This window comes from Pseudoalteromonas sp. AWM4_233 (assembly GCF_056158285.1).
The window spans coordinates 632,639-747,981 of the sequence record NZ_JBSWSZ010000001.1; the positions used below are offsets into that span (position 1 = coordinate 632,639).

Below are 115,343 nucleotides of genomic sequence, written 5' to 3' on the forward strand. Positions count from 1 at the left end.
CACACCAATGGACCCGCAATAAATGTACTACCAGCCCCAAAAAATCTTAGGCGATGGGGTTTGGCCATTGTTTCGCAAGTTAGCAAGCCAAAAAAGTGAGCAATTCGCGCGATAGTCAGCCAAGCCATGCATATTAAGAGCCAGCTAGGTGGTTGATGTAAAGATAGAATATAAAATATAAGCGCAATGAAACCGTTGTATTCTGCTGAATTACCGTGAGCTCTTATAGCTTTATGTAGCTTGTCATCTAAAGGTGTTGGCACACCACCAACTACATCTGTTTTTCCGCGGATCAAAGAGACATAAAACCCACCAAAAAACAACAATAACCCTAATAATGAAATACACAAATAAGAAATGAGCATTGCGTTTTATCCACAAGTAATTAATTACTTAATTAGACTAATATTTGAATATGAAGAGAGTATGGAGTAGACAATATAAACAGAGTTTACTGTTTTCCTAATAAGGCTAAAATAAATCGATCTCATCTGTCTTGCCGTTTCTGACATTGTCTTCAGCTAAAACCATCTCTTTTAGCTCTTGGAAACTCTCATTATCTAGCTCAGCTATATGAATACCTTTAAAGATTCGTTTCAGCAATAAATCTTGCTCTGCACAGTAAGAATGCGCAATACCATATGGTGGAATACTAACGGGGTGACCTTTTGAGTTATCTGTATTGACGACACATTGATGACAAAAAATGCAATTTAAAGCCATTTAAGTAAGTTTGAGAGGTAAAGAGATAAGTACAAAATCGTACGCTTAGAATATGGAGTAAGTATGAATTTTGATGTGCTTTACAAAAAGTAAACCGCCCTGTTGTCAGAGTTTGAAAGAAATGGATGAAGTCTTTGGAGTGAAGAAGAGGCACTGAATACGGCAGTGCCTTTGTTTAATTTTATGTTAGTTCAACTTTTCTTGAGCTGGTGAAGATGCTGATGCGGTTAATTTATTTTCTAGTCGCTCAAGTTGCTCAACTAGGGCACTTTGCGTCATTTCAAGCTGTGCAATGCTGCCACCAATCTCTAACTGTTTTGAATCTCTGGTTTGTGCTTGAGATTTTAGTTTATCTATATCTGAACTCAATGCAGTTAACTGATTTTTGATTGATTGCGCATCATCTAATTGCTCTTGTAAAAGAGAGAGCTTTAACGTCATATCAGCTTGATTATCTGATAATGACTTAATATTAGAGGCAGTATTAGATTGTGTTTTATTTTGTTGTGATTGTGAGTTTTCTAGTGCAGCTGTTTGCTCGCGCAGTTTTTTAATTTCTGATTGATTGCGTCGCCAAGCTGATGCCCAGAGCTTATCCATTTGTGTCCAAAGCTCATCGGTACGCTCGGTAATTGCGTTAAGCTTCGCTTTGATGGCGCCTGCAGATTCACCCATTTCTTCACCAGTAGCAGATAAAGCTCGCTCAAGTTCGAGAATTCGTTGCTCAGAGGCAAACAGTTTCGCCTGAGTTTTTAAGTTTTGCTGGTGAAGTGTATAACCGCCAACGGAAAAGCCAATGATTGAAACGATACAAAGCCATAATGCAGCATTACTTGATTTAGCAGGTTGATGATTAACCGTCTCGCTTTTGTCAAATGCAGGCGCTTTGTGATTCGATGGTGCTTGAGACTGCTTAAAGTCTTTAACCTGGTCTAAATCGGGCATAATACTAGGCAACTCAGGTTCAATTCTTTTACTCAAAACATTTACCTTTGATTTGGGGTTAAACAGAATCAAGAAGCTTACTTTAAAATCAGTTTAGATGGAATTAAAAGGGGCTAATACCAATCCTCAAAATAGATTGCTTAGTTAGTGTTATTGGTATAAATTAGGTGAGCTGGGGCAGTCAAAAAGCTAAGTTAGTATTTATACGGTGGTTAACTTGAGTATGGCTCAATAGAAAAGAATTGGTTTCAAATTAAATCCTACAACTAGTTTAGAGAGAAGTTGAACTCGATCATAAATTCTTTGGCTTTGTGGCCTATTGCATTTGTATCGAAAATCCAGAGATTTACCGCTTTAAGCACATCATCATCAAGCGTTTTATGACCCGAAGACTTCGTCATAGTAATAAGATCGATCAGGCCATGCTTGTTGACTAATAACTTGATAACTACTTTCCCTTCAAGTTCATTTTTTCTGGCTTTGTAACTATAGCTCGGAGGCGCCCCTACAGTTAAATTTTGGTAAACCAACTCGGTTGAAAGAGCACCAGAGATTAAAATAGATTCAGGTGTAGGTAATGAGCTTTTGCTGAGCTGAGCAAGTTGATTTGTTTCTGCTGTGCCATCACCTTTCGAGGCCTTGAACTTGTCTATACTTTCTGTTTCTGACTCTTGCTCTCCGGTGCTGTTTTTATTGCCTATACTCACTTTTAATACATTGTCTTTCTGAGTAAGTAAATTGATATTTGATTTATAATTATTTGCGGAGGTTAATTGCGATAAACTGAAATCAGAGGCTTGTGCAGGTCGAGAAAAAAGAGAATTAAGTGTGTTTTTAAAACTGAAATTGTGTCGTTCATTTGAAGAAGACATCCATGGCGAAACAAACATGATGGTTACGACCATGACTATTGTTACCGCCATAATTAAGCGGTGTGAATCGTTATTTAGATCCAGACGTTTCAATATTAACATTGAAAATCTCATTGCTTTTTAATGTATCGAGTACTTTTACGAAATATTCATATTGGCTTTTGTTATCAGCGGCAATATAAATGACAATGTCATCTTTGTGGGTTGATTTTAATTCGACAACTTTTTCACTCAACTGTGTCCACTCTACAGCTTGCTTATCAAAAAATAGGTTATTATCACTATCAATACTTATTGATTTGAATACTTGCGTGTTAGATTGTGAGTTGTCAGCACTAGGTAAATCTACTTTCATACCTTCATGTCTCACCATAAACAACATTAAGTAAAAGAATACTGCGAGCACTAAGAAAATCACATCCATAAGCGGTAGTAAGTTTACAGGTCTATTTGGCTTTGAGTATTTAGACAGTTCCATCTAGCTTTACTTTCATATTGGTGAGAAACATATCTTCTTCAACTAAGTTTTTCTCGGAAATACTTTGGAAGTAACTGTATGTAAAAAGAGAGATAAGGCTGACAATTAACCCAAAGGCCGTTGTAATAAAGGCTTCTGCCATGCCTACCATGGCTGTCGCTGGCTCTAAATCTGTAAATGAGCCCGCCAGGTTAAAAGAGCTGATGATCCCCCAGATAGTGCCTAAGATCCCAAACAAAGGGGCTACACTAGTGATCACGTCGAGAGAACGCATGAAGCGGTTATTCTTCATGAATGTTGACTTTAAATGATTCTCAATTTCTTCATTGTAGAGGGTTTTCTTTTTCTGCGATTGTTCTGCAATTATGATAGCTCTGTCTTTTATACCGTTTGCGGCTGTTTCAATGTGGAGTGAATTCAATAAAGTTGTTCTGTAAGTTAAATTTTTATCAGTATTAACTTTTATCCAGTAAATACTTCGTTCAACTAAGATGATTAATGAAACAACAAGCAGCGTTAAGAGAGGCCACATAAAAATACCTCCTTTTATAAATAATGTTTCCATACATACTCTTTATGACTTTGTAATCGGTACTAAAAATAACCTATCTCATATGTTAATTAATTTCAATGCCACTAATTATATTACCTTAGGTTAAAGTAGCTTTCTGATATGATTAGTATTTATCATGGAAAAGTCACTTTAGGTTTTATTTAAAAATGATCTTCGAGTTTCTAAAATAGAGTTCTTATGCATTCAATCACTCATAAGCTAACCCCCGATATCGCTCAGCTAGGTCAACCAGTGCTGAAACAAAAAGCACAAGTTGTAGAAGATATTCTTGGCGAAGAATGCCAAGATTTAATTAAAGACATGATGTCTGCGGTCGAAGAGGCTGGTGGAGTTGGGATAGCTGCGCCACAAATTTATCACAGCTTGCGTATTTTTATTATGTGTTCAAAGCCTAATGCAAGATACCCCGATGCACCTCTGATGGCCCCTACGGCCATCATCAACCCCGAGATAATCGCTGCCAGTGAAGAAATAGAAAAAGACTGGGAGGGTTGTTTGAGCGTACCGAGCATGCGAGGCTTAGTGCCGAGGCATCAAACTGTGAAAGTAAAATATCACGATGCGCAAGGGCTACAGCATGAAACCGCCTTTACGGGCTTTATTGCACGTATCTTTCAACATGAAATCGATCACTTAGATGGTCTAACGTTTATCGATAGGCTTGAGTCGATGGAAGATTTAGTGAGTGAAAGCTATTGGTATGAGCATTATATGTCTCAGGGGTAAGAATGGGATTTAATCAGGCTCACTTTTCAGTGAGCCTGATTAGTTTTTGCGATTAAGTATTTTGAGTCAAAATAGGGGCTTTTACTTTGATTCTTCTGTGCCGTTAATCTTCTGGCCCTAATAACGTAAAGGTTAAATGCTTGCGCATATCTTTTAATATCACCCCTTTTTTTAGCATGGCTGCGCTTAAGCGTTTCTGCCATTTTAATAAATCTGGTTTTGCTGCTTCTAGCGATTGCTCATCTTCAAACTGAAAGCACAATAACAGCGAGCCTGGAAATAAATGATATTCCACATCGAACCAGCATTGCAGCATGCCAGGAATTTCTTCACGACCTTGCGCTTCGATCATATCTGCGATTTGTAAAACTAAGGCTTGTTGCTTTTGTTGTACTTTTGAAAGCTTCTTCATAAATGAACCAAAAAGACAGAGAGTTAATACTGCACAGGAGTATACCTGAGCTTGAGTGGCTAAAACAGAGAGAGACAATGCGACAAGCATCACTATTTAAGCAATGTCATAACTCGAAAATATATCTCATTCCGATTCAATCTTTTCTCTAAGACAATAATTTATTACTGTGCTGCGTTGAGTAAAAGCTTTAAAAATTATCTTCTAATTTGAGTTTTCCTTCGTATAAGAAGTTTTCGTCTTAACCGATGAATTGATTCAGTCGGTTTTCAGATCTGTAAGTTAGTAACAGTATTAATAGGTTAACACTATGTCTTTCATTGCTATGGTGAGTTTGGCTGTCTTTGCAGCAATACTCTTGGCGCTATTTAAAATACAACAAAAAGAGGCACCACTCTCTCGGTTGGTATTAATCGGTTTATCTTTAGGTAGTGTGTTTGGATTAGCGCTGCAATTCTTCTTAGGTGAAGGACACGCTGCGATTCAAGAAACCTTAGCTTGGACCAATGTGGTCGGCAGTGGCTATGTCGGTTTGCTTAAAATGATCATTATGCCACTGGTGCTGGTGTCGATGATAGCTGCGGTGGTGAAGCTAGATAAGTCAGGGGCACTTGGCAAAATCAGTGGTATCTCCATTTCAATTCTTTTAATCACCACTATGATTGCTGCACTGATTGGTATCACCATTACGCAGCTTTTTGGTCTTACCGCAGAGGGACTGACAGAGGGGGCACGCGAAACCACTCGACTTGCTGACTTAGAAACGCGAATGGAGAAAGTCAGTGATTTATCAATTCCTGAAATGCTGGTGAGCTTTATTCCAACCAATATTTTCCAAGATCTCGCATGGGACCGCTCTACGTCGATTATCGCCGTGGTGATCTTTGGTATTTTAACGGGTATTGCTGCACGTAAAGTTATGCAAGAGCGTGAAGAATTAGAAGCACCTATTCGTACTTTTGTAGAAACATTACAAGCCGTGGTAATGCGACTGGTAAAAATGGTGATTTCACTGACTCCTTATGGTGTTGCGGCTTTGATGGCGAAAGTGGTTGCGACGTCTAGCCTAACTGACATTCTGAATTTACTTGGTTTTATCGTCGCGTCTTATGTCGCTATTTTATTAATGTTTGTGGTACATGGCTTATTGGTGGGTTTGTTTGGTGTAAACCCAAAACAGTACTTTCAAAAGATTTGGCCTGTGTTGACCTTTGCTTTCACCTCGCGAAGCAGTGCCGCGACGATACCGCTGAATGTTGAAACACAAATCAACAAATTAAATGTGCCACCTGCCATAGCAAATTTATCCGCGTCATTTGGCGCAACCATTGGTCAAAATGGCTGTGCGGGTATTTACCCTGCGATGTTAGCGGTGATGGTTGCTCCGACTGTAGGTGTTGACCCGATGAGCTTCTCTTTTATTGTGTCATTGGTTGCGATGATCACCATTAGCTCATTTGGTATTGCTGGCGTTGGTGGGGGCGCAACTTTCGCAGCTTTGATTGTATTGCCAGCAATGGGATTACCTGTGACGATAGCGGCCTTACTTATTTCTATTGAACCGTTGATTGATATGGCGCGCACCGCGTTGAATGTATCGGGCTCAATGACTGCGGGTACCATCACCCATCGTATTTTGGGTGATGCAGCTAATGCAGAAGTCGCATTGGATGACGTATCTTTGGCACAATCTAACGAGCAGTTTTCAAAAGCGTCGTAGTCTCACTCGCGAGTGTTCAGAGTTGGAAGTGCGATGCTTTCAACTCTGATTGCTCAACACCTAAATGTTCTGAAAAGCATTTATTACTTTTTAGCTGCGCTTACTTTTGAAAGAAATGAAGCGAACGCAATGCCACAAGACACTGAAATTGCAGTAGAGATTGAGTATGGATGTTCAGTAAAAGCTGAAATCAAAAAGTAGCATAAATTGAAAGCCGCTAATCCTATCAGAAGTTTTACGTAAATATTTGAAGACATTGATTATGCTTTTTTAGAACAGGTTTATTCTTTTGTACCTAAAAAGGTTGTTCAATACAAGCCATCCATAGTAAAACTTAGCACTATGAATGGCTTAATAAACAGACCAATTAGCCTTAAATTTTTATAACTGGCAAGCGTTATTCGCTAACTTCCAAACTCCCCATTGACCTGTTGTGCCAGGCTCTTCGCCTTTAGTCCACCAACCCGCTTTATAAATATCGCCTTTGTGGCTGACAAGTTGATTGGCTAAATACACGGTATTGCGATCCCAAGGCTGTGCGCATGAGGCATCAGACACGGTAATTGTGCGAACGACTGTCGTTGTTTGCTGCGCACTATCAGACACACTATAAGTCAGTTTAAATTGGCCTACTGTATTTGTATCAACGCTACCTGTAACAGTGATATTAGCTGTTAAATCACCATCTTCTTCATCAACTGCTGTGACACCCGCGAGTGCATTGAAGCTTGAGCCAATTGCCAGTTGCACATCGCTAACACCACTAAACACAGGCTTGTTGCTGTACACTTCTACTGTTCTAGTTGCCTTGGTTTCGTTGCTAGCAGAGTCACTTACGCTATATACCAATACGTATTGGCCTGTTGTTGAAGTATCGACATTGCCTGAAACGATAATGTTATTGGTTAAGTTGCCATCTTCTTTGTCGGTAGCACTGACACCTGCGAGTACATCGAACACCTCACCTTGGCGAACTCGCGCATTGCTCACACCGCTGAATACAGGCGCATTCTTTGGTGGATCGATTACTTGACCATGAATAAATGGACCATAGCTTTTAATAAAGCTTTGGTTGTAGGCTGTACCTGCCGCATTTGTGCCCATATCCCAGTTAACAGACCAAGTCATCACGCCCTTAAGTGGCTGACCTTGCTGTTTTAACTGATTAAATGCGTTGTACAAATTATTCGGGTTTTGAATATAGCCGGATGCCGCAGCATCGTTGTTGGTTGGAATACCAAACACTAGTTTGTCGTGTGGAATTTTATGGAAGCCACGAGTCCCGTTCGCAAGCGAGTCAGACATATAGTAAATGAACTCTTGTTTGAGCGATTCGTTGGTTTGTGCTATCCAACCCACACCATCAACATATACGCCGTCACCACCTTGGTTGTAAAACTGCGGATTGATCCAATCGTAATAACCATTGAGTGCAGTGATGTAAGGAATGTATTTACCCGCTTGTGTTAAATAGGGGAATTCGGGTGCCATGGTCACCAAAAAGTTTTTGCCTTGCGCAGCATAGTGGTCTTTTACAAGACGCAGTGCGGCAGGGATCACGGTTTGGTTATCGTCAGCAGTAACTGCTGTTTGTTCAAGGTCGATGTCTAAACCATCAAAGCCAAACTTATCAGTCAAGCGAATGATTTCATCAGCGAATGCTTGTTCGTCTCCGGTTTTTAGGCCGATTAATGCATCAGCACCACCAAGGGCAAGTAATACACTGCGACCTTGGCTATTTAGTTTCGCAATTTGAGCAATAAAGTCTTGCTCTGACAGCCCAATTTTTGGGTCGAGTTTAAAAGTCGGGATACGCCCCTCAGCAAGGTCATATACTTTCATAAATGAGACGTTGACGACGTTATACTGGCTGTTTACTTGCTCTAGTGTCACACAAGGCGCATTACCGCCTTTGTATCCTGCGCCATCACACCAGTTATGCCAATAACCGGCAACGACCCCATTGGATTGGTTAACCATAAGGTCACCACTGCTCGCTAAGGCACTGCCTGAAGCGAGTGATGAAAGGCCCATTGTAACTGCTGCAACTAGGGTGTTTGATATTTTCAACATTTTATTAATTCCTTTTGTTGTTTTAATGCCATGCAATAATTTGCAGGCGAGTTAGCAACCTAAACTCGGAGTAAAACGACAATTCAGACTTTAGGCTCGGTAAAGACAAGGTAGAGTACGACCATCGATCCTTGATGTACCTTGTGTAAAATAATTGTAAATAAGCTACCGTTATCTATATGTGTTTGGAAAATGAATTTTTCTAATAAAGGTACTTTTTAATGTCAGAAGGGGGAGTTATGAAGGGGCGGGATAAATAAAAGAATCGTGCGACTGCACGACTCTAAATTTTTACTCAGCACATTGAGTCATCTAATTAATATTAGGTGTTGGACTTCTATGCCTTACCCTTCCCAGCATTGTGTAATTTGAGCGCTTTGACAAAGTGCAGGGTGAGTAGGGCACACTAGCCAAGACTGTGGGTCTGGCGTGAAGTAACCTGCAGCAATTTTTGCTGTTTGGTCATTACTTAAAGATTTTTGTGAAAGTTGTTTAAGTGACTGTTTTTTGATTTGTAGTTTCATAATGTTTCCTTGTAAATAAAACGTTAAAAACCTATCGGTAAAAAGCGCACTTTGGCAAATGAAAAAAATGCAACTGGATGGCTTTTAAAAGAAGTGAAGCAAGATTTAAAAGGTGAGAAGAGCAGTCTTAAGAAACAAGTGCTGATGTTTTTAAATACTTTTAAACGAAAGCGATAAATTTGACTATTGGTTAATAGTCGTTGAGTTACGACACTATATAAGCAGCTTTTTGGAATTGAGAATTCATTGACTCCAAATAAAAAAGGCGTATTTGAGTTATATTCATATACGCCTGTTCTAATTTTTAAAATTGTTTTAGTTCTCAGGGAACATTTCTTCTAGAGATAACCCAGATAATTTTTTTATTGAGTTTAGTAAATAATAGAGCGCCACAAAAAATAAAATCATGCTTGGTATGGCTATCACCGGGTAGCTGAGTGCAGTCATTCGGCCAAGTTCATTGTTGAATGCTTCCGTACCTGTTGGACTCACGACAATCATTTTCGCTAAGATGTAATTCATCGCAGAAGAAAACAAAAAAGAACCGCCAAGGATATTCGATGCTGTGGCTTGTATCTTAGGTAGTTTTTCTAAGTTACCTTTTTCTGCGAGTGCTTTTTCTATGCGCGCCACGTCTAACGTATTTTGATTAAACAACATAGTTTTCAAAAGCGGGTACTTAGTGTGTTGACTGACAAAAATCGCGATTGCGATTAAACCCGGTACCAGCGCTTCTTTAATAGCAATATACTTCACGTCGAGCTCTAGTAAGCTGATCCCACCGGTCAATAAGACAGAAACAATACCTAAGATAGAAATAAAACTAAACTTACCGACTTTTTTTAATTCCCAAAGACCAAATCCTAGAGGAAAAGCAAGCGCTACTGCCACACCTAAGCTTGGTCCGAGGTGTTCGTCACCTGAAAAGCGAGTCAGGATGATAACGGGCACTATGATATTGAATAAGAGTTGACTGAAAAATCCACTTGGTTTGTTTTCTTGCTGCGTCACAGAAACCTCATATTAATAACTAAAGCACTGCTGCAGTGTACGTTAAAGTTACTGTCTTCACCAACAAGATAAAACGCGTTTTTTGGTATTTCATCCGAAACATTTCGTTACGTGAATTACTCATAGTGACTCATTATTTGACCCTTTAATGAGGTAAACTCATGAAAACTACCAAGGATGGAAATATGACTACACACAAGCGATATCACTATATTGATAACCTCCGTACTATTGCATTATTACTCGGCATTGTATTTCATGCGGCGCTTGCCTACGGTGCATCGTTTCAAAATATCTGGCTCACGTCTGATGTGACTAACCATATAGCTTTTGATTTTATAGCGAAGTGGACGCACTTATTCAGAATGCCCTTATTCTTTGTTATTGCAGGTTTTTGTGGGGCTTTATTGGTCAATTTAAGAGGAGAAAATAGCTACCTCTTCAATCGTTTGAAGCGGGTGTTTTTACCTTTTCTGGTATTTCTGCCCATAATTTTAGGTTCAACCCTCGCAATCTCATTTTGGGCTGCATCTTTTGTGCAATACAGCCCGCCCATTTTTGAATTGTTCGAGTTAGTTGAATCGCCGACTATCAGCACCATGCATTTATGGTTCTTATTTAATTTGTTTCAGTTTTGTGTAGTGTTTTGGCTACTGTCTAAATGGCAGAGGGGTTACCAAGCTATCATGGGTATTATAAGTCGGCCTATCTTTCTTATTGTGGTTTTACCTTTTGTTGTTGGGGTTTCAATGTCGGAGCAGATGATCCCATTTCCTCCACCAGATAAGCTTTTTCCTCAGTTATGGTCATATGGCTTTTATGGGGTATTGTTTTTGGTTGGCGCAAGCCTTTTTCATCACCATAGTGTGATCCAAAGGTATGAAGAACAACTAGTTTATCTGTTACTTATTGCCGTTGTGAGCAGCTACTTTTATTTTGCCCATTTGCCAGCTCCGTTGGCGATAGAAGATGTGGTGACGGCTTTAAATAATGGCGGGGTAGTGCATGTTGAAGTCGATGCGTTTTTAGTTGTGATGCAAACCTTAGCCATTCTTAGTTGGACTGCGGTGTGCTATTTATCAGGTTACAAATGGTTGAATAAGCCCAACAATTTAAGTCGTTACCTTTCGGATGCTTCTTACTGGGTTTACCTTATTCACCTTCCTATTTTGATGATTATTCAATTTGTTTTTATAAACACTTCATTCAATGTGTTTATAAAATTCAACGTATCTATATTAGTGACTTTTGCTTTATCTATTTTAAGTTATCACTTTTTTGTAAGAAGTACGTTTATAGGCACCTTTTTAAATGGTAAGAAGCACAGGGTTAAAGGGGTTAATAAACTGGCTTAAATGCGCCTGCTTTATAAGCTTTATCAACGATTCTGATTAATTCTGCATTAGATATATTAAGTTTATGTTTTTTACTGAAGCCAAAGGAGGTTTCTTTGGCCCTTGTTTTGTCTAATGAGATAGGTGAAATCCATAGGGCTGAAAGGTCTTGTTCTTTAGATAGAGAAGCAAATTTTTCAGGGCTTACCATAAGAATGTCGATGCGGTCTTTGAGCAATAATGAAAATCCCACTCTGGCGCTTTGAATTGAGATCTTGTCTAGAGATGTGTCTTTATCGAAACGAGGGAAGTAACTTTCACCTCGCGCTACGCCAATAATCTTGCCGTAAAGGTCTTCATATTTTGTAATTGTGATTTTTTTTCTTGAGATAACTTTCAATTGATCTGCTGTTTTGAAAGGCGCGAAAAACGCAAACTGCTTTCTAGGTGGTGTTGGACTTAAACCTGCAACGACATCTACTTCTCCACTTTCTAAGAAAGCCACACAGCGGGCAAAGTTAGGTGACTTAACAAATGTAATCTCTTTATTTAGCACTGTGGCAAGTACCCTCAGAGCATCAATGTGCACACCAGAAGGTGAAGGCTCGAGTATCTGATAAGGAGGGTGGTCGTCAATACACGCTTTTATTTGTTGTGTCTTTGCGTGGGTAAAATGTGTGGTTATTAGTAAAAGTATCAAACATGCTTTCACTAAGTGCATCTGCTTTGGCCTTTAATAATAACAATAAGTAAATTTTAAAGCATGCCTGTACATAATTTAACAGTTTATCTGCAAGTCATCTGACATACTTTAGATGGACTATTTTTTAGTTTAACTCAATTATCAATTTTAAGGAAAGAATGAAAGATGAGCCGTTTGACGACACTTGTTATCTTATTTATGTTAACCCTTAGCGGATGCAGTGTAGATCCTGAAGTAAATTGCTTTTTAATCACAGGTTCACAGCATTGTGCTGAAAGTAACAAAGCGTTGAATAAACAGAATAAAGTACTCAAACAACATTGTTTAAAAGCGCAATTTGACCACAAATTAGCAATTGAAGAGCAAAATAAAAGTGCAATTAAAGCGCATCAAAAATCAGTTGATAAGTATTGTTTAGATACAAAGGAAAACGAAAAAGGCCTTTAGCTCTTATTTAGAGTAAGCGCACACCTATCGCTTACTCTAAAAGTGTGAGAACTATCTTTGACCTGTGGTTAAAGTTGCCACGCCACCCATAAATTCACATGTACTGTAGTCAATCTCAGCATCAAAGGCGTTGTTGTAAACACTTCTATATATCAATCGGTGGGTATTTGCGTCATGGCAAAGTACCTCATAGAAAGTTTCTTTGGCTAATTTTGGTGAGCCAAACTCAACACTTTCGCCTGCTGATGTTGCTGAAATAAAGAATGTAGCAGAAGCGATCATCAATGTTTTAAATGTCATTTTAATATCCTTTTATTAAAAAATTGGTTGGACCTTTCTTGGGTTCATAGCTGATAGTCCATCTTTTAAATGAAAAATTCAAGTTTATATATTGAGCTAAAACGATTTTCAGATGGTGATAGCCGGTAAATTGTTTTTATTTTGTAAATTAAGTAAGTAGATATTGCATTTGATTGACTCTCTCAACTCATTCCAATAATTTGTTAGTTACCCAACACGGGTAATTACTTTTTAAGGAAAAAACATGAAATTAAAATTACAAAAGAAACCACTTAAATCACTATCACAAGATTCCGCTTTACATCTACAAGCAACGCCTCAAGTTGCCGGTGGTGTGAAGATCACTGAGTGGTGTAGTCGTGATAAAAAATGCCTTGTAACAGAAACCTGCTATGTGACAGACAAAAAAGACTGTACGGTGATGTAAACGGTATTTCATTAAGATAGTTACTAGAAAACGGATTTCATTCAAACAGAGCCTGTAGTTATCAGGCTCTTATCCATACTCAAAACACCTGCTAATTTATACTTCTGCAAACACCTGTTATCCTATGCTCATTCAGTATTTAGAGCATGAAGACATGATTAAAGAAAACGACATCATCGAAACACTTAAAGAGCTTGAAGCTTTCTTATTATTGGTGGAAAACGGCGGCTTAGGCCTAACTAATGTTGAAGGCGTTGCTTTAGCAACTAATAACAGTAATGGTCGCCCATTTATTGCGGTATTAGATGATAAACACCAGCTTTTACTTGGTCGCTGGGTATCGCAAGACGTTTTTGAGAATGGCAAAGACATGGTGCGTTTTGGAGTTAAGAAAAAGCACTAAAAAGCCAGTGAATAAAGCGTGTATTCTCACGCTTTATTTAATTTAACTCAGCGCTTTAATTGCCTGTCCAATACCATCTAACGTCAACGGGTACATACGTTTATCCATCAACTCATAAATGATGTCGATTGAGTGATAGTAACGCCAATAATCCACAGGCTGTGGGTTTAGCCAAACGACATTGTCAAAATGATTGGTGATGCGATTTAACCAGGCGCTGCCGGGCTCTTCATTCCAATGCTCAACGCTGCCGCCGGGGTAGTTAATTTCATAAGGGCCCATGGTGGCATCACCGACAAAAATCACTTTGTAATCTGAACCGAAGCGATTGATCACTGTCATGGTGTCGAGCACATTTTGAAAGCGGCGTTCATTGTCTTGCCAAACGTGTTCATAAAGGCAGTTATGAAAGTAGAAAAACTCTAAGTGCTTAAATTCACTGTGCGCGGCGCTGAATAACTCTTCGCAGGTGTGAATGTAATCGTCCATCGAGCCGCCGATATCAAAAAACATCAGCACTTTGACGGCATTATGACGCTGCGGCTGCATTCTTACGTCGAGCATACCGCCTTGCTTGGCAGTGGCTTCGATGGTGTGGTTTAAATCGAGTTCGTCACTTTCGCCACTGCGGGCGAATTTGCGCAGTTTTTTGAGCGCCAGCTTCATAGTGCGAGAGCTGATATCGGCATCTTGGTCGAGGTTTTTAAACTGACGTTTGTCCCAAACTTTCACTGCGCGTCGATGGCGGTTGCCGTCCTGACCTATGCGAATACCTTCTGGGTTATAGCCGTAGGCACCAAATGGTGAAGTGCCACCTGTGCCAACCCATTTGTTGCCGCCAGCATGACGTTTCTGTTGCTCTTTCAAACGCTCGGCAAGGGTTTCCATAAGTTTGTCTAAGCCACCGAGAGACTTAAGCTGCGCTTTTTCTTCTTTACTAAGCTGTTTTTCAAACTCTTTTCTTAGCCAATCACTGGGCAAGTTATGCTGTTGTAACTGACTAAAAATATCTATGCTTTCAACGCCTTCAAAATACTCGGCAAAGGCGCGGTCGAATTTATCGAATTGGGTTTCGTCTTTGACTAAGCACAATTTGGCAAGCTCATAAAAGCCATCGATGTCGGCAAATACCACTTGTTGTTTTAAAGCGTTAATTAAATCGAGTAGTTCGCGCAAGCTGGCCTTTACGCGATACTTTTTTAGGGTGAAGAAAAAGTCGATAAGCATGGAGTTAACCGCGCTTGGCCATAAATGCTAACTTTTCTAATAGGCTGACATCTTGCTCGTTTTTAAGCAGTGCACCGAATAGTGGCATTAACCCGCCTTTGTGCGTTTTATCGTGAAGTGTCTTAGCATCGATGTCTTCGGCCAATAATAATTTAAGCCAATCGATTAATTCACTGGTCGATGGCTTTTTACGTAAGCCATTTACTTCGCGTAAGTTGAAGAACACGCCCAGTGCAGTTTGTACCAACTCTTGTTTGATATTTGGGTGGTGTACATCAATGATGCTGGCCATTTCTTCAGGTGTTGGGAAGTTGATGTAGTGGAAGAAACAGCGGCGAAGGAATGCATCTGGCAATTCTTTTTCGTTATTTGACGTGATAATCACGATTGGGCGTTGTTTGGCTTTAACAACTTCTTGTGTTTCATAGACATAGAACTCCATTTTGTTGTTGTATAGAATTAGTCAATATATTATTTTGTGTAGATGGTTGGTTAAGTCCTTTATTTATAGGCTTTCTAGAAATAGTATAATATATTAAAAGGTATACCATTGTACTTTTTGCATGAAAAAATAGTATACCAGTGCAAGTTAAATTTTAATCTCTCAACGTCGAATCCGTCGATCATCCATACATTTAATTTGCTTTGTTGTACAACCTATTTCTCTTCGCTTTTGTCTAACAAAGTGACAATCAATGAAATCAACAGTGAACATGGCAATGTAATAACCAAAGCGGAAAGTAAATTTAAAAATGCGACGTCTTTTAGCCCTCTATCTCCTAAGACCTTTATAAATGCAATAAGCAATACCGATAACTCTATGAAAATTGTATTCCTAAGTATCGAGTCCCAAAAAGGTGATTTACTAAATTTAAATTTCGTCATTTGTTTAAGAGTGTATAAAGCCCCAATATGGGGCTAAAATGTGTAACGAAGCGAAACCGAGCGAACAGTTTTTAGTCTCGCTTAATTGGCTTGTTAGGCTTCCCCCAGAAGAACAACCTCCGTGCTATTGGTAAAGTAAGCATAATTACTCCGTAAAGAAGTAAAATATCTTTCATTTGAAATTCACCATAAGCAATAAAGTCAAAGAAGAAATAACCAATTAAAAATACAAATGACATTATTACACTAAGGCGTTCAAAACGATTTAAAAATACAGGAGAATTCATTCCTCCGGGCCATAAATCTGTTTTAGGAAAACGTTTCATATTTATTTTATGAGGCATATCCTCTCTATTAGATAACTTGTTCCATGTTTCAGCTAATGCATAAGCGTAACGTGTAGTATTAGCGCTATCCCAAAATCTATCTGATCCAAATTTCTCGAATAAATCTACATCAAAAGGTATTTGACCTACAACATTAAAGTCGCTGCTAATACGTTCCATTGCATCTTGATAATCATCAAACGATCTCATGAACTTCATTTTATTAATGATCGTGTAAACCTTGCCACTCTTACTTGTATTGAGGTGTCGAAGTAAGTTCTCATTTGTTGTCTTAGAGATCGGGTCAGATTCAGAGACAGATATAGTAATGTCACATACACGGCTAGTTTCTAAAATTAGTTCATCAACACCTGCACGATTATCTATAAAGATATAGTCATAATCAGTTTCTTTTAAGATCATTAAAAGATGATTAGTTTTGAATACTGTGTCGTTTTCTATTTCCAAGTAATTTAGTTGTGCTTCGATTTCACCAACAGCAGGTAAAATATCTACTTCATAAAAACGTTCTTTTGCAAATTCGTAGCCACTTCTATAAGGTGAATCTTCAGTAAGTCCATAAAAATCTGCGACTGTTAAGTCAGATGTGATCTTTCTTTTTTCTTTACTAAATAAATAATAAAAATGACTCAGCCCGCGAACGAATAAATCAAAATCTACAACTAAAACTTTTGCCCCTTCCTGTGCAACCATTCTGGCTAGTACAGCAGTAAGTAATGATTTTCCAGTACCGCCTTTTCCACTTACAACATTTATTAAAGTTGGTTCACTCATGACTTAGCCACCTTGATAATTAGTGCAATACAAGAAATTCCTGCCAGGATTAATGCAGAGGGTAAAGCTGATTGATTTAACCCTTCTAAAGTAGATAACATTTCTTTGTGGCAGATAGCATGATAAATAATCATTACAATAGAGCCAGGCAAAAAGCCTAAAGCTAAATTAAAAAACCATGACTTTTGATTGTTTCCACTTTTAAAGTTATCGTTATTGTCGATATAAGCGAAAGATAACACAATCCCGCAGAGCCACATGATAAATAGCCCTACAGCGACTGGCGGTGAACTCGCCAATTGTTTTAATGCTGTTGATGTAATCTCATCACCAGCTGCTGTTTTCCCTGTCATTTAAAATACTCCGATGATGACAATGACTTTGTAAGCCTAACGCCTTAATAAACGGCGAAAAATAATAGGCTAAAATAAGCGACGAAGGAACGCAAGCCTACTGTTTTGCGTCCATTGTTGAATTGACTTTTGATGTGTGTTTATCTGCTTTACCTAAATTACCTGACTCTGCTTCTTTTTTAGATTTATCCCACTCTTTTTTAATTAACTTCTGAGTGTTCAATTCAAAGGATTCAAGTTCTGAATCTAAATTTATTGGCGTATTACTATCTTCAGAGATATAGCTGGAAAATTTTTTTAATGAAGCTAATAATTTTTCGTCTAAAGCGTGGCCTTCGTTTGGATTTAACCTTAAACGTAATTTCACTCTCTTTTGATGAAATTGTTCAATTAATACTTGATCAGTTTTTATGTTTTCTCTGCGCAATAATGTACTCAACTCAGCGGTAAGTTCACGCATATCACTTCGCCATTGTGCGCGCTCAGTTGTAATGACCTTTGTTAGCACATCAAGCTGCGTATCTTTAGATTTACCAAAGGTAGTAAATAAGGATGCAACAAAAACAAGTATTGCGCCGATTACAGCACCCATAAAACTAAAAATAGCAACTTCCATTTATAATTACTCTCCGAACTAATGATACACATAACGCCGCATTGCAGCAGTTTGTCCGCTGCAATGCCTTGTTAGGGCATTACTATAAATAAAACTTTACTAATGTCTCTACTACATTCTGTAGCACTTTCATTGCTTCTTTTGTCGTTACTGAAGACGCATTTGACACTGTTTCTGCCTGTTCTTCCAAACCTGCGAGCTGCTGTCTAAGCTCTGTTTCGGAAGATGCTTTAGTTCGTAACTCGCTTTCCAATACAGACAGCTTTTGTTGATATTCAGATTTTATCTGCGCCACTTTTTGATCGTCTGGCATATCTGCAATCGACTGATAGAACTGGAGTTGTTTTTCCAATAGGTTTATTGCTGCTTCATGATTCTTATTTGTAACGCTTTCTTGAGCTTCTAACAAAACGATCCGTTGCTCTAGAGCTTCAGTTTTTGCTTCGTATTTATCTTTTATCGCAGTTCTAGACATACGAGAAACATGAATTAGAAACCCTATTATTGTCCCGAATAATGCGATATTTATTAGTCCTGCATAGGTGTTTATTGTTTCTAACATATTTGTTCCTTGCGTGCCTTAACGCTCCGCATAACGGGATTTAAAAGTTTTGGCTATAATAGCGAGCGTAGCCAAACTTTTAAAGTCCATGCGTTGGTGCGAGTGTTAGAGTTTTTTATACGCAAGAGCCACTTTTTCATTAATAACTTCCGATAACTCTTGTGAATCACGCATAAGTTCAAGAATACTTTCCCAATTTTTCCAATGCATACTCCATACTTCCTTACCAACAATGGACTCAAAATCTAGCTTTGTAGGCTTTTTCCACTTTTCATATTCATCTAACAGCCTCATTCGTTCTTCTAAGCTAACAACACCTTTAGATTTTGGAGATAGAGGGGCATCACTAACCATCCACACGCGCCAATCTTTGTTCCCTTTGGATTGATTGCACTTTCCACAGCTAGGAACAAGGTTATGTATTTCCGAGATATAACCTGTTGGCTGTTTATTTATGACTAAAGGACGAAGATGATCCCACTCCGTTGCATCGGCGCCACAATAAGCACACTGAAATTCGTTATAAGGCATTTCCAGTACATCAAGAGCCTCTTTGACTTCTTGTTCAGTAGGATATATTACAGGAATGACCGAGTTAACAAATGCGTTTGTAATACTAGAAGATCTTCCTGTTATCTTCATTGGTTTGGGCATTTTAAATAATGAAAGATAGTTCATATATGCGTCCGAAAACTCTAACGCTTTGCTAAGCGGCGATAAAATAGCTGGCTAAAATTAGCGAGGAACGAGCAAAAGCCAGCTGTTTTTTGTCCGTTTGAGCGACTTGTTATGTGGCTATTCACGCCCATGTAGGACATCATTTCGATATTCCCAAAATTCGTACAAATTGAAGCGAGTTTTAATAATTAAATCTACGACCTTTTCGAGTGACTCTTCAGTAAACTGTACGTATTCTTGGTGCATCCCTTTTTTGGACATTTTTAGACGAACATAGGTGTAACCCTCATCATCTGTACTTTCCCAGTTTGCATGTGCTACCAAATTTCTCAGTCGCGCAGATTCTCTTAAATCTGTAATTAATTGCTCGTATCCATTTAGTTGCTTATCTAGACCAATTTGGAAGTCGTCACAAAAGCGCTTAAGCAAATCGACTTTTGCTGAGTAATTCATTTTATTTAAAACAATGAGACCAGTGTAGTCAGTTCGATCCGTAAAGTTTTCGCATAGTACCGAATCCAATGAACTTTCAAGCGAGTTAAAGCATATTACGATTAAACCAATATAAGGTATTGCGCTGTCTAGATACTCTTCTACTTTGTCTTCATCTTCTACTTCGTGGGACAAATGCTGGATGAATTCTCTAAGTTTAGTTTTCATGCGGAGTCAGCCCTCCCATAGACTCATAATAATTTAATATCGACCCATTAGGTCGCTTTTCCACCAAGTAATGGGTTATTTTAATCATTGTACCAGATTTATCATACTTACTAACTTGTTGCTACATATATACTTTTAACCATTATAGAAATTATGAAAAGTATAAAAACAACCCAATGGGCCGTTTTCCTGTATATAGGAGAAATACATAGCAGCTGGACATAAAATCAGTGTTAAAAATAATTTTTAATGTCCGTTACTCACTCATTACTGCCAGATGCAAATTTAAATTCAGTGAGTTATTTCCGGTAAGTGTAATAAGTAGTCATTAGTCGATTAAAAATTAATATCTATATCATTGCTCGCACCGTGTATGGTTCTCAACACAACGTCTATCAGTTTGTTCGTTTTTTGTCCTTTAGAGCGGTAGTTTGTGCCTTTAAGACTAAATTGGTACTTTCAGCTTAGTTGTTTACTCAAAGGTTGTTTGCAACAATATAATTTCAGCTAGTCCACTGGTTAAATTAAGTCCATATATCTAAATGGCATTTGACAGCAACTTCGCATTTAGCAACGGACTTATATCTTTTATCAATAGTTTTTAAATTAATAACCACAGATAGCAAATACAGGCGAGCGAAGCACCTGAATAAAGCTAATGGTATTTAGTATAAAAAAGACTTTTATGATTAAAGATTTTTCTGACTTACATTTCGAAAACAGAGCGAAAACGTTCTGTGCCTTATTTTTAAAAAAATTTCCACATCTGAGTTTACAAAAGACGCAAAAATCTTTCTTAGTTGCGGCAGGTTTTACAAAACACACTAGATTATCTTCTCTCAAAAATATCCCTTTTTGCTTTGAAGTCTCCTGTGATGGAGTTGATTCTTTCGTCAAATTATTTCGTAAAGAGCTTCTACCTCAGCGCAGGTTAAAAAAAAGAGAGATTGAAGAGTTTTTGTGTGAGGCATATGGGTTCCACAGCTTTGAAAATTTCAAATCTTATCTACATATCTTTAATAACTTAACCAATGACAAGTGGTCTTTTGAACTTTTGGACGAAGAGCAGGGAAACGTTAAAGCAGTTAAAATTTTAAAGCCCAAGCAATTAGAGTTTACAAAAGGAAGAGTTATTTTATTACCGAAAGAGCAGTGTATAAGACTGAAACAAATTGATAATTATTATATTGCATCTCTTGAATATGAAGCATTGGTTCACCGCTCTTCAAGTTTTGTAAGAGTATTCCCGTGCTCTACGCCAGAAACAGCAAAAATAAGAGCGCTGGCTAAAGTGATCGCATTTTATGGCCCAGAGGCGTGGAATTCACTTCTTCACTCAGAAAATGCACTGCGTCAAGTAGATAAGAAAATTCAGAAATGGCGTGAACTAAATAACATTAATGGGGTTTTCTGATGGCTACGATTTACATTGATATGGACAATGTGATTTGCGATTACAGTGCTGCACATAAAGAAGCTTTGAGCCGAGAACCTGGTATCCTTTACCCTCAGTCTCAATATGGTTTCTTCGCGAACCTTAAACCTATGCATGGCGCGATTGAATCGTTAGTAGAGTTATCAAAACGCAATGAAGTTTACATTCTGACAGCGCCCTCTATTCGCAACCCATTTTCGTATGTCGAAAAAAGGATTTGGGTTGAGAAATGGCTCGGAATGAGCTTTGTAGAGAGACTCATTATCAGCCCTGATAAAAGCCTAGTTCGAGGTGAAATTCTCATTGACGATCATGACAGCGGAAATGGTCAAGATAAGTTTGAAGGTTTACTTATTCAGTTTGGAAGTGCTCAATATCCGAATTGGTCTGAAGTTCTTTCTAAGCTTTTATGTTTGGTCAGAGAATAAATACAGGTGCTTTATCTACGCTCTATGAATAACTTTTCGTAGAGCACTTTTCACTAACCCTCCAATTTACATTTTTTTATTTATAGATTTCCAGTTGTTTGAATTAAAAGGGGTTATTTTTATACTGGTTTATTATCTCCATTTTTGGGGAGGATAATAAACCAGTATAGCCACTTTTGGCTCAGTATATTTCAAAGCAAAGCTAGTTAGTGTGAGTATACATCTCGATCATAATTAAAATTATGAGCTGAAAGAATATCTGTTGCTCTTTTAGGATATTTTAGAGGGCCTCGTCCTTTTTCCGAAAAAAGATATAAATGTTTTCTAGCTCTAGAACCAATTACATAAATAAGCTTATGAGCACTGTAATGGTCTTTCTCGCTAAAGTGGGGAACAATATCTTGCAATAGGCCATAGGCTAAAACCACGTCAAATTCAGCACCTTTGATACCATGTATCGTGGATACTGTTATACCAGTCTTCTTTTTGTAAGCATTTCTAAAATCGACAATACTACCAGCATATTCTGCATTTTCTTTTTGTATTCTCCCAACCCGATTTCTGGCACTAGCAAAAAAAGCATCATGATGTTCACTTAATATATGAGAACATTTATATTCAAGACCCATTCCTTCAGCAAGAAGATCAAATGCCTCATGCAAGTATTGTAAACCATCAACTGTTGTTATATTTATTGCATTGAGTAATCGAAGTAACTCTTTAGGTTTGGTGATTTTGACAGATGCATCATATTCTCGAAGTAACTCCAAAATATCATTTGCCCATCTAAGTCTTCTAGAATAAAGAGCTGGTGAAGGCTCAGTTAACAAAAGTCTAGACAACTTATACCAAAAATTATCTTCATCTCTTGAGAATGGGGTTAACCCTGGCCCATTAAAACTATATTCTGGCAGTAATGACGATAAAGCTCTTGTCATGCTCCCAATATGTATCCACCAAGGCGCTATAATACAAATTTCACTTTTTTTAATTCCTTCTGATTCAATATGGTAACGAATAAGTCGAGCTAAATTAGCCGCAAGTTCATGTTTTTTTATACTTTTATTATAAGACACAATTGATGGGAAATCAGAATGTTCTCCTGACGCGACAATATCAGAAGGAAAAACTCTATAATGCGAAAAGTGAGATACTATTTTTTTAGAGCTTCTATAGTTCTTAGTTAAACCTAATAGCTTGAATGATTGATTAGTTCTCTCCTCCAATTCCTTGAGGGAAATAGCATAACCACCTAATGAACCAAATATGGCTTGATTAGGGTCTCCTACAATAAATGCTTTAACTTTTTCTCTATTACTTTTTATTAAGTCGCCAAATATTGCGTATTGAATCTCTCTTGTATCTTGAAATTCATCTATCAAGATATAAGAAATTAAGTTGCTTAAATTTTTTGCTACTTGAGGAAACTTTCGAAGTATTTGATATGAATAAAGTAGGATTTGTTCAAAATCTATCTGGTTATTGGCAGCTAATATTGCTTCGTATTGCTCAATAACTCTAGCAACAAAAGCTTGCTTTCCTGTGTCACATGAATAAACAATTCCTTGAGTCGTATAGTAGTAATTACAATCGTAATAGCTAACTTTTTGAGAAGCGTAAGGCTTACATAACTCATCAAGAAGTTGTTCTGTGTCATATGAATCAATGACTCTAAAACCTGACTCCAACCTTGGATGTACTGATGCGTATGGCTTGACGATCCACTCTAAGCAAAATGCATGAATTGTCCCAATCCACAATTGAGTTATATCAACGCCTAACAATTCAATTCGTTCTCGAATTTCATCCGCGGCTCTATTGGTGTAAGTAATTGCAACAACCCAAATTTTATTACTTTCTAACGCTATTAATTCCTTCGCAATCTTATATGTTAGGGTTCTAGTTTTACCGCTACCAGGGCACGCAACTAAGTATACGTTATCTGTCGCTGATATAGCGTTTAACTGTTCATCATTTAAGTCTGTTTCATCCCATAAAAGCATATAATTACAACATCCTTAAAAAATTATTACTGGATAGTTGTATATCTTCTAAAAAAGACTTTTTCAGCTCCTTTATTGATCCTCCCGCCTCTTCAAAATCTAAAAGTTTAGGTAAGAAATTAAGAATACCCTGCTCAATAGGTAACAAATACTTATTCCAAACTTGATAAGTTTCATTTTCTTCATCAAGTGTTTCAATTAGTTTTCTGTTATGAGAAACATACTCTTGAAGACTTTCAAAACGATATTTTAAAATCTTATAAATTTGCTTTTCAGTAAAGTTTTCATGTGCGAATATTACGGCATTGCAAATATACTCCGGCACAGTTACATTGCAATTAATATGTTGACCTAGAGAAATAGCAAACCAACCTTTACCAAGCTTGTTAGCCATTGTTAATGCTCTTTTTCCTGAGATAACTATATCTTGATTAAGTAACTCTTTTTGTGACTTGGTTATGGTATCTGGATCAGAATAAACTGCATCCAAAACACTTACCAAGTAAGAAGCGTTAGAATTCTTTATGAAGTCAACTTCAAAGGTGTGCTCAGCAAAAAATGAAGATACCCACTTATTTCCCCGACTAAATTCTTCAAGTTTTTCTTGTCTCTCTTTGCCTGACTTCTCAGATCCTTTAGCTTTATTTTTAGCTCTTAATTCCGATTCACCATCGTTATCATTCGGCTCAAAACTAAAGAATGCTTTATCAAGGTCAGTAATAATTGCACATTTTTTCCTGATACGATCATCATGAAACAGAAGAGCGATATTCGCGAATCCCGTGCTTCTCATATTAACTAGAGTTATACCTAATTCATCCAGTGATAAACCTAAGGATTTTTTGACTAGGGTAGGGATTAGAATCTCTTCAGCGTCTCCTTCTACAAGGATGACACTTTTAGCAAAGAGTAAATTGCTTCGAATAGCATCAAGATATCTCTCAACAAACATAATCTGTGGCTTATTCAAACCAATAGAAGGTTGAAAAACGGCACAGCCATCACTTGTTTTTGAGAGAATATTTATGTTTTCAATGTTACTAACTTCTGAAACATGACTAGAGTGTGTTGAATAGATTATTTGGGTTTCAGAATTCCCAATTTTATCAAATAAAGTTTTTTGGATATGTGTATGAATATGAGCTTCAGGCTCTTCAATCAAAAGAAAATTAGCTATGGATTCTTCTGGGCGTTGATATTTGAACTCTAGCAACTTTAAGGTTAAATAAATTAAATTTGCTCCCCCTAAGCTCATCTCGTGAATAGCACCTTCATGCTCATCATCTGACTCATCAACAAATAACTTTAAAGATTGGAACAATTGTTCTGCTTCTCTTGATAGGCCAGATTTTACAGATAAAGAAGTTGGAGAATATGTGTCACCCAAAGTTTCGCTCAAAGTATCTTTAATATCAACTTTGATATCTTTAACATCACTTAATGATTCTATTGATTCATTTAACTCATCAACAATCCCTACTATTGGTTCAAACTCTTCATCTTTTATCCTTTCACTTTTTAACTTTAGTAAATTTAATAAAGGATTAGTTCGATTACTTCGAAAGTCAGCAACTACATCTCTTAAAGCTTTAACAAACGTAAATGATACCTCGTTAGGCATAGATAATATTTTTGGTAATGAAACTCCGATATCTTTTTGTGATATTTGAGAAGGGAAAGATGCTGAATTAAAATCACCAACTATTTTTCTATATACGTCATCATTTGAAAAATCAGCTTCGCTTTTTCCTGTAAAAACGGTTTCATAATCGGCGATTGAAATGTCATTCTGAACTTCTAAAAGCTCGTCAACATCTCCATCTTCAATTTCTGAAAGTCGTTTTCTGATATGTGCTTTGGGCCTAAAAATTAAATTATAAGAAGCTTTCTTCAAAGGGGTATCACTTAGTTGAGCAGTTCCATGTATAAACAAAGCTTGGCTCACTTCATCCATACCAATGTCGCTAAACTCTAAACTAATCACGATCCAGTGACCTTGCCAAGGGGCTAATTTCCTACAAAAATCATCTTGTATCAGATTCGATGCAGAACGCGGTAAATTATTGTCAAGCAATAACCTAATGGCTCTGAAGACGTTAGTTTTCCCAGCACCGTTTTCACCTATAAGGGTATTAATTCCTCTATTAAATGTTAGAGTCGAATTCTTAAAGTTCCTATAATTTCTGAGAGTGAGCTTTGAAATATGCATTATTATTCCCTTAATGTAATAAAAGGCATCAAAAATTGATAAGTGCCTAATAAACATCATTTAAATCATATAATCTATAAAAGATGAGAAATCATTGAGGGATTACAATTTAATTAAGAAAAAAGTCTTAAATTTATAAGCTGTTTTTATTCGTCAAGAAACTAAAATAGAGAGGTGTGATTCAATCCCATTATCAATGTTTATGAAGTTATGTCCTGAAGCTTTCTTAACTACACGAAGCTTAATTCTGACCCAAATAACAGCAATCGTTATCATAATAGTAGGGATTAACTAAAGAATTTCTGCGACATATTACGTGCTACTTTTCTAGATTCTCTTCACTGTCGAACTTATCCATTTCTTTTACGGCTTTTACACAAAGAATATAATAAGCATGTATCAAACAGATAAGCGTAATAATAGCTGCCAGCAGAATATAAGTACCAATCGTCATATATCATTCACCAAAATTTTAGTAAAAATCTAAAGTATCATTTTGCTAATTTGATAGTAATAACATACTCAACTCAACACAATCTGATAGTAATTATATGTATGGGTTTCGTTATCATCACGCTATAAAGCTTCTAGTAGTTATGTAAGTTTGATAGAAAAAATGTATAGACTGCACTTTGTATGACGTTACTTGGTCATTCAATTACCTGGACAACTTACTCTCGCAATAACACGGAATAAGATGAGGAAAACGCTGCGCGCTTAAGCACAGCTTATCTCCGCTTATCATACGCAGTCACCCCCTAACACAATAATCTTTTTAAAAGTTCAACAAGGTAAATGTTGTACTTTGTGTTGGCCGTTTGCCATTTAAATGTCCCCCTCGATGGCCTTGTGGGATACCTCCACGTCAAATGTTGTTAATTTCTCAATAGCATCACCGAACCCCCTCTTGCTTAATGCTTTCCCATTCTCATCCAACAATTGACCTTGAGAAGTTAATGACCAGCCTCGATCTTTAAGATTGTGACCACTAATAAAATCAGCCAGAGCTTTAATCTCAAGTTCATCTAGTCCTAGACCTGATTGTTTTTTGTGGTTCAGCAATTCTCCAGTTTGATATGAATATACCAGTCTCTCAAGCTTCTTTAATTGCTTGTTTTCGTTAGTCAATGCTTTATTTTTCAAATAAATTTCCAACATAGCGTAGCGCAAACTATTGTTTTCAATCTTCTCGATTTGTTTTTGAATTTCCTCATGGCTGGTTAGGGCTTTTAATTCCTCTGCAACTCGGTAAAGTCTTTTGAATTCATCTATAAGCGTTTGATATATTTGCTTTGGCTCTGTTCGTATTGATTGAGCGGATACGCCTCCCAATCTCTCTGATTCACGGCCAATTTCTGCTGTAGAGAAGTTAGGCTTTATTTTTGTAGTTTGAGCCTGACAAGCCTGCCTGATGATGGCTAGAGATTGTTTTTTTCGAGCGCTGCATTTTTCTGCAAGCTCTTCATATTTATTGTTGATCACCGTGGTTTTGTTAGTCATGTAGCACTCCTACTTGGTGTAGCGTTTCTTTGTTATCAAGCGCAAGATTTGTATTTCCTGACATTAGGAATGACAATTCTTTCTTTGTTGTGCTGGCATCAGAAATTCCTAGGTCTTTTAGGGTTATAGCGGAATCTTTATCCATAACCTGTGACAGCCTTTCATAGCTTCCTAATCTAGCTAACAGTAATTTTGTGATTTGATTTCCTACCGCAACTTGTTGTTTTGGCGTTAAGGCAAAAAGTCCTGGTTCTAGCCCGTTTTTGCGAGCAAACATATCGATTAATTGCGAGCGTTGAGGGTTTGCAAGCTCTGGGCGAGAAGATTGATAAAACTCAGCACTTTGACAAATCGTATCAAGGTGAAGGTAATGCGATACCTCATTTAGCTTAATTTGAGCTTCGCCATTGTCGTATTGAGTGATCAGCTTAGTGCTTTCATCACTCTTTGTACTGTTAAGCAATAAGATTGAATGATGTGATAGTCTAACCGCTTTGATTATGTCAATTGTTAAGCCGTCAAATCGTGTTACTTCTTGCTGATACGTAGACTCTGCGATCTGTAATTTATGAGGGCTATAGGCTTTATTCATTTTTTTTGCCTCATATTGCTCATTTTCGAGGGCATCAATTTCCTCTCTTAGACCCTCAATGCGAATGGCTGCCGCCTTGCATTCGAGGCTGACTTCATTAACCAGCATTTGCAAGCCACCAAGAAAAGCAGGCCCCGTCAATAAGTGAGGGCACGATAGGCAGTTTTGCATTCCAAGATAGCCTTGCCTTTCTGCATCCTCGCATTTGGTCTGTCCATTAGGGCAAATACCATGATCCATGATTACGTTCATAACAGGTTGTTGATGAAGTTGTGACTTCTTAACACGCCCTTGTGAATCAATTAGCTCTGATTCAAGCTGATCTAATTGCCGTTGTCGTATCATCTGCTCGACACGTTCCGTTTGATTCTTAACAATCAACTCTTCTGAGTCACGTAAAGATGCTCTGATGGTTTCAGCTTCAACCTTGGTGTAGTAAATTGTCATTATAATGGAGGAATGACCTACCAGCTTTTGTACTACTTCTGGAGCAATTTTTGCGTCTACAATATAAGCCGTAATTAAGGATACGCGCATACTATGCAACGTAAAAAATGTCTTTATTCCGTTGAGAGCTGACGCCTTACCATTGTAATTTGTAGGCGCGTTTTCTTTTATAGATGTCAGTTTAAGCTCTTCGTCTTCGATAAGATGAAGAATGCCAGCAAGCGTGTAGCCGATCACCCTCTGCTTTATTGGGCTTTGTCGGCATCCGTTGGTGGGGTTTCGCATCAAAAAGCACGACGCCCCCTGATAGCCCATTTTTTTTAGTTCGCTCTTCGCTGAGCCATTCTGTAAATCAGCCTCAGACCACTTCATTGGCTTTGTTATCGGATTGTATTTCTCTTGCCATTCTCGTAATTGCAGAATAAAAGGTAACACTCGTTCGTCAATCCAAGGGATGTCGTACCCTCTAGCGCTATTCTTGCTTGTCTTGTTGCTGTTAACATGACAGCTTACAGGGGATGCGGGTTGGCCGAATGATTCTGGCTTTAAAAAGCCTTGCCATCGTTTAATGGGAACTCGGTATCCGTCCATTAAATCATTTTCTACCCAATTAGGCTTCCCGTCTATTAGTGTTAGCTTATATTTGTCGGCCTCTCCGCTGTCTAACCATGCGATTTGAGCACCCCTGAACGGTTTGTATAGTTGAAGCAGAGTGGCGATAACTTTGACTGGTGACCACATTTCAAAAACACCATTTCTTTCTCTCCAAATACAGTTGGTGTCGTTTTTATCAATAACAGATTCATCCACCTCAAACCAATCTATATTGGTATCAAAATAATCAGATTTAGACTTAATGGACTCGTAAATATCACCAATACTTTTTACATATTCATTAGCAATGAAATCACGGGCTTTTAGAATGTATTTAAAAGGCAAAGCAGATTTATTACTCTCATTTAATCCTATGCTAACAAATTCAATAGGCAAATTTTTTAAGTTTAGCGGGTTTCGTATCCCCTCAAAGATAACCGATTCACCTGTTTCCTTATCCACTGCCGTAAAGCGCTCTTCAATGATGTAATTCATAAATGCATCAATTTTATTCAATGATGACTCATTGCGTTTAGAATCGGCCAAACTATTGAACCAGTCAGTCGGGTTGATAAGCGGAGTATTGATGCTAAATTGCGCTCGTAAATTGGGATCTAGCACATCCTTGAAATGGATGAGAAAGTTCTTAATTAGCGTTTTTCGACCCACAGCATTTTTCCCCGTAGCGCAGTATTGCTCGGCTAGGAGAACCCACTCGTTATCATCAGATTCAAATATGCCTGAGAAATTACTAGGGATATATTTGATTTGTTCTAAACGAGACACACCTTTTATGTCGCCTGGTTTTAAGGGAAGTTGAGGCGTGGTTTTTGCGAATTGGTCGTACTCTTCCCTAGTCTGGATATTATATTTGGAGCAAAAAGCAATAGCTTGCTCTTTATTAAATAGCATGGATTTATCAAATGACAAAAAAGCATCAAATGTTTCAAAGCCATACGTAATTACAGGGTTTGCTGGTAAAGCGCGATACCATTGACACAATTCGCGATACTCATACTCATAGCTCAAATTGGGTGAAATAGTGTTTATTAATTCAAGAGCCTCTAATGGGTCTTCGTATTCAATGCCGACTAAACTAGCAAAGTCGTAGTAACCTTCTAACTCTCCTTTTTGGGTTGCAGTAAACGCAGCGAAGAGTGACGGGTTTCCTTTTAATAACTTTATGACATTAGAGGTTTTTCGTACATCACTCGAAGCATTATCTCTAAGCCAATCTACTAGCTCTTTATATGTTAAGGTGCTGATGGATAAGAAGCTTTTCCAATTTTCCCATCCTTTTCCTTTGTATTTTTCAAAAGGGTTTCCCGATAGCTTTGGATCTTGTGTGTATCGCTCAAAGTATTCTCTTTGAGTCGTCGGCATTGGGTTTAAACGCTGTACTGCCTCTTTCGCTTCCTCATAGGTGGGGTAGAGGTCTTTTTTTTCTTTACCCATGAACACTTTCCAACCAGACCAACCAGAGTCTTTGTATTTTTGTTCTGGGTAACCCGATAGCCTTGCATCTTGTTTGTAGCGGTCTTTGTACTCTCTTACGCTTGTCGGCACTGGGTTTAAACGCTGTACTGCCTCTTTCGCTTCCTCATAGGTGGGGTAGAGGTCTCTTTTTTCTTTGCCTAAAAATGTTATCCAGTTTGACCAACCAGAGTCTTTGTATTTGTTATGAGGGGTTGAAGGCAACCTAGGGTCTTGCTTGTAGCGCTCTTCGTACTCTATTACGCTAGTTGGCACTGGGTTTAAACGCTGTACTGCCTCTTTCGCTTCCTCATAGGTGGGGTAGAGGTCTCTTTTTTCTTTGCCTAAAAATGTTACCCAGTTTGACCAACCAGAGTCTTTGTATTTTTCATCAGGAGTTGAAGGCAACCTTGGGTCTTGCTTGTAGCACTCTCCGTACTCTATTACGCTAGTTGGCACTGGGTTTAAACGCTGTACTGCCTCTTGCGCCTCTTTATAAGAGTCGTATTTTTTTGCATTATCCATATATTGATACTTACCTTAAGAAATAGATGCTTGAGAAGCAAGGCTACTAGGTAGGAGAGCCTTGTTAAAAAACGCTTCTTTCTCTAATTTCTTTGAGCCTTCTGTCAAGGAAGTCTGAACTTTTGCATTCTCAGCTTCAGTGTAAACGAGTTGCGATTCAATTGAGGTTTGATGTAATGCCGCCTTGATTATCCGAGGCTCTACTTCAGCATTAGCTAATCTTTGTCCGTAGCTATGACGGTGGCAATGTGGTACTCCGCTGTATTCAAGTAAGGGAGTCATTCCTATTTTTTTTACTGCTCTTTCGTGGGCTTGTTTGTAAGCCGAATACGTTAGTGGCTCGCCACTTTCATCAGTAAACAAGAATGGATGCTCTCTACCTTTCATCGGTTCCACTCTGTTGGCTAAGTAAACCTTAAATAAGGTCACAAACAACTTGTAGTATTCATTTTCAGCAAAGAAAAAACATGGAAATTCCACCAAGGACTCTATCTTCCATCCAGCATGTAGTTTTCCATCAGCTGATTTTCTGTCGGCCATGCCGTACTCACGCTGAAGGAACTCGCCTCTCCTTAAGTTTTGATTGCCATATTTGTCCCTACCTCGTTTTGGTGCCAGCCCCTTAGATGGGTGAAACACCTTTATGATTAATTCATTTTCACCTGTTGGAATTACATCATCTACGTATAAATGGAAAGGCTCTGATATCCTAAGGCCGTAGGTGTTTAATAGTAGCGTAATTAAGATGTAATCAACTCTGTGAGTATCAAAAAGTGAAGGGCGACCCTTAACTTTACCTTTTTTGAAACCTTCGAATAGTAGTGGCATAAACATATTTGAAGGAAAGGTTTTTTTTGGCTCGTCAGGTTTCTTTGCAAGCTTTCTATTGGCAATATTTCTTGAGTAATTTACAGCCTTGTCTCGATGTTGAGCTGAGTAGGTATGCTTTAAAAAAGAATTATTCATTCGATGGTTGTAAGCTGCAAGGTTGAGAATCCTCTCGGCTTTGGTGGCCTCACGTTTGGGATTCAACAATTCCGACTGTCCATCACTCTCAAGATACAACCAATCTGAAAATTTGGTTAGCTGGTGTACAAGGCGGTTTGTTTGGTCGTCACTCCTAGCAGACCAGAGCAACCCCTCACTCAATACTTCTATTCCATCTCGCAAACGGCTCGCGAACGACTCGAACATATTCTTTGGATTATCAAAGTGACCTTCATGCACAATGGAATAATCGATAAGCAGGCGCACAGCTTGAACAAACTGACTTTCCCATACCTTAGAACGTCCGTGCTTCATTTTGTTCTCTGCCACATATTTTGCGGCTGAGAAAAGTAGCTTTCCGCCAACAAAAATGCCAGTCACTGTTCGGTTAGCTCCTTTGTCAAAATCTATTTCAATTTCGTGTGTAACGCTGTGTAAATAAAGGTTTTGCATCACCTTCTCGCTCAAATATTATATTGTTATACATTTTAATACTATACTGATTGCCTTGATAGCCAAAAAAAAACCTCAAGGGCAGGTTTTAGTATGTTTGTAACTTTTATTTTCAATACTATACATCGAGTTCTAAAAGCAGGTCATTTGGGAATTCAATGTCTGCTTTGTCGATTTCATCGATGAGCAGAATAGGGCGCTTTTCAGCGGTAAACGCCTGCCAAAGTTTGCCTTTCACAATGTAGTTGCTGATGTCATGAACGCGATCGTCGCCAAGTTGGCTATCACGTAAACGTGATACAGCATCGTACTCATAAAGGCCTTGCTGTGCTTTGGTGGTTGATTTGATGTGCCACTGAATCAACTCGGTATCGAGTGCTTTTGCTAACTCTTCGGCAAGCATGGTTTTACCTGTACCCGGCTCACCTTTGATTAATAATGGTTTTTCTAGTGTGATCGCTGCATTTACTGCAAGCTTAAGAGAGTCAGATGCGATGTAGTTTTCAGTACCGGTAAATTGCACGACGTTGCCTATTTTTTCTAAGAGATCTGACCTGTAAGTCTGCCATAAGTGCTTTGCATATAAAAGCGACGTGAATTTAGCTTAAGGAATCTTCAAGGTTTTATAATTTATGCTGTTTGAGCAGTTCACTGGGTGTAACTGTAAATTGCTTTTTGAATGCGGTAACAAAATTAGAGACATGTTTGTAGCCGCTATAATAAGCAGCCTCCCCGATACTTTTGCGCTCTATAACTAGCATACGCCTTGCCTTCTCTAGTCTTTTTTCTCTAATGAATTCTAAGGCACTCATCTGAAAATGCTGCTTAAAATAACGCTGCATTGTACTTTCACTTGTCCCGAGCTTACTCGCAATTTGCTTTACTGTGAAACCGCTTTGAATCAGGGGCAACACTTCTTTGTCGAATTCTCTTTTCTGCTTTTCTACAAGAGATTCAATACTGTTGACATGGCTAGAAACATTGTTTTTTAACATTGAGAGTAGCTCTGTAATAAAGAGAGTCGCGTTTGCTTCCAAGGTTAGCAGTGCTTTGAGTGAATCATCAAAATCATTGCTACAAAGTTGCAATGCTTGCTCTTTTAATAATTCTGAGCACTTTAATTCATACACAGCATGCTTATTTTTGAATAATGAAGAAATAAATCGTTTTTCTTGTTCATTTAGGCAGCGTTGAATTAGCCACTCTTTACTAATACTTAAATTTAGTTTTTTTAGCGAATTATCAACGGTAAGAAAACGAGAAAAAGCTTGTTTTCCATTTATTACATTGATGAAAGCTCTTTCTGATTTGGTTGCATCAAAATGGTATTTTTGTTCATTGATGGCGAATGATAACTTACCAGAAAATAAGATATTAAAGCTTATGAGGTCTGTAATTTCACAGCTACTCACGGTATTACTTGATTCATATGTATCAGCAAAGTGAAAAGATATTCCATTCGCAAGCTGTTTAAAATTTAATGCTCCCGATAGAAGAGTATCCGAACTTTGTCCACTTCCTTGTATTGCAGAAAAGTCATACCCAGCTTGCAAAATTTTGTTTTTAAGTATCTGTTTTGAGTGTTTTTTATCTTTTAAATCCATGGCGTATATCTTATTTTTTGACAGTTAAGCATAATGAAATGACAGTTTTGCATAGCAGATAATGGGGAATTTTATCATGTAAACAGGTATTGTAATGTGAATTATTCTCATTAAGTTGTTAAGGATCTTAAATGTCACTCCAACGCTTTTCACAGTGTTCTTTAGCAGCAGCTGTTGCAGTTGCTTTTTCTTCTTCGCCAGTAATGGCAGACTCAAATCAAGACAAAGAGATTGAACAGATTGCAGTGTGGAGCACAGGCGTAAAAGCGTCATCAATGTACCTTAATAAGGAAAATATTGCGACCAAACAAGCTGACCACTTAAGCGACTTACTACGCACTATTCCAGGTGTCGATGTAGGGGGAGCTCACTCATTAAACCAGCGTATTACAATTCGTAGTATGGATGATAAGGACTTAGATATTTCAATCGATGGTGCTCGTCAAAATACCTATATGTACCATCACTTGGGTAACTTACAGATCCATGCCGATATTTTACAATCAGTAGAAATAGAAGTGGGTAGCAACTCAGTTTTAAATGGCGGTCTGGGTGGTGCTGTTCGATTCAAAACTAAGCAAGCAAGAGATCTTCTAAGTGAAGAACAGCAATTTGGTGGACGCGTTCAAGTGAGTGCAGGTGATAATTCAGGTAGTAACTACTCTCTGACGGGCTATGGGCTTATAAACGATAATGTTGACTTTCTTGCTTATTACAACTTTGTTGATCGTGACAACTACGAAGTGGGTGGCGGAAAAATCTTAAATGAAAAAGGCGAAGTGTTTCCTGGTACAGATGGCACTGTAAGAGGTCTTGCGGGTGAAATTGATGATGCACTGATTAAGTTTGGTGTAGATTTAACTGAAGCCCAGCGTATTCAGTTCAGTTATGAGCAATATACTGATGAAGGTAACTACAGCTATCGCCCAGATATGGGGCTTGCAACGGATTTAGCCATCACAAATGCATTAAAAGTACCACTACTTTGGCCTACAAAACTGACTCGTGACACCGCGACTGTTAATTATCAACTTAGTACCAATACGACTCAAGTTGAAGCCGCAATTTATAGTAGTACAAGCGAATTATGGCGAAACGAAATGGGGTGGGCAGAAAACCCTGCTTTTGTAAGATGGGCTGGTGTAGTGACAGGTGAAGCAACCAATTCAGGTTTTAATGTATTAGCTGAAACCTTTGTAGACGGTGCAATAAACCAAGAGCTGACGTATGGTTTTGACTATGTAAAACATGACACAAAATATACAGCTAAAGGTGACGCTGGTTCAAATAATTCGGAAGAAAAATCAACAACCTTGTCTTTCTTTGTACAAGACAGAATTGCGTTGAATGAGCAGTTTACTGTGATCCCAGGTGTACGTTATGACAACTACAGCATAGATTCAAACTTAATTGATGATGACTTTACAGACACGTCATTTGCTCTAGCGTTCGAATTCCAGGCCTCTAATGATTTACTATTTAAACTAAGCGGTACTGAAATATTTAAAGGTCCAGAAATTGCTGAAGTATTTACAGGTGCTGGAAGCGATGACCTAGCTAACGCTAACATTAATGCTGAAACAGGCTTGAACGTTGAGCTTTCTTTTGCATATAGAGTTGAGGTTGGTGAAGGCGAGTTATCAATGGGTGCAACTGTATTTGATACGCAAATTAATGATTACATCTATGATTATGCAACACCACCTGAGGGCTCAGAAGTTCGCAGTTGGAAAGATAATATTGGTGATTTATCTGTAGATGGTTATGAAGCATATATTAACTATGAGCTGAACGCCCTCAGCTTTGGTATTACTTTCTCAGATGCTGAAAGTGAGTTAGATGCATTTTCACAATATAAAGCTCTTGATAAAGCACGCCTAGATAGGCAGCAAGGTAGCACAATCAGTGCACACGCTAATTACGAGTTATCTGCACTTAACCTAGCTTTAAACTGGGAAGTATTAACGGTTTCAGATGTTGAAGCCGGTATTGATTTAGACGGTGCGAGTTTGGACAACAGCAAAGATGGATACACGGTACATAATATCTCTGCAAAATGGGCGCCTGAGCAGTTTGAAGGTCTTACTGTGATTTTTGGTGTCGATAACTTATTTGATGAATATTACGCGTCGCAATCATCTCGAACAGGTTTATCTTTCCATCCAAGGTTTAAAGAGCTTTATTTACAAGACTATGAACCGGGTAGAAATATTAAAGCGACTATTGCTTATTCGTTCTAATATAGCTTAATTAAAAAAGGCTGGCTGTTTGCCAGCCTTTTATCTTTTAAATCACATAGCTTCCTGCGAATACATGCTGCTTGCAATCCTGTTCTTTTGATTTACGTTGTAATTTGAAAGTTTATAATGCCCTCACGTTGTGCCAACAAAAAGAGCAAATGGTGGAAGTAAAAAACTTATTAAAACAAGAGCGTGTTGATTATATTTTGGCAGAGCTGCAAAAGCGCTATCCAAATCCGCCAATTCCTTTAGATCATAAAGACCCATATACCTTACTTGTGGCGGTATTGCTGTCGGCACAATGTACTGATGAACGCGTAAACCAAGTAACCCCTGCATTGTGGGAGTTAGCTGATAACCCGTTCGATATGGCACTGCAAAGTGTTGACGATATTCAAGCCATTATTCGCCCTTGCGGTCTCTCTCCGCAAAAGTCGAAAGCAATTAAACGCTTGTCTGAGATGTTAGTTGAGCAACATGGCGGTGTGGTACCAGAAGATATGGCTATTTTAGAAACTCTGCCGGGCGTGGGTCATAAAACCGCTGGGGTGGTGATGGCGCAGGCATTCGGTGTGCCGTCGTTTCCGGTCGACACCCATATTCATCGTTTAGCGCAACGTTGGGGTTTAACGAATGGCCGTAGTGTTGAGCAAACCGAAAAAGACTTAAAGCGTTTATTTCCGAAAGAGACTTGGAACGACTTACATTTGCAGATCATCTACTATGCCCGCGAGCATTGCCAAGCAAGAAGTTGTCACGGTTTAGTGTGCCCAATTTGTACTACTTGTTACCCGAACCGTAAACACCCTAAGAAAATTAAAAAGCCTTGATTTAATCAAGGCTTTCTTTGCACTCATTTTCTCACCTTAAACTATAGTTGTTATGTTATATTGTACCTTTGGTTTCAAGGTGAGTTGTCATGTCTATTCCAGTCACAATTTTGCATGGTTTTCTTGGTTCAGGAAAAACCACACTTTTACGCAGTTTGTTATCCCAGTCATATAAATCACAGCAAGTACCTGGTGTGATTGTTAATGATATGAGTGAGCTAGACGTTGATGGTGTACTTATCATGAACACTGAAATCGTCAGTAATGAGAGTGGCAACTTTGTAACCATTAGTGGCCATAGTGTCAGTAGTAGCAAAGGACTTAAAGAGCTAAAAGTGGCTTTAAAAACACTTAAGAATGAGGCTAGGCCACCATGGATAATTATTGAAACATCGGGGAGTAGCCATCCTTTACCTTTGGTCGATTTTTTCAAAGATAATAAAGATTTTGCGCTTAAAGGCGTAATTACTTTGGTTGATGCGACTTGGTTAAAGGAGGACTACAATTTTGGTAAAGAATTAATGCCGAGATGGCAAGAAAATATGAATGCGCAGAGGCGAGGGATCGAAAACATTCTGGCTGAACAAATTCTATTTTCTAATAATGTATTTTTAACCAAAACAGATAAATTAACCGATAAAGCGGTTGCGGCCGTCGCTCAAGCAATTCACCCCATCAACCCTTATGCTGCCATTTCTAGTGCTCAGTGGGGCAAAGTCGATTTAAATTATATCCAAGGTTTTGAAGATTATAATTTCCATTTAGTGTCTCAACTTACAAATGAATTACGAGCTACGGTGAATACGCCACTCACACTCTCAGGCAAAAAGAATCAAAAGCTGATTGCAAAAGTCTTACGTGATGATAGGCCTTTTCATCCTATGCGCTTGTGGGAAACTTGTCATAATCATATGACTCATGGGGTATTTAGAAGTAAGGGGTTCTTTTGGTTGCCGACTCGCGATGATGTGTCATTACTGTGGAGCCAAAGCAATGGCAGTGTAGGGTTAGAAGTCGTTGGCTTTTGGCGTGCGCCCATACTCAATGACGATACTCAAAACTTTACGCAAGAACACTATGATATTCTAAAAAATAAGGTCGATAAGATTGAGAGCCGGTTTGGAGATAGGCGCTGTCGTTTAACTGTGATTGGACAAAAAGAAGAAGCTGCGGATTTTATTAAGGCACTTAAAAATTGTTTTTTAACCGATGAAGAATTGAATTTTTGGCGAAACGGCGGCACCTTCGAAGATCCTTGGCCACAAAAAGTAGCACAGGTATAAGAGCCCTTTTTAATAAAATAGCCTGTATAAAACGGTACGTATACAGGCATACATTTCTGGTTACATTTTTAATCTAAAAAAGCCTTTAATTTTATAGTGACAAATTTTTTATTAGCGTCATTATGAATACTTCGGGCTTCCCAACAAAACCCTTCTTGTTAATTTCAGCGTCAAGCTAACTATTATTTGCGAACAATCAGTTATGAGCAGTGAACTCTCGTTCTCGCGGGTGAAGGATTTCCCTTTGCTGATGTGGATATTACTTTTTGGTTCCTTCATTACTCGAGGGAGCTTCTTTATGGTATGGCCGTTTTTGGCGGTCATTTTGTATGATAAATTTGCCTTAAGCGCGACTGAGGTCGGGCTGATCTTATCTACGGCAGCCGTAGTGGCGGTATTTGTCAGCTTTGTTGGTAGTACACTCTCTGACAGGCTAGGTCGACAAACCGTAATGTATGCCACGGGTGTGCTTTATATCGTGTCTTTTTCTCTATTGGCTGAGGCCGATACCGTCACTATGTTTGCCATCGTGATCACCTTGTGCTCGATTGCCACAGCGCTTTGGCGACCGCTGGCATCTGCGCTGATTGGTGACATTATTGACGACAGCAAAACTCGCGAATTGGCAATGCAGAGTATGTATTTCATCGTTAATGTGGGTTGTGCGGTTGGGCCAATTGCGGGTGTTTGGTTGGGCTTAACTGGGCAGCAGTCTAGTTTTTACATCACGACTGTGGCCTTCGCATTTTTGCTAGGGCTGCTCGTGTGGGGCTTTTCTTACCATGAAAAGACACAAAATAAAAAGTCACAGCAAAATACAGATAGCACAAATAAGAACTCAGTAGAGCCTGATGACAAAGCGTCTTTAAAAGAAAGTATTGGCATGAAGCAAACCTTGGCTATTTTAGCCAAAGATCGCTTACTTCAATGCTTGATATTAGCCAATGTCATCTGTTTGTTTATCTACGGACAAATGGATAGCTCATTAGTGCAATACCTAACACGCGAGAATGTTCCGCAATTACTTGAGCTAGTTTCATCACTGATATTTACCAATGCCATGGTGATCATCACTTGTCAGTTTCTGTTATTGCGGATCATGGCTAAAGTCGAACTGGTACATCGTATTCAAGTAGGTTTGGTTTTGTTGATGTGCTCGCAGGCCTTTATGGCAATCAATGCACCGAGTTTCTTCTGGGGCTGGATTGGTGCTGTTGTGGTGCTGAGCTTAGCGGAGGCGATTTTATTCCCGACCATGAACGTACATATAGACCGCATTGCGCCTGATAATCTAAGAGGGGCTTATTTTGGCGCGTCCGCGTTTTACGATTTTGGCTTTGCGTTCGCGCCTCTTGGCGGCGGTATTATCCTCGATTTATTCGGTGGCTTTTGGCTATTTGTGGTGTGTTCAGCCATGTGTATTGTGGTGATGGGGTTGTACTATGTACTAGAAAAGTTACCTCGACCAGACTTTGCAGAGCCTACGAAAAGCGAAGTACATTCTTAGTGTTTATACGCACAATGTGCAATAGCTCATTGTGCGTTTCCAATAAATTAGCCTACCTTTTTTGTGACAAAATAAGTAAACAAACCTGCAGAGATAAACATAAATAAGCTATAGATACTTGGTGCAATCGACATCGTCGTGCTCTCTAAAATGGTACTGGTGATGAGCAATGTGAGGGTGCCGTTTTGTAGCCCCACTTCAAGGGTAATGGTGCGAGACTGGGCATCGTTATGAAGCAATTTTTGGCCAATCAAATAACCTAACGACATAGTCACGATATTGAGTAAAACAGCCGCAGGTCCAGCAAGAAAAATAAACTCAATGAGTTGGTCGCCTAATTTAATGCAAATGCTTAAAATCACCAGAGTTAGTACGGCTACAGAAAACCAACTTACGTAATTTTGCGCACGATTAGCAAAAGCAGACCATTTAGCGCGTACCCCCATACCTATTAACACTGGGAATACAGTCACTGCCAGAAGTTTGAACCAAGTGCTTACTATAGGTAATTGAAAATTTTGAGCTTGCTCACCATAAAATGCGATGGCCCAAGTGGCCACAAACGGGATAGTAAATGGGGTGATAAAACCAATGACTGCGGTGAGTGAAACGGATAAACCAACATCGCCTTTTGCTAAATAGCTGTATAGGTTTGAAGTTGTGCCACCAGGGCATAGAGATAAAATAAACAAGCCAATCGCTAACTCGCCCGATAAGCCGGTTAAAGCGATAATGGCAATCGCTACCAATGGTAGCAATAACATTTGGCAGCCTGCGCCAATCAAAAAACTCTTAGGCTGTTTGAAAACCCGAGTAAAGTCATCTCGGGTCAAACTCATGCCGACACCAATCATAATTAAGATCAGCGCGACAGGTAAACCTATGCTGGTTAGCATTGTGGGCATAGATACTCCTTGTACCGTTATTGTCGATTTTATTAATTTAAGCTAGCAGTTAATTGACTGCCTTAAGGTATTGAGAGATTCAATCGCCTGTTCGAAGTCAAAATTATCAATATGTGCTTCAATAGGCGATAACTGCTCTTTTGGTAACATATTGAGTTCGACAATTGACTTTAGGTGACTCTTCGAACTGGCATCATAAGCCTGCAATGTTTCATTTAATGTATTAAAGCGCTCAAGCAAAAGCGCTTTATCTAGAGTTACCAGATCAATTTCTGTCCCAGAGCTTTCATTTTGATTACTTCCTTCAAGTAATAACGCTTCGTTAAGTGCCCTTAAATATACCGTTAATTCACTGACTCGGTCATTATTCACTGCTTGATTGTTTTGCACTGCTTGTTCGATTTCTAACGCGTTTTGCTCAAGAAAGTGAGCACCAAGATTTGCCGCTGAGCCTTTTAATGAGTGAGCTAAGCGGTGGGCGCATTCTGTATCACCTAGCATGAGTGCTTGGTTTAAATTAATGGTTTCTTCAATTTGCTTATTAATGAACTTTTTCAAAATTTTCCAGTATACGTCTGCATTTCCTCCTAAGCGTTCAATACCTTGTTGGTGATCAAGTCCTTCAAATTGAAACCCCGCATTACTTTGTGCTTCAGTTTCTTCAGTCGTTACAGAGGGTAAGGGACGTTCAGCACTTAAATGGGCTTGAATGGTGTTTATCATTGTTTGAAAGTTAATGGGTTTTGAAATATGACCATCCATACCAGCATTAGAGCATTTATCTATATCCTCTTGCATCGCATTTGCAGTCATTGCAATGATGGGGAGTGTTGTAAATTGTTCTAGTTTGCGAATTTCTCTCGTCGCAGTTAGTCCGTCCATCACTGGCATCTGCATATCCATCAACACTAAATCAAAAGCGTGTTCTGAGAGTAAATCTAAAGCTATCTGCCCATTATCAGCCACTGTCACTTTTAGGTTCGCTTGTTGCAGCATTTCAGAAGCGACTTCTTGATTAGTTTCATTGTCTTCAACTAATAAAATTCGTTCTTGATTAAACAGTTTGGTTTCACAGTGTGCTTGAGATGGCTTTTTATAGTTAGGTTGTTGAAGGTTAAAGCACTCTGAAAGCACATTATTTACTTGAGAAGCATCAACAGGTTTTAGCATTAAAGCGTCTACACATTGTAATGATTGTTCAAGGTGTACCTCACTACCATGAGCTGTGACTAAAATGCATTTTGGAGGGAGATCTATATATTTGGCTCTTATTTTATGTATTGTTTCAATGCCATCTAATTGTGGCATTTTCCAATCAATGAAAACTATTTCGATTCGCTCTGTTTCTAATATTTCAAGGGCTTCAAAACCGCTGCTAGCTCGGTGAACATTAAATTTCATAGAGCTTAAAATATTGGCCAAAATATCACGCGCACTGTCATTATCATCTACAACTAAGACCTGTTTTCCTTCTAACATACTCGCAGGGCAGGTTACTGTTGAGGCTTTGTCTCCTTGAATCTCACAGAGAATATTAAAGCTAAATTGTGAGCCTTTATTTGGGGTGCTAGAAACAGTGATTTCGCCTTGCATTAGTTCTACTAAGCGCTTAGAAATACTTAAGCCAAGGCCTGTTCCACCATATTTACGGGTAATTGAACCATCAGCTTGTGAAAAAGCTTGAAACAGCCTTTTTTGCTGCTCAGGCGTCATACCTATACCGCTGTCTTGCACAGCAAAGCCTAGAGCAACCTTTTGCCCATCTTTCTTAGAACTGACGGTGATTTTTATTTCGCCTTTTTCGGTAAACTTAATTGCATTACCGACAAGGTTAATAAGAATTTGCCCTAATCGTAAAGGATCACCAATCAGGTTAATTGGTGTGTTTGGTTCAATATCAATGAGCAATTCGAGGTCTTTTTCTTGGATTTTAATAATGTTAATCGCAACAACATTGTCTAGCACTTCTTGGAGTGAAAACGGCACTTCTTCTAAAGACAATTTGCCGGATTCAATTTTAGAAAAGTCTAAAACATCATTGATGATGCCCAGCAAATTCTTTGCAGCCAGATCTATTTTATTAATGTAGTTATATTGCTGTTTTGTTAGTTCTGTTTTTAAAGCTAAATGGCTCATACCAATAATAGCATTCATAGGCGTACGGATTTCATGGCTCATGTTTGCCAAAAACTCTCCTTTTGCAGAGCTCATTTCATCGGCTTTGATTTTTGCTTCTATTAACTCTTGCTCCATTTGTTTGCGTTCGGTTACGTCAAGCAATAACCCAACGCCGCCATCAGCAATATTATTAACATCGGTAAAACTGGCTTCGTATACGACGAAGCTTCGGGTGTGGCCTTGCTCATCATCAATCATAATTTCAAAGTTATGGTTACTGCCTTTAGAGATTAAACGTTGATGTGACTCTTCAAAAATACAGGCAACATGTGGGGAAAAAATATCAGACGGCATAGCTGAGAGTACATCGGCGTCAAAAGTGCCAAAATAGCGGTGGAAAGAGCTGTTAACGCCTAAAAACTCCCCTTTTTTGTCTTTGTAATACATGGGATTAGGTATTGCATCTAGTATTTTCTTATTAAGCTCTAATTGTTCACTGACACGTTTTTCAGCCTTGGCTTGCAACTCAATATTTTGTGTCAACTGCAAACTAATAGCCAAATCGTGAATAACAGATTTAACCCATTTATAATCAGAACTATTAATGCTTTCTAAACACCCAAGTTCTAGTAAGCCAATGCTTTGTTGCCCCACTAAAAGAGGGAAGTAATGCATCTCGTCTATTTCAAGGCGTTCACCATTCAAATCAATCGAGTATTGATGTTCACCAAAACGCAGTCTGTATGGTTTTTTTGTTTCTACGACATGAAAATGAATACAGTCTTTATTATTATACTTCTTTGGCGCTGAAGCACAGTAGCCTGTACCAGCTACCCTGGTGAGAACGCTATTATTCTCTATGACATAAAGGCCCATTAAGGGGATGGGTAAGCGCTTTTCTAAAAACTGTAGAAGCTCTTCACCCAATGCTTTGGGATCTTTCTTCCCCCTCAAAGCCATACCAAAATCTTTCATGATGGTATTAAAGTTTAGTTGTTCAGAGATGTTCTCCAATAAGAAATTCATAGACTTAGTGAATATAGAAAGCTCACCCCTGACAGACTCATTGAGTTTAAAATTGAGGTTTTTATCTTTTACATTTTGCACCACTTGCTTTTGAATTGTTGCAACTGGCTTGATGTATAAACTCCAGAGCAAATAGAAAGAAATAATGATATTACTCACGAGTAAGACAATAAGCACCGTATTAGCAAAGTGAACAACTTCGTACTCTGTTTTCAACTGATACATTTGATTGTCAAGGCGACTCTCAACACTATGATAGGCTTGTTCAATTTCTGTCATGATATTGGCTTTAGCAGCAAAGTACTCATCACTAAATAATATTTGCCTTGCTAACGCAAAATCGGGGTCACCTTTAATATTCCAATTGCCAAACTGATCTTGCCTCAAGCCTTTCATTGCGTTAAAAGCACGATTTTCTAGATTCACTAGGGCATCAGACTTAGCTAAAGCATTACGTAATCTTGCAAGCTCTATTGGTTTGATCCCGGTATTTTCAAGTCGCTCAATAATACTTATGCCTTTGATTTTTTTATCTATTTGAGGGAGGGGCATATTGGGAGCTGATAATTTATCCCAGTAGTCGAGAGTGTATTCAGAAGGTAGGGGCACTTTGCCCTGACGTAATAGCAAAACATAATCAAATAAATCTAACCATCGCTGATTTCTAGTGTTTGCGTAGCTTCGAGCAAATTGTGAGAGCTTATCTGAACTGGTTTTCAACTCATTGGCGAGGTTGTTTAGTTTAAAAAGCTGCTCTTTTAATAAAGTGATATCGGATAGCTTACTTTGGGAGGTGTAGGTTGTTAACCCCATACCTAGCCCAGAAAGCAGCATTATTGTAAATGTAATGATGAATGTGGTTCTTAAGTTAAGCATTATTCAATAAATTTATTTGCTGTAATTTACAGGATAGACCTATATTTATTTTTATGTTTGAAAAATGAACAGCGCTTATTTATGGAGAATGCAACAGTTCTTGTAGTTGATGACGTCAGCGAAAATTTATCTTTTATTAGTGAGGTCATTGGTGATGAATACAGGGTGTTGGCTGCTAAAAGTGGTTCTGTAGCACTGGCCATTTTAGAGCGTAATGAAGTAGATATTATTCTATTAGATGTGGTAATGCCTGAAATGGACGGTTATGAGGTAATTACAGAATTAAAAAGTAACCCTAAAAGTAAAGACATACCTGTAATTTTTCTTACTGCAAAGTCTTCTGTGGAGGATGAAAAAAAAGGCTTCTCGCTAGGTGCGTCAGATTATATTTCAAAGCCAATCAGCCCTCCAATTTTGATGGCAAGGCTAAAAACGCATCTTCTAAATAAGCGCTCAAAAGACTTCTTAAAGAGTAAAAACTTATACTTAGAAGAAGAAGTTCAAAAGCGTGCTGCGCAAATGTCCGAGTTGCAGGATGTGACCATTCAAGCAATGGCGAGTTTAGCTGAAACGAGAGATGAAGAAACTGGCTTTCATATTAAGCGTACGCAATTGTATGTAAAGCGATTAGCTGAGGAGTTAGCAAAGCTTCCTAAATATAAAAAAGTGCTCACAAAAGAGCGGATCAATATTTTTTATAAGTCAGCACCTTTACATGATATTGGCAAAGTTGGCATACCAGATAGCATTTTACTTAAACCAGGCAAGCTGACTGAGAACGAATTTGAAGTGATGAAAACTCATGCAGTCTTAGGTTATAGCGCTATAAATCAAGCCGAGCAGAGTGTAGGGACAGCACATGACTTTTTGGAAGTTGCGAAAGAAATCGCGCTATATCACCATGAAAAATGGGATGGTAGTGGCTATCCCAAAGGCATTCGAGGGGAGGCTATTCCACTTAGTGCTAGGCTAATGGCTATAGCCGATGTATATGACGCCCTAATCTCTAAGAGAGTATATAAACAGGCGATGACACACCAACAGGCAATTGACATCATAAAAGAGGGAAGTGGCACCCACTTCGATCCTCACCTTACCGATTTATTTTTAACAATTGAGCATGAATTTTACTCGATTTCTGAAAAGTATCATGATTGACCAAATAAGCTTGGAGTGAAGTATGCAAAGTAAAGTGCTTGTGATTGATGACGATGATGTAAACCATGACATTGTGAGCTCAATGCTCGGCCAGCACTATGATATCACTCCAGCTTTAGGAGGTAAGCAAGGGCTTGAACTGCTGTCTCAAGGAGAATACGACGCCATTTTACTGGATGTGGTTATGCCTGAGGTAAATGGTTATGAGGTGTGTGAACAGCTGCGAAATCAGCTTAATTGTCGAACGCCTGTGTTATTTGTTTCTGCCAAAAGCTCGACTGAAGATATCTTGCAAGGTTTTCGCGCTGGTGGAGATGATTACATTGCCAAACCCTTTGATGCAGATGAGTTAAAGTTTCGTATAGATAGATTAATGAGGCTAAAAGATGAAATTGCGTCATTGAAAGTGAGTTGTCAAAATGCGGAAGAAGTTACGCTGACTGCGATTACCAGTTGTAGTGAGTTGGGGGTTGCGCTTGAGTTTATAGAAAAAAGCTATCAGTGCAAAACAATGACGGCGTTAGCCAATGAAGTTATTAGCTCATCTAAGCAATTAGGTTTAGAGGTATCAACTCAAATAGGTATATTGAATAGTTTCAAAAATTACAGCAGTTCAGAGTTAGTTAACCCACTAGAAAATGAATTATTAACTCGAGCAAGAAACTCTAAAACCGTTATTAATATTGATAAAAGAAGCTTTTTTAATAGTGAGCGGTGCTCGTTGTTAGTTAAAAATATGCCCTGCGATGATTCTGAAAAGTATGGCCGCTTTAATGACATTTTAGCCTTAATCGTAAGAGGGGCAGATGCAAGACTGTCCTCTTTAGAAACCAATATCAAAATGATGCAGCAAAGAAATAAAGGGATCAAAGAGCTGAGCGAAATTGCCCAAAAAGACTTGTCTAATATTGAACAAACTCACAAGGCCTATACGCAATCGATTCAAGATCTAATTGAAGACCTATTGTTTGAGATCGAAGAAGCGAGTTTAGGTTTTGGTTTGAGTCAGCAACAAGAAGCCGAACTGCTTTCCTTGCTTAGTAAGTCTAGAGAGCGTGTATTGGAAGTTAATGAACATACAGAAGATATGTCAGCCGTATTTGGTGATTTTTTCTATAAATTAGACACTTTAGTAGAAGATTAATTATTAAGTGATAAAGTTGGTTGAGAGCTTGTTAGCAATTACCTACAATACGCCCAGTTTTTACACTGTATTTAAGAAAAGATTATGACTGATAAGACAGATTTACCAGCAATTCCAGATCACCTTTCAATTAATCCTCGTAGCAAGTTCTACAATGAAGAGATTTTACAGCACGATATCGGTGTGCGTTTTAAAGGTAAAGAGCGTAACGATGTAGAAGAATATTGCATCAGCGAAGGCTGGATCAAAACAGCTGCACCTAAGGCGCTAGACCGTTTCGGTCAACCAATGCTGATCAAATCAAAAGGTGAAGTTGAAGTATTCTTCCGCTAATCACTGTGAGGAGTAAGCGCCTGCTTACTCCTTTGATTTATATAGCTACTTTATAAATGGCTTTGCTAAAGTAAGCCAAATTCCCTCTCACTTGAAACTTCAATTTTATTTAGACTGCTTCATTAAAAAGTCAGCCACTGCTTGATAGGCAGGCAACGATGTTGGATCAATCACGCCATTTGCAGCAACAGGGTGTGATGCTAAGCGAACAATGACCATTTCGGCTGCTGGGTCTATATAAATTGTTTGTCCGTGCACACCACGTGCAGCGAATGCGCCATTTTTATTGTGAAAATGCCACCACATACTGCGATAACTCCCGCTGGGCATTGAACTAAACCCGCCTTTAGAGAAAGCGTTTTTATCACCACCCGTTTGAATGCTCGCTATCGCTTTTGCAGGAATAACTTGTATGCCGCCAATGGCACCTTGATTTGCAACGGTAAGCCCAAGGCGAGCTAAATCTCTTAAGGTGGCACTCAATCCACCACCGGCGAAAGGTGTGCCTAAGCCATCAACTGTAATGTCGGCACTGTGCTCTGTGCCAATTTTTGACCACACGAGCTCGCTGGCTAATTTGTCGAACTTCTTATTCGTCACTCTAGAGACTATCCAACCTAACACGTCTGAGTTGACAGTTTTATAGCCAAAAGCTGCACCATGCTGACCTTGCTTTTGAACGGTTTGTAAATACTCAAAATAACCGACAGGACCTATGTATTCTTTGGGTTTAGGTAGAGGGTTTGCTGCATAACTGTACTGCCAAATATCGGCGTTAGGATCAGCATAATGTTCACTATATTTGAGGGCAGTGGTCATATCCATGACTTGTCTTACTGTGGCATCACCAAAAGCAGAATTTGTTAGCTCTGGAATAATGTTTTTGACGAGTGTTTTATCGTTTAGTTTGCCTTGAGCGATGAGAATTTCAGCGACTAGACCGGTTAAAGATTTGGTCATCGACATAGCTGCGTGATTGGTGTGCTCATCTAAACAGCCTCTATAGCGCTCATATACAACTTTACCTTTGTGCAAAATGAGCATGCCATCAGTGTAATTCGCTGCCAAACTTTGCTGCCAAGTCATCAGCTTATTACTGTTGCTAGGCTTAAATGTTAGTTCATCAATGCCCGGTAATAAGGCGTAATTTAGCGGCGTGTAGGCATAAGGGTTACGTTCTATGCTAGCTGTTGGAAGTAGCTCACGCATATGACAAACTGACCAGCGTAATTTAGGAAAACTAAAAAAATTAGAATCAGGCAGAGTGACGCGTTTATCAATAGGAGGTGGAAAGCCAACCATTAGTTGCAATGTATTTGGGTCAGATTGTATGTCAGTTAATAATTGTTTAGATGGCTGGGATGCATGCGTAATGGTTGAGATGGATAATAAAAACAATGATGCTGCAGTGAGACTTAATTTCATAACAATATCCTTTCAGAATTCCTTTGAACATTATTTAGTTTAGTCAAGCTTAATGATGTTTTGATAACTAAGTTGAATAAAAAAGCAGTCAGCAAAGCATGTACTATGTCAATGCTGACTTATGGGAAATTAGTAATATTGGTGTGAGTCGCAGTGACACTGTGGGTCGGCATTCAACTCTGAAATACTCAATGTTTGGTGTGTTGAGGTCTGTTCATCCCACACCGTTGCTTGCTGTTTATGAGCATCAATAGCAACCACTTCTACAGGATGATTATTATACTCTACCCATTCACCGCGCTTTAATTCATTTGCTTGCATAACTAACCTACCTTAACTATTTCACATAATTGATTACGAATTAAACAGTCGTAGAGTTTACTTTTTATAAAAAATTAAATGCACAATCAAAATTGTAAATAAAAATGGTTTGCGTTAGCATTTGTTTTGTTCGTTTGTCTATTGGTACATAAATATGAAAAAAGAAAGGCCAATGAATCTGGCCATAAATACGATTGCTTTACCTGCTACAGCGTATGCATCTATTTTACACAGAGTAAGCGGGGTGATTGTCTGGGTTGCGATGTTAGTAGCTATTGTTATTAGTTACTTTGCATTAAAGTCTGAAACTAACTTTGATGAAGTACGCTCAGTGTTAGAGAGTTATTTTATTGCAAAATTTGTGGTTTGGGGATTTTTAACAGCATTAGGCTATTACTGTGCGGGAACTGTAAAGCATATTATTCAAGATTTTGGATACTGCGAAGAACTAAAAAGCGGCAAGGTGATTTCATTGGCAGCAATTGCAGTTGGTATTTTGCTTAGCTTATTGGCTATATGGTGGATCTGGTTATGATGAATATATTTAAGTCAGGTTCAAAGCAGTGGATGTTTCAGCGATTAAGCAATGCATGCATTGTTGCGTATAGCTTATTGTTAGTTTGTTTATTATTTACTGTAGATTTTAGTAGTTTTACTGCAGTTTCTAACTTGTTTCAAAGTACATGGTTTAAAGTGATTACCTCTTTGTGTGTTGTATTTTTCGCTTTTAACAGTGTACTTGCGGGTTGGCAAATTGCAGGAGATTATGTAAAACAAAAACCGCTCAATAAACTGTTTAATATAATATGCATGACTGCAAGTGCAGCCTCAGTTGTCATTATTCTCACAATACTCTGGGGTTAATTCGACCCGCGTTGTTTATTTATCCTGTGCTCAGTTAAACAAACTCAATACTGCTCTTCTTCTAACGGGAAGAGCAGGTCTAAAGCTGGTAATACTGTACTTGCAAATAATAACGACACAGAGCATGCCCAAAAATAATTCAATTCAGTATGTGTTTTTATAATCCAAGATACACTCATGCATAACCAAAATATGTTAAATAACATTACACTTAACTTAGGTTTTAGTGGTTTGGCGCAATAAATACAGGTTAAAGGTTCTCGGTTTAATAATGGAAGCCTTTGCGACATACCCAATGATTTATTACAACAAGGGCACTTCCTTGAGAGCAGTTCTCTGAGCATATCACTACATATCAATTGCAAATAATTATCATTCAATATTATTGGTTTCTTATTTAAAATGAAAGCTTAAAATCAATTTTTTATTGATAGCGCATGCCTTTTTTTGGTTCACTTTTAGAATTATTTATAAATATATTTTTGAGAAACTTAATACTTTCAATGATCAATAGTGATATAGCGACTGCCGAAGTACAAATAATTAATAACTTGAGTATCAATGGCATGGTTAATTCAGCGACAGCCACTTGTAGCCAAACAACCAGAGGCAAATGCACTAAGTAAAGCCCATAAGAGGTGTCAGCAAGTTTTTGTGTGAATGCATTTGGTTTGTTTGCAAACTTCTTGAATAAACCAATAAACAGCATGCAAGAGGTCCACATCATGACAGCATAACTGATTACAAAGGCGACTTTAATTTGAAGATAGTACTCGTGCATATATTGCATTTGATAACCAGAGAGTATGACTGCGGCGATACAGTTGCATAACCAAGCACCTATTTTAAAAGTGCTCAGCTTCGTAAAATCTGCAAGTGTATTTTGGTGATTGAATAACACCCAGCCAAACAAAAAGAAACCGCTATATAAACATAGCACTGGCCATTGTGGTGTTAGACTTTTATCTGGTGTATCGACCCCCCAATGCTGCATATACCAAAGACAACAAGCAGTCAGGGGAATAACAAGTAAATATAAGCCTTTTCTGGTAAATGTATGCACAAGAATAAAGCGCATTCTGCCAGCTAACTTAGGAGCCAATTGAGAAAGCTTGGTATGGAGCTGGTAGAGTAATAACGTCAGTAAAGTGGCCAGAGTGAGGTAGTACAAAAACCACAAATGTGTGCCGACAAATAAACTCATCGATAAGTCTTTAAAATCGCTAAAGCTTGTCACCAAAGCCGCGATTATATTCGCTTCACCTTGCATACTTTCAGCACCCATTATCCAGCCTGACACCAGCAGAGGCCTAAGCAATATCCAGCCTAGTAAAAACGGCAGCACAATCCTTGTAAATCGCGATGTTACAAACCGCTTTATGCCGACTTTTTGTAGCGTCATGCAAGAGAAAAAGCCGGCAATTAAAAAGAAAACCTCTAGGCGAAATGCGTGGCTAATGAACACAAACACCGATACCCAGTCACTGGTTGAGATATCCATCACCGCCCAGCCGATGAAGATAGGTAAAAACGATAGACTGGCATGATAGACAATGCCCAGTAATAAAGCGTACGCACGAACTGCGTCTAAATAATACAATCGGGTTGTGGTCGTCATTGTTATGTCTCTCAAAGTGAAGGGAGAGGCCTGCATTCAGGCCTTACTAATTGCATTATTAATAAAAGCCAATTTCATCAATTTGATAATCGAATTTGGCTTGTTGCAGGCTAAACGCCACAATGCTTAAGCTATTGAGGGTTTTAGGGTCTAGTGGTGTTTGTGCCGACCATGCGCGTTTCATGTCTTTGAAAGGCAATTTGACAGTATGAAATTGTCCATCCGCTTTGATCATCACTGGAAGTGCATGATAGTCGTAGTTATCAATCGCACTGCTATTGGCCGACACAGATAACATGCCTTGGTTGATTTTAACTTTTAGAACAATGCCTTGATATTGGCTGGCATCGAGCTGTTTGCCAAATTCGTTCAGTGGCAATACCGAACTTGCCCAACCCGGCTGGCCTCGAGGCGGTACAATATCGCCCTTGGCTGAAAGTAGGCCATTGCTAACGCTTATCTCGGTTTTGGTCCTACCGCCAGCACTGGTGTCATCAATAAAGAGTCTCTTAAAGCCCATATTGTTTTGTGAGGCTGAATTAAAATCATCGACCAGTGTTTGCGACTCTCCAGCCCAAGTGGCATGTGAAAAGCTAATTAGCAGGGTAAGTTTTACGACTTCTATAAAGTGTTTTAATGTCATGTTAGTGTGCTCTTTGTTGATTATCGACTGCAAAAAGCCTGCGGCGTTTTTGCTTGGTTTAATCAATAAGTGCCGGGTGGCTCGAAAAGGTGACAAAATAAATCACAAAAACTTTTTTAATTTTTGTTGTCACCTTTTCTGGAGAGCTGGCACTTATAAAGAAAGAAGATAAAAACAGGCTTTGAGGCATGTTCAGTACAGCAAAAAAACATAAAACACTTGATGATGCGGCTTTGGTATTGCGTGCGCTTGGCGGCAATAAAAACGCTTTTTGCGAAATAGTAGCGCGCTACCAAACACTACTTTGTTCATTGGCCTATTCAGCCGTGGGCGATATCAAATACAGTGAAGATTTAGCGCAAGACGCATTTGTTGAGGCGTGGAGAAAGCTCGATACTTTGCACGATCCAAATAAACTCAAGGCTTGGTTGTGTGGCATTCTTAAATTTAAGATAAGTCACCATTATCGCAAGCAGGCTTCAAATGCAGAAAAACACTCTGAGCAGCTAGAAAGCGCAGAGCATATTGGCGCTGAAAACGTTGAACTTGAAGCCAATGCAATTTCAGCACAGCAACAAGCCTTAATGTGGCAAGTGCTTGAACAGCTCGATGATACCTACCGTGCACCGCTGATTTTATTTTACCGAGAGCAGCAATCCGTTGAGCGTGTCGCCAGTGAACTGGATTTATCCCTCGACACCGTAAAGCAGCGCTTGTCGCGAGGTCGGAAGATGATGAAAGAGGCGGTTACTGAGCTTGTTGAAGTTTCGCTTAAACATTCAAAACCGGGTCTGGCCTTTACCTCTGCGGTGATGTCTGCGATCAGCGACATAGCGCCACCGGTCAAAGCGGCAGCAGGTTTAGGTGCTTTTAAAGCAGGCGCAGGGTTTAACTTTGCTAGCATCATGGCCATGCTAGGCTCAGCATCTGGGCTTGTGAGTGCGTATTTTGGCTTGAGATCCAGTCTTGATCAATCTCGCACTGAGCGAGAAAAAAGCTTAGTGAAAAAAAGCGTGTTCTTATTTATGTTCGTTGCCGCGCTGTTTGTTGGGGTTTTGTTATTACTCAAACCACTTGCTTATGCACAGCAAAATTATGTCGATGAAATTACTTTAGTCGCGCACCTTAGCGTATTTATGTTTGTTGCGGTTTATATCTGGTTAGTAAAACACGCATTTAATGCTATGAAGCAATTAAGGGCACAAGAGCGGCTTTTTAACCCTGAAGCCTTTAGTGCAGAGCAAGATAAACCCAATGCCAAGCAAAGGGAGTATATTAGTCAAATTCGTCTATTCGGTGTTCCCCTGATCCATATGCAATTTGCCATGCCAGAAAAAACAGATAACCCCGCCGTTGGTTGGATAGCTGGTGGCAGTAAAGCGTATGGATTGCTGTTTGCATGGGGTGGGATTGCCGTCGCCCCTATTAGTGTTGGTATTATTTCATTTGGCATTTTAAGTGTGGGGGCTGTAGGTTTTGGATTACTGGCCGCAGGCACGGTGGCCATAGGTGGGTTGGCATTTGGCGCCTCAGCCATTGGCTATCAGGCATTTTCGTCTTTGTCTTCATTGGCATGGGAGGGGGCTGTGAGTGGTGGCTTTGCAGTTGCCGTAAACGGTGCCATTGGCGCAATTGCGTATGCTGAGCAAGCAAATAACGAACTCGCCGCGCAATTGACGAATCTATCTTTTATCAACCAGCATTATGCTTGGCTGCTTGGACTCATTGCGGTATTTGTGATTGTGCCAGCTGTGTGGCATTCGAATAAAGTTAGAAGCAGAATGAGAAAAAACGCGCTGAAATGAGCAGCGCGTTTTTTAAGTTATTTCTCAGCTTATTCTCAAATAAAGCCAGTGGCAAAGCCCGCCAACATAAAGAAAGTAACCATCCAGATAATGGGCAGTTTTAGCTGTTTCATTAAGTAAAAACCCACTAACACTAAGGCAATATCAAGTGGTTTTAGTACTGCACTAATAAATACAGGTTGATATAGTGCCGCAGCAAGCAGACCTACGACAGCAGCGTTAACGCCTGTTAAAGCGCCCGCAACCTTTGGCTTTTGCGCCAGCTGTTGCCAGTTCTTTAATACCGCTAATAATAATAAAAAGCCCGGAAGGAACACCGCCGCAGTGGCAATGAGTGCGCCTGCAATTGGGTTGCTTGGTAGTAGCTCATAGCCAATGTAAGTCGCGAAGGTGAACATAGGTCCAGGCACAGCTTGTGCGGCCGCGTAGCCCGTTAAAAATGCATCTTGGCTGAGCTGATCTCCGACGATATTTTGCAGTAGCGGTAGTACCACATGGCCGCCACCAAATACTAAGCTGCCCGCCTGATAAAAGTCATTAAGCAAACCAAGCTCTGGCGCGATGTGCGCAGCAAATGGTAACCCTAGTAATAAGCCGATAAATAAGATTAGCGGGACTAGATTCGGCTTGAAAGAGCTTGAATTAGCGCCATTTGAGTGACTTTTTTCTGATTGTAAAAACAGTGTGCCCACGATAGCTGCAAAAACCAATACGGCGATTTGCATCATAATGCTTGGCATGACCAATAGCGCGATTGCCGTGAGCAAGCACAAGCTTACCGATAGCGTGTTTTTACAGAAGTTTTTATACATACCCCAAGCAGCATCGGCAACCACAACCACGGCCAGTAGCTTCAAGCCATGCACCACATTTTGAAAAGCACTGGTATCCATGACTTGGCTTGAAAGTAAGGCTAAACCTATCATGATCAGAATGGATGGTAGAGTAAAACCTAAAAATGCCGCACACGCCCCTAACAGGCCGCCGCGTTTATAACCCAGTGCAAAGCCGACTTGGCTAGAGCCCGGACCGGGTAAAAACTGACTGAGCGCAACGATTTGTGCATATTCATTATCATTAAGCCACTTCATCTTTTCGACAAAGGTTTTTCGAAAGTAGCCGATGTGAGCGGCTGGTCCGCCAAAGCTTATCCAGCCAAGCCAGAAAAAAGTTTTAAAAATAGAAAGCATACGCAAGACGCAAAATATGAGGTTGTTATAAGTATGCCCATAGTGTAAAAATTCACTTAGCATGATTCAAATTAATAGTATTTATGCTAACTATGAATAATTCAGGATTTTCAGGGCTAGAATGAGCAAGAGAAATAAATGGGTAAAGAAGAATTGCAGTGGCGACATATTGATTTAAATCTGCTGGTGGCATTTTCGTATCTGTACCGCCATCGTAGCGTCAGTATTGCCGCGGAGCATGCTTGTGTGAGCCAATCGGCAATGAGTCATAGTCTTGCTCGATTAAGGCAGCTTTTAGGTGATGTATTATTCGAAAGAAAAGGACATCAAATGTGCCCCACCGAACGTGCACATCAGATAGCCCCTAAAATCAGCGTGTTGCTCGACACCGTTTCTGGGCAGATTTTGCAAAGTGAGCCATTTTCTCCCAGCCATTATCAAGGTGTGTGTCGAATAGGGTTAACTGACTACGCTGAACTGATATTTGCGCCAGCGATTTATGATGCCATTCGAGCGCAAGCTCCCAATGCTCAGATCAGCTTGATAAATGTGAATCGCAGTAACTATGAGCAAATCTCTGAACAAGAAAAGCTCGACATCATTATCGGTAGTATGCCGCTTTTAGCTGATGGGTTTAGCAGTCAGCATTTATACACGGAACAGCATGTGTGCTTGGCTGATTTATCAGCTTTAGATCCATCTATTTTCTCGGCTGATGGTCAATTAAGTTTGCAGTCATTTGCAAAAGTAGAGCATGCTTTAGTGAGCCCAGATGGCAAGCTGGCAACTCAAATTGATAAAACGCTGGCAGAGCATGGTTTATCGCGTCAAGTTACCGTAGCAAGTCGCAACTTTTTAACTGTTCAAACTTTGCTTAAAGGGCGCGCCTTGATAGCGATTGTGCCGAAGAAAATGGCAGTTTTGGCCACCGAGCAAGCAGGGTTGTCTATGTTAGAGCCGTCGATTGCAGTTGCTGATTTTGATATTGCGATGATCTGGCCTGAGGTGAAAACTCAAGATGACAAAAGCCGTTGGTTACGTAGTGTTTTAAACAAGGTATTGGTATAAAAAACGGCTTAAATCTAAGGTTTAAGCCGCCAACAAGGGAAAAGCAAAAAGGCTCTCAGCAAGGGTTACTGCATTAACTTAATTTCGATGTAACCAATATGCTTACCAGTTTGATAATGTATACCTTCAGCAAAATCTGTGTCGTCACGTTCGCTTGAAAGTAAAGTAATTGGCTCGGCAGGATCTGTAGCTAGGTTGCCAGAGCTAAAGCGCAGGCCGCTATCACTGCCCGCATCATAGACTTTTAATTCAATGGTTTGGCTCTCAACCCATGTATTGTCATTAAATAAAGATAAACTGTTAATGGCCACAAACCAATCAGGGCTCGGTGCTATCATCGAAACCACACTTAAAAGCGGGAAGTCTTGGCTGGCTTCAAAGGTAAACGTCACACTTTGGCTGCCATTTGAGATCCCTGATTCGTCAATTAAATAATTAGAGTGACCTGCATTTTGTATGTCACTGATTTCATTCTTCAACGTACTTTTGCCACCCGTTTCAGCCATTAAAACAATACCTGGTGAGGCTACTTCATCACGTTTGAAGATCCCCCCTTCTGAATTATGGGTAAGCCCCACAACAGGAGAAAAGTGAGTGCCACTTGGGTAGTTGGTGGCAAAGTTAGCCGCTGTCCACTCTTGCGTAAAAGTAAGCTCGTAAGTCACTGTATCAGCAGGCGCTGTGCTGGATGGTGGTGTTGTCGCTGGCGTTGTTGTTTCAGGTGTAGAATTAGAACTTGAACTACCACCACACGCAGTTAAAAGGGTAAAGCTTAAAACAGTCGAAAGTTGAATGAGTTTGTTCATAGTTACACATTGGTTCATGTCATGTTTTTTACTAGACCTTGAACTACAAATATAAATTTCAAAATTTGTTTGAAATTTATACAGGGTTTTTTGGGGGGGAGAATCGTGTGTCAGTGTGGGAAGTATCACTGACACAAATAGATTTAACCTGAGCTTTGGTTACTTAGGCTTGTACGGTAAGTTGATGGTGAATTGACTGCACCAGCTCTCTAGGCAGGCAAAGTTGATTGGCCAGTGCCTCAAGGTATTGCCCTGAGATAGGCTGGTTTAAATCAATGGCGCTAACACTCGCGGCATAAACCTCAATGCCTGTTTGTGCATCAGGCACTGATTGCACCAATTCAGAGAGTGTCATAGGTTTTCTTAACTCATCAAATAACATGGCTTTTTCGTTAACGGTCAGCTCCATGGTTTCAACCTGCGCAAAGATTTTCTGACGCTCTGTTTCATCAATGTGACCATCAGCATAAGCCGCGGCTATCATGGCGCGCATAATAATTAGTTGGCCTGAGCCCGACTCATCCTCAACCACTTGTTCAAAGCTTTGCTCCGGCATATAAGCTGGCGTGAAGTCAAAAGTACGACCTTGCGGAGTATGCTCTTGGCGCGCTTGGTTGTGACTGGGTTTATTCATGGCGTTATCGTAAGCGCGACTATCTGCTTGCTGTTGCGCTGCTTTATTTTGCTCTGAATATTCTTTGTAAGCTTTCCAAGCAAGACCACCTACAGCAGCAAGTGCACCATATTTAACGGCTTTTTTCCCGGTCTTTTTACTTTTCTTACCGCTGACTAAACTGGTTAACCCGCCGCCGGCGACGCCTCCTAAAAAGCCACTTAGGGCACCCGATTTGTTAAGGCTACCAACGAGTTTTTGCAAGTCTTTCATACTTTGTCTCCTTCACGTTTACCGAAACTACCTCATAGAGTGATGTAGTTAGAGTATGTCTGTACCCAGATTAAGAGAAGCTATCTAAAATTAAAAGCCCATATTTGTTACAAAGCGCGTCAATCTTGCAGTAACGTTTTAATTTTGTTGTGCACGAATAATAGCCGTTTGGCGGTGTGCTTTTTGTTTTGCATGACTAGGAAAACGGGTTCCATGATTGGCTTAGTGAGTTCATGAATATGAATTTTTTCAGGTTCTGCAAAGCTTGCTACAGCACTTTGAGGCAGTACTGTAAAGCCAAGCCCTATGCTTACAGGGGTTAAGATCAAGCCAATTTGGTTTGAAAAACCACTCTCTTTTATATTCTGTATATGCGTGAATTCAGCAAAGTTCGCTTTGAGCAGTTGATTGGCATGGTGATGCCCGTCAGGGTGATTAATAAAACCAAGCTGCTTTAGAGTATCAAATGTAGCATTTTTGAATTTTGTGGGAAGTACCAATTGTAGTGGCTCTTGAGCAACTTCTTCGAAGTTCAGTAGGCTTGAGTTTGCGTGTTCTGTGACTAAACCAATATCGATGTCACCTTGCTGCAATGCCTTAATAATACTGCTGTTTGGCGCAAACTGGTAGTGAATAATGAGCTCAGGAAACTGTGTTTGCAGCGCTAATAGTTGTGGGTAGAGGCGTAAACCTATGCTGCCTGGTGACATAACCTTAACCACGCCAACATGCTCAGAGTCTGTGGTCACTTTTTCTTTGAAGCCTTGTAAGGTGGCAACGATTAGTTTCGCTTCTTGATAGGTTTTCTCACCGGTCGGCGTAAGCACAAAGCCTTTCTCTGTTTTTTGAATAAGTGGTTCACCTAAAAGGTCTTCGAGCTTTCTGAGATGCTGGCTGACTGCCGACTGAGTAATAAACAGCTGTTCAGCGGTTTTAGTGAAATGCTTGGTTTCGACGAGTGTGCAAAAGGTACGCAAGAAGACTGGATTTATCATTAGTAAAGCTACTTAAAAGTATAAGAATTTATAATTTCAAATAATGATAGCTGATTGCGTAGACTATTTCCTGTACTTTACAGGAGCGCATATATGAACACAGTTTACCCAAGAACCTTTTCACATATTGGTATTTCTGTTCCAGATCTGGAGCAAGCCGTTAAGTTTTACACTGAGGTGTTAGGTTGGTATCTGATTATGGAACCAACCGAAATCACAGAAGATGACAGTGCCATTGGCGAAATGTGTACTGACGTATTTGGTGCTGGATGGGAACGTTTTCGCATCGCGCATTTGTCTACAGGTGATCGCATTGGTGTGGAGCTTTTTGAGTTTAAAAACCAACAAAACCCTGAAGACAATTTTGAATATTGGAAGACTGGGATTTTCCACTTCTGTGTGCAAGATCCGAATGTTGAAGAACTAGCTGAAAGAATCGTGGCTGCGGGTGGTAAAAAGCGTATGGAAAAACCGCGCTACTATTATCCAGGTGAAAAGCCTTATCGCATGATTTATATGGAAGACCCATTTGGTAACATATTAGAAATTTATAGCCATAGTTATGAACTAATCTACAGTGCCGGTGCTTATTAAGTTGGCATGCTAACTTTTAAAAGGCTTCTCAGAGGGTGAGAAGCCTTAGGCTGAGATGGTGTAATGTAAACAGTTAGCTGCTTGGCTTTTGAGTATGCAAAATAAGCGCTGTTAAACCAATGATGAAAAATAGTGCGCCACCTGAAAGTAAGAAAGGGTCGATAAAAATATTTTCATTGAAAGAGAATTTACCTGCTGAAATTTTCTTCCAGCCCATAAAATGCTGATTTGCAGCCACTACTGCACCAAAGAACCCCAATATTAACGCCAAATATTTCGTCAGAAAATGATGCACAAATGGCAAAATCATAATAATGCCAAGCAAACCGATAACAGTGCGTTGTGTTCGGCAATATGGGCAAATATATACGGCGCCCATTAATTCTACCGTCCAAGCAATGATGCTGACCGCAATGGCAAATAATCCCAACCAATGACGTTTGGCAATGATGTTTTCTAATGTGAGTTGATTCATAACACTCTGTTTATAATCTTATTCAAAAAAGAGTGATAATATATCATATTTCTTTTGGGTCTAATTAATTCTTTTTAGTTATATGTGTTTTGCTCGATGAAGGTGATAAGTGAAGATTAAAAAGAACAGCTACGTTTATTGTGCAAATCGTAGCTGTTTCATCTTTTTAGATTAACTTAGCGATTGATTTTACGCACTCTGAAGTTACGACCTTTCATTTTACCTTCACCAATCACGTTTAAGGCCTTGCCTGCAACTTTTCGTTCAACAGCAACAAAAGAGGCCATGGCCGTCACTTTAATTTTACCGATTTGGCTGCCTTTAAGCGCATTATTCGCAGTTAAAGCACCTAAAATATCACCCGGGCGTAGCTTGGCTTTTTTACCGCCATCAATTTGTAGTGTGACCATAGGTGCACGGGTAATTGGATTGTTAAACACGGCATCACTTGGCAGGTCACTCGGCTCAATGGTGATATCTAAATAATCTTCTAAGGCATTTACTTTATGAGACTCTTTATAACTCATCAGTGAGCATGCAATGCCCGTATTACCAGCTCGGCCAGTACGGCCAACTCGGTGTACGTGTACTTCAGGGTCGTGGGCAATATGGTAGTTGATCACCATTTCAACATGGTCAACGTCAATACCGCGTGCAGCAACATCGGTGGCCACTAAAATGGTTAAGCTCTTATTAGCAAAGCGTACAAGCGTTCGGTCACGGTCTTTTTGTTCTAGGTCGCCATGAAGGGCAGCACTATCAAACCCAAGTTGTTGTAATTCATCACATACCGCTTGGCACTCAGCTTTGGTGTTAGCGAATATCACCGCTGACTTTGGTTGAAATTCAAGTAATAGCTTTTGTACGGCATCTAAGCGCACATCGTTGTTGTCTACTTCATAGAAATATTGGGTGATGTTGCTGTGATCGTGGCTTGCTTCGACCGTCACTTTTTCTGGTGCAGTCATAACGTGCTTAGCCAGTTGCTCAATTTTAGGCGGGAATGTGGCACTAAACAGTAAGTTCTGACGTTGTGCCGGGCAGTGCTCAATAATACATTCAATGGCGTCTTCAAAGCCCATTTCTAGCATGCGGTCGGCTTCATCTAGCACAAAGGTATTTACTTCGCTTAAGTCTAAACGACCTTTGCGTAAATGCTCTTCAATACGGCCTGGCGTGCCAACAACAATGTGGGCGCCATGCTCAAGTGAGCCAATTTGTGGGCCCATTGGCGCACCACCGCAGAGAGTGAGTACTTTGATATTATGAATAGCGCGCGCAAGTTTGCGAATTTCAACCGCAACTTGGTCGGCTAATTCGCGCGTTGGACATACGACCAGCGACTGCACACGAAAACGTTTTACATTGAGGTTATGTAATAAACCTAAAGAAAACGCGGCTGTTTTACCTGAGCCTGTTTTACCCTGACCAATCACATCTTTGCCTGCTAAAATTAACGGCAGTGTTTGCGCTTGAATGTCAGTCATATGCTGATAACCCAATGATTCTAGGTTGTCTAACAAATCGCGAGAAAGGGATGTTTGAGAAAATAGCTGTTGCGTCAAGGTCAGGCTCTTTGAGTTACAAAAATTGATTGGCGAAAGTATAGCATGGCTTGAGACTCAGGCTTAGCTAGTTTATTGTTGAGTAATTAGCCTATTTGATACCATATTTTTTACAAGGGAGTTTTGTTATGCGTGCTGCAATTAATAAATGGGGGATTAAGTTTTTAGCGGGGGCTTTTCCTGCTAACAAACCCACCTTGATAACGGGTAGTGGCGCGATGCTTAAACTGGCTAAGCTAATGATGAACAGTGGTGTACAGCGACCTTTGATCATTGCCGATAGCTTTATGACGCAAAACGATAATCTGTCTGCATTGACGCAGCTTTTAAAAGATGCCAATTGTCAGTTTACCGTCTTTGATGAAGTTGTGCCGAATCCGACCATGCTAGAAGTCGAAAACAGCGTGACAATGGCTCGGAGTATTCAGGCTGATGGTATCTTTGTCGTAGGGGGGGGATCAGCGATCGATATTGCCAAAGTGGTTGCGGCGACGCTGACCAATGGCAACAAACCCAAAAAACTCATTGGCATGATGCGGGTAAGGAACAAACCCCTCCCTTTGTTTGCCGTGCCAACTACTTCGGGTACTGGATCTGAAGTCACCGTTGCTGCGGTGATCTCCGACCCAATATCCCATCAAAAAGCGTTTTTCTTAGATCCAGATTTTGTGCCACTCGCGGCAGGACTTGATACTGATTTACTCGCTTCACTACCGCCGGCGATCACCGCTTATACAGGCATGGACGCAATGACTCATGCCATTGAAGCTTATATTGCGCGGGTACATTTTAATGATGCACAAAGTGATGCCTTAACTTCAATTCGTTTATTACTTGAATATTTGCCTCGTGCTTATAAAAACGGTACGGATTTAGAAGCACGTGAAATGGTCGCGCTGGCCTCGTTTATGGCGGGCTATGCGTTTAGTAAACAAGGCTTGGGTTACGTGCATGCCATCTCTCATCAGCTCAGTGCGCATTACAATACGCCCCATGGATTAGCCAACGCCGTTGTGTTACCGAGGGTATTAAGATTCAATAAACCACATTGTTTAAATCAACTGGCCGAAATAGAAAGCGCAATTTCAGGGGAGGGCTCAGAGCAGCCAGAGCAGCAGTTAGCGCACAATTTTATTAAGCGCATCGATCAATTGTCTGATGAACTTCAAATAGAAAAGTCTCTTGATAATCTGCTAGAAAAAGACTTTTTCAAGATTGCGAAACAGGCACTGCGCGAGGCGAACGACTCTTATTCTGTGCCCAAAGCGATGAAGCTTAATCAGGTGATTCGGGTTTTAGATGCGGTAAAAGCAGGCGAGCGAGAAGTCGTGTTTTAAATAGCGCGAGTTTAGTTACTCGCGCTACTTTGTTAGAAACTAAGGTTTAGGTCCAACTTTGAATACCTATGACGCCATGAGCAGCAAGGTACACGACCACCATTAACTGTAATGCAGCAAATAGGCTGGCGATGTAAAAGGCTGTTTTGGCTGTTAACTGGTTATAAAGTAGTTTCAACTTCCATGTAGACCATAAAGCAGTTGCTGCCAATAGCAGACTTGAGAGCATGAGGCCCAAAGAGAAAAAACCGATATGACCAAGTCGGTCGATGGCTGACATAAGCCCAATAGCTAAGAAAAGTAAAAAGAGTAATGCGCTCCAAGCATTGAATGATAGCGATTGTCTCAGCTGAACTTCAGGTGCAGTCAGTTTTTTACGTCGCCAAGGCCAGTAACAACTATGTAAAATTAAACCAACTAGAAACAGCAGCCATGTAATGGCGATGACTTTATCAACCCATGCTTGAAGTCCAGAAACCGATTTAAAGACCAAGTTACCATAGTGCAGTACTTCACCTTCGATGGGGTCATTAGCAAATGCCATGACCTCTTCACCCTGAGGGTTTAACCATCTGCCTTGTTCAGAGTAATACAGTGTGCGTTGCCAATTGGCAGGCAATAAAGAAGAGAAGTTTGCAGAGTCTGGTGTCACGGTTAATTTTCTTGTCGCAATCAAACGTTCTAAGAAAAATTGTTTTTCGTTTCTTGGATTAATGTATTGGTAATAACCAGATTGAGCTATGAGTTCTTCGGGAATTTTACTTTGTGCGAACTCAGGTTTTGCATAACTGTTAGCAAGCGCTTTACTAATCAACAGAGTTAAAGCGCGATATGCTGCTGGATGTTCGCTATTGAGTAGCATTACAAATCCAGTTTTATGTTTGGGAGAGTACACTAATTCAGACATCCAGCCAGGCAAAGCACCATCATGACCGCGATATCGGTGACCTTGATAGTATCTCGAAAAGTTAGCAATACCATAACCCGCGGCAAATCGATTCAAGTTAGTGCTTTCAGAATGTTCCATTCTATTTAGTGTGTTTGCAGATAAAAGTGGCTCCCCCTGATTGATTAACATCATAGTAAATCGACTCATATCTTCTATGCTGGCACTTAAACTGCCAGAGGGTTGCATTAAAATATGTTTAAACGGCACAGGCTGATGACGTTTATACCCAGTTGCAGCGTTATCTTGGTCAAGTGGTTTGGCATAGCTGCTATGTTGCATGTTTAATGGTGTGAAAATATGTTGCTCTACATAGTCGGTAAATTTCAGGCCTGATAATTTTTCAACTATACGTGCGGCGACCGTCGCAGCGGAATTGGTGTAAGCCTGTCGTGTACCGGGAGGCCAACGCGATGTTCGGCTGTTTGAGTTAATCACTAACGCGTCATCAAGGTTTAAGGCTGGGGTGTTTTCATAGGCAAATTCGCTCAGTGAAATATCATTCCAGCCTGTGGTGTTTTCTAATAAATGTACTAATAGCAGTGGATGAGTGTCTTGCCAAGGGTTATGGAACTCTAGCTCAGGATAAAGATCACTGACTTTATCGCTGAGTTTAACTTGCTTTGCTTCTACCAATTGCATCACAGCAATGCCAACAAACATTTTACTGATTGAGGCAATACGATATTGGGTGTGCTGATCGGCAAGCGTGTTATTTTTTATATTGGTCACTCCCGAGACCCTGATAAATGCTGGTGTATCTTTTTGTAAAATGGCATAAGCCAACGAGGGAAGTTTATATTGTTTAACGATTTTCTGAATATCTTGATCGAGTAATTCTAAATCATGGTTAGTTAATTCAGCAGAGGCTGAAAAACTAAACAGCAAGGATAGCAGACTAATAACTAAGCTCTGACTAATAGCATAAATGACAAATTTCAATGTAAGTCCTTTGTTTTTATATAAGTAAAAAGCAGGTGAAACACTTTTATTGGCTGAGTAATAAAAACACAAAGAAAGTTTTGTGAAGTCTCGTTAAGCTATGTCAGAATGGCTTAATAACAAAAAGTCACAACTTGTAAGGCTATAATTTAAAATGGAAAGTTTTTCTTCAGAACAAATGAAGTATCAGTTCGATGATTTTGAATTATGCCTAGATAGTGAGACATTGAGTCGCTTTGGTAAGCGGCTTAATATTGAACCACAACAATTTACACTGTTGTTGTTATTGCTTGAGCAACGTGGAGAAATCGTTGAGCGAGATGTTATCCAACAGCGAGTTTGGGTTGGTCGTCCGGTCACGGATGAGTCGATTCGTGCCGCAGTTAAAAAGTTACGTGATTTACTCGGTGATGATGCTCGCACCCCTAAATTTATAAAAACGGTACCTAAGCAAGGATATAAATGGCTATTACCTGTTCAAGTGATAAGGTCAAACACAGCAACAGAGCATAAACCAGCAACTAAAAGTCTAATCAGTATTTTGCTGGCATTACTCGTGGTAGTCAGTTTAATGATGTGGTTTGTACAGACTGAATCAGCGGTAGTAAAACCAACTCAATTAAGTGTAAGTAATATAACAGAACTATCAGGCTCAGAAGTGTTTGCTGATTACCATAGTGACACACAACGACTGGTATTTTTACATAGAGAAACCAAATCCAGTCCGCAGCAAATATATATCAAAGACTTGACATCTAATTCTCTCAATCGCCTCACATGGGATACGCAAAATTATACCAACGTGTATTGGTCACCAGATGGTACCAAGCTGGTTTATGGTGCGGGTAATGGCATTGACTACCTGCACTATATTACTGAGTTTGATAAGCAGGGTAATGTAATACAAACCCAAACATTAAATGATAAAAGCTTAAAGAATCTATTTGTGATTGGCTGGCTCAAAGCGCAATCAGGCTTATTGTTTGCGGAGCAAGTCAAAAGCACTAAGCAACATAGTATTTATCAATATGATTTAGAGTCAAAGCAGTTAAAAACACTGAGTTACCCCAATGTGGCAGGGAAGGGAGATTACCTAGCAGGACTCTCTGATAATGGCGCGAAATTGGCCATTTTGAGAGAGGTGAGCAAGCAAAAAGCAGCACTGGTTATTATCGACTTAAAGTCGGGGGATGAAGAAGCCAATGTGATGTTGCCTTTTGCTGCAAGCAAGTTGGTTTGGCACGAAAGTTCAGAGATCTTTTTGACCAGTTTTAATGGTCAGCTAGCCCACTATAATTTGCAGAGTAAAAAAATAGAGCAAGATATAACACTGCCGGCAAACACCCATGATGTATTTGCTAGCTGTGGTAGGCAGTGTTTGATTTTAAGGCAGCATAATGGCGACTTTTTAGATATTAAAGAGCGTCCACTTCAGATTAAAAGCTCAATTGAACACAATGCATTATTCAATGGGCGTATATTTAACTATGCTGGGGCTCAAGACTTTCCCTCTTATTTAAATGCTTCAGCCGATCTGGTATTTGCGGCATTAAATAATAAGCAGCTTTCGATAGAGCGCATTAACTCACATGGCAAACGCTTTACGCTCGCAGAATTTAATGGTGCTAACACACTGACTGCATTGGTCGCATCGGATGACGGCAACCAATTAGCCGGTATTATTTCTGGGCGGTTATTTATCTTAAACACTCAAAAAGCCAAGCCTACACAAAGTCTCAACTTTGTAACCGCAGCTTTAGAGCGCGTTGAAAATCCTATTTGGAGTGCAGATAACCGCGCGATTTATGTTGCTCACTTAAAGGGGAATGTGCCAAATATAGTGAAACTCAATGTACTCAATGGTGAGAGAGAGTTTATTGCTTCAGGTTTTTTGAGCTTTAAATCATTAGATACAGACACGGCTATTGGAGTAGACACATCACTGACGGCTTGGTTCTTAAAAAAAGGTAAACAAGGTTGGCAAAAGCAGTCACAACTTGCGCAATTGAGTTCTGCAAGCCCTAATCGTTGGCGTATAAAAAATAATGCATTGTATTTTTCTAGAAGAGTGGCAAGAGTGGGTGAAGTTTGTTTTGTGTCTCTCACTAATCCTTCTCAAGATGCGGTGTGTGAAAAAATGGACGACAACCAATTTCGTCTGAACTTTGATATTCACCCTGAGCAACAAGGCATGTTGATGGTTGAGTCATTAAGCGCACAAAGTAATATTGTGCGTTTAACTTGGTAAATGAACGGCCGAACAAAACAGGTATTTTGACCCGCATCTATAGGTGCATAATTCGCTGTAGGCGCGATTTTATATCGCGCACTTTCATCAAAATATTTGCGCGGGGTAAACCCACGCCTACAGCCTTATGACATTGTTGTATGTGTGATTTTATATCGCGCACTTTTATCAAAATATTAGCGTGGGGTAACCCCACGCTTTGTTCAATTTGTTTTTTAAACGTTAACTCGGGCTTAGATTAATCCGCTAATACCTCGCCTAGTGCAACTGGCGCTGAAGTTTGCTCTTTAATCGCATTTAAAACTCCGACCAGTGTATTGTGTTGGCTATTTTCATGGGCTCTAACACTGATAGCGGTAATGTCTGCATTGGCAGCGAGTTTGGCGATATTTACATTAATTGCATCAATTTCAACTTGGCGGTTATTTAAATACACCTTGTTGTTGGCATCTATGGTGAACTGTGGGGTCACTTTGGGTGTGACAGACAATGTCGGTGAGTTGTTTCGTTCGATGTCTAATACAGCTTCTTTGTTAAAGCTGGCGGTTACAATAAAAAAGATTAATAAGATGAAAACAATGTCTAGCATCGGATTCATGTCTACGCTGAGATTTTCTTGCATATGTGCTTTGGCTGTTTTTATCATTTTAGTTTCTCCATGTTGTTTCAATATTCAGCCTAGACCACGCTTGTAACCTCACCTTTAACCTATTGTTAATATTTACAATCTTTCACAAAAAGCGAGATTTCTTCTACCAAGAAATAAAAAAGGGTTAACCGTTAGGTTAACCCTTGAGGGCATATGAGTAGGAGCAAGCCCTGACGGGCTTACATTTATACCAATCCTCAATAATACTCAATCATTTTGAGGGACTAAAACGGACGCTAGCTTCGTTAAAAATTTCTTATTTAGAACAACTAAATAGCAAAATTTTCGCCTTGCTATCGCCCCGTTTTCCTTGCCTCAAAATAGATCACTTAATTAAGAGGATTGGTATTACTCTTTAAAGTTGATAGCTGACTTTGCCAGCAAGCTCAGCGATGTCAGTGATCTTGGTTTGACCTTTAATTTCAGCAAATGGCTTGTCTTGGTAGTTTGCACCACGCAGTTGTACGTTGATACGAGACGCTTTTGGATTCGCTAACGTTTCATTGTAGAACTGCTTGATATCAGCCAGTTTCACGTTCTGAACTTCGGTGATCATTTGTTGCTTAGAATCGTAATTCCAGTTCTCTTTATACCAATCAGAGAAGATAGGAGAAACTTCTTCATACATATTCTTCGGCGCTTGTGTCAGGCCTACTAGTACGCCTTGCTTTATTGCTGAAAATTGCTCAGGTGTTAGTGCATCTAGCTTGGCTTTGTACTCTACCTTGAAGTCATCAAAACGTTTTTGCGCTTGTACTAGGTCCATGACAGGTGATTGGATATATAGACCTATACTTGCATAGTCATCAACCGGGTAGTAGAACGCACCTACGGCGTAAGCCAGTTGTTCTTCAGTTCTTAATTGGTTAAATGCCTCATGGCTGAAGTGTTTTGCCAATACGTTCGCAATGGCTTTTTGTTTGAAGCCAGCTTTACGATGAACATGAATATCTAATAAGCCATTGTCGGCAGCTGCTGTATCTTTTTGATAGCTCAAAACCTGTTGCGGTAATGGTGCAATAGTTTTGGTTTTTGCAAAGCTTGTTTGCGTGTGGGTGCTACCAAGCGTTTTGCTGATAACTTCAGCAACGTTTTCTAAATCACCTTGGTTGTAGTTACCAAATGCAAATACACGCGGTTGGTTTGCCTTTACCAGCTTTTCTAAGCGTGCTTTGAAAGTCGCTACATCTAACTTTTGTGCTGCTGCGATTAACGCGTCATCTTCAAAGTTATTGGCTTCAGTTAAATTCTGAAGGGCAGGGAATAACTGACGAACAGTAAATTGCTTTTGTGCGTTATTGATGCCACGAATAAGACGGTCTTTGGCTTGGGCAAAGTTCGTCTCTGTCACCTCAGGAATTAGATCCGATAGCATTTCAGAAAGCAGCAAGTTTTGCTTATCAGTGAAACCGTTCAGTAACAGGCTCATACCGTTACTCGTTGTTGCACGCGTGCTGATACCCGCAACACTTGCTTCAGCTTGTAATAAGCTTTGTTGTAGGTTGTATAGATCTGACCAAAGTGCAAGAGACACTTGGGTTTCGATATCTGTATTTGCTTCGCCGGCATTTAGGTCAATTTTTAAGATACCTTTTGGTTGCTCTGCAAATAATTGACTTGGGTAGTGCCACACTTTCACGCCGTCTTTTTCAACTTTAAGTTCAGCAGTCGATTGCTTCATACCCGCAGTTTTAAGGTCGAAGTTCTCAGGTAATAGACGATTCACTTTTGGTAGTGCTAATGCCACCTGAGTTGGTTTTTTCCAAGTTGCAATTTCGCTCTCAGCAATGTCTTCGATGCGGTATTCACCCGCATAGAAATGTTGTTTCTGATCGACTTTCTCATTTTTGCTGGTATACCAAATACGCAGAGTGTCAGGGGTTAACTGTGATAAAACGTCATCAACCGCTTTGGCATTGAATTGACCAAAATAGTATGGCGCGTTGATGCTATAATTCAGCGGGTAATCTTGCATGCTGTTAACTAACTGAGCGGCATAACTGAATTCGTCGACTTTTTGTAAGAATCTGAACTCGTTATCAAGCGAAGTTTTGATTTCTTTGTAGTACTTTTCATCAACGCCTTTTTCTTTAACTAGGTCGATGTACTGCATGATGATGGCAACGATTTCGTCACGGTTCTGCATACCTAAATCAGTCAGGTTTAGGGTAATAGACATTTCACCGTAGTTACCATAATGGTTTGGTGTACCGCCGGCATTCAATGAACTGATCCAGCCCAATGCTTTTAGCTGCTGCGCTGGTGTGCCAGGCATTTCAGAGCCAAGTAAGTAAGACACAAATGCATTTGGTTTAAACTTAAACTGGTCTTGGTTATTTTTAATGGTGAAATCAAGTTTTAGCTGCTTTAAGTCTTGGTTAGGCTTGTAGTAAATTTTCTTACCGCCTAACTCTGCAAAGTTAATTTCTTGCTTAACCTGCGGCTTCTCGATGCCTTTGTCTTTAATCGGTGAAAAGTGTTTCTTCGCTAACTTTTCCATTTCATCTAGCGAGGCATTGCTGATCAGCGCCACTTTCATGATGTTGGCAGAGTAGTACTTGTTGTAAAACTCAACGGTTTCTTTGTGAAGGTTGCTGTTTTCTTTATCGCCTAACGTCTCTAGGTTACCAATTAAGAAGCGGTTAGCTGGGTGCTCACCCATCATATCGCGTGATAGTTTGAACTGACCGAAAAAGTCCATCTCGCGGCGCATTGACCATTCAGCGTTAACTGCGTTGATTTCTTTTTCTGTGTATTCAGGGTATAGCTTTGGTGACTTAAAGAAATCAGAGAAGCGATCAAGCGCTTCGTCATAAGCGTCATTGTTCACTTTGAACATATAGTTTGTGTAAGTTAACCAAGTCGATGCGTTAGAAACACCGCCATTTTCGGTTAAGAATTCTTTGTACTGGTTTGTTTCAGGGTACTTATCTGTGCCTAAGAAAAGTAAGTGCTCAAGATAGTGTGCCATACCTTGTTGCGTCATTGGGTCTTGTAAAAGACCGACACCGACGTTTAATGCCGCTGCAGATTTCTCAGTTGTTGGGTCTGACACCAAAATCACTTCAATGTTATTTTCTAACTTTAAAGTTCTGTAGCCGCGTTGGTCATTCGGGCTAACAGCAAGCTTATCAAGTGGCGCAAGCGCGTTTGTTGCATTCGCTTGTGTGTTGTTATTTGATGTTTGTGAACAAGCAGCCAGTGCCAGTGCTAGTGCACTAATCGTAAATGCTTTTTTCATAGGTGTCGTCCTTTGAAATTTATCAGTTTTGAATATTTAGTTTACGCCTTTGGAATAAGTTAATCACTCAATTCTAATGGCGTTTTGTAAAGTGATGTAACAATCCCACTCCAGCGTTTAAAAGTCTCTTATCAAACAATTATAAAACCAGCTTAAAAATTATTATTAAAATTTATCTATTATAAACAATGACTTGTTAGTCATTCACCCCTGAGATATTTCCACGTCTTACAGGGTAGCCCAAGTGCATCCAGCCGAAAATACCTTCCCACAATACGGCTGTGCGAGTGTAACCCCTAGCACGGAGGCGATTGATAGTGTGATCTGCAGCGGCGCGAGGGCAAGAGCAATAGGCGACTATTTGCACGTCTTTGGGAATCCCTGCTACGGTTTCATCTAAATCAGCATAGTAGGGGAAGGGGATGGCGCCTTCTATATGTGCTGTTTGCCATACTGAGGTTACGCGCGTGTCTAGCAATACCATGCGTTTTTTTGCATTGAGTGCATCATTGAGATCTTTTGAAAGTACATACATGCCATCTTTCAAATCAAAGTTCGGGTCTTCTCCCGCTTTGTTAACAATATAATCTTTGGGCTCAGGCAGTGCTCTAAGGACTGGTTTTTCTTCAACCTGCCCCATTGATTTGCTGCGTAAAAAGGCGGTGATATTATTAATGTCAGATGCTGATAGCTTATTTTTGAAGGCTTGCATTGGCGTGCCTTGTCGACCCTCTTGAATGGCATAGCGAATAAACTCATCGGTATTATGGGCAAGGGCTGATTGATTCATCAATGCAGGTGCTGTAATGCCTTCACCTTGTTTTCCATGACAACTCGCACACTCCTTTTGATAAGCAACTTCTCCGCGTTTTATATCGCCCTGTACTGGATTGGTTGAAAACTTAAGTCTGTCGTATCCTGCTTGCTCAAAAAGCCAATAAGTTAAATCCCAAGTTTCAGCAAGTGTGATAGGGCCGCCTACTTCATCTAAGTAGCCGCCCATCGCCGTGCCTTTTCGGCCATATTGCATGGGCCTCAATATCTGATGTGCCACGCCTGATTCCATCAGGCTTTTGCTACGAAGTGATGGGGCATGATCGTTCTTATGTCCTTCGCGGTTTTCACCATGGCACAGCGCGCAGTATTTTTGATAGTTATTAGCTGCAATGCGAGCTTGCTCTGTTGTGAGTTTACGCGGTGGAGCGCGTCGCTCTCTTTCTTGCGAGTAAGCAATACTCGTATGGAAAAGCAAAACGATAAAGCTGCTTATCAGCAGTCCGAAAGATAATTTAGACATAACCAACCTAGGATGAAATGACGGTTAATTGAGCATAAAGGGGTCAGTTACTGATTACTAGCCAAATACAAATCTGGTAACAATTTAGTGTGATGAGAAAGGAAATTTTTGATATTCAAATGTGGTAATAATTTTTAGCGACTTGGAGATTTCCAACTATACTCTTTATATTCATGAATGTAGGGTACAGATATGAAATCAATTAGCACGTTAGCAGTTCTTTCTTTTTGTGGTTTTTTATTAACAGCATGCTCTAAGGCTGAATCTGTACCAGAGAGTGAATGCGATAAAGTTGTCGCCCATGCTAAATCAGTTTTAAAAGAAAATGCACCAAGTAAATCTGATATGTTGAAGCAATGTAAGACTGCATCGGATGAAGCGAGAGGGTGTGTTATGGCAGCAGACAAACCGATGAAGTTACTTAAATGTGACTTTTGATTTGAAGCATATTCACATTTGAAAATAACTGCCCAGGACCACCTAGCAAGTTGTCTCGCTAGGTGGTTTTTTATGCTCAAAAATAATAGCTAATCAAGCTTAAGTGTTTTCTTCTTCATCTTCTAATGCTTTAAAGACACCAAAAACTTCGAGTCCTTCAAATAAAAGACATAAACTACCACCAAGGAATATCCACCAAACCCAATTTTCACTTTCTGTTGAGGTGACACTTATAACCATTAAAGACAGCATAACTACAGCAAAATAGATTAAGTTAGAAATAAATGACTTTTGCTCTTTATTTAAAGTAACGCTTAACTTATTTTCTCGAGTTAGCGTATTTACTTCAACATCTAGTGCGTTCGCAATATCCTTGAGTGTCTCGAGGTTTGCGCGTTTGCCGTTTTCGATACGTTGTATAGTACGAACACTTATCTTACTTTCTTCGGCCAAAGTCTCTTGGGACCAGCCTTTTTGAGCACGAAGTTGTTTTAATAACATGGCATACCTCTTTTTTAAACTTGAGCTTTAAATGTAACCCAAGAGCTTGAGTAATCACCACGTAATGTACCAGACATAGGCGCAAAAAAGGTTTAAATAAATTTACTTATTGAGAGATTGTTAGTGATAAGCCTCCGAACGTTCTATCACTTCAATTTCATAGCCATCAGGATCGGCAATAAAAAAGAATTTAGCGACGAGTTCATCATCATTATAAAAAGACTTAACTGGGCGAGGTTGATAACCCAGCTTTACCGCTTTCTCATGCAGCGCTTCTATATTTTGCGCGCTAAATGCCAAATGACCATAGCCATCACCTAGAATGAATGGCTTGGTTTTATCATGATTAACGGTAAGCTCTAGCTCAAAATCACTTTCATTATTACCTAAATAATGCAGGTCAAAGCCGTCAAAGTTTAAGGTACGCTTTATCTCTAAGTTGAGTATATCTTGATAAAATTGTGTCGACCTTTTTACATCCAAAACTCGGATCATACTGTGGATCATTTTTGCCACGTTTAAAATACCTATCTAATGTGTGAATTCTTCTCTTCTGTGCCGCAAGGTTTATTTGAAACAACAAAACGTTTAGTAAGTATTCAAAAAGGAGTTACTAAAGTTCATGCTTGGCTGTAATTAGAGCGTTTAGCGAATGATGAAGACCAGCTGGCTGCCGAATTTATTTCAATCTATTACAAAGCGATGACTAAACCCTTTGGTAGTGAAAAAAACTTTGCATTAATCTGGAGAGTTACATGTCTAATTAATGCGTTGAATAATAAATAAAGCTGGGTGGCATTGGGTAGTAACCAAATACTACATGCAAATTAAATTTATTTGTTTGGTCTAATTAACCTATTGTTCAGGTTAAAGTCCCTATTTTTATAGTGGAAACAAAAAGCACTTACTTACTTGTTCAGGTATGACCAGAAACTTGAATAAAAGTCATACAAAATAATTGCGTAAAATTAAATTCCTAATGCTAAAGTTTTGCTGTTTTTAATCAGTACTAAGGCATAAAGATGAGTAAGCGCATAGCAATTGCTATCCTTACGAGCTGTTTCTTAGTTGCATGCGGCGGTGGCAATGAAGCAAACACGAGTATGGATACACCCGTATCAGATAATCCCACAACAACACCGGTTAATGGTGGCACGGATGGGTCAGATAATAATAATGGAAATAATAGCGGCAATGATAATAGTGACAATGGCGATAATTCAGCGTCAGAGAATAAAACTCCTGTCATAAAGCTAACCTCTCCGACAGAAGTTAGCCATGGTCAGCAAGTCGAGATAAAAGCCAATGCCAGTGATGCAGACGGTGATACGCTTAGCTATAAATGGCAACAATTAGCTGGGCAGACTGTGACATTATCAGCCCAAGCTGAGATCTCTTTCGAAATTCCTCAACCTATAAACGGCTTTGACGAAACGTATCGTTTTTTATTAACTGTGACCGATGAGCATGGTGCACAGGTAAGCCAAGAATTTGAATTTACTGCTAAAACAGCTATGGATAGAGAGCAAGCTGCTCGTTTGCTACATCAGGCTGGAGTTGGGCCAAGATATGAAGAAATCTTAGCGGCGGAGGGCATGAGTGCTCAGCAGTGGATTGAAGCACAAATGCAGTTGCCAATAACTTACCATGTTGATTATTTGGAAAACTATCCAAACCGCGATTATCCAATTCAAATTAATCGCATTGATGCTTGGTGGAAAGGCACAATCAATGCGCCTGATCAGCTTCGGCAGCGTGTGGCATATGCCATGAGTCAAATCTTTGTAGTGTCTGACTTTAACAACGCGTTAGCCAATCAACCTAAAGGCATGGTGAGTTATTACGACATGTTGCAAACACATGCATTTGGTAACTTTAGAGGCTTACTCGAAACCATTACCTTATCGCCCATGATGGGCATTTATCTAGATCATCTCAATAATGAAAAGGCCGATGAAGAGCGCAACATTCGACCCGATGAAAACTATGCCCGTGAGTTACTGCAGTTATTTAGTTTGGGTTTGAATGAGCTAGAACTCAATGGTACGGCCAAAAAAGATGAAAATGGATTGCCTATTCCAGCTTATACCCAAGAGCATATAGAAGGGTTCGCGAAAGTATTTACGGGTTGGACATTTGGTGCCAGTGAGTTTTGGAACCGCCCAAGTAACAACCACTCAATACCCATGAGTCCATTCGAAGAATATCATTCGACTGCAGCAAAGCATTTGCTCAATGGCGTGGTGATCCCTGAGAATACAGGGCCAGAGGAATCGTTAAAAATCGCCCTTGATACCATTTTTGAGCACCCAAATGTTGCGCCTTATATCAGTAAGCAGCTGATCTTAAAATTAATCACATCAAATCCAAGTCCTGGTTATGTTGAGCGTGTCGCCAAAGTGTTTAACGACAATGGTGAAGGCGTAAAAGGTGATTTAGCAGCAGTCCTAAAAGCCATCTATTTAGATGCAGAAGCAAGACAGTTTGGTGCGCCACTTGAGTACTTTGGCAAAGTGAAAGAGCCTCTGTTAAAACAAGTACATTTGTGGCGCGTATTTGATGCAAAAGCACTTAACAATTTTTATTTTACGGGCAATTTACCCTTGATGTTTGGTCAAGGGCCGCTGCAATCAACATCGGTATTCAACTTTTATCAACCGGATCACCAACCGCAAGAGCTGTCGGGATCAGAGTTGCTCGCACCAGAGTTACAAATCGCCAATGACGCTTATGTCATCAATACCTTGAATAGCCATTTTGATGAATTTAGTAGCCGTGTGGCTGAGCGTTATGACAGCTTGTATGAAAACCGTATCTACTTATACATGTCAGAGGACATGGCGCTATTGGCAAACTTTGGTTTGAATGCGGTGATAGATAAATACGACATCTTGTTTTTTGCAGGCTCAATGTCTGAAGAAATGCGCCAAGCAATTTATGATATGGATGCCTATTTCTCTTCGAGTGAAAGTCACCTAAGGCTTTCTTATATTATCTTTTTAATCACCGTCTCAGCTGAATACAGCTTGCAACAATAGGAGCAATATCATGGATAGAAGAAAGTTTTTAGGCATGTGTTTAAAAGGGGGTGTATCAATGGCCGCCTTAACACAGCTACAACTGCAAGCATTTCAAGGTTCAACAGCGATTGATGACGATGATTATAAAGCGCTGGTTTGTGTATTTTTATCTGGAGGTAATGACTCGCTGAATATGTTGGTGCCACTGGAAGGTGAATCGCGTAGTTTATATGAAGCGAGTCGACAAAATTTAGCAATAGCTGATCCGCTGGCTTTAGCACCAGAGACTTTGCAAGAGGGTGGCGTAGGCTTGCATAATTCGTTGGCTCCATTACAAAACTTATTTGCTGAAAAGCAGTTGGCTTTTGTGACTGGGGTGGGCAGTCTTATCGCGCCTACAACGCAGCAGGATGTGATCAATAAATCAGTGCCGTTACCTTTACATTTATTCTCACACAACAAACAGCAAGCGACTTGGATGTATGGCAAAGAGCAAAGTTCGATTAATACCGGATGGGGGGCGCGATTATTAGAGCGCCTTGAGCAAGCTGATAGATTTGGGGGCAATATTTCGCTTTCAGGTATGAATCATTGGCAAACCAGCGTAAATAGCATGCCTTTTAGTTTAAGCACTAATGGGATTAGTCAGATCAATGCCTTAAGTGGTCGTCAGGAGCGCAATGAGCATGTTAGTAGTTTATTTAACCGAGTTTTAACTGGGCAGAAAAACCCACTAGGTCAAGCTTATGGTGCTCGCGTGAAAGCCTCGATAGACAAAACATCAGCGATGAACCAGGCGTTACAAGAGTCCGATCCTATTGATGGGGTATTTTCAGGCAGTGTGTTGTCGAGAAGACTGCGCACAATCGCGCGCACCATTTCGATTCAATCTCAACTAGGCTGTAAGCGCCAAGTGTTTTATGTCTCTATGGGGGGCTTTGACACCCATGGTAATCAAAACCGCAGTCATGCCTCATTACTAGGTCAATTATCTCAGTCACTATCTGAGTTTAACCAAGCCATGACTTATTTGGGACAGCAAAATAATGTCACTACGTTTACCATGAGTGAATTTGGTCGAACTTTAACGTCAAATGGTAATGGTACCGATCACGGTTGGGCTGGAAACCATATTGTGATGGGCGGTGCGGTGAACGGTGGTGATTTGTATGGCAAATTGTTGACTCAGCACCTTAATGGACCGAGAGATACGCGCGGTGGTCGACTTATTCCCGAAGTTGCCAATGAGCAGTATTTTGCAACCTTAGCTAGGTGGTTTGGCGTGCCTGATTCTGAGTTGGTGGATATTTTTCCAAACTTAGCGAACTTTAATCAGCACACGCTGAATTTTATTTAAAATCACAAGTTAAGATTGTCTAAAAGCCACAGTCGAGATGAGTGTGGCTTTTTGTTTTTGGGTATTCATGGTTTACTAAGCGAAAATAATAATGTGGTTTTCTGATGTCTTATTTAGCCTTTGTAACCTGTTTATGGGCGTTTTCTTTTAGCTTAATCGGCGTGTATTTGGCAGGGCAAGTTGATGCTTGGTTTAGCGCTTTTAGCCGAGTGGCGCTGGCAACTTGCGTGTTTATCCCTTTTTTAGTCCGTTCACGTATCCCTAAAGATCTCATTCTTAAATTAATGACCATCGGTGGTGTGCAGCTCGGTTTAATGTACGGGTTTTACTATCACTCGTTTTTGTTTTTGAGTGTGCCCGAGGTGCTGCTGTTTACTGTGATGACGCCGGTTTATATCACTTTACTCAATGATCTGTTAGATAGGCAGTTTAACGGCAAATATCTTCTGGTTGCGGTGATAGCCGTAATAGGGGCGGTTGCCATTCGTTATGAAAATCTGGACGGTGAATTCTTATTTGGATTGTTGCTGGTACAAGGCGCTAACCTTTGTTTCGCAACAGGGCAAGTGACCTATAAGCGTTTAATGCAAGACAGTGAACTTGATCATAAAACCGTGTTTGGTTGGTTTTTTGTCGGTGCATTAGTCGTGTCTTTGCTGTTCTTTTTAATGTTTGGCAATACAGACAAGCTACCAACGACTAGCACCCAATGGGGCATATTAATTTACCTTGGTTTGGTGGCCTCGGGCTTTGGTTATTTTGCGTGGAATAAAGGCGCAACCTTGGTGGATGTAGGTGCACTTGCGGTGATGAATAACGTACTTATTCCTGCGGGTATACTGGTTAATCTGGTTATTTGGAACCGAGATGCCGATTTAATCAGACTTGCCGTTGGGGGCGGTATTATCCTTCTCGCACTGTGGGTTAACCAAAAGTTTGCTTCAGGTCGCTAAGCGACCTGAGCTTTATTAGGGCTAAATTGTTGTCTGTATTGGTTAGGCGTCGAGCCCGTAAATTGCTTGAAAGCGCGAGTAAATGGCCCGACCGACGCAAAGCCGCTTTCAAGACCAATCACTAACACGGGCCAATGCGATTTATCCGACTCAGAGAGAAGTTGTTTAGCGTGCTCGACTCTGAGTTGGTTTATGTAATGGTTAAAGTTTCGAGCACCGAACCCCTCTTTTAATACTCGGCTGACCTTATATTCAGGTAAGTCGAGTTGCTTAGCTAAATCACCTACTTTCAGATTGGCTTGTAGATATAGTTTTTGGCCTATCAATAACTGTTGAATGGTGTTTTTCAACTCAATGTCTTGTGACTCTTCGGTTTGTATTTCCAAAGAGTTAGCTTGTATTTGTGTTTCATTCAACTTGGGTTTGAAAGCACTTACTTTCGCTGTGTCTGCTGAATTAGTTGGGTTATGACTAGAGCTGGATTTAAAACGCCAAAACATCAGTGTTTGTGTAACAAGCAACATAAAAATAGTGATACTGGCGATGATGGCTTCTTTAATATGCGGCGTGTCTATGAAAAAGCCTTTGGCGACTTTACTAATGAGTACCGCAGAAATGATGGCACATAGATAAAAAACACGCTGTTTTTGTTGAGTCTTAGAGGCTTGATTAAACCCTCTAAATGCTTCCCATATAGATAAAACGATGATCGAAGAAGACAGCAAAATAGTGATTTCGGTGAGCGTATATTTCGCAAAACTCAAACTGCTTGATTCTATCTGCCACAGTTCAGTGACAAACAAATAGCCTTTGCTCATCATCACCAAAACAGCAATGCCAATGGCAAGTGCAATATGTTGCATAGAGATGGCATTATTGCCTCTAAAATAACTGCGCACAAACAACCAATAGCAGTTACAAGTAGCGCAAGCTCCTAGCCCGACTAGGTATTGGTAAGCCCCCAAACTGTCAGCAGATAACTTTTGTATTACGCCCATGGCAACCGAGCCACAAAATACTGCAAATAAAATATGCGTTGTATGTTTGTTTTTCACCCATAGCTGCGCGAGTAAACAGGTTAGTGCCACGATAAGTTGGGTGGAATAAATGTTTGATAAGGTCATCAGGGGCGCTCCAAAGTAACACTGCTGAGTTTATCTAATCGTTCGTTCTCTCTCAATTGTGTGATTGTAAGAAAGCGTGTCGTATTTTATTAGGTAATGAGGTGAATAAAAAAGTTAGCTTTAATTTCATGTTGTTACATAGCCTTTAGATTCTGTTTATCAAAATTTAAAAAACGCAAACTGCTAAAATCATAGGCCGATTTTAAAATTCGGTGCGATCCTATTTCACACCAATGCCAAGCTGTTTACATCAACATTAGAGTAAGGAGAGTGTTATGGAACAGCTAACCGTTAGTCAAAAAAATATCTGGGGTATGTCAGCCGATTCTGCACTGAAAAAGGCGGTGACTAGTTGGGTCAGTATTGTATTAGTCGGGCAATGGGCGTTTGCCGTTTATATTCTCAGTTTGTATGCCATCCCTTTATTAATAGGAGCCGTGCATCAGGCTGATGAAATCTCTCCTGCAAGAGGGTTTGATACCAGTGCTGGTTTTGATTCCATCATGTTTTTTAGCCACATTCTGCCGGCGGCAATTATGGCAAGCAGTGGTTTGCTACAAATTATTCCAAAAATACGCAAAACCTATCCTAAGTTTCACCGCTGGAATGGGCGAGTATTTTTTGCTTTAGGGCTGTCAGGTGCTGTTACGGGATTGTACTTAACTTGGGGTGCAGGTATTCGCTTCAGTGACATAGGTGCGTTAGGTGTCACGCTCAACGGCGTACTTATATTAGTCGCGATATTCTTTGCTTGGAAAACCGCAGTTAAAAAGCAATTTGTTCAGCATCAGCGCTGGGCGGTGCATGCCTTTATTTTAGTAAATGGCGTGTGGACTTTTCGTTTATTTCTAATGGGCTGGTACTTAGTTAACCAAGGCCAAAACGGCAATAATAATAACCTTGATGGTCCAATGGATCTGACAATATCTTTTGCCTGTTACTTGCTGCCTATGTTATCTGCTGAACTCATCTTTTGGGCGAAACGCAGTAAAACCGAAAACGTAAAATGGTTAGCTGCGATGACAACTTCTATTGCAGCCGTGATCACGCTAATTGGTGTAATCGCTGCAGCCATGATGATGTGGGGACCAAGGCTATCTATGGTGTTCGAGTCTATTTTATAAGGTTGTAGTAATTGAGAATAAGTTAAGAGGAAGCTTATTCTCAATAGAAACTATAAACTGATTCTTCATATCAACTCATTATCAGCTGAAATTAAATGCTCTAAGATAGTAGCAGATAACCTTGGAGGCATGATGAAAAAGATATTGGTGACTGGCGCAACGGGTGGGTTAGGGTTTGCGACTGCTGAGCATTTATTAGCCCTCGGGCATGTTGTACTTTTACATGGTAGGAGTGAGCAAAGTTTAGCTACTGCTGCTCAAGCATTATCTCAATATAGTGAACAGCTAGAAATATATGCTGCTGACTTGTCTGATTTAGCCCAAGTGAATAATTTTATCGAGAAAATAAAAGAGAAACACACTCAATTAGATGGGATCATTAATAATGCCGGAGTGCTCAAAACCAATACACCGATATCTTCATCAGGTGTAGATAGTCGGTTTGTCGTTAACACCATTACACCTTATTTAATTACCCGAAAACTGTTGCCATTATTGGACGGTGGCAGAGTGATTAACTTGTCTTCTGCAGCGCAAAGTCCTGTTGATATGAGAGGGTTATCAGGTGAGCTTCAATATAGTGATGCTATGACTGCATATGCACAAAGCAAGTTGGCAATCACGGCTTGGACTTTATATATGGCTGAAGAAATAAAACAGACGCACTTTATACCCGTAAACCCAGGGTCACTACTCGCAACAAGTATGGTTAAATCTGGGTTCGGCATTGAAGGCAAAGACATTCAAAAGTCTGTAAAGCTATTGGCTGATTTAGCGGTATCAAAAGATTTCGAAGGAGAAAGTGGTCGATACTTTGATAATGATATAGGCGCTTTTGGAGCACCCCATCCTGATGCTAAAAACACTAATTTTCAAGCTGAGATAATTAGAATTTTAGAACGATTTCATTCTACTTATCAGCAAACCCCTCATTCAATAACATAAATATATGTGCGGCACTCCAAGAAAAATTAGGTGCACCTTGTTGCTCACCGGTTTCTGGGTTGTAGTTTTCACGAATGGGGGCGTTTTCCATCAAGCCATCGGCATGGGTTAAAAAGCGCTTTACAAGTTGTTTTGCTTCTTGCTCATAGCCGTAATGTTGTAACCCCTTTACACCAAAATAAAATTGGTCGACCCACACGCGGCCTCGCCAATAGATGTTGGGACCATACGCTGGATTATTTTTGGCAGCTGTACCAAGCGGTACTTTGCTGTAAAAAGTCTCTGGGTTCATCATCACATCGCGAACTTGTTTCGCTTGTGTGGCTGTTGCCACTCTATTAAACAGCGGTGACCACCCTTCAGGGCCCATGCCTCGCTCAACGATAGGTTTGCCTGCACAGCCATTTTTAAGTGGCGTGTTGTTAATGCGAATATCGTAATAAAAGCCCGTGTTGGCATCGAACATACAACGATTAATGTAGCTTTTAACTTGTTTTGCTTCGGCTTCAAATTGCTTGGCTTCATTCGGTAAATTAAGAATGTTTGCGATTTTCGCCAAATACAGGGTATCGGTATAAAAGTAACTGGCTTGATCTAATGATTCTTGCAGCAAAGAATAACCAAGTAGTTTACCTGTGTTATCACGGTTTTGAGCAAAATCAACTTGCCAATCAGCGGCATCACCGCCTTGCTTTACATAATCTGTAAGCTGGGTTTTGCTGATAAAGCCGAAGGTTGCCGCATCATCTCTGCCAGATTCCCAAGAGGCTGCGGTTTGAGCTGGGGCAAAAACTTGCTCACCTTGTGCTAATAGTTTGCGATAGTGTGCAAGCCCGTATTTGGTGGTTTTTGTGTTGCCCTGCTGGTGGATAAATAATAATTCACCTTGCTCGTTGTTATGGGCTTTGTCGAGGGTTGCACCATACTCAGGAATACCATTTTGGTTGTGGTCACGATTGCGCAACCACCATGCACGATATGCTTTTAGTTTTGGATAAAGTGCTGACAACCATGCTTTATCTTGGTCGCTCTCATAGGCTTTTAATACCGCCCAAGCCGCAAGGCTGGGCTTGGTATTGCGCTCATTCCAATTGCCACTGTCACCGCCACGTTCTGGGCTTAGGTTGTAGCCGATTAGGTCGGGCAAAAAGCCTGTATCTTGCGGTCTGACTGTATCGCCAGTTTGTATTTGTTGATTGAATACCGTATCAATATTGGCTTTGGCTAATTTAGGGTGGAAGTCGCTGAGCGCATAAGCTTGCTTCCACGTATCCCAAGGCCAGGTTAAGTTACCCGAGAACCAACGCGCGGTGACCGATGGGCTAACTGTATCGGTGGTGATAGCACCTGCCGGACTGCGCCAATTACCTATTAAGGTCTCAATTGATTTGGCCATTAAGCGCTGCTGGGCAGGATGCTCTAGTTGCTGTAAAGGCATAAGATACTGCTGCCAGCGGACCTGACTTGCCTGCATAAATTCTTTAGGCGCTTCGAGGATTGCTCGATGGTGCTGTTTAACCTTGGTGTGTTCTTGTGCGTCCAGAACATGGCTGAATAGGGTATAAAACGTCGTTGTGCCCTTGATATCCGCTTGGCTGGTGTAGCCTTGCCCTTGAATGCGTGTGATGGTTGCTAATGATTTACTCATCACATAGGCCGAACTGCCCGAGGTAAGAACACTATAAGGTGAACGCACTTGATTAAAATGTACGGTGATCCCCTGTGGCGTTGCTTTTAGGTTAGGTTGCAGTTGTGGGTGTGCTTGTTCAAGCGTGCGCTTTTTATCAAATTGTGTGATTAGCTCGCCGTCAAACTTCAAAGTCAGCGGGCTATCGCTTTCTATTTTAGTTTCAACCATTGAAGTACGCGGGCCAACAAACATCAAAGTAAGGGTGACGGCCACGTCTTCGGCTTTAAGATGCTGAATAAGTTTGCCCGGCTCGCTCAACACCTCACCTGTAAGCGTCAGTTTTCTGCCATTTTTAAACATCTGTAAGCGATCAAAGCGTTTGGCTAGATACGTTAAATACTCTTCTTGAATGAGTGCATGACCGGTAAAACCACCCAGCTCATCGGCGGAGCTTGGCAACAAATGCCCATGCCAAGCGCCAGCATCAAACAATGGGTTAAATGGGCTGTGACCAAACTTATCGGCGGGCTTCATCATGTTTGGCTCGCCAATTCGGGTTAGGGTGTTTTGCAAATGCTCATTGCTCGCTTGGCTTTGTGTGCAAAAGAGTGCGCTAAGCAAGCCTATAAGCAGTGTATTTGCTGTTCTTAAAAATGGGTTCTTCATGGTTTATTCACCGTAACTTGCTTTAATTTCACGGGCTAATGCAGCCGCATTTTTATCGGTAGAGAGCGGCGCTAGGGTAAAACGATATTGCTGACTTTTAGCGGCAATGCGGTATTGCTTGTGAACAAGTCGACCCCAAGAGGTATCCCCACCCACACCCATTTGCTTATGATCAATATTCAGGGTAACAAGGTTGCGCACAGGTACATCAATGGCGTGCTTGGTGGTCACAGGCACAAGCCCTGATGCCGATGCACTGGCATCGCCCGTGTTAAAGTCGATATCGGCTTGCAGATAAGGCCAAGCGCTGGCATTCAATACCTTGTCGCCTACCGCGAGTAGCCCTTCGCCTTTCGCGTTTTGCAATGCCATCCAGCGCACCTCGGTGCGGTTTGAATTTTCTTGTGGACGAATGTAGTAATGGTGTTGCTCGGTCACAGGTGTGTTGAACACTGAAATTCGCGTTGAGGTTTTTCTGTCGGCGTAACTTTCATGTGGACCACGACCTAACCAAGACATATTTTTATATTCACCAAAGGTGCTTAGCTGCATGCCAACACGCGGAATGTCGGGCAAGGCTTGGTTATCATCAAGGTTGAGCAGGTAATCAACCTGTACGAAGCCTTGTGCTGTGATCTGATAATTCAGTACTAAACTCCCTGCAAAATCTGGTGATTGATAGCGCGCAGTGACGCCCGTTGAATTGGCTTGTAAGGCGGTGAGTTTGAGTCTGTCAGTGGCACTTTGCCACATGGCCGCACGCACTTGCAGGTTATTACCTAAGTCATTGTCGGTTGGTGCTCGCCAGAAGTTAGGCTTAAGCGGGTGGGTTAACATGGCTTTGTTGTTAAAAGTGAGCTGTTGTAACCAGCCTGAGCGTTTATCAAAGCTAAGCTGAGCGCCAGCGGCTTTAGCGATCAGTACGTCTTTTTGATGTGTATAACTTAGTTTTACTGGTTGTTTAACTAAGTTGTTCGCGCTTTTTGCAGCTGATTTTAATTGCGATACCGGTAGTTTGAATTGCTCAAAGGCAATCTCATGACCAAGTGGCAGTAGCGGCTCTTGTGCTCTGGCATGCATACTTAGGGTGACAAAGTATTCTTTGTCGCTGTAAGCAGGAAGACCTTGAATATCAAAACTCAATATGGCGGTTTTGCTCGGTTGCACGCTTGGCATGGCGTTGTGACCTTGTTTAATGGTTTCTCCGTCCGCTTCAATTCTCCAACGCAGGTCATACTTTTTTAAGTCCGTGAATAAGAATTTATTTTGTACAGTGACTTGCCCTTTAAGCAGATTGTGCGCAGTAAATTTAACCGGTTGATAAACCTTTTTTACCTCAAAGGCGTGCGGGTGAGGCTCACGGTTTGGGTTCATCAGGCCATTGTTTAAAAAGTTGCCGTCGGTTGGCAGAGTTGGGTGGAAGTCTTTGCCATAAGCAAAGTATGTTTCACCAAATTCATTGCGATACTCTAGAGATTGGTCAACCCAGTCCCAAATAAAGCCCCCTTGAAGCACCTTGTACTTTTCAATAGCATCCCAATAGTCTTGCAAGTTACCTACAGAATTGCCCATGGCATGGGCGTATTCAATCATAATAGCGGGTCTATCTGGGTTATTGCTGGCGTAGTTAATCAGTTTTTCGATTGACGGATACATAGGCGCAAAAATATCGGTGTAATGCTCAAGCTCGGCTGGCTCGTATTGCACCACGCGCAGATCATCATTGTCTTTTAACCATTGATAGGTGTTGGCAAATACCTCGCCATGTCCGGCTTCGTTGCCTAACGACCAAATGATGATAGAAGGGTGGTTCTTATCACGCTCAAACATACGTTGAGTGCGGTCTAGGTGTGCAGGCAACCAACTCATTTCATTGCCAAGTTGGGTTTTCTCGTCAATAGCCAACGGGTGCGATTCAATATTGGCTTCATCGATCACATATAAGCCATACTTGTCGGTTAAATCATACCAATATGGGTGATTTGGGTAGTGACTGGAGCGCACTGCGTTGATATTAAACTGCTTCATCAGTTTAATATCTTGCTCCATTGATGCCTTATCTACTACGTGGCCGCGGGTTGGCGAGGTTTCATGGCGGTCAACACCACGAATAACAATCGGCTTACCATTGATAGTCAGTTGCTTATTTACAATCTCAATATGTCTAAAACCGATCTCATCACGCACCACTTCGAGTAATTCACCTTGTTGATTGTATAGACTCATCACTAGGGTGTAGAGGTTTGGGGTTTCTGCTGACCAAAGTTGTGGATGTGCTATTTGCTCTGAAAAGCTGATTTGCTCAGTACCATGAGCGTTTGCCGTGAAGCTTTTTGTGGCTTTGGCGACAACTGCATGGTTTGCTTTAGGGTCGAGTAACTCAAATTTTGCGCTGAGTTGTGCCTTGTGTTTTTGGTAGTTTTTAACGTCTAAATCAAGTTCTAACGTGCCTTTATCAAAGCGTTTGTTTAAACGTGGTTTGGCATGAAAATCAAAAATATGCTGTTTTGGCGTGGCGTATAAATAGACGTCGCGCTCAATACCCGAAATTCTCAGCATATCTTGGCTTTCTAGATAGCTGGCGTCACTCCAACGGCGTAACCTGAGTGCGAGTAAGTTGTCGCCTTGTTGCACAAACTCGGTGATATCAAACTCAGCTGGGGTTTTTGCGCCTTGGCTAAAGCCGACCTTTTCACCATTTAGCCACACATCGAGCGACGATTTTGCAGCGCCTACATTTAAAAACACTTGTTTATTTTGCCATGACTCAGGCAAGGTGAAAGGCTTTCGATAAGAGCCAGTTGGGTTGTACTCAAGTGGGACATCGGGCCACTTGGTGGTAAACGGAAAGCGCTCATCTAAGTAAATCGGATAGCCATAGCCCTCGACCTCCCAGTTGCCTGGCACGGGGATCTGCCCCCAACTAGAATCATCAAAATTAGGCTGTTCAAACCCTTTAGGTGGATTAATCGCAGAGCGTTGCCAGTGAAATTGCCACATGCCATTGAGCAATAAATAGTTTTCGCTTTGAGCTGGGTCATCTTGCATGGCACCCGCTAAGCTTTGATAGCTAAACCCAGAGGCACGAGGGGCTTGTTTATTGATGGCAAACACTTGATGGTCTTGCCATGGTGCTTTGGCGAAAACGCTCTGACATAACAGTGTGGTGAGCATGCTCAGGCTAAATATTACAAAAAGTTTATTTTTCATTGTTGTCATCTTAGCTGTGTTGTTTATTTTTAAAATTCCACTTTAAATACAATATACAATTGTTTTGTACAGTTCTTTTCTAAGGCTTTATGTTGCTCTGTTTTTGCTAGCTAGCCTTTAGCTCAAACGTTAATTTTGCCGTTCAACTTGGTTTTCATTTAGGCTCTGTTTTGGAGCTGTTGTTGGCGTAAATGCCGTTGATTGTCGCTCGACTAATGTTGGCTGATAGCGATGCGAATGTGCTGTTTTATCTAACTGAGTGTGCTTATTAATGGCCAGCAGTGCTGCGTGTTTGGCGATGGCTTCGACAGGGTAGTGCAAGGTGGTGAGCTTAGGTCTGCTGTAATGAGCAAGGCAAATGTCATCAAAGCCAATCACCGAAATATCGTCTGGCACTTTAAAGCCCGCTTCTTCTAACGCTGAAATTGCACCAATTGCCATGGCATCGTTGTAGGCGAAAAGTGCCGTAAATACTTGCTGGTTTTTGAGTAAAGTATTGGCTGCTAGCTCGCCACCGAGTTGATCTGGTGCGCCATAAACAACTTGATCTTCAGTTAACGTAAGTGCTTGCTTACATAAAGCCGAATTGAACCCTGATAGCCTGTGTTTGGGATCTTGAATTGGCAGCTCACTCATAATGCTCGCAAAACGATTGTGGCCTAAGGCGAGTAGGTGCTCAGCGGCCAATTGGCCACCAAGTTCATCATCGAGGTAAATACAGTTTTCGGCTATTTCAGGAATATTTCGCGCCACCACGGCCACGTTTGAATAGCGCTCTACGATATCGATCAATGCGCTGTCGGCTAAATGCGTACAGTACAAAATTATGCCATCACAGCGACGTTGTAATAATGAATCAATGGCTTGTTGTTCTGACTCACTACTGTTTTGGGCGGTACACAGCAGTACTTGGCTTTGATGCTGACGGGCTATGCTATCGACGCCTTTTGCTAAGCAGGCAAAAAATGGATCGCTGATGTCGGGCACCACTAAGCCGAGTGTGGCTGTCTTTTGTGTGGAGAGTGCGCGCGCATTGACGTTTACTTGATAACCTAAGGATTTCATCACCGAGAGTACATGCTCACGGGTTTTGTCTCTTACTTTGTCATCTTGGTTTATCACGCGAGACACGGTAGCAATAGATACCTTAGCTTCTCGGGCAACATCTTTAATGGTGGCCATATACGCTTGCTTAAAAAGACTTAATTCTGAGCGATGGTAGCAGAGTGATTTTTTTAAGTAAATTTACTTGCCAAAAAAAATGTAACCGTTTACATTTTTTGTATACATTATCCTTTTGTGATTTGAGCATGATATTTGATGCAACAGAGCACCCTCATAGGCGGTTAAATCCGCTCACCAATGAGTGGGTGTTGGTATCGCCCCATAGAGCCAAACGACCATGGCAGGGGCAAACAGAAAAGCAGCAACTATTAGCAACTGCGTCGTATGATGAAAGTTGTTATTTGTGTGCTGGCAATACACGTATTAATGGTGAGCAAAACCCTAATTACAGCAATACCTTTGTGTTTAACAATGACTTCGCGGCACTACAAAGTAAGCTGCCAGCTCATCACTGCGACGACCCATTATTTACCATGCAAGCAGAGCAAGGCGAAAGCCGTGTTATTTGTTTTTCACCGGATCACAGCAAGACATTGGCGCAGCTTTCGGTTGAACAAATTTATAAAGTGGTGCAAACCTGGCAGTCGCAATATAGCGAACTCGGTGGCACCTACCAGTGGGTGCAGGTGTTTGAAAACAAAGGTGCGATGATGGGATGCTCAAACCCGCACCCTCACGGACAAGTTTGGGCGCAGCAGTCTTTACCGACCTTGGTTGAAAAAAAGCAGCAAGCGCAAACTCAGTATTTTACAGAGCGAGGCGGGAATTTACTCGCAGATTATGTGGCCAGAGAAATTCAGCAACAAACACGAATTGTCGCTATTAATGATGATTGGCTGGTGGTGGTGCCATTTTGGGCGGCATGGCCGTTTGAAACCCTATTGTTACCGCGCTTTTCGGTTCGACGTATGACGCAACTTACTAAGTCGCAAGGACTGAGTCTAGCGGCTATTTTGTCTGAATTGACCATTAAATATGACAACTTGTTTGAATGCGCGTTCGCTTACTCAATGGGCTGGCATGGTGCGCCATTTGATGGACAAGAGCATCCTGAGTGGACATTACACGCGAGCTTTTTTCCGCCTTTGCTTCGCTCAGCCAGTGTTCGTAAGTTTATGGTGGGCTATGAAATGTTAGCAGAGCCACAGCGTGATTTAACCCCAGAGCAAGCCGCTGAACGATTACGTTCTCAGCCTTTAACGCATTACAGCGAGAAATAATAATGTGCCGTACTGAAATGATTAAACAGGTTTTTGCCAAGCAGTTTGGCTATCAAGCCGAGCAAGTAAGCCACGCGCCTGGGCGAGTGAATTTAATCGGTGACCACACCGATTACAATTTGGGATTTGTGCTGCCCGCAGCAATTAACTTTGGCACTGATGTAGCCATCGCAAAGCGCGATGACAGCACAATGCAAGTATTAGCCCATGATCTAGATAATCAAATATGCGAGTTCGAGGTAACAGAACTTTTATTCAACCCTGATTTGATGTGGGTGAATTATGTCGCTGGGGTGGTGTATGTCCTGCAAAAAGCCGGCTTTGTACTGCAAGGCACTGACATCGTTATCTCAGGTAACGTGCCTCAAGGTGCGGGGTTGAGCTCGTCGGCCAGTTTGCAAGTCGCTTTGATCAAAGCGTTTTCGGATTTATTTAAGTTGCAGATTGATGGCTTTACAGCGGCCAAGCTCGCGCAACAAGCCGAGAATGAATTTGTTGGCTGCAACTGCGGGATTATGGATCAGAGTATTTCGGCAATGGGCGCGCATAGTCATGCCATGTTACTCGATTGCCAAGATTTAACCTTTCAAGACGCCCCCATTCCAGAAAGCTTAGCCATTGTGATTGTTAATTCAAACGTAAAACGTGGCCTCGTCGAGAGTGAATATAACCAAAGGCGCGAGCAATGCGAGCGAGTGGCCAAGCACTTTAATGCTCCAGCACTACGAGCGGTGACTTTGGCTGAATTAGAGTCAGAGCAGGCAAACTTGAGTGAGTTGGGCTATAAAAGAGCAAGGCATGTAATCACCGAAAATCAGCGAACCTTAGAGGCCTTAGAGGCACTTAAAGCCAATGATGTCAGCCAATTAGGTCGTTTGATGAATGCATCACATGACTCATTAAAAGATGATTTTGCTACCAGTACAGCTGAAATGGACTGTTTAGTAGCGTTGATGCAATCGCAAATTGCTGAGCAAGGTGGCGCGCGAATGACAGGTGGTGGTTTTGGTGGTTGCGTGGTAGCCGTGATGCCAAAAGCTTTGGTCGAAGCAGTAACTCAGACTGTTAAAGCCGAGTACCAAAAACAGACCGGATTAAGGGCTGACGTGTATGTTTGTGCAGCCGTGCAAGGGGCTTTTAGAGCTTAGTCAATATAACCTTAGTAATTAGAAAAAGAATAACGAGGAACATCATGAATATCAGTTTACACAGTACAGATATCGCTGTTTTTAGCGCTTATGTACTCGGCTTATTAGCGATTGCGCTATGGTTCTCCCGCAGCGAGAAAAAAGAAGGTGCCAATACTGAAGATTACTTTTTAGCTTCCAAGGCATTACCTTGGTGGGCGATAGGCGCGTCACTGATTGCGTCAAATATTTCGGCAGAGCAGATCATAGGTATGTCAGGATCTGGGTATGCCATGGGGTTGGCGATTGCATCTTATGAATGGATGGCGGCGATCACCCTGATTTTAGTCGGTAAATATATGTTGCCGATATTTTTAAAGCAGCAAATTTATACCATGCCGCAGTATTTAGCACAGCGTTACGATGACCGCGTAAAAACCACCATGGCGGTGTTTTGGTTGGCCGTTTATGTGTTTGTGAATTTAACCGCGGTGCTATGGCTTGGTGGTCTTGCGATTGAAACGGTTGCAGGTGTAGATGCCTTGTATGGCATGATGTTTTTAGTGGTGTTTTCAGTGGCGTATTCGCTTTATGGCGGCTTAAAAGCTGTGGCCTTTACTGATATTTTGCAAGTCACCTTGCTAGTATTTGGCGGCTTATTCTTAAGTTACTTGGCGCTCGATGCCGTATCAGATGGACAAGGCGTGTTAGCGGGTTTTGGTATACTTACAGAACAAGTGCCAACGCACTTTGACATGATCTTATCACCTGAGAACGCGCATTATATGAGCTTACCTGGGCTGTCGGTATTAATTGGCGGCATGTGGGTCATGAACTTTAGTTATTGGGGTTTTAACCAATACATTATTCAGCGCGCATTGGCGGCGAAAGATTTAAACGAAGCACAAAAAGGCATTGCCTTTGCGGCGTATTTAAAATTATTGATGCCACTGATTGTGGTATTGCCGGGCATTGCTGCTGTGGTGTTATATCCTGATTTAACCGCACCAGATAAAGCTTATCCGTCAATGATGTCGCTCATGCCTGTGGGAATAAAAGGCTTGGTATTTGCCGCGTTAGTGGCGGCGATTGTGTCGTCCTTAGCATCGATGACCAATAGTATTTCGACAATTTTCACCATGGATATTTATAAAAAGCTCCATGCTGAAAAAAGCCAATCTCATTATGTGAATGTTGGGCGTGTCACGGCTTTGTTGGCTTTAATAGTGGCACTGTTAGTTGCAAAGCCTTTGTTAGGCCAATTTGAGCAGGCGTTTCAGTACATTCAAGAGTTCACTGGATTCTTTACCCCAGGTATTGTGGTGATCTTCGTGATGGGGATGTTCTACAAAGGCACTACCGCTAATGGTGCACTGGCTGCGGCGTTTGGCTCAGCGCTGTTCTCATTAAGCTTGAAGTTTGCCATGCCAAGCTTACCTTTCATGGATCGTGTGGGTTTAGTGTTTGTGTTGTGTTTACTGCTGTGTTTTGTGGTCTCAAAGCTGTTTAAAGCACATGAGCGTGACTCTCAAGGTACATCAGAGTGCGTGCAACTGAGTGATGTCAGTTTTGTAACTAAAACGGGATTCAATGTGACCGCTTTGGGTGTGGTGGTGATCTTAATCGCTCTCTACGCTACTTGGTGGTAATCGTCATTTCTTTTTTAAACAGTAGGTATTTCACTTTTAAGTGAGTACCTACTGTTTTCTTTATACACGTTAATTCATGAAACAAACTTTAATTACCCTCAAAAATAACAATGGCATGCAGGTTGTGGTATCTGACTTTGGTGCGCGTTTGTGTTCTATTATTTTCCCGACATGTCATGGGTCAAAAGAAATGCTCATGCGCTATCAAGATAAAACTCAGTTTTTTGAAGACCCTTTTTATGTCGGCGCTATTTGCGGGCGAGTTGCAAATCGGATTGGTCGAGGCCGTTTTAGTTATGATGGGCAAACCTATCAATATTCTCAAAATGATGGTGAGCATTGTTTGCATGGCGGAGAGCAGAGTATTGATAAGCGGTTTTGGCATATTGCGGAACAGTCGCAATCATCAGTGACGCTTAAACTTGCATCACCTGATGGCGATAATGGCTTTGCCGGCAATGTGAATATTCAAGTTACCTATAGCCTTTCTGAAGATAACAAGCTCGAAATTGAGATTTGTGCGGATACAGATAAAACCACACCGCTTAATTTAACCAATCATGCTTACTTTAACCTGGCGGAGCACTCAGCTTTAGATCTAGAGCTGTGTATTGATGCTGAATCAGTGTTAGAAAAAGATGCGAGTAATATTCCAACCGGAAAATTGATTAAAGTCGATGAAAGCAAACTAGCGGCCTCAAAATTTGATTTTCGCGAGCCCAAATCGTTGCAGCAGGCTGGCGACCTAGATCATTATTTTGTGTTTCACAAAGCGCCTCAAGGTATGAGATTAGTGGCACAACTGGTATCAAAAAATAATGGCGTACGACTGAGTGTTTTTAGCGACCAAAATGGCCTGCAATGCTATATTGGGGGATTTCTATCAGCCCCATTTTCGCCGTACTCTGGCGTGTGTTTAGAGCTACATAATTACCCTGATGCATTAAATCATGAGCAGTTCGACAGCATTCTAGTTCATCCAGAACAGCAATATAAAAACACCATGATATTGAGTTTTACTGAGCTTGATTGACTTTGATACTTTTTAAAAGCCAATCAATAGTAATATTCTGAAGCTAATATATGCAGTTTAAGACTTATGGCAGTTAGCCAAAAGTTGCTGCCAGAATGCTTCGCCTTTGCGTCGAGCTAAACGGATATTATTTTCAGGAATGCTTTCTGGGTCGTCGTAATTTGCCAGTGCTTCGGCCATGCTTTCCTCACGAATAAGGTGCAGTGTTGGGTAAGGCGCACGATTGGTGTAATTGGCAGCATCGCCCGGTTCGCTGTCGGCAAACTCATAGTCTGGGTGGAAGTGAGCGATTTGATATTTACCTTCATAGCCTTGTGCAGCTAGAAGTGCGTTAGCAAGGTCGACTAAGTCTAAGTAACTATCAAAATCTTTAAACCCTTCAGCAAAAATAAGCAGGGTAGTTTCTACTTCTGGATGCGCGTCTAAATGTGCCAGTTGTTCAAGCATGGTCATCACCGCGTCTTCGTGTTTTTCGTCGTCTGAGACAATATAGGTGATGGTATTTGCTTCGACTTCTTTGCGAGCAAACGGACAAAAGTTGAATTTTACAATGACGCTTTTAACCCAATTTTGCATTGCTTGGGTAATTAAGGTGTGTTCAGTTGTCATAAAATATTGCTCGATAATTTAAGAAAGATGTGTGCTGATTAAGTTAACGGTTTTGGCTATCGCGCCCTGATTTTTTTGCAAGCAGGCAAGGGCGTTCGTTCCGAGTTCTGCACAATCACTTGGGTTGTTGAAAAGTCTATTTATTTGGTCCGCCAATTCGTTACTAGAATTTACGGTAATACAGCCTTGGTGCGCCCCTAAATCAGGGTAAATATGGGCAAAATTATAGACATGAGGGCCTACCAAAGTGCCTACTGAAAATGCTGCAGCCTCTAATGGGTTGTGACCGCCGCGTTCAATTAAACTGCCGCCAATGTAGGCAATGTTAGCACTGCCAAACAAGTATTTAAGTTCGCCTAAAGTATCAGCCAATAGAGCTTGGCTGTTCGGGTTAAACTCTCCTGAGCGCTTAGAAAACGACAAGTTCGAGTCTTTGAGAAGCTCTGCAACTTTGGCAAATTGCTCAGGGTGTCGAGGTGCAATAATCAGTAGCGCATCAGGATGGGTTTCAAGCACTTGCTGGTGGGCCGCCAGAACTTGTTCATGTTCACCTGGGTGGGTTGAGCCGGCAACCCAGATTTTGCTGCGATTGAAGCATTCTTTGAATTCAGCGACAGTCGCTTTGGCCTCTTCATCGACGTTAATGTCGAATTTAATTGAGCCAGTTACTGTGACTTTTTCTTTATTAAGCCCTAGCAGTAAGAAGCGTTTAGCATCTTCTTCGTTGTGACTCGCTAAAGTAGTTATATGGCTCATGATGTCATTGGCAAGGGGGAGTACTTTTTGATAACCCTGAAGTGACTTCTCTGACAGGCGAGCATTAACAACATTGACTGCAATCTTTTTCGCATGAGCTGCGGCAAATAAATTTGGCCAAAGCTCAGTTTCGAGTACTACAAGTTGCACGGGCGTTAATGTCTTAATAAAGCGTTTACTGGCACCCCAAAAATCGATAGGCAAATAGCAAAGCGGTGTATCGGGCAGGCTATTTTTTATTTGCGAACGGCCTGTAGGGGTATTGCAGGTAACGATAATCGCTTGCTTTGGGTTTTCAGCTTTGAACGCTTTTATAAGCGGTGCTGCAGCCAAGGCTTCACCGACAGAAGCACAGTGAAACACAACCGCTTTCTTAGGCAATTTTTTTAAACCAAACGCAAATCGCTCAGTAAAAAACTCTCGGTAGCCCGTATTTTTTTTGCCACGTATTACATAAAGATAAAACACAATGAGGGGGCTGAGTGCGTATAAAAACAATGAATATAAAAAGCGCGCCATAACCAACCGTTGTTATTGAAGTAAGTAAACAACGGCCATTTTAACCCGCTCAATCGCTTATGAAAACGAATTAACAAATTTAAACAGTTTAGGGTCGTGCTCCTGTTTATTGAATTTGTTACTATGGCAAGTTCATTAGAGAAGAATTGAATTATGAAGTTAAAGCTATTTTCAACCTTATTTGCTGCGGCTTTGGGTATCGCTGGTCAAGCGATGGCTGCGCCAACCGCGTATTTACCTCTAGGTAAGCACCCAGTACTCGAGCATCAAATCGACAGAATGTTTGCCATCTCAACAGGCACGCCAATGGCGAAGCCGTACCGCATTTATGATGTGCAAATTGCCTTAAGACAAATTAAACAATCCAATCCAGACCTGCACGCACAGATTTTATCTGGTATTCAGCCTTATATGAGCCGAGATGCAGTCACGCGCATGGGCGTAAAACTTAGAGCCGATTCTGGCGCTGAAGTAAAACTGGCCAACGATCGTAGTAACAGTTCAAATGAGTACGCTGAAGTGTCTTTTGATGGTATTTGGCGCGGTGGTGAGCATAGTTTAATGCAACTAGGTGCCGAGTATCGTGTTGAGCAAGGTAAGCTTGTAGCTTATAACAGCTTCTATGCGTTAGGTGGTGATAACTTACAGCTGAATTTAGGCTACAAAGAGCATTGGTTCTCGCCGTTTAAAACGTTTGCCCAAGTTTACTCTAATAACGCGCAAGCGCCTTTGTCTGTTTCATTGGGTTTAAACGCGCCATTACAGAATTGGTGGAACTTTGATTTTGAGCTTTTTTATTCAAAATTAGAGCATGTTGAAAAGGGCATTTTGTATCAAGATACTTTGCACAGTGGTACACCCAAAATAGTTGGTACTCATATTTCTTTTGAGCCAATTGATGGCTGGAAAGTCGGTTTTAACCGATTCTTTCAATTCGGTGGAGGTCCCAGAGGAACCTCTGCTACTGATGTTGTAAAAGCATTTTTTGATCCTGTCAATCAGGATAATTACACTAAAACCGGAGGAAAAGATGGTGAAACTGGAGACCAAATAGCCTCAATGACGAGTACCATAAGAACGGATTATTTATTGCCCATTGAGTGGTACTTTGAGTATGGAGGAGAGGATGCTAAAGAGCATAAAAATTATAAAATAGGTAACACTTCAGCTAACTTTGGAATATTTATTCCAAGTCTGCTTGATAAAGTCTCTTTGAGGTATGAATTTACCAACATGCACAGTAGGTGGTATGTACATCACATATATCCTAATACAGGTAATACTGTTAATGGCTCCGTAATTGGTCATTATGCGTCAGATTACCGTGTTTTCGGAAATGGTGTTCCAACTGATGTGCATACTCTAGAAGCAAAGCTTCTCACCACCTCTGCTTCCTTATGGAAGATGAAATACTCAACGGTTAGCAATAGTAGTAATTACCGGGATAAAGTAATGGAAACTACATTCACATATGAAACTTCACATGAGCTACAAATCAGTAATAACCGGGCCTATGATGACAAACGCTTAGAAACCACACTCACCTTAGGTAAAGACGTATTTGGTGAAAACTATACTTGGTTAGCGGTCAATGTATACTGGTAGGCCAGTGGTAAGACAATAGACTAATGACAACAGCGGGAAAAGTAGGAACGCATATGTCGCAAGATATTAAAAAAGACAACATGCTTGAAAACAGTTTTTTAGCAAGCCTTGAGCGCCACAGAGCGCTGTTTGCAACAGTAGATAAATACCAAAGTGAAGCGATGCAACTTTTAGCTGCTTGTCAAAAAGCGCTTAAGTCAGGTGGTAAAGTAATTTGGTGTGGTAATGGCGGCAGCGCGGCGGATGCACAGCATTTAGCGGCTGAGTTTGTTGTACGTTATAAATTAGAGCGTGGCCCTTTAGCGTCAATTGCCTTAACCACAGATACCTCTATTTTGACGGCACATTCAAACGACTATCACTTCGATACGGTTTTTGAACGCCAGATCCAAGCTTTATGTAAACCTGAAGATGTAGTAATCGGTTTAACGACGTCTGGTACAAGTCCAAACATTAATTTAGCACTTCAAGCTGCAAATGAGATTGGCGCATATACGGTCGCGTTAACTGGCCGTGAAGGTGGTTTAGTCAAAGATATTGCTAACCTTCCGATTATCATTGCCAATGATGAGACCGCGCGCATTCAAGAAGCACATATGTTTATCGGTCACTGGTTATGTGAAGCCATTGATTTAGCGATTGAGAAAGGCGAATAATGGATTTGAGTTATTTTCAAAAGTTATCACAAGCTAAAATTCTGGTCGTTGGCGATGTGATGCTCGACAGGTACTGGCATGGTGACACTGGTCGCATTTCACCAGAAGCGCCAGTGCCCGTTGTTAAAGTCAGCAAGCTTGAAGATAAGGCCGGTGGTGCAGCCAACGTAGCTAAGAATATTTCTTATTTAGATGGTCAAGTTAGCCTATTAGGCATTATTGGTAATGATGATAACGGCAGCTCACTACAAGCGTTATTGAAAAGCGAGAAAATTAACTCTCAGCTCATTACCCAAGATGATGCACCGACCATTGCTAAAATGCGTGTGATTAGCCGTCATCAGCAAGTTGTGCGTCTCGATTTAGAAGAAACCTTCCTTGAAGCACATTCAGAGTTGTTACTGAATAAACTTTCTGAGATTGTTGATGACTTTGATGTGGTAGTTTTCTCTGACTACAACAAGGGGTCATTAGCTAAAATCGGCGAGATGATTAAAGTGGCAAAAGCGGCTGGCAAAACCGTTTTAGTCGACCCTAAATCTAAACAGCTTGCCGATTATCGTGGTGCAGATTTTATTACTCCGAATCTTAATGAATACACAGCAGCGGGTGGCATTAAAGGAGATGAGCAAGTACTTGCTGATTGTGCGCGTAAGATTATTTCTGAATGTGGCATTGGCGCTATGTTACTGACTCGCTCTGAGCAGGGCATGTCTTTGATCACACCAAGTGAAAAACATGATTTTGCGGCGCAAGTATTAGAAGTCTCTGATGTAACCGGCGCAGGCGATACGGTAATTGCTACACTAGCTGTAATGCTTGGTACGGGCATGCCAGCCAAACAAGCGGTGGAAATTGCCAATGTAGCTGCGGGGTTAGTAGTTGCGAAATTGGGTGCTGCGACAGTGTCACCTGAAGAGCTATCTGCAAAGCTGACGCAATACCTACGTGAAACAGGTGAGCAATATCAAGCACCGACGCAAGAAATCTTGCATCATATTGAGCTTGCTCGTCAGCGCGGCGAGAAAATTGTCTTCACGAATGGCTGTTTTGATATTTTACACGCGGGCCACGTACGTTATTTGGCGCAGGCTAAAGCGCGAGGTGACAAGCTGGTTGTGGGTCTAAATAACGATGCTTCAATCAGTCGTTTGAAAGGCCCTGAGCGCCCAATTAATCCATTAGATGAACGTGCCACCGTAATTGGTGCACTCGCGTCAGTTGATTGGGTGATCCCATTTGGTGCAGTAGAAGAAAACGACACACCAGCTAAGCTTATCGAGCAAGTAAAGCCTGACGTATTAGTCAAAGGTGGTGATTACAAGGTTGAAGAAATCGCAGGTGCTGATTTTGTTCTTGCAAATGGCGGTACTGTTGAAGTGCTTGAATTTGTAAATGGTTGCTCAACTTCGAATGTGATTAAGAAAATTCAAAGTAATTAATCTACGAACAGTTTTTATTAAAAACCCAAGCTTGTGCTTGGGTTTTTCTTTTTTGCTTCAGGAAATTTAACTATATTGTAAGAAATGAACGATATAGCGCATAAAACTCATCCCACTCACTTTCTTGCCAATAAAATTCAGTATTTCGATTTAATTCTTTTATGAAAGAGCGTTTTAAACGCGCTATATTATTTTCAACGGTTTGTTGAGAGGGCTTGCGAATTTCGCCTCTATCAAAGTCGATTAGAAAAACCTTGCCATGCTTGTCAAACAAGATGTTATTGATGTTTAAGTCGGCGTGAAACACGCCCTTGTTATGAAAGCGTGCTAAGGTTTCTGCGGTTGCTTGCCACTCACTCTCAGTCAGAGGGGCTTGTTTTAGTTTGTCGAGCACACTTTGTGCGCTAGTAATGGCTTCTGTGATCAGATCGCCACGGTAAATAAGCCCGCTGCGCTGCACTTTTGCAGCAATCGGTTTTGATACCGGCAAGCCTAATTCTTCTAGTTGTGTCAGAAGTTGAAATTCTTGATAGGTGCGGGTATTTTCTAATCGGCTAAATAGATATTGATCTGATAAAACCTTACCCACTAAGCCGCCACGCCAATAGTGGCGCAACACGCCAATTTGTTCACCTAGGTTTAAAAAGTAAGTTTTCGCGCGGCCTTTTTTTTCACCTACGACTTTGTTTTGCTGTTGCCAATAGCTAGATTCGAACCAGTTTTCTTCAACGGGTAAATGTGAGTTATCGGGCAATAGAATATGTGTATTGGCAGAGGAATGAATGACGCGCATAGAATTCTAAATCAGTTTTTTGCTAAGTATATACTTAAAAGGGATCGGGATTCGAGATGTGTGGGCGTTTGCTTTAACAAGTTGGGCTAGATAATAAATTAAGTTAAACTGCTGACAACTATTTTTACAAGCATAAGAGACTGTTGTGGTTTTATCTTCAACTCCTAAAGATATTTGTATTTTACGTTTGTCGGCGATTGGTGATGTGTGTCATGCCGTGTCGGCCGTACAGGCTATTCAGCGTCATTACCCAGAGGCGAAAATCACTTGGGTGGTGGGCAAAATCGAGGCCATGTTATTACAAGATATGCCAGGAGTTGAGTTTGTTATCTTCGATAAAAAACAAGGAAAAACGGCATTTAAACAGTTAAAAGAGACCTTTAAAGGGCGTCAGTTTGATGTGCTACTGCACATGCAAGTGGCACTTCGCGCCAACCTTGCGGCTCGTTGCATTCCTGCCAAGGTAAAAGTAGGTTTTGATTGGCACCGTGCCAAAGAAGGGCACTTCTTATTTACCAATAAACGCATTGCAGCAGAAAAATCAGCGCACGTACTCGAGGGTTTTAGAGGGTTTGCTAAAGCCATTGGTGTGCCACATTATGAGCCAACTTGGCAAATGCCAGTAAGTGATAACGATAAGAACGTTGCTGCAGAGTTACTATCTGGGCTTGAAAATGTTTTAGTTATCTCCCCTGCAGCGAGTAAAGCGGAGCGTAATTGGTTGCCAGAGCGCTATGCCGAAACTGCCAAATATGCAAAGCAGAAAGGTTTTAATGTAGTGATCACAGGTGGTCCTACAGATATGGAGCGCCAACTGGCAGCAGACATTATCTCTTACTTAGATTTTGAAGTATTGAACTTGGTTGGCAAAACCACGTTGAAACAACTTGTGTGTGTATTAGAGCAAGCTAAATTGGTCATTGCTCCTGATACTGGTCCTGCGCACATGGCGGTTACCATGGGCACGCCTGTGATTGGTTTATATGCTCATTCAAATCCTGCACGCACAGGCCCTTATCTTTATCAAGACTATGTGGTTGAGGTATATCATAAAAACCTTCAAGCTCAGTTTAAGAAAAGTGCCGAACAATTACCTTGGGGTACGCGTGTTAAAGGCAAGACCCTGATGTCACAAATTAGCGTGGCAGACGTACAAGCTATGTTCGACCGAGTTTGCAAAGAGCAACACCTTATTTAACAGCCTTTATTCTTAAAACTAAACGAACTAGTAATTATCATGACAACGAAACAGAAAGCCGTTTTCCTCGATAGAGATGGGGTGATCAATCACGATCACGCTTATGTGCATAAAATTGAAGACTTTGAATTTATCGATGGGGTATTCGATGCTTGTCGTGATTTTATCGCTAAGGGTTATATTTTAATTGTGGTGACCAATCAATCGGGCATTGGCCGCGGTTATTATGATGAAGCACAATTTTATCAGCTGACCGAGTGGATGAAAGCACAATTTGCACAGCAGCAATGCCCAATAACTGAGGTGTATTTTTGTCCGCACCATCCTAAAAAGGCGTTACCTGAATATTTGCAAGACTGCGACTGTCGTAAGCCAAACCCTGGCATGTTGCAGCAAGGCATTGATACATTTGATATTGATGTGTCACAAAGCGTCATGATCGGCGATAAAGTATCAGATATTCAGGCCGCGCGCGCAGCCGGCGTGAAAACGGCTATTTTAGTCAATTCAGGACAAGCTTTTTCAGAACAAGATGCAGCAGAAGCAGATCAAGTTTGTGTTTCTATTAAAGAAACGGTTGCATTTGTCTCATAAACGTTTACATTCGCCTCAATTTTTGAACAATGGCTCCGTGCATTTATAGTGCGTAGCCCTTACAATACGCCTGTTTAAAATTATTGCGATAGTTAGGCGCAATGAACAGACAACAAAAACTGTGTGAAAACAGGCACACCGTGCAATTTATTGGAGACTCTACATGAGAGCATCGGCATTTTATAGTCAACTACAAGAGCAGCTTGAGCAGGTAAAAGCAGAAGGCTTATACAAAAGCGAGCGTATTATCACGTCTTCTCAGCAAGCTGAAATTGCAGTAGCAAGTGGTGACTCAGTAATTAACTTCTGTGCAAACAACTACCTAGGTTTAGCGAATCACCCAAGCTTAATTGAAGCCGCTAAGTCAGGCTTAGATGCCCATGGCTTTGGTGTAGCGTCAGTACGTTTTATTTGTGGTACACAAGACATCCATAAAACACTAGAAGCAAAAGTCAGTGAGTTCTTACAGACTGAAGATACTATTCTTTACTCTTCTTGTTTTGATGCAAATGCGGGTTTATTCGAAACAATTTTAGGTCCAGAAGATGCGATCATCTCTGATGCCTTAAACCACGCGTCAATCATTGATGGTGTGCGTTTATGTAAAGCGAAGCGTTTCCGCTACGCAAACAACGACATGGCAGCACTTGAAGAGCAACTCATTGCCGCAACTGAAGCGGGCGCGAAAACAAAACTAATTGCGACTGATGGCGTGTTCTCTATGGACGGCGTTATTTGTAACTTAGAAGCCGTATGTGATTTAGCTGATAAGTACGATGCACTAGTAATGGTTGATGACTCTCACGCTGTAGGCTTTGTGGGTGAAAACGGTCGTGGTACACACGAATACTGCAACGTGATTGACCGTGTTGATATCATCACAGGTACTTTAGGTAAAGCACTCGGTGGTGCGTCAGGTGGTTACACGTCTGGTAAGAAAGAAGTGATTGATTGGCTACGTCAGCGCTCTCGTCCTTATTTATTCTCAAACTCTTTAGCGCCTTCAATCGTAACAGCATCAATTGCTGTACTTGATATGCTTAAAGACGGTAAAGCACTACGTGATCAACTTTGGGAAAATGCAGCTTACTTCCGTGAAAACATGGAAGCTGCTGGTTTCACTTGTGCAGGTAAAGATCACGCAATTATCCCTGTAATGCTTGGTGATGCGAAAGTGGCTGCAGCGATGGCTGACAAGTTATTAGCTGAAGGTATCTATGTAACAGGCTTCTCATTCCCTGTTGTGCCAAAAGGCCAAGCACGTATTCGTACGCAAATTTCAGCGGCGCATACGAAAGCACAGCTAGATAAAGCAATTGATGCCTTTACCCGTATTGGTAAAGAGCTAGGTATCATCTAAATTTATTAAATAGCAATATGCTTATTAATACTGAAATTCGCCAAATCATAAGTATGATCTGGCGAATTGTTTTTTGCTTGGGACGTAACAATGAAAGCATTATCGAAATTAAAAGCTGAACCTGGGATTTGGATGACAGATGCACCAAAACCAGAGGTTGGGCACAATGACTTATTAATTAAGATCCGTAAAACTGCGATTTGTGGTACAGACGTTCATATCTATAAGTGGGATGAGTGGGCGCAAAACACCATTCCTACCCCTATGGTTGTGGGTCATGAGTATGTCGGTGAAGTGGTTGGCATGGGTCAAGAAGTACGAGGCTTTGAGCTTGGTGATCGCGTATCTGGTGAAGGCCATATTACTTGTGGTCATTGTCGTAACTGTCGTGCAGGTCGCGTTCATTTATGTCGTAACACCATTGGTGTGGGGGTAAACCGAGAAGGCTCATTTGCTGAGTACCTAGTTATTCCAGCTTATAACGCATTTAAGATCCCTGATAACATTTCTGATGAGCTAGCTTCAATCTTTGACCCATTCGGTAATGCAGTACACACAGCACTGTCATTCGATCTAGTAGGCGAAGATGTATTGATCACAGGTGCAGGCCCAATTGGGATTATGGCTGCAGCTGTGGCGAAGCACGTAGGTGCACGCCATGTGGTAATTACTGATGTGAACGAATACCGTCTAGAGCTTGCGCGTAAGATGGGCGCGACACGTGCTGTTAACGTGGCAGAAGAAAAGCTTGAAGATGTGATGGCTGAGCTTGGCATGACAGAAGGCTTTGACATAGGTCTTGAAATGTCAGGTGTGCCAGTGGCGTTTAACTCTATGTTAAACAACATGAATCACGGTGGTAAGATTGCCATGTTGGGTATTCCACCATCAGATATGGCGGTTGATTGGAACCAAGTTATTTTCAAAGGTTTAGTGATCAAAGGTATTTATGGTCGTGAGATGTTTGAAACTTGGTATAAGATGGCAAGCCTTATCCAGTCTGGTTTAAATCTTGACCCTATCATCACACACCAGTTCCATATTGATGAGTTCCAAACTGGTTTCGATACCATGATCTCTGGTCAATCAGGTAAAGTGATCTTAAACTGGGACTAATGAAATAACATTTGTTTCAAAGGCGGCAAATGTCGCCTTTTTGTTTTTTTGAGAAGTAATTTATGCCGTTTAAACATATTTCAGTTGCGCAAACTAAAGCGCTTATGCAAAGCGATGATGTCGTTATTGCCGATATTCGTGATCCAAATGCATTTGCTGCTGGCCACATACCTGGCGCCATTCATTTATCAAATGCAAACATCGGCCAATTTATGGTTGAAAAAGACTATGAGCAGCCAATCGTGGTGGTTTGTTACCATGGAGTGAGTTCACAAGGTGCTGCTAATTATCTTATTGAACAAGGCTTTGAAGACGTGTATAGCATGGACGGTGGTTTTACGCAGTGGGCGCTTGAGCAACCAGAGTCTGTGAGCCAATGATTTTATTAGGTCAACACTCAGAGCCTAGAGCCTTGCAAGGCGCAGCTGACTATTTTAAAAGTCAGGGTATCAAGGTTAAGTTGACCTATTTAGACAACCGCACTGCACAAGTGTGGGTACCTGAACAAGATGTTGAACGTGCAACGCTGCTGTGGCAAGAGTTCCTAACTGATCCCTATCATGAACGCTATTTAGCGGCGTCATGGCAAACAGGTGATACCCAAGTAAAGTTTAACTACATAGGTAAAGATTTAAATTTGGCGCAGCGTTTTGTCGGGCTTCACTGGTTTTTAAAGCTTACGTTTATTGTTTGTATCTCGGTTTTTGCCAGCTTCTTCTTGGTACAAAACCCGCAATCATGGTTAAATAAATTACTGTTTAGTCCCAGTGAGCCATTATCATGGCTGACCCCTGCCATTATTCATTTTGGTGCATTACATCTTATTTTTAACCTGAGCTGGTGGCTGTATTTAGGCAATAAAATAGTTAAGCAAGCGGGTAGTTCGAGCTTATTCTTGTTGTTTTTTATTTCTGCATTAGTGAGTAATTGGGCGCAGTATTTATTAGTCGATAATCGCTTTGGTGGATTAAGTGGGGTGGTATACGCCTTACTTGGTTTTGCGTGGATCTACAGCTCAAAATTGCCAGAAGAAAAGCAGCTAATTACTAAACCTGTCGTCGGTTTTATGCTGTTGTGGATGGTGTTAGGGTTCGCTGATGTATTATTTATTAGTATGGCGAACTGGGCGCACTTATTTGGCTTATTAAGTGGAGTGGCAATTGCTGCATTACAACTGCCAAAATCAAAAAGAGGTTAGTGGTAAAGGTACTTAGTAAATAATACTTCGCGAATAATCTCTTCACCGGTTTCATCTTTAAGTAGTTTCTTTAACTTCTCAGCACAACGCTGACGTATCTCTTCTCGACCCGTTAATGACTTTATAGTTTCTTCAGGCTCTTTACTTAAGATTTGCACTATTGCATCACGAAGCAGTGGCGTATGGTGTTCTACAATAGCAATATTCTTCACATCATTGAGCATTAAATCTACGGTGACGCGAATATAACCGAGCTTTTTATTAGATTGTCCAATGTAGTTGGTGATGATATCAGGTTCAAAACCAAAATAACCCACATTTGCTTCTGCTCGAACTGATGTACTACTAAATGTCAGTAGTAATAATGCAAATAGGCTTGAGAGCATTTTCATAGTGGGTGAAGTTCCTGTTATATAACTGTCTTTGAAAGCGATTGTAACTGTATTTTAAAAAAAATTATACTCTGTTGAGTGTGTTACAAGTATAGAAAGTGACTAAAAATTTGCCGATTATTTTAGCTAAGGGTTACGCTTTTTCCACCAAGTAATAAAAAGCAAAGACTGAACTTTGTTGGCGAACTGAGCAATGTTATGATGTCTCGGTTGTAATCTGGGTTAGATATTATTTTGTTAAAGCATCCTCTTTCTATCGATTTTTCATGGCAAAGTTCACTCTCTGAGCTTTCTGTACCTGCTGCTTTAAAGCCTGTGTTAAGTGACACAGGCTCTCTCACTGCACGTTTAAAGCAAAAAAGTGCTGATTTCAAAGTGGTTGTTTTGAACGAACAGCCAATTTCAGCAAAATTATTGGGAGATACAGTCCATGATTATATTTGTCGTGAAGTTTTATTATATTGCGATGAGGTTGTTCAAGTTTATGCTCAGAGCTGGATCTCCATTCCTGCCTGTGAAAAAGGTGTAGAACAGCTAGGAGAAACCCCGTTAGGCGAGGTATTGTTTCAAAATGAGCGCTGGCAGCGTTCCGAATTAGAGATGGCTGAAGTAGAGTCTCGTGAAGAGCTAGCTCAATTGTTGAATAGGAACGAAATTACCCGTATGCCAATTTTTGCCAGAAGACGTATCTTTTCACAATCTGAGGCCCATGTGATGGTGTGTGAAGTATTTTTACCTGAGGTATTAGATGCAGCTTGAAGCCCTAAAATGGCAAAATTTTAATGCCTATAAGCAATTAATGCGCACCGATAAACCAATTGGCACCTTATTGTTGTTGTGGCCTACTTACTGGGCGTTATGGTTAGCAAATGATGGGCTGCCGAGCTGGGATCTTTTACTTGTGTTTTCGCTTGGTGTGTTTGTGATGCGCAGCGCTGGGTGCGTCATTAATGACTTTGCAGATAGAAAGATTGATGGTTCGGTAAAGCGTACAGCTAACCGTCCGCTTGCTACAGGAAAAGTTTTAGCGGGGGAAGCGTTAAGTCTGTTTGCATTATTGATCGTTGTTGCGTTTTCTTTGGTATTGGCGTTGAATTGGCAAACCATCGCGTTGTCGTTTGGAGCACTTGCACTGGCTGCTTGCTATCCGTTTATGAAGCGTTATACAAATTTACCTCAAGTTGTGCTTGGCGCCGCTTTTAGTTGGGCGATCCCAATGGCATTTATGGCCTCGCAGCAACAAGTTCCAATAATTGCATGGTGGCTATTTGCTGCAAATTTAATTTGGACTGTGGCGTATGACACTATGTATGCCATGGTCGACAGGGACGATGACTTAAAGCTAGGTGTGAAGTCGACGGCTGTGTTATTTGGTCAATATGATAGGCACATCGTTGCGGTACTGAACATCATATTTTTAGTAATAATGATCTTAATCTACCAAGCTGTCGAAGCGACGTTTTGGGCTTATTTGGGTCTCGCATTTGCTGCTTGTTTGCTGTTTTATCAACAAAAATTAATCCACGGTAGAAACAGAGAAAAATGCTTTAAAGCGTTTTTAAATAATCACTATGTGGGGATGTTGGTATTTTTGGGGTTGGCGCTTTCTTTTTGGTAGTGCAAAACTCTAGACATAAAAAAACCTGCTTAACGCAGGTTTTTCTTTCTAAATACAGCTTAAACATTCATAGTTTGTCTTTGTTCAAACTTCTCAATCAAACTAACTAGTTCTTTAATGTTAGCGTCTTCACTGAGTGTGTGGTTTGTTCTAACCAAAACTTGCTCGGTCGGTAGATCTTTATTTGTTTTGATCAAAACAACCTCAGGATCTTGAGCAACTAACTTAGAATGTTCAATACCAGCAATGGCAAATAAATCGCTATTTTTTATATTACTAAGCACTTCATTGATGTTGCCAACTCGCATCGACGTCACTTTATTAAAGCTATCAGCTGTTTCGTTGACCATGTGCTGTACTTGCCTTGACTGAGAAAGGCAGCCAAACATAGGGTAACTCATCAGATCTTGTCTAGTGACTGAGTCTTTCTGAAGCAGAGGGTGGTTTTTCGCAACGAACATGATGAGTTGATCAGGAATATAGATATCTGAGCTTGCTAATTCAGAGGAGTGCATACATACACTGATATCGATTTCTCCAAGCTGAAGCTTGTTCGTTAGCTCGGTTTCGTCGAGCATTTGCATTTCTACTTTAACGCTTGGATGGTGTGCTAAAAATTGCCCACAAACAACAGGCACAACACTGCTCATTTGTTGTGTATAACCAATAACCAGTTTATCTTGATCATTACCAAATAAACTCTGTTTTATATTCTTTTTGGCATTTTCAAGCTCGTTTAAAGTTGCTTTACAGTACGTGAGGAAAAGCTCACCTTGTTCAGTAAGACGAACAGAGCGTGTAGAACGTTTTACTAACTCACAACCAATCTCATCTTCAAGAGTTTGGATGCTACGGGTGAGGGCTGAAGTACTTATATTCGTCTGTTCAGCGGCTTGGCGAAAATGTCTTAAATTGCCTAGAGCAACAAATTGCTCAAGTTGTTCAAATCTCATTTGAAATTCCTTTTAATTTCAACGGTTCTTTTAGAACTGTGTATTTACCCAATAGTAATACAAAATGCAATAAGGGTGAAATACTTTTTTACATTAAAATTACAAACAGCTAGTCTGGATAGCTATCTCTAATAAAAATAAACTCATCTAGGTTATTTATAAATAAATCAACGAGTTTGGGGTCAAAATGTTTACCTTTTTCAGATTGTATCAGTGAAATAACTTTTTCTAAAGGCCAAGCTGATTTATAGCATCGATCGCTGCCTAAAGCATCAAATACATCAGCCAATGCGGTAATACGGCCGACAATGTCTATTTGCTCACCTTCTAAGCCTTGTGGGTAACCACTGCCATCCCATTTTTCATGATGATGGTAGGCGATTATTGCACCGCATTTGAGAATTTCATTACTTGAATTATGGAGGATCTCGTACCCTACTTTTGCATGTGTCTGCATAATCTCCCATTCTTTGTCATCGAGTTTCCCGGGTTTATTTAAAATACTGTCGGGAATGCTTATCTTTCCGATGTCATGTAAAGGTGATGCTAGCTTGATGATTTCAGATTGGTATTCATTTAAGCCATAAAGCTTGGCAAGTAGTTGACTGTAATTGGCAACACGTTTGACATGTGAGCCTGTTTCTTTAGAGCGTTTCTCTACTGCTTCACCTAGAATATAAGACAACTCTTTTTGAGACTCTTTAACTGTTTCTCGTAATCTAATATTGTCATAGGCCATCGCAATATTGTTGGCAAAAAAAGCCAATAATTGTCTATCTGTTTGTTGTAGTGCTGAATCTTTACTGACATACAGCATGGTCTCGCTGCCTTCTTGTGAAGGGAAATAACCAATATATTCAAACTCAGTTTGATGCGAGTGCTTTTTGTTATGGGTTTCCATAAACAGCTGTTTCACATTGTGTGGGATCGCTTCTGTATTTGGTTCAACCCCTTCGCCCGATGCAGCGAGTAACCTGAAATGTTCAGCTTGTGCATCTTGGCTGTTTACAGCCGCGGCACAGTAGATATCACTTGAAGAGATCCCCATAACGTCTGAAACATGGGAAAGAATTGTTGAGGCGAACTCTCGAACACTATTACACCTTAAAAATGATCCCGAAGCGTCTATAATGCGCTCAAGTCCTGCCTTATGCTTACCGATTGTTTGAATGTCACGGTGGGAACGAAGTGCGGAGTAGAGCAGGGTCTTCAGCTTAACCGCGGTTAACTCAGTTTTGTTTTTATAATCATTGATATCGTAATCACGAATCACTGCTTCTTCAGGTGCTTCGCCTGGTTGGCCTGTTCTTAATATGAGGCGGATGTCATGATTGCCGATATCTTGGCGAATGTATTTTACCAGGTCTAAACCTGCATGATTGCTTTCCATGACAACATCAATCAAGCCAACGGATATGTTCTCTTGTTGGTTTAATAAATCCATTGCTTCTTTTGCAGAATAGGCGTGATGAAACCTCAGTGCTTTATCTTCAAACTCAAAGCCTGATAACACTAGCTTAGTTACTTGATGAATATCTTCTTCATCATCAACAACAAGTACATCCCAATAATCTTCATTATTACTGGTTGACTCATGTTCTTGATTTAAATTTTCGTCAGAAAATAGGAAATTATCCACACTTCATCCTAGCCATACTCACTCAGAGTGAGTATAGACAGGAAAAGTCGAGCTTGCTTAATCGGTGGGTTTTTTTTCTATATTTTGCAATTCTATTTCAATGGCATCACAAGAAATATGTATTTCGTAGAGTGAAATAATCAAAGATAAAGTCAAACAACACAAACTCACACCAAATAAGATAATGCCAGGTAATTGCTGCTCAATAAACAAACTAAACATAGAGAGTGTACAGAGTAAAAAAGAAAAAACGCCCCAGACCTGCATGGCACGAATTAACTTTATACGCTTTTTTAAATTGTCTATTTGTGCCAAAACAACGGGTCGATTGGTTTTTCCTTCTCGTGCATTGAGCTCTCTAATTAATTGCGCTAGCACTAAAAAGCGATTGGTATAAGCTAATAGTAATAATGAAATGGCAGGAAATAACAGTGCAGGTGTTGTAAGTGTCATTGCAGTCTTAACGTTTTAGGTCTTTTCAAAGAAAGTTTATTATGACAGATAATTCTTGGCAGTGGTGTGAAGTTTTTACCTCCGATAATGTGATTGAAGCCCATTTGGTAAAAGGGCTATTAAAGCAGGCAAATATAGATGTATTACTCAAAGGGGAGGCTTTACAAGGTGCGCTTGGAGAAATTCCTCTAGATCAGGCAAAAGTTTCTGTGTGGGTTTACAAGATAAAATTGCACCAAGCGCAGGAATTATTGGTAAACTACCAACAACAAGAAAAAGACACTGAATGGCAATGTCCAGAGTGTGACGAATTTAACGGGCCAGCGTTTCAAGCATGCTGGCAATGTGGAAAAGATTATGAGTAAAGCGAATAACTTTCAGCGAATTAGAGAGTTAAATTATTTACAAAAGGCCGTGCTGGCTGCTGCTGTGTTAGAACGTATGCTGCCTAACTACGAATTGTTCAGCGAGGCCACAGAATTTGGCGACGCCAGTACGTTACGCAGTGCGTTAAATGTGTGTTGGGAAAAAATCCTATTACCAAAAAGCAAGATTAGCTTAGAGAAACAAGTTGAGAAAATAGAACCGAATGTACCAGAATTAAACGATTATCCAATGTTTGGTACGTATCCGGCCATAGATGCTGCAACTGCTTTACTTGGTTTAATTCATGGTCTTATGGCCAAAGATGAGCATGAGTTTGTGAGCGTTGCGAAAATCTCGCAAGCAACGGTTGCGCGTTATGTCGAGCTATTGATCGAAAGCGAAGGACTAGAGCCTGAAAACAAACTGGTTCGTGAACACCCCTACATGCAGTATGAGATTGATGTGTTAAGTGAGTTAATTGAATTTGTAGAGAATATGGGTCGTATCAGCAGTGACAGTGTGAAAGCGCTTAAACAACAGGCTGTCGCTGATGGGCAAACTAATATCGGCATTGCAATTTAGCGTAAAGATTAAAAACTGGAGAATTATTGATGCGCATTTTAGGCATTGAATCATCTTGTGACGAGACGGGAATTGCAATTTACGATGATGAACAGGGGTTACTAGCTCATAAGCTTTACAGCCAAGTAAAAGTGCATGCTGACTACGGCGGTGTTGTACCAGAGCTGGCTTCTCGAGATCATGTCCGCAAAACCATTCCACTGATAGATGAAGCTTTTAAAGAAGCAGATTGTGGCCCAGAAGACATCGATGGTGTTGCTTATACTGCAGGTCCTGGATTGGTTGGTGCTTTACTGGTCGGTACTTCAATTGGTCGCTCTTTGGCATTTGCATGGGATAAGCCTGCTGTAGCAGTGCATCATATGGAAGGCCATTTATTAGCGCCTATGCTTGAAGACGAGCAACCAGAGTTTCCATTTGTTGCTTTACTTGTCTCTGGCGGCCATACCATGATGGTGAAAGTGGCAGGTATCGGTGAATATGAAGTGCTAGGTGAGTCAGTTGATGATGCCGCAGGTGAGGCATTTGATAAGACTGCTAAATTATTAGGTTTAGACTATCCTGGCGGTCCGCTACTGGCAAAAATGGCCGAGCAGGGGACGCCTGGACGTTTTACTTTTCCGCGACCTATGACAGATAAACCAGGCTTAGATTTTAGTTTTAGTGGTTTAAAAACGGCAGCAGCCAACACCATTCGTAGCGAAGGTGATGATGAACAGACTAAAGCTGATATTGCCCATGCATTCCAAACCGCTGTAATCGATACACTAGCGATTAAGTGTAAACGCGCCCTCAAAGAAACGGGCATTAAACGTTTAGTCATTGCAGGCGGTGTGAGTGCAAACACTGAACTGCGCCAAAAGCTTGAGCGCATGATGCAAGGTATGAAAGGGCAGGTGTTTTATCCACGTACTGAGTTCTGCACTGATAATGGCGCGATGATTGCTTTTGCAGGTATGCAGAGATTAAAAGCTAAGCAATACGCAACGTTAGACATGAAAACTCAGCCGCGTTGGCCGATTGAAAGCTTACCAGCGCTATAAGATTTTAAAACTAAGCTTTCTTCTTACCTATTTTTGGCTCTTTCCCTTGAAGGAGCCTTTTTATATTGGCGCGATGACGAAAGATAATCAGCACAGTTAAAAAGCTCACTGGCACAGTATAAAGTGGTTTGATCAGCCAAGTATAAAACGGAGCCAGAGCAACGGTAACAATCGCGCCTAGCGATGAATATCGAGTGAGCCAAACCACAATAGCCCACGTTGCAATCAACAGTCCACCTAAACTTAACCCAATAGGTAATAAAGCGCCAAATGCAGTAGCAACGGCTTTTCCCCCATTAAAATGAAAGAAAACCGGATAGATGTGACCAAGGCAAGCGGCGACAGCAATCGCGCCCAACCAGTTTGGCTCTACACCTAAAAAGTAAGCGCCCCAAACAGGAATTGTACCTTTCAAGATGTCGAAGGTGAGTACTAAAGCGGCAGGAAGTTTTCCGCCTAAACGCAGCACATTGGTTGCGCCTGGATTATTTGAGCCAGAAAAGCGAGGGTCGGGTAATTTGAATAACTGACACACGAGCACTGCAGACGATACAGAGCCAATTAAATAGGCACATATGCAGATTAACGTAATTAACACAGGTTTCCTTATTTTGTCTTCAGCGTATTTCGGCTATCATTTCCCGATTCGAATGTAACTATATAAGTTACTAATCTATTTGTCACAGACAAAATACCAAAGTGGGGCGTGAATGGATAAGGTCTATATTTCTCAGCTACATGTTGAAACCATTATTGGCGTGTACGATTTTGAGAAAGAAAGTAAACAAAGTTTGTACTTTGATGTGGAAATGCTGACTGATATTCGAGCTGCGGCGCAGAGTGATGACATTAACTTAGCAGTCGATTATGCAAAAGTTAGCGAAGATATAATTACGCATACCACAGCCAAACCAGTTGAATTACTTGAAACCTTAGTTGAGCAACTCGCAGCATTGATTTTAGAGAAATACAACGTCACACAAGTGACGATTAAGGTGAGTAAGCCCGCAGCAGTGCCTGCAGCGCAAACCGTTGGTGTTGAGATCACTCGAGTTAAAGACATCTAATATGGCGCAGATTTTTATTAGCTTAGGCTCCAACGTAGACAGAGAAAAACATCTACGTGCGGGCCTAAATGCCTTGATTTCACTGTTTCCTGAGTATCAGCATTCTAGTGTCTTTGAAAGTGAAGCCGTTGGTTTTAATGGCAATAACTTTTTTAATTCAGTCTTTGTAGCACAAACAGATATGCCGCTTGAACAGGTGTGTGCTTTGCTCAAACAGATCGAAAGAGATAATGGCCGAACACCGTCAGATAAAAAGTTTAGCCCACGTACGCTCGATCTCGACCTACTGTTTTATGATGATGTAATTTGTGACTCACCTGCACAATTGCCTCGTGATGAAATTACCAAGAATGCGTTTGTATTACAGCCATTGGCTGAATTAGCACCGCATTTTTATCACCCAGTAGCCAAGCAAACTATAGGTGAACTTTGGCAAAATTATAACAACTTAAACCAAAAGCTATGGAAAGTGGAGTTCTAACCCATGAGCATTATTGAAATTATTGTGTTGGCCCTAGTACAAGGTCTGACAGAGTTTTTACCTATTTCGAGTTCAGCACACTTAATTCTGCCGTCACAGGTATTGGGCTGGCAAGATCAAGGCACGGCCTTTGATGTCGCTGTTCACGTTGGCACATTGTTAGCGGTGATTATCTATTTCAGAAAAGAAGTTGTTGATATTTTAACTGCTTGGTTTAACTCATTTGGTGCAAAAGGCAAAAAAACGGATGATAGCCAGCTTGGCTGGTGGATCATTTTGGCAACCTTACCGTCATTGATTATTGGTTACTTATTAAAAGATTTCGTAGAAGTATATTCTCGTAATGCGTGGATCATAGCTACAACGACCATCGTATTTGGCTTATTACTTTGGTATGCCGATGCAAAAGCGAAACAAATCAAAACCATTTATCAAATTAACTGGGTAATGGCGCTATTGATTGGTTTGTCGCAAGTGGTTGCTATGTTATTCCCGGGCACATCGCGCTCAGGTATAACAATGACAACGGGTCTATTACTTGGCTTGAATAAGCAAAGTGCAGCACGTTTCTCTTTCTTGATGTCTATTCCCGTTATTGCTGCAGCGGGTTCATACTATATCTATAAGTTATCGACAGGCGATGAACTGATTGATTGGAACGCGATTATTTTAGGTGCGGTGTTATCGTTTATTGCGGCTTACGCGTGTATTTACTTTTTCTTAAAAGTGATTGAGAAAATGGGCATGTTCCCGTTTGTCGTTTACCGTTTACTATTAGGTCTTGGCCTATTTGCTTTCTTAACGTGGTAAATGTTATTTAAGTTTTTTAGCATGACTATAATGACAGCGCTTCGGCGCTGTTTTTTTATGTCTAAAACAAAATAGTAAAAAATCTCTTGAGAGACGAGAGACGAGAGACGAGAGACGAGAGACGAGAGACGAGAGACGAGAGACGAGAGACGAGAGACGGCTAATCCCAATTTTCATTAGCTCTAGTAATAATAGCTTGGCTTTAAAATTTTCATGCTCAGGTGTCAGTCAGTTTGAAGCAATAAAAAACGCCTCCGAAGAGGCGTTTTGAAATACTAACTTCTAACTAGATTAGAAAGTGTATTTAGCACCGATTGATAGACGGCGACCTTTCACGTCAAAGAATTCACCATCATCATAAGTGAACGGGTTACGTGGTGGTTCACGGTCTAATAGGTTGTTAATACCTACACGTAACTGTAACTCATCCATTAGATACGTCTTGTACATGAAATCAAATGTCGTGTAAGACGGGATATCGTTATAGTTGTTGTCTTCTGCAGTCCAGTCGTTGTCATTTACAGTTGAATGACGGTAGTTTGCCGTTAACACGTAAGATGAATCATCTTGAGAGTAAACAGCACTTAAACGACCTTTCCAGCGTGGAGATGC

Annotated in this window: 107 protein-coding genes and 2 pseudogenes (2 of these 109 running past the window's edge); 51 read left to right on the plus strand and 58 right to left on the minus strand. The window is 40.6% G+C overall.

The window, feature by feature from the left end; genetic code table 11:
* The 6 genes from ACXAC4_RS02715 to ACXAC4_RS02740 all read right to left on the minus strand — a co-directional run.
* Positions 1-365 carry the 5' portion of an MAPEG family protein gene (locus ACXAC4_RS02715; protein WP_475158834.1) on the minus strand. It extends 31 nt beyond the left edge of the window, so 365 of the gene's 396 nt are visible here — the first part of the coding sequence; its start codon is at positions 363-365; the stop codon falls past the left edge of the window.
* Between the two features lie 106 nt (positions 366-471).
* Positions 472-723 (minus strand): hypothetical protein, encoded by a 252-nt coding sequence (locus ACXAC4_RS02720; protein WP_475158836.1) that lies wholly within the window; start codon positions 721-723, stop codon positions 472-474.
* A 186-nt stretch (positions 724-909) separates the two neighbouring features.
* Complete coding sequence (locus tag ACXAC4_RS02725; protein WP_475158839.1) at positions 910-1,704, minus strand: hypothetical protein; 795 nt, start codon at positions 1,702-1,704, stop codon at positions 910-912.
* Positions 1,705-1,934: 230 nt separating this feature from the next.
* Positions 1,935-2,642 (minus strand): energy transducer TonB, encoded by a 708-nt coding sequence (locus ACXAC4_RS02730; RefSeq protein ID WP_475158842.1) that lies wholly within the window; start codon positions 2,640-2,642, stop codon positions 1,935-1,937.
* A complete protein-coding gene (locus ACXAC4_RS02735; protein WP_475158843.1) occupies positions 2,611-3,018 on the minus strand; it encodes an ExbD/TolR family protein in 408 nt (135 codons plus the stop codon). Before ACXAC4_RS02735 ends, ACXAC4_RS02730 begins: the two co-directional genes overlap by 32 nt.
* Positions 3,005-3,583, minus strand: coding sequence for a MotA/TolQ/ExbB proton channel family protein (locus ACXAC4_RS02740; protein ID WP_475158845.1), 579 nt, complete (start codon positions 3,581-3,583; stop codon positions 3,005-3,007). Before ACXAC4_RS02740 ends, ACXAC4_RS02735 begins: the two co-directional genes overlap by 14 nt.
* Before the next feature lie 186 nt (positions 3,584-3,769).
* Between ACXAC4_RS02740 and def the strand changes: the two genes are divergently transcribed.
* The gene (def, locus tag ACXAC4_RS02745; RefSeq protein ID WP_475158847.1) at positions 3,770-4,318 is read left to right on the plus strand and encodes a peptide deformylase; all 549 of its coding nucleotides are present in this window, start codon (positions 3,770-3,772) and stop codon (positions 4,316-4,318) included.
* A gap of 103 nt (positions 4,319-4,421) precedes the next feature.
* On the opposite strand, the gene ACXAC4_RS02750 is transcribed toward def, so the two are convergent.
* A complete protein-coding gene (locus ACXAC4_RS02750; RefSeq protein ID WP_058028923.1) occupies positions 4,422-4,730 on the minus strand; it encodes a hypothetical protein in 309 nt (102 codons plus the stop codon).
* A 310-nt stretch (positions 4,731-5,040) separates the two neighbouring features.
* Between ACXAC4_RS02750 and ACXAC4_RS02755 the strand changes: the two genes are divergently transcribed.
* Entirely contained in the window at positions 5,041-6,450 is a 1,410-nt protein-coding gene (locus tag ACXAC4_RS02755) for an L-cystine transporter (protein ID WP_475158850.1), read from the plus strand.
* Positions 6,451-6,483: 33 nt separating this feature from the next.
* Complete coding sequence (locus ACXAC4_RS02760; protein WP_475158853.1) at positions 6,484-6,651, plus strand: hypothetical protein; 168 nt, start codon at positions 6,484-6,486, stop codon at positions 6,649-6,651.
* Positions 6,652-6,831: 180 nt separating this feature from the next.
* On the opposite strand, the gene ACXAC4_RS02765 is transcribed toward ACXAC4_RS02760, so the two are convergent.
* Positions 6,832-8,523: an immunoglobulin-like domain-containing protein gene (locus tag ACXAC4_RS02765; protein WP_475158855.1), complete on the minus strand. Its 1,692-nt coding sequence runs from the start codon at positions 8,521-8,523 to the stop codon at positions 6,832-6,834.
* 344 nt (positions 8,524-8,867) lie between these two features.
* Positions 8,868-9,047: a hypothetical protein gene (locus tag ACXAC4_RS02770; RefSeq protein ID WP_390449012.1), complete on the minus strand. Its 180-nt coding sequence runs from the start codon at positions 9,045-9,047 to the stop codon at positions 8,868-8,870.
* Positions 9,048-9,098: 51 nt separating this feature from the next.
* Between ACXAC4_RS02770 and ACXAC4_RS02775 the strand changes: the two genes are divergently transcribed.
* Positions 9,099-9,224 (plus strand): hypothetical protein, encoded by a 126-nt coding sequence (locus ACXAC4_RS02775; RefSeq protein ID WP_475158857.1) that lies wholly within the window; start codon positions 9,099-9,101, stop codon positions 9,222-9,224.
* A gap of 138 nt (positions 9,225-9,362) precedes the next feature.
* Here ACXAC4_RS02775 and ACXAC4_RS02780 read toward each other — a convergent pair whose 3' ends face one another.
* Positions 9,363-10,058, minus strand: coding sequence for a VC0807 family protein (locus ACXAC4_RS02780; RefSeq protein ID WP_475158860.1), 696 nt, complete (start codon positions 10,056-10,058; stop codon positions 9,363-9,365).
* Between the two features lie 161 nt (positions 10,059-10,219).
* Between ACXAC4_RS02780 and ACXAC4_RS02785 the strand changes: the two genes are divergently transcribed.
* Complete coding sequence (locus ACXAC4_RS02785) at positions 10,220-11,413, plus strand: acyltransferase family protein (RefSeq protein ID WP_475158863.1); 1,194 nt, start codon at positions 10,220-10,222, stop codon at positions 11,411-11,413.
* Here ACXAC4_RS02785 and ACXAC4_RS02790 read toward each other — a convergent pair.
* On the minus strand, positions 11,397-12,113 hold the full coding sequence (locus tag ACXAC4_RS02790; protein WP_475158865.1) for a substrate-binding periplasmic protein: 717 nt from the start codon (positions 12,111-12,113) through the stop codon (positions 11,397-11,399). The two genes, ACXAC4_RS02785 and ACXAC4_RS02790, sit on opposite strands and share 17 nt — an antisense overlap.
* 147 nt (positions 12,114-12,260) lie before the next feature.
* On the opposite strand from ACXAC4_RS02790, the gene ACXAC4_RS02795 reads away from it, so the two are divergent.
* Positions 12,261-12,542: a hypothetical protein gene (locus ACXAC4_RS02795; protein WP_475158867.1), complete on the plus strand. Its 282-nt coding sequence runs from the start codon at positions 12,261-12,263 to the stop codon at positions 12,540-12,542.
* A gap of 51 nt (positions 12,543-12,593) precedes the next feature.
* On the opposite strand, the gene ACXAC4_RS02800 is transcribed toward ACXAC4_RS02795, so the two are convergent.
* Positions 12,594-12,842: a hypothetical protein gene (locus ACXAC4_RS02800; protein ID WP_475158868.1), complete on the minus strand. Its 249-nt coding sequence runs from the start codon at positions 12,840-12,842 to the stop codon at positions 12,594-12,596.
* 244 nt (positions 12,843-13,086) lie between these two features.
* Between ACXAC4_RS02800 and ACXAC4_RS02805 the strand changes: the two genes are divergently transcribed.
* Both ACXAC4_RS02805 and ACXAC4_RS02810 read left to right on the plus strand, forming a co-directional pair.
* Positions 13,087-13,269, plus strand: coding sequence for a hypothetical protein (locus tag ACXAC4_RS02805; RefSeq protein WP_475158869.1), 183 nt, complete (start codon positions 13,087-13,089; stop codon positions 13,267-13,269).
* A gap of 154 nt (positions 13,270-13,423) precedes the next feature.
* Positions 13,424-13,672 carry a hypothetical protein gene (locus ACXAC4_RS02810; RefSeq protein WP_475158871.1) on the plus strand — a complete coding sequence of 83 codons (249 nt, stop codon included), beginning with the start codon at positions 13,424-13,426 and terminating at the stop codon, positions 13,670-13,672.
* Between the two features lie 42 nt (positions 13,673-13,714).
* Here ACXAC4_RS02810 and ACXAC4_RS02815 read toward each other — a convergent pair whose 3' ends face one another.
* The 8 genes and pseudogenes from ACXAC4_RS02815 to ACXAC4_RS02850 all read right to left on the minus strand — a co-directional run bounded on the left by ACXAC4_RS02815 (position 13,715) and on the right by ACXAC4_RS02850 (position 19,774).
* A complete protein-coding gene (locus ACXAC4_RS02815) occupies positions 13,715-14,899 on the minus strand; it encodes a vWA domain-containing protein (protein ID WP_475158872.1) in 1,185 nt (394 codons plus the stop codon).
* A gap of 4 nt (positions 14,900-14,903) precedes the next feature.
* Positions 14,904-15,362: pseudogene (locus tag ACXAC4_RS02820) on the minus strand (AAA family ATPase); the annotation flags it as partial.
* A 493-nt stretch (positions 15,363-15,855) separates the two neighbouring features.
* Positions 15,856-16,905, minus strand: coding sequence for a ParA family protein (locus ACXAC4_RS02825; RefSeq protein WP_475158874.1), 1,050 nt, complete (start codon positions 16,903-16,905; stop codon positions 15,856-15,858).
* Positions 16,902-17,258, minus strand: a complete 357-nt coding sequence (locus ACXAC4_RS02830; RefSeq protein WP_475158875.1) for a hypothetical protein — start codon at positions 17,256-17,258, stop codon at positions 16,902-16,904. Before ACXAC4_RS02830 ends, ACXAC4_RS02825 begins: the two co-directional genes overlap by 4 nt.
* Before the next feature lie 97 nt (positions 17,259-17,355).
* A complete protein-coding gene (locus tag ACXAC4_RS02835) occupies positions 17,356-17,874 on the minus strand; it encodes a hypothetical protein (RefSeq protein ID WP_475158877.1) in 519 nt (172 codons plus the stop codon).
* Between the two features lie 82 nt (positions 17,875-17,956).
* On the minus strand, positions 17,957-18,436 hold the full coding sequence (locus ACXAC4_RS02840; RefSeq protein WP_475158878.1) for a hypothetical protein: 480 nt from the start codon (positions 18,434-18,436) through the stop codon (positions 17,957-17,959).
* A gap of 105 nt (positions 18,437-18,541) precedes the next feature.
* Positions 18,542-19,114: an HNH endonuclease gene (locus ACXAC4_RS02845; protein WP_475158879.1), complete on the minus strand. Its 573-nt coding sequence runs from the start codon at positions 19,112-19,114 to the stop codon at positions 18,542-18,544.
* A gap of 117 nt (positions 19,115-19,231) precedes the next feature.
* On the minus strand, positions 19,232-19,774 hold the full coding sequence (locus ACXAC4_RS02850) for a hypothetical protein (protein ID WP_475158881.1): 543 nt from the start codon (positions 19,772-19,774) through the stop codon (positions 19,232-19,234).
* Between the two features lie 685 nt (positions 19,775-20,459).
* Between ACXAC4_RS02850 and ACXAC4_RS02855 the strand changes: the two genes are divergently transcribed.
* Together ACXAC4_RS02855 and ACXAC4_RS02860 are read left to right on the plus strand one after the other, a co-directional pair.
* Entirely contained in the window at positions 20,460-21,188 is a 729-nt protein-coding gene (locus tag ACXAC4_RS02855) for a hypothetical protein (protein ID WP_475158882.1), read from the plus strand.
* Positions 21,188-21,637 carry a 5' nucleotidase, NT5C type gene (locus ACXAC4_RS02860; RefSeq protein WP_475158884.1) on the plus strand — a complete coding sequence of 150 codons (450 nt, stop codon included), beginning with the start codon at positions 21,188-21,190 and terminating at the stop codon, positions 21,635-21,637. Before ACXAC4_RS02855 ends, ACXAC4_RS02860 begins: the two co-directional genes overlap by 1 nt.
* A 206-nt stretch (positions 21,638-21,843) precedes the next feature.
* Here the strand turns inward: ACXAC4_RS02860 and ACXAC4_RS02865 are convergent, their stop codons facing one another.
* The 7 genes and pseudogenes from ACXAC4_RS02865 to ACXAC4_RS02895 all read right to left on the minus strand — a co-directional run bounded on the left by ACXAC4_RS02865 (position 21,844) and on the right by ACXAC4_RS02895 (position 34,024).
* Positions 21,844-23,640: a UvrD-helicase domain-containing protein gene (locus ACXAC4_RS02865; RefSeq protein WP_475158886.1), complete on the minus strand. Its 1,797-nt coding sequence runs from the start codon at positions 23,638-23,640 to the stop codon at positions 21,844-21,846.
* A gap of 4 nt (positions 23,641-23,644) precedes the next feature.
* The gene (locus ACXAC4_RS02870; RefSeq protein WP_475158887.1) at positions 23,645-25,849 is read right to left on the minus strand and encodes an ATP-dependent nuclease; all 2,205 of its coding nucleotides are present in this window, start codon (positions 25,847-25,849) and stop codon (positions 23,645-23,647) included.
* 825 nt (positions 25,850-26,674) lie between these two features.
* On the minus strand, positions 26,675-27,349 hold the full coding sequence (gmtX, locus tag ACXAC4_RS02875; protein WP_475158889.1) for a gamma-mobile-trio protein GmtX: 675 nt from the start codon (positions 27,347-27,349) through the stop codon (positions 26,675-26,677).
* Positions 27,342-30,980 carry a VPA1269 family protein gene (locus ACXAC4_RS02880; protein WP_475158890.1) on the minus strand — a complete coding sequence of 1,213 codons (3,639 nt, stop codon included), beginning with the start codon at positions 30,978-30,980 and terminating at the stop codon, positions 27,342-27,344. The genes gmtX and ACXAC4_RS02880 overlap by 8 nt, the downstream gene beginning before the upstream one ends.
* Before the next feature lie 15 nt (positions 30,981-30,995).
* Positions 30,996-32,420: a gamma-mobile-trio recombinase GmtY gene (gene gmtY, locus ACXAC4_RS02885; RefSeq protein WP_475158893.1), complete on the minus strand. Its 1,425-nt coding sequence runs from the start codon at positions 32,418-32,420 to the stop codon at positions 30,996-30,998.
* A 124-nt stretch (positions 32,421-32,544) separates the two neighbouring features.
* A pseudogene (locus ACXAC4_RS02890) lies at positions 32,545-32,943 on the minus strand (AAA family ATPase); the annotation flags it as partial.
* A gap of 100 nt (positions 32,944-33,043) precedes the next feature.
* A complete protein-coding gene (locus ACXAC4_RS02895) occupies positions 33,044-34,024 on the minus strand; it encodes a helix-turn-helix domain-containing protein (RefSeq protein ID WP_475158895.1) in 981 nt (326 codons plus the stop codon).
* Between the two features lie 131 nt (positions 34,025-34,155).
* Here ACXAC4_RS02895 and ACXAC4_RS02900 point away from each other — a divergent pair, with 131 nt between their 5' ends.
* The 4 genes from ACXAC4_RS02900 (at position 34,156) to ACXAC4_RS02915 (ending at position 39,884) form a co-directional block, all read left to right on the plus strand.
* Entirely contained in the window at positions 34,156-36,264 is a 2,109-nt protein-coding gene (locus ACXAC4_RS02900) for a TonB-dependent receptor domain-containing protein (RefSeq protein ID WP_475158896.1), read from the plus strand.
* A gap of 158 nt (positions 36,265-36,422) precedes the next feature.
* Positions 36,423-37,094 carry an endonuclease III gene (nth, locus tag ACXAC4_RS02905; protein WP_475158897.1) on the plus strand — a complete coding sequence of 224 codons (672 nt, stop codon included), beginning with the start codon at positions 36,423-36,425 and terminating at the stop codon, positions 37,092-37,094.
* Between the two features lie 89 nt (positions 37,095-37,183).
* Positions 37,184-38,377, plus strand: a complete 1,194-nt coding sequence (locus ACXAC4_RS02910) for a CobW family GTP-binding protein (RefSeq protein ID WP_475158898.1) — start codon at positions 37,184-37,186, stop codon at positions 38,375-38,377.
* Between the two features lie 202 nt (positions 38,378-38,579).
* Complete coding sequence (locus tag ACXAC4_RS02915) at positions 38,580-39,884, plus strand: MFS transporter (RefSeq protein WP_475158900.1); 1,305 nt, start codon at positions 38,580-38,582, stop codon at positions 39,882-39,884.
* A gap of 47 nt (positions 39,885-39,931) precedes the next feature.
* On the opposite strand, the gene ACXAC4_RS02920 is transcribed toward ACXAC4_RS02915, so the two are convergent.
* Positions 39,932-40,789, minus strand: a complete 858-nt coding sequence (locus ACXAC4_RS02920; protein WP_475158901.1) for a bile acid:sodium symporter family protein — start codon at positions 40,787-40,789, stop codon at positions 39,932-39,934.
* A 42-nt stretch (positions 40,790-40,831) separates the two neighbouring features.
* On the minus strand, positions 40,832-44,746 hold the full coding sequence (locus tag ACXAC4_RS02925; protein WP_475158902.1) for a response regulator: 3,915 nt from the start codon (positions 44,744-44,746) through the stop codon (positions 40,832-40,834).
* A 144-nt stretch (positions 44,747-44,890) separates the two neighbouring features.
* Between ACXAC4_RS02925 and ACXAC4_RS02930 the strand changes: the two genes are divergently transcribed.
* The 3 genes from ACXAC4_RS02930 to ACXAC4_RS02940 all read left to right on the plus strand — a co-directional run bounded on the left by ACXAC4_RS02930 (position 44,891) and on the right by ACXAC4_RS02940 (position 47,444).
* A complete protein-coding gene (locus ACXAC4_RS02930) occupies positions 44,891-45,967 on the plus strand; it encodes an HD-GYP domain-containing protein (RefSeq protein WP_475158904.1) in 1,077 nt (358 codons plus the stop codon).
* Positions 45,968-45,989: 22 nt separating this feature from the next.
* The gene (locus tag ACXAC4_RS02935; RefSeq protein WP_475158906.1) at positions 45,990-47,111 is read left to right on the plus strand and encodes a response regulator; all 1,122 of its coding nucleotides are present in this window, start codon (positions 45,990-45,992) and stop codon (positions 47,109-47,111) included.
* Positions 47,112-47,195: 84 nt separating this feature from the next.
* Complete coding sequence (locus ACXAC4_RS02940) at positions 47,196-47,444, plus strand: DUF3297 family protein (RefSeq protein WP_058028947.1); 249 nt, start codon at positions 47,196-47,198, stop codon at positions 47,442-47,444.
* Between the two features lie 105 nt (positions 47,445-47,549).
* Here the strand turns inward: ACXAC4_RS02940 and ACXAC4_RS02945 are convergent, their stop codons facing one another.
* Positions 47,550-48,869 (minus strand): serine hydrolase domain-containing protein, encoded by a 1,320-nt coding sequence (locus ACXAC4_RS02945; RefSeq protein WP_475158908.1) that lies wholly within the window; start codon positions 48,867-48,869, stop codon positions 47,550-47,552.
* Positions 48,870-48,998: 129 nt separating this feature from the next.
* Positions 48,999-49,190 (minus strand): hypothetical protein, encoded by a 192-nt coding sequence (locus ACXAC4_RS02950; protein ID WP_390448958.1) that lies wholly within the window; start codon positions 49,188-49,190, stop codon positions 48,999-49,001.
* Positions 49,191-49,344: 154 nt separating this feature from the next.
* On the opposite strand from ACXAC4_RS02950, the gene sdhC reads away from it, so the two are divergent.
* Together sdhC and sdhD are read left to right on the plus strand one after the other, a co-directional pair.
* Positions 49,345-49,725 (plus strand): succinate dehydrogenase, cytochrome b556 subunit, encoded by a 381-nt coding sequence (gene sdhC, locus ACXAC4_RS02955; protein ID WP_475158911.1) that lies wholly within the window; start codon positions 49,345-49,347, stop codon positions 49,723-49,725.
* Complete coding sequence (sdhD, locus tag ACXAC4_RS02960; protein ID WP_475158912.1) at positions 49,722-50,054, plus strand: succinate dehydrogenase, hydrophobic membrane anchor protein; 333 nt, start codon at positions 49,722-49,724, stop codon at positions 50,052-50,054. The genes sdhC and sdhD overlap by 4 nt, the downstream gene beginning before the upstream one ends.
* A 424-nt stretch (positions 50,055-50,478) precedes the next feature.
* On the opposite strand, the gene ACXAC4_RS02965 is transcribed toward sdhD, so the two are convergent.
* Both ACXAC4_RS02965 and ACXAC4_RS02970 read right to left on the minus strand, forming a co-directional pair.
* Positions 50,479-51,672: an acyltransferase family protein gene (locus ACXAC4_RS02965; RefSeq protein ID WP_475158914.1), complete on the minus strand. Its 1,194-nt coding sequence runs from the start codon at positions 51,670-51,672 to the stop codon at positions 50,479-50,481.
* 58 nt (positions 51,673-51,730) lie between these two features.
* Positions 51,731-52,315: a CIA30 family protein gene (locus ACXAC4_RS02970; RefSeq protein WP_475158916.1), complete on the minus strand. Its 585-nt coding sequence runs from the start codon at positions 52,313-52,315 to the stop codon at positions 51,731-51,733.
* Positions 52,316-52,503: 188 nt separating this feature from the next.
* On the opposite strand from ACXAC4_RS02970, the gene ACXAC4_RS02975 reads away from it, so the two are divergent.
* A complete protein-coding gene (locus ACXAC4_RS02975) occupies positions 52,504-54,120 on the plus strand; it encodes an RNA polymerase sigma factor (protein WP_475158918.1) in 1,617 nt (538 codons plus the stop codon).
* Positions 54,121-54,155: 35 nt separating this feature from the next.
* On the opposite strand, the gene chrA is transcribed toward ACXAC4_RS02975, so the two are convergent.
* Positions 54,156-55,310, minus strand: a complete 1,155-nt coding sequence (gene chrA / locus ACXAC4_RS02980) for a chromate efflux transporter (RefSeq protein WP_475158922.1) — start codon at positions 55,308-55,310, stop codon at positions 54,156-54,158.
* 138 nt (positions 55,311-55,448) lie between these two features.
* Between chrA and ACXAC4_RS02985 the strand changes: the two genes are divergently transcribed.
* The gene (locus tag ACXAC4_RS02985) at positions 55,449-56,378 is read left to right on the plus strand and encodes a LysR family transcriptional regulator (RefSeq protein ID WP_475158923.1); all 930 of its coding nucleotides are present in this window, start codon (positions 55,449-55,451) and stop codon (positions 56,376-56,378) included.
* A 65-nt stretch (positions 56,379-56,443) separates the two neighbouring features.
* On the opposite strand, the gene ACXAC4_RS02990 is transcribed toward ACXAC4_RS02985, so the two are convergent.
* The 3 genes from ACXAC4_RS02990 to ACXAC4_RS03000 form a co-directional block, all read right to left on the minus strand.
* On the minus strand, positions 56,444-57,184 hold the full coding sequence (locus tag ACXAC4_RS02990; RefSeq protein ID WP_475158924.1) for a spondin domain-containing protein: 741 nt from the start codon (positions 57,182-57,184) through the stop codon (positions 56,444-56,446).
* A gap of 163 nt (positions 57,185-57,347) precedes the next feature.
* Complete coding sequence (locus ACXAC4_RS02995; protein WP_475158925.1) at positions 57,348-58,070, minus strand: tellurite resistance TerB family protein; 723 nt, start codon at positions 58,068-58,070, stop codon at positions 57,348-57,350.
* Between the two features lie 119 nt (positions 58,071-58,189).
* The gene (locus ACXAC4_RS03000) at positions 58,190-59,065 is read right to left on the minus strand and encodes a LysR family transcriptional regulator (protein WP_475158928.1); all 876 of its coding nucleotides are present in this window, start codon (positions 59,063-59,065) and stop codon (positions 58,190-58,192) included.
* 93 nt (positions 59,066-59,158) lie between these two features.
* Here ACXAC4_RS03000 and ACXAC4_RS03005 point away from each other — a divergent pair, with 93 nt between their 5' ends.
* Entirely contained in the window at positions 59,159-59,659 is a 501-nt protein-coding gene (locus tag ACXAC4_RS03005; RefSeq protein WP_475158931.1) for a lactoylglutathione lyase family protein, read from the plus strand.
* 73 nt (positions 59,660-59,732) lie between these two features.
* Here the strand turns inward: ACXAC4_RS03005 and ACXAC4_RS03010 are convergent, their stop codons facing one another.
* Together ACXAC4_RS03010 and dbpA are read right to left on the minus strand one after the other, a co-directional pair.
* Complete coding sequence (locus tag ACXAC4_RS03010) at positions 59,733-60,134, minus strand: disulfide bond formation protein B (protein WP_475158932.1); 402 nt, start codon at positions 60,132-60,134, stop codon at positions 59,733-59,735.
* A gap of 176 nt (positions 60,135-60,310) precedes the next feature.
* Positions 60,311-61,699, minus strand: coding sequence for an ATP-dependent RNA helicase DbpA (gene dbpA, locus ACXAC4_RS03015; protein WP_475158933.1), 1,389 nt, complete (start codon positions 61,697-61,699; stop codon positions 60,311-60,313).
* Positions 61,700-61,827: 128 nt separating this feature from the next.
* On the opposite strand from dbpA, the gene ACXAC4_RS03020 reads away from it, so the two are divergent.
* A complete protein-coding gene (locus ACXAC4_RS03020) occupies positions 61,828-63,036 on the plus strand; it encodes an iron-containing alcohol dehydrogenase (protein ID WP_475158934.1) in 1,209 nt (402 codons plus the stop codon).
* Between the two features lie 46 nt (positions 63,037-63,082).
* On the opposite strand, the gene ACXAC4_RS03025 is transcribed toward ACXAC4_RS03020, so the two are convergent.
* On the minus strand, positions 63,083-64,924 hold the full coding sequence (locus tag ACXAC4_RS03025) for a serine hydrolase domain-containing protein (protein WP_475158936.1): 1,842 nt from the start codon (positions 64,922-64,924) through the stop codon (positions 63,083-63,085).
* A gap of 154 nt (positions 64,925-65,078) precedes the next feature.
* Here ACXAC4_RS03025 and ACXAC4_RS03030 point away from each other — a divergent pair, with 154 nt between their 5' ends.
* Positions 65,079-67,172 (plus strand): winged helix-turn-helix domain-containing protein, encoded by a 2,094-nt coding sequence (locus ACXAC4_RS03030; RefSeq protein ID WP_475158937.1) that lies wholly within the window; start codon positions 65,079-65,081, stop codon positions 67,170-67,172.
* A gap of 238 nt (positions 67,173-67,410) precedes the next feature.
* Here ACXAC4_RS03030 and ACXAC4_RS03035 read toward each other — a convergent pair whose 3' ends face one another.
* From ACXAC4_RS03035 to ACXAC4_RS03045, 3 genes are all read right to left on the minus strand, one after another.
* The gene (locus ACXAC4_RS03035) at positions 67,411-67,818 is read right to left on the minus strand and encodes an ExbD/TolR family protein (protein ID WP_475158938.1); all 408 of its coding nucleotides are present in this window, start codon (positions 67,816-67,818) and stop codon (positions 67,411-67,413) included.
* A gap of 358 nt (positions 67,819-68,176) precedes the next feature.
* Entirely contained in the window at positions 68,177-71,062 is a 2,886-nt protein-coding gene (locus tag ACXAC4_RS03040) for an insulinase family protein (protein WP_475158940.1), read from the minus strand.
* A 196-nt stretch (positions 71,063-71,258) separates the two neighbouring features.
* On the minus strand, positions 71,259-72,359 hold the full coding sequence (locus ACXAC4_RS03045) for a c-type cytochrome (RefSeq protein ID WP_475158942.1): 1,101 nt from the start codon (positions 72,357-72,359) through the stop codon (positions 71,259-71,261).
* Between the two features lie 192 nt (positions 72,360-72,551).
* Between ACXAC4_RS03045 and ACXAC4_RS03050 the strand changes: the two genes are divergently transcribed.
* Positions 72,552-72,797 (plus strand): hypothetical protein, encoded by a 246-nt coding sequence (locus tag ACXAC4_RS03050; protein ID WP_475158945.1) that lies wholly within the window; start codon positions 72,552-72,554, stop codon positions 72,795-72,797.
* Positions 72,798-72,896: 99 nt separating this feature from the next.
* Here ACXAC4_RS03050 and ACXAC4_RS03055 read toward each other — a convergent pair whose 3' ends face one another.
* Both ACXAC4_RS03055 and ACXAC4_RS03060 read right to left on the minus strand, forming a co-directional pair.
* Complete coding sequence (locus tag ACXAC4_RS03055; RefSeq protein ID WP_475158947.1) at positions 72,897-73,298, minus strand: helix-turn-helix domain-containing protein; 402 nt, start codon at positions 73,296-73,298, stop codon at positions 72,897-72,899.
* 120 nt (positions 73,299-73,418) lie between these two features.
* The gene (locus ACXAC4_RS03060; RefSeq protein WP_475164038.1) at positions 73,419-73,805 is read right to left on the minus strand and encodes a VOC family protein; all 387 of its coding nucleotides are present in this window, start codon (positions 73,803-73,805) and stop codon (positions 73,419-73,421) included.
* A gap of 515 nt (positions 73,806-74,320) precedes the next feature.
* Between ACXAC4_RS03060 and ACXAC4_RS03065 the strand changes: the two genes are divergently transcribed.
* From ACXAC4_RS03065 to ACXAC4_RS03075, 3 genes are all read left to right on the plus strand, one after another.
* Positions 74,321-76,336: a DUF1800 domain-containing protein gene (locus ACXAC4_RS03065; protein ID WP_475158949.1), complete on the plus strand. Its 2,016-nt coding sequence runs from the start codon at positions 74,321-74,323 to the stop codon at positions 76,334-76,336.
* Positions 76,337-76,346: 10 nt separating this feature from the next.
* Positions 76,347-77,675 carry a DUF1501 domain-containing protein gene (locus ACXAC4_RS03070; protein ID WP_475158950.1) on the plus strand — a complete coding sequence of 443 codons (1,329 nt, stop codon included), beginning with the start codon at positions 76,347-76,349 and terminating at the stop codon, positions 77,673-77,675.
* Between the two features lie 104 nt (positions 77,676-77,779).
* A complete protein-coding gene (locus tag ACXAC4_RS03075) occupies positions 77,780-78,628 on the plus strand; it encodes a carboxylate/amino acid/amine transporter (protein WP_475158952.1) in 849 nt (282 codons plus the stop codon).
* On the opposite strand, the gene ACXAC4_RS03080 is transcribed toward ACXAC4_RS03075, so the two are convergent.
* Complete coding sequence (locus ACXAC4_RS03080; RefSeq protein ID WP_475158953.1) at positions 78,625-79,752, minus strand: helix-turn-helix domain-containing protein; 1,128 nt, start codon at positions 79,750-79,752, stop codon at positions 78,625-78,627. The two genes, ACXAC4_RS03075 and ACXAC4_RS03080, sit on opposite strands and share 4 nt — an antisense overlap.
* Before the next feature lie 275 nt (positions 79,753-80,027).
* Here ACXAC4_RS03080 and ACXAC4_RS03085 point away from each other — a divergent pair, with 275 nt between their 5' ends.
* Positions 80,028-80,876, plus strand: coding sequence for a DUF2306 domain-containing protein (locus tag ACXAC4_RS03085; RefSeq protein ID WP_475158955.1), 849 nt, complete (start codon positions 80,028-80,030; stop codon positions 80,874-80,876).
* 129 nt (positions 80,877-81,005) lie between these two features.
* Positions 81,006-81,821 (plus strand): SDR family NAD(P)-dependent oxidoreductase, encoded by an 816-nt coding sequence (locus ACXAC4_RS03090; protein ID WP_475158956.1) that lies wholly within the window; start codon positions 81,006-81,008, stop codon positions 81,819-81,821.
* On the opposite strand, the gene ygjK is transcribed toward ACXAC4_RS03090, so the two are convergent.
* From ygjK to ACXAC4_RS03105, 3 genes are all read right to left on the minus strand, one after another.
* On the minus strand, positions 81,787-84,117 hold the full coding sequence (ygjK, locus tag ACXAC4_RS03095; protein WP_475158958.1) for an alpha-glucosidase: 2,331 nt from the start codon (positions 84,115-84,117) through the stop codon (positions 81,787-81,789). The two genes, ACXAC4_RS03090 and ygjK, sit on opposite strands and share 35 nt — an antisense overlap.
* Positions 84,118-84,120: 3 nt before the next feature.
* The gene (gene lacZ / locus ACXAC4_RS03100) at positions 84,121-87,327 is read right to left on the minus strand and encodes a beta-galactosidase, LacZ type (protein WP_475158960.1); all 3,207 of its coding nucleotides are present in this window, start codon (positions 87,325-87,327) and stop codon (positions 84,121-84,123) included.
* Positions 87,328-87,456: 129 nt separating this feature from the next.
* The gene (locus ACXAC4_RS03105) at positions 87,457-88,509 is read right to left on the minus strand and encodes a LacI family DNA-binding transcriptional regulator (protein WP_475158968.1); all 1,053 of its coding nucleotides are present in this window, start codon (positions 88,507-88,509) and stop codon (positions 87,457-87,459) included.
* A gap of 128 nt (positions 88,510-88,637) precedes the next feature.
* On the opposite strand from ACXAC4_RS03105, the gene ACXAC4_RS03110 reads away from it, so the two are divergent.
* From ACXAC4_RS03110 to ACXAC4_RS03125, 4 genes are all read left to right on the plus strand, one after another.
* Entirely contained in the window at positions 88,638-89,672 is a 1,035-nt protein-coding gene (locus ACXAC4_RS03110) for a UDP-glucose--hexose-1-phosphate uridylyltransferase (protein WP_475158970.1), read from the plus strand.
* 17 nt (positions 89,673-89,689) lie between these two features.
* Complete coding sequence (galK, locus tag ACXAC4_RS03115) at positions 89,690-90,820, plus strand: galactokinase (protein WP_475158972.1); 1,131 nt, start codon at positions 89,690-89,692, stop codon at positions 90,818-90,820.
* A 44-nt stretch (positions 90,821-90,864) separates the two neighbouring features.
* The gene (locus ACXAC4_RS03120) at positions 90,865-92,448 is read left to right on the plus strand and encodes a sodium/sugar symporter (protein ID WP_475158974.1); all 1,584 of its coding nucleotides are present in this window, start codon (positions 90,865-90,867) and stop codon (positions 92,446-92,448) included.
* A 76-nt stretch (positions 92,449-92,524) separates the two neighbouring features.
* Positions 92,525-93,481 carry an aldose epimerase family protein gene (locus ACXAC4_RS03125; RefSeq protein WP_475158976.1) on the plus strand — a complete coding sequence of 319 codons (957 nt, stop codon included), beginning with the start codon at positions 92,525-92,527 and terminating at the stop codon, positions 93,479-93,481.
* Positions 93,482-93,538: 57 nt separating this feature from the next.
* Here the strand turns inward: ACXAC4_RS03125 and ACXAC4_RS03130 are convergent, their stop codons facing one another.
* Both ACXAC4_RS03130 and waaA read right to left on the minus strand, forming a co-directional pair.
* Positions 93,539-94,090: a DUF1415 domain-containing protein gene (locus tag ACXAC4_RS03130; RefSeq protein WP_404391196.1), complete on the minus strand. Its 552-nt coding sequence runs from the start codon at positions 94,088-94,090 to the stop codon at positions 93,539-93,541.
* Between the two features lie 18 nt (positions 94,091-94,108).
* Complete coding sequence (gene waaA / locus ACXAC4_RS03135; RefSeq protein ID WP_475158978.1) at positions 94,109-95,365, minus strand: lipid IV(A) 3-deoxy-D-manno-octulosonic acid transferase; 1,257 nt, start codon at positions 95,363-95,365, stop codon at positions 94,109-94,111.
* Between the two features lie 153 nt (positions 95,366-95,518).
* On the opposite strand from waaA, the gene ACXAC4_RS03140 reads away from it, so the two are divergent.
* Genes ACXAC4_RS03140 through hldE form a run of 3 tightly spaced genes read left to right on the plus strand, consistent with a single transcriptional unit; the run spans position 95,519 to position 99,068 of the window.
* Positions 95,519-96,970: a capsule assembly Wzi family protein gene (locus tag ACXAC4_RS03140; RefSeq protein WP_475158980.1), complete on the plus strand. Its 1,452-nt coding sequence runs from the start codon at positions 95,519-95,521 to the stop codon at positions 96,968-96,970.
* Between the two features lie 53 nt (positions 96,971-97,023).
* Positions 97,024-97,626 carry a D-sedoheptulose-7-phosphate isomerase gene (locus ACXAC4_RS03145; RefSeq protein ID WP_475158981.1) on the plus strand — a complete coding sequence of 201 codons (603 nt, stop codon included), beginning with the start codon at positions 97,024-97,026 and terminating at the stop codon, positions 97,624-97,626.
* Positions 97,626-99,068: a bifunctional D-glycero-beta-D-manno-heptose-7-phosphate kinase/D-glycero-beta-D-manno-heptose 1-phosphate adenylyltransferase HldE gene (hldE, locus tag ACXAC4_RS03150; RefSeq protein ID WP_475158982.1), complete on the plus strand. Its 1,443-nt coding sequence runs from the start codon at positions 97,626-97,628 to the stop codon at positions 99,066-99,068. The genes ACXAC4_RS03145 and hldE overlap by 1 nt, the downstream gene beginning before the upstream one ends.
* A 70-nt stretch (positions 99,069-99,138) precedes the next feature.
* On the opposite strand, the gene ACXAC4_RS03155 is transcribed toward hldE, so the two are convergent.
* Complete coding sequence (locus tag ACXAC4_RS03155) at positions 99,139-99,861, minus strand: 3-deoxy-D-manno-octulosonic acid kinase (RefSeq protein ID WP_475158984.1); 723 nt, start codon at positions 99,859-99,861, stop codon at positions 99,139-99,141.
* A 145-nt stretch (positions 99,862-100,006) separates the two neighbouring features.
* Between ACXAC4_RS03155 and ACXAC4_RS03160 the strand changes: the two genes are divergently transcribed.
* The 6 genes from ACXAC4_RS03160 (at position 100,007) to glpG (ending at position 105,327) form a co-directional block, all read left to right on the plus strand.
* Positions 100,007-101,059 carry a glycosyltransferase family 9 protein gene (locus ACXAC4_RS03160; protein WP_475158986.1) on the plus strand — a complete coding sequence of 351 codons (1,053 nt, stop codon included), beginning with the start codon at positions 100,007-100,009 and terminating at the stop codon, positions 101,057-101,059.
* Between the two features lie 39 nt (positions 101,060-101,098).
* The gene (gene gmhB, locus ACXAC4_RS03165) at positions 101,099-101,653 is read left to right on the plus strand and encodes a D-glycero-beta-D-manno-heptose 1,7-bisphosphate 7-phosphatase (protein ID WP_130255892.1); all 555 of its coding nucleotides are present in this window, start codon (positions 101,099-101,101) and stop codon (positions 101,651-101,653) included.
* A gap of 163 nt (positions 101,654-101,816) precedes the next feature.
* Positions 101,817-103,013, plus strand: a complete 1,197-nt coding sequence (locus ACXAC4_RS03170; protein ID WP_058028993.1) for a glycine C-acetyltransferase — start codon at positions 101,817-101,819, stop codon at positions 103,011-103,013.
* Between the two features lie 90 nt (positions 103,014-103,103).
* Complete coding sequence (gene tdh, locus ACXAC4_RS03175; protein ID WP_058028994.1) at positions 103,104-104,129, plus strand: L-threonine 3-dehydrogenase; 1,026 nt, start codon at positions 103,104-103,106, stop codon at positions 104,127-104,129.
* A gap of 62 nt (positions 104,130-104,191) precedes the next feature.
* On the plus strand, positions 104,192-104,509 hold the full coding sequence (gene glpE, locus ACXAC4_RS03180) for a thiosulfate sulfurtransferase GlpE (RefSeq protein WP_138484160.1): 318 nt from the start codon (positions 104,192-104,194) through the stop codon (positions 104,507-104,509).
* Entirely contained in the window at positions 104,506-105,327 is an 822-nt protein-coding gene (gene glpG / locus ACXAC4_RS03185; protein WP_475158989.1) for a rhomboid family intramembrane serine protease GlpG, read from the plus strand. Before glpE ends, glpG begins: the two co-directional genes overlap by 4 nt.
* On the opposite strand, the gene ACXAC4_RS03190 is transcribed toward glpG, so the two are convergent.
* The gene (locus ACXAC4_RS03190) at positions 105,324-105,713 is read right to left on the minus strand and encodes a flagellar basal body-associated protein FliL (protein ID WP_405127328.1); all 390 of its coding nucleotides are present in this window, start codon (positions 105,711-105,713) and stop codon (positions 105,324-105,326) included. The two genes, glpG and ACXAC4_RS03190, sit on opposite strands and share 4 nt — an antisense overlap.
* Before the next feature lie 240 nt (positions 105,714-105,953).
* Here ACXAC4_RS03190 and ACXAC4_RS03195 point away from each other — a divergent pair, with 240 nt between their 5' ends.
* Both ACXAC4_RS03195 and ubiA read left to right on the plus strand, forming a co-directional pair.
* The gene (locus tag ACXAC4_RS03195; RefSeq protein WP_475158991.1) at positions 105,954-106,478 is read left to right on the plus strand and encodes a chorismate--pyruvate lyase family protein; all 525 of its coding nucleotides are present in this window, start codon (positions 105,954-105,956) and stop codon (positions 106,476-106,478) included.
* Positions 106,468-107,337, plus strand: coding sequence for a 4-hydroxybenzoate octaprenyltransferase (gene ubiA / locus ACXAC4_RS03200; protein ID WP_475158992.1), 870 nt, complete (start codon positions 106,468-106,470; stop codon positions 107,335-107,337). Before ACXAC4_RS03195 ends, ubiA begins: the two co-directional genes overlap by 11 nt.
* Before the next feature lie 59 nt (positions 107,338-107,396).
* Here ubiA and ACXAC4_RS03205 read toward each other — a convergent pair whose 3' ends face one another.
* The 3 genes from ACXAC4_RS03205 to ACXAC4_RS03215 all read right to left on the minus strand — a co-directional run bounded on the left by ACXAC4_RS03205 (position 107,397) and on the right by ACXAC4_RS03215 (position 110,382).
* Positions 107,397-108,290 (minus strand): LysR family transcriptional regulator, encoded by an 894-nt coding sequence (locus ACXAC4_RS03205; RefSeq protein WP_475158994.1) that lies wholly within the window; start codon positions 108,288-108,290, stop codon positions 107,397-107,399.
* Positions 108,291-108,399: 109 nt separating this feature from the next.
* The gene (locus ACXAC4_RS03210) at positions 108,400-109,929 is read right to left on the minus strand and encodes a DUF3369 domain-containing protein (RefSeq protein ID WP_475158996.1); all 1,530 of its coding nucleotides are present in this window, start codon (positions 109,927-109,929) and stop codon (positions 108,400-108,402) included.
* 57 nt (positions 109,930-109,986) lie between these two features.
* The gene (locus ACXAC4_RS03215) at positions 109,987-110,382 is read right to left on the minus strand and encodes a DUF2721 domain-containing protein (protein ID WP_138484149.1); all 396 of its coding nucleotides are present in this window, start codon (positions 110,380-110,382) and stop codon (positions 109,987-109,989) included.
* Between the two features lie 41 nt (positions 110,383-110,423).
* Here ACXAC4_RS03215 and ACXAC4_RS03220 point away from each other — a divergent pair, with 41 nt between their 5' ends.
* The 3 genes from ACXAC4_RS03220 to tsaD are packed head-to-tail and all read left to right on the plus strand — an operon-like array spanning position 110,424 to position 112,373.
* Complete coding sequence (locus ACXAC4_RS03220; RefSeq protein ID WP_349287408.1) at positions 110,424-110,747, plus strand: putative signal transducing protein; 324 nt, start codon at positions 110,424-110,426, stop codon at positions 110,745-110,747.
* On the plus strand, positions 110,740-111,330 hold the full coding sequence (locus ACXAC4_RS03225; RefSeq protein WP_349287409.1) for a YjaG family protein: 591 nt from the start codon (positions 110,740-110,742) through the stop codon (positions 111,328-111,330). The genes ACXAC4_RS03220 and ACXAC4_RS03225 overlap by 8 nt, the downstream gene beginning before the upstream one ends.
* Before the next feature lie 29 nt (positions 111,331-111,359).
* Positions 111,360-112,373, plus strand: a complete 1,014-nt coding sequence (tsaD, locus tag ACXAC4_RS03230) for a tRNA (adenosine(37)-N6)-threonylcarbamoyltransferase complex transferase subunit TsaD (RefSeq protein WP_475164041.1) — start codon at positions 111,360-111,362, stop codon at positions 112,371-112,373.
* A gap of 10 nt (positions 112,374-112,383) precedes the next feature.
* Here the strand turns inward: tsaD and plsY are convergent, their stop codons facing one another.
* Complete coding sequence (gene plsY / locus ACXAC4_RS03235) at positions 112,384-112,971, minus strand: glycerol-3-phosphate 1-O-acyltransferase PlsY (protein WP_138484143.1); 588 nt, start codon at positions 112,969-112,971, stop codon at positions 112,384-112,386.
* Between the two features lie 112 nt (positions 112,972-113,083).
* Here plsY and folB point away from each other — a divergent pair, with 112 nt between their 5' ends.
* Genes folB through ACXAC4_RS03250 form a run of 3 tightly spaced genes read left to right on the plus strand, consistent with a single transcriptional unit; the run spans position 113,084 to position 114,731 of the window.
* Positions 113,084-113,440 carry a dihydroneopterin aldolase gene (gene folB / locus ACXAC4_RS03240; protein WP_130255880.1) on the plus strand — a complete coding sequence of 119 codons (357 nt, stop codon included), beginning with the start codon at positions 113,084-113,086 and terminating at the stop codon, positions 113,438-113,440.
* Between the two features lies 1 nt (position 113,441).
* Positions 113,442-113,921 (plus strand): 2-amino-4-hydroxy-6-hydroxymethyldihydropteridine diphosphokinase, encoded by a 480-nt coding sequence (gene folK / locus ACXAC4_RS03245; RefSeq protein ID WP_475158998.1) that lies wholly within the window; start codon positions 113,442-113,444, stop codon positions 113,919-113,921.
* 3 nt (positions 113,922-113,924) lie between these two features.
* Positions 113,925-114,731, plus strand: a complete 807-nt coding sequence (locus ACXAC4_RS03250) for an undecaprenyl-diphosphate phosphatase (protein ID WP_475159000.1) — start codon at positions 113,925-113,927, stop codon at positions 114,729-114,731.
* A 291-nt stretch (positions 114,732-115,022) separates the two neighbouring features.
* Here ACXAC4_RS03250 and ACXAC4_RS03255 read toward each other — a convergent pair whose 3' ends face one another.
* A protein-coding gene (locus ACXAC4_RS03255; protein WP_475159002.1) for a TonB-dependent receptor plug domain-containing protein crosses the window boundary here: on the minus strand, positions 115,023-115,343 show its end. It continues 2,583 nt past the right edge of the window; the window shows 321 of its 2,904 coding nt (coding positions 2,584-2,904); its start codon lies beyond the right edge, outside the window — the gene reads right to left on this strand; the stop codon is at positions 115,023-115,025.

Coding starts and splice junctions, on each gene's coding strand:
- ACXAC4_RS02720 (WP_475158836.1), bottom strand. CDS start 723: ATGGCTTTAAATTGCATTTTTTGTCATCAATGTGTCGTCAATACAGAT.
- ACXAC4_RS02730 (WP_475158842.1), bottom strand. CDS start 2,642: ATGTTAATATTGAAACGTCTGGATCTAAATAACGATTCACACCGCTTA.
- ACXAC4_RS02735 (WP_475158843.1), bottom strand. CDS start 3,018: ATGGAACTGTCTAAATACTCAAAGCCAAATAGACCTGTAAACTTACTA.
- ACXAC4_RS02740 (WP_475158845.1), bottom strand. CDS start 3,583: ATGGAAACATTATTTATAAAAGGAGGTATTTTTATGTGGCCTCTCTTA.
- def (WP_475158847.1), top strand. CDS start 3,770: ATGCATTCAATCACTCATAAGCTAACCCCCGATATCGCTCAGCTAGGT.
- ACXAC4_RS02750 (WP_058028923.1), bottom strand. CDS start 4,730: ATGAAGAAGCTTTCAAAAGTACAACAAAAGCAACAAGCCTTAGTTTTA.
- ACXAC4_RS02755 (WP_475158850.1), top strand. CDS start 5,041: ATGTCTTTCATTGCTATGGTGAGTTTGGCTGTCTTTGCAGCAATACTC.
- ACXAC4_RS02760 (WP_475158853.1), top strand. CDS start 6,484: ATGCTTTCAACTCTGATTGCTCAACACCTAAATGTTCTGAAAAGCATT.
- ACXAC4_RS02765 (WP_475158855.1), bottom strand. CDS start 8,523: ATGTTGAAAATATCAAACACCCTAGTTGCAGCAGTTACAATGGGCCTT.
- ACXAC4_RS02770 (WP_390449012.1), bottom strand. CDS start 9,047: ATGAAACTACAAATCAAAAAACAGTCACTTAAACAACTTTCACAAAAA.
- ACXAC4_RS02785 (WP_475158863.1), top strand. CDS start 10,220: ATGAAAACTACCAAGGATGGAAATATGACTACACACAAGCGATATCAC.
- ACXAC4_RS02790 (WP_475158865.1), bottom strand. CDS start 12,113: ATGCACTTAGTGAAAGCATGTTTGATACTTTTACTAATAACCACACAT.
- ACXAC4_RS02795 (WP_475158867.1), top strand. CDS start 12,261: ATGAGCCGTTTGACGACACTTGTTATCTTATTTATGTTAACCCTTAGC.
- ACXAC4_RS02800 (WP_475158868.1), bottom strand. CDS start 12,842: ATGACATTTAAAACATTGATGATCGCTTCTGCTACATTCTTTATTTCA.
- ACXAC4_RS02805 (WP_475158869.1), top strand. CDS start 13,087: ATGAAATTAAAATTACAAAAGAAACCACTTAAATCACTATCACAAGAT.
- ACXAC4_RS02810 (WP_475158871.1), top strand. CDS start 13,424: ATGATTAAAGAAAACGACATCATCGAAACACTTAAAGAGCTTGAAGCT.
- ACXAC4_RS02815 (WP_475158872.1), bottom strand. CDS start 14,899: ATGCTTATCGACTTTTTCTTCACCCTAAAAAAGTATCGCGTAAAGGCC.
- ACXAC4_RS02825 (WP_475158874.1), bottom strand. CDS start 16,905: ATGAGTGAACCAACTTTAATAAATGTTGTAAGTGGAAAAGGCGGTACT.
- ACXAC4_RS02830 (WP_475158875.1), bottom strand. CDS start 17,258: ATGACAGGGAAAACAGCAGCTGGTGATGAGATTACATCAACAGCATTA.
- ACXAC4_RS02835 (WP_475158877.1), bottom strand. CDS start 17,874: ATGGAAGTTGCTATTTTTAGTTTTATGGGTGCTGTAATCGGCGCAATA.
- ACXAC4_RS02840 (WP_475158878.1), bottom strand. CDS start 18,436: ATGTTAGAAACAATAAACACCTATGCAGGACTAATAAATATCGCATTA.
- ACXAC4_RS02845 (WP_475158879.1), bottom strand. CDS start 19,114: ATGAACTATCTTTCATTATTTAAAATGCCCAAACCAATGAAGATAACA.
- ACXAC4_RS02850 (WP_475158881.1), bottom strand. CDS start 19,774: ATGAAAACTAAACTTAGAGAATTCATCCAGCATTTGTCCCACGAAGTA.
- ACXAC4_RS02855 (WP_475158882.1), top strand. CDS start 20,460: ATGATTAAAGATTTTTCTGACTTACATTTCGAAAACAGAGCGAAAACG.
- ACXAC4_RS02860 (WP_475158884.1), top strand. CDS start 21,188: ATGGCTACGATTTACATTGATATGGACAATGTGATTTGCGATTACAGT.
- ACXAC4_RS02865 (WP_475158886.1), bottom strand. CDS start 23,640: ATGCTTTTATGGGATGAAACAGACTTAAATGATGAACAGTTAAACGCT.
- ACXAC4_RS02870 (WP_475158887.1), bottom strand. CDS start 25,849: ATGCATATTTCAAAGCTCACTCTCAGAAATTATAGGAACTTTAAGAAT.
- gmtX (WP_475158889.1), bottom strand. CDS start 27,349: ATGACTAACAAAACCACGGTGATCAACAATAAATATGAAGAGCTTGCA.
- ACXAC4_RS02880 (WP_475158890.1), bottom strand. CDS start 30,980: ATGGATAATGCAAAAAAATACGACTCTTATAAAGAGGCGCAAGAGGCA.
- gmtY (WP_475158893.1), bottom strand. CDS start 32,420: ATGCAAAACCTTTATTTACACAGCGTTACACACGAAATTGAAATAGAT.
- ACXAC4_RS02895 (WP_475158895.1), bottom strand. CDS start 34,024: ATGGATTTAAAAGATAAAAAACACTCAAAACAGATACTTAAAAACAAA.
- ACXAC4_RS02900 (WP_475158896.1), top strand. CDS start 34,156: ATGTCACTCCAACGCTTTTCACAGTGTTCTTTAGCAGCAGCTGTTGCA.
- nth (WP_475158897.1), top strand. CDS start 36,423: ATGGTGGAAGTAAAAAACTTATTAAAACAAGAGCGTGTTGATTATATT.
- ACXAC4_RS02910 (WP_475158898.1), top strand. CDS start 37,184: ATGTCTATTCCAGTCACAATTTTGCATGGTTTTCTTGGTTCAGGAAAA.
- ACXAC4_RS02915 (WP_475158900.1), top strand. CDS start 38,580: ATGAGCAGTGAACTCTCGTTCTCGCGGGTGAAGGATTTCCCTTTGCTG.
- ACXAC4_RS02920 (WP_475158901.1), bottom strand. CDS start 40,789: ATGCCCACAATGCTAACCAGCATAGGTTTACCTGTCGCGCTGATCTTA.
- ACXAC4_RS02925 (WP_475158902.1), bottom strand. CDS start 44,746: ATGGGGTTAACAACCTACACCTCCCAAAGTAAGCTATCCGATATCACT.
- ACXAC4_RS02930 (WP_475158904.1), top strand. CDS start 44,891: ATGGAGAATGCAACAGTTCTTGTAGTTGATGACGTCAGCGAAAATTTA.
- ACXAC4_RS02935 (WP_475158906.1), top strand. CDS start 45,990: ATGCAAAGTAAAGTGCTTGTGATTGATGACGATGATGTAAACCATGAC.
- ACXAC4_RS02940 (WP_058028947.1), top strand. CDS start 47,196: ATGACTGATAAGACAGATTTACCAGCAATTCCAGATCACCTTTCAATT.
- ACXAC4_RS02945 (WP_475158908.1), bottom strand. CDS start 48,869: ATGAAATTAAGTCTCACTGCAGCATCATTGTTTTTATTATCCATCTCA.
- ACXAC4_RS02950 (WP_390448958.1), bottom strand. CDS start 49,190: ATGCAAGCAAATGAATTAAAGCGCGGTGAATGGGTAGAGTATAATAAT.
- sdhC (WP_475158911.1), top strand. CDS start 49,345: ATGAAAAAAGAAAGGCCAATGAATCTGGCCATAAATACGATTGCTTTA.
- sdhD (WP_475158912.1), top strand. CDS start 49,722: ATGATGAATATATTTAAGTCAGGTTCAAAGCAGTGGATGTTTCAGCGA.
- ACXAC4_RS02965 (WP_475158914.1), bottom strand. CDS start 51,672: ATGACGACCACAACCCGATTGTATTATTTAGACGCAGTTCGTGCGTAC.
- ACXAC4_RS02970 (WP_475158916.1), bottom strand. CDS start 52,315: ATGACATTAAAACACTTTATAGAAGTCGTAAAACTTACCCTGCTAATT.
- ACXAC4_RS02975 (WP_475158918.1), top strand. CDS start 52,504: ATGTTCAGTACAGCAAAAAAACATAAAACACTTGATGATGCGGCTTTG.
- chrA (WP_475158922.1), bottom strand. CDS start 55,310: ATGCTTTCTATTTTTAAAACTTTTTTCTGGCTTGGCTGGATAAGCTTT.
- ACXAC4_RS02985 (WP_475158923.1), top strand. CDS start 55,449: ATGGGTAAAGAAGAATTGCAGTGGCGACATATTGATTTAAATCTGCTG.
- ACXAC4_RS02990 (WP_475158924.1), bottom strand. CDS start 57,184: ATGAACAAACTCATTCAACTTTCGACTGTTTTAAGCTTTACCCTTTTA.
- ACXAC4_RS02995 (WP_475158925.1), bottom strand. CDS start 58,070: ATGAAAGACTTGCAAAAACTCGTTGGTAGCCTTAACAAATCGGGTGCC.
- ACXAC4_RS03000 (WP_475158928.1), bottom strand. CDS start 59,065: ATGATAAATCCAGTCTTCTTGCGTACCTTTTGCACACTCGTCGAAACC.
- ACXAC4_RS03005 (WP_475158931.1), top strand. CDS start 59,159: ATGAACACAGTTTACCCAAGAACCTTTTCACATATTGGTATTTCTGTT.
- ACXAC4_RS03010 (WP_475158932.1), bottom strand. CDS start 60,134: ATGAATCAACTCACATTAGAAAACATCATTGCCAAACGTCATTGGTTG.
- ACXAC4_RS03020 (WP_475158934.1), top strand. CDS start 61,828: ATGCGTGCTGCAATTAATAAATGGGGGATTAAGTTTTTAGCGGGGGCT.
- ACXAC4_RS03030 (WP_475158937.1), top strand. CDS start 65,079: ATGGAAAGTTTTTCTTCAGAACAAATGAAGTATCAGTTCGATGATTTT.
- ACXAC4_RS03035 (WP_475158938.1), bottom strand. CDS start 67,818: ATGATAAAAACAGCCAAAGCACATATGCAAGAAAATCTCAGCGTAGAC.
- ACXAC4_RS03040 (WP_475158940.1), bottom strand. CDS start 71,062: ATGAAAAAAGCATTTACGATTAGTGCACTAGCACTGGCACTGGCTGCT.
- ACXAC4_RS03045 (WP_475158942.1), bottom strand. CDS start 72,359: ATGTCTAAATTATCTTTCGGACTGCTGATAAGCAGCTTTATCGTTTTG.
- ACXAC4_RS03050 (WP_475158945.1), top strand. CDS start 72,552: ATGAAATCAATTAGCACGTTAGCAGTTCTTTCTTTTTGTGGTTTTTTA.
- ACXAC4_RS03055 (WP_475158947.1), bottom strand. CDS start 73,298: ATGTTATTAAAACAACTTCGTGCTCAAAAAGGCTGGTCCCAAGAGACT.
- ACXAC4_RS03060 (WP_475164038.1), bottom strand. CDS start 73,805: ATGATCCACAGTATGATCCGAGTTTTGGATGTAAAAAGGTCGACACAA.
- ACXAC4_RS03065 (WP_475158949.1), top strand. CDS start 74,321: ATGAGTAAGCGCATAGCAATTGCTATCCTTACGAGCTGTTTCTTAGTT.
- ACXAC4_RS03070 (WP_475158950.1), top strand. CDS start 76,347: ATGGATAGAAGAAAGTTTTTAGGCATGTGTTTAAAAGGGGGTGTATCA.
- ACXAC4_RS03075 (WP_475158952.1), top strand. CDS start 77,780: ATGTCTTATTTAGCCTTTGTAACCTGTTTATGGGCGTTTTCTTTTAGC.
- ACXAC4_RS03080 (WP_475158953.1), bottom strand. CDS start 79,752: ATGACCTTATCAAACATTTATTCCACCCAACTTATCGTGGCACTAACC.
- ACXAC4_RS03085 (WP_475158955.1), top strand. CDS start 80,028: ATGGAACAGCTAACCGTTAGTCAAAAAAATATCTGGGGTATGTCAGCC.
- ACXAC4_RS03090 (WP_475158956.1), top strand. CDS start 81,006: ATGATGAAAAAGATATTGGTGACTGGCGCAACGGGTGGGTTAGGGTTT.
- ygjK (WP_475158958.1), bottom strand. CDS start 84,117: ATGAAGAACCCATTTTTAAGAACAGCAAATACACTGCTTATAGGCTTG.
- lacZ (WP_475158960.1), bottom strand. CDS start 87,327: ATGAAAAATAAACTTTTTGTAATATTTAGCCTGAGCATGCTCACCACA.
- ACXAC4_RS03105 (WP_475158968.1), bottom strand. CDS start 88,509: ATGGCCACCATTAAAGATGTTGCCCGAGAAGCTAAGGTATCTATTGCT.
- ACXAC4_RS03110 (WP_475158970.1), top strand. CDS start 88,638: ATGATATTTGATGCAACAGAGCACCCTCATAGGCGGTTAAATCCGCTC.
- galK (WP_475158972.1), top strand. CDS start 89,690: ATGATTAAACAGGTTTTTGCCAAGCAGTTTGGCTATCAAGCCGAGCAA.
- ACXAC4_RS03120 (WP_475158974.1), top strand. CDS start 90,865: ATGAATATCAGTTTACACAGTACAGATATCGCTGTTTTTAGCGCTTAT.
- ACXAC4_RS03125 (WP_475158976.1), top strand. CDS start 92,525: ATGAAACAAACTTTAATTACCCTCAAAAATAACAATGGCATGCAGGTT.
- ACXAC4_RS03130 (WP_404391196.1), bottom strand. CDS start 94,090: ATGACAACTGAACACACCTTAATTACCCAAGCAATGCAAAATTGGGTT.
- waaA (WP_475158978.1), bottom strand. CDS start 95,365: ATGGCGCGCTTTTTATATTCATTGTTTTTATACGCACTCAGCCCCCTC.
- ACXAC4_RS03140 (WP_475158980.1), top strand. CDS start 95,519: ATGAAGTTAAAGCTATTTTCAACCTTATTTGCTGCGGCTTTGGGTATC.
- ACXAC4_RS03145 (WP_475158981.1), top strand. CDS start 97,024: ATGTCGCAAGATATTAAAAAAGACAACATGCTTGAAAACAGTTTTTTA.
- hldE (WP_475158982.1), top strand. CDS start 97,626: ATGGATTTGAGTTATTTTCAAAAGTTATCACAAGCTAAAATTCTGGTC.
- ACXAC4_RS03155 (WP_475158984.1), bottom strand. CDS start 99,861: ATGCGCGTCATTCATTCCTCTGCCAATACACATATTCTATTGCCCGAT.
- gmhB (WP_130255892.1), top strand. CDS start 101,099: ATGACAACGAAACAGAAAGCCGTTTTCCTCGATAGAGATGGGGTGATC.
- ACXAC4_RS03170 (WP_058028993.1), top strand. CDS start 101,817: ATGAGAGCATCGGCATTTTATAGTCAACTACAAGAGCAGCTTGAGCAG.
- tdh (WP_058028994.1), top strand. CDS start 103,104: ATGAAAGCATTATCGAAATTAAAAGCTGAACCTGGGATTTGGATGACA.
- glpE (WP_138484160.1), top strand. CDS start 104,192: ATGCCGTTTAAACATATTTCAGTTGCGCAAACTAAAGCGCTTATGCAA.
- glpG (WP_475158989.1), top strand. CDS start 104,506: ATGATTTTATTAGGTCAACACTCAGAGCCTAGAGCCTTGCAAGGCGCA.
- ACXAC4_RS03190 (WP_405127328.1), bottom strand. CDS start 105,713: ATGCTCTCAAGCCTATTTGCATTATTACTACTGACATTTAGTAGTACA.
- ubiA (WP_475158992.1), top strand. CDS start 106,468: ATGCAGCTTGAAGCCCTAAAATGGCAAAATTTTAATGCCTATAAGCAA.
- ACXAC4_RS03205 (WP_475158994.1), bottom strand. CDS start 108,290: ATGAGATTTGAACAACTTGAGCAATTTGTTGCTCTAGGCAATTTAAGA.
- ACXAC4_RS03215 (WP_138484149.1), bottom strand. CDS start 110,382: ATGACACTTACAACACCTGCACTGTTATTTCCTGCCATTTCATTATTA.
- ACXAC4_RS03220 (WP_349287408.1), top strand. CDS start 110,424: ATGACAGATAATTCTTGGCAGTGGTGTGAAGTTTTTACCTCCGATAAT.
- ACXAC4_RS03225 (WP_349287409.1), top strand. CDS start 110,740: ATGAGTAAAGCGAATAACTTTCAGCGAATTAGAGAGTTAAATTATTTA.
- tsaD (WP_475164041.1), top strand. CDS start 111,360: ATGCGCATTTTAGGCATTGAATCATCTTGTGACGAGACGGGAATTGCA.
- folB (WP_130255880.1), top strand. CDS start 113,084: ATGGATAAGGTCTATATTTCTCAGCTACATGTTGAAACCATTATTGGC.
- folK (WP_475158998.1), top strand. CDS start 113,442: ATGGCGCAGATTTTTATTAGCTTAGGCTCCAACGTAGACAGAGAAAAA.
- ACXAC4_RS03250 (WP_475159000.1), top strand. CDS start 113,925: ATGAGCATTATTGAAATTATTGTGTTGGCCCTAGTACAAGGTCTGACA.